Consider the following 110,960-nt stretch of genomic DNA (forward strand, 5'->3'; position numbering starts at 1 on the left):
ACCGCCCACGCCCAGCTTGCGGAATGCGTGCCACGCGTCCTCGCGCGACGCCTTCGTGGTGCCGGAACCGTTGAACCGGTGGACGTCGAAACAACCGGTCGACTTGGCCGCGTCGTTCAGGTTCGGCCGTCTCATTGCAGATCCTCCAGTGTGTCGTCGAGCAGCGCGAGGTTGTTGACCGCGTCGACCGCCTGGATGAGGCTGAAGCCGGCGCGGTTTGTGTGGGCTGCGAGATCGATCTGCCCGTTGGCGACCGCATGCCGTTCGATATGCGCGATCGTCCGGTGCGCGATGGCGAGCAGCGACCGGTATTCCCGGATGAGACACGCGTCCGGCCGGGGGATGTCGTCGTACGGATCCTCGTCGCCGCACGGCGAGGACGGCTTGTCGCCGATGGTGTCGGCCGGTTCGGCGGCGGGTCTGCGGACGATCTCGCAGTCCTCCGCCTCCAACGCCTCGCCGAGCAGCGCCGTCATGACGAGATGGTTCGGTTTGTTCGGCGAATCGCCCAACGACTGCTGTATGTAGCCGGCGACCCCTTCGAGGATGCTTGTGTCGGTCATGATTCGTTCCTTTCCCTGAGCTTGAGTCGTCTTGTCAATCGGATGTTGTCCGCGCCGACCAGCTCCAGCGTGGCGGCGACCTGGTCGAGGAACTCGTCGACCTCGTCCGCCCGGTACCAGTCGCCCGACCACAACAGGCCACGCGTCGTGAACTTCTTCTCCCGCACGTCCCGCGGGCTGACGGTCGTCGCCATCACGCCGCCTTGGTCTGATACTGGAGGCCGCCGCTCATGCACCAGGCGATCACGCACGACCTCGGGTAGCGCACGCGCCGCGTGTCCCGCATGTTCCCGCCCTGCTTTCCGGGCAGTTTGACGAACGCGGGCCCGGTGCCCCGATACCGGCGCACCGCCAGCGCGCCGGTCGAGATCCCCAGCATCGCCGCGACCTCCTCGCACGTCAGCAGCACGTCGTCCCGCTCCGGCGTGATCGTCTCGACCCGCGCCGTGATCCGACTGTCCATCGTGGTATCCTTCCTGTTGAAGCCTTTGTTTCAGCCCCGTGCCAGCGGGGCTTTTCTGTTTGCTGAGCAATGACGCTCGTGGACCGGAAGGGACTCGCACCCTTCTCCCGACGTTTGCCACGGTGACGAGTCCGTGATCTGCGTACCGGGGGCACTTGCACAGCCCTGAGACGCCGACGGGCTTGAGAATCGTCGGCGCCGTTGTTCACTTTTCGACCGGGTTTTCGTACGACTTTTCCTTGTCGCCGCCCGCCGCGAGGAAAGAGAGGGAATGCAATGACGGCGGGCAAGCCTCTTATTCCCTGTCGGCCTCCCACAGGGCGAGCAGGCGCAGGGGCACGAACCCGAACCCGACCAGCGAGGCGATCAGGTTGCCGACCGGATGCGCGCACCCCTCATGCGACAACAGCCACAGCAGGGCCAGCGCGAACACGGCCAGTGCGACCGTGTACGGGTGAGATCGCCGCCCGCCGGAATGGGTTGAACGTGCGGATGATCCGGCCCGGGGCTTTCCCGGGTTCGGTTCCGACGGGCGACGAAAACCGGACATGTGACGGCCATAGACAACGGTGATCATGGTCGTGCTCCTTTCTCGTATAAGCCCCTCCGCCGGTATGATCGAGGTTGCGGCACATAGACCATTCCCGACGGAGGGAGGAATCATGGATGCTGAGGATTTGAAGAACCTTAGCGAGGCGGTGGCTTCATTGACGATGGCCGTCAAGACGGGCAAGTCGATGATTGATGAAGCGGACGCCGGCAAGAGCGATCCGTGCGCCAAGGGTCATAAGAGCAAGACCGAGCGCATACGAGAGCTTGAGGCGTCGCAGCGTGAACTCGTTGCTGTGCTCGAGCATACGGTTGATCTCGTCGGTCGCATGCTCGAGGGGATGGTGGACACGGACCGGACCATTGAGCATATGGGGCGTGTGCTTGACTCCAACCGAGGGGAGATTGAACGGCTGAGCAGGCGAATCGCGGTCCTCGAGTCCCGTCGAGGTTTCATGCGGAACCGCGCCGCCGGACGATTCTCGTAACCGGTGCACGTCGGCGCTGAGTTCGCCGACCATGTTCTGCAGTTCGCGGATACGACGGTTGCATACGAGGTTCGCGACCGCGAGCAGGATGATCGCGAGGTCCTGAAACAGTTCCGCGACCAGTTGGATGCTCATCGGATCTCCTTTGTGTCTTTGAGGATGTTGTTGATGATGGTTTTGATGTTGCGCAGATCCGTCTTGGTCAGACGGGACAAGCCGAACGACTTGGGGCCGTCCTCGTATTCGTCCGTCAAGATCAGGCTCGCCTGAAACGGGAACCCGCCCGATTCCGCGGCGTGCTGGCGTGACACCGCCACCGAGGCTTGGTCGTCCAGCCGATACACGAACCCGCCTTTGATCGGCTCGATGCTCCCGCTCATCGTGTGCCTCCGTCGGCGAGCGCTGTAGTGTTATGCATGATTGCTTCTTTCGACGGGGAGGGTGGGATGAACGCGGCGGAGTATCTGTTGGAGTTCTTCAATGAGGAGACTCGGGCCGATGGCGTCGAGTTCGACCTGCGACGGGTCATGTGCGCGATTTCCGAGGTCGGCAGGCAACTCGACGGGATGGAGTCGATGGGGGTGAGCCGCTTCGGCAGGTACCGGGCGGCCATGCCGGAACTCTGGGAGCAGGCGTGGTACTCGTTCCGTTCCGCGAACGGCGCCTTTTCCTTTACTCCGGCGGATGAGAGAAGGGTCTCCCCGGGCGTGACGTTCATGCTGTTGGACATTCGCGATAACGGCCTGTCCATCGACGTGACGCTGGACGACGGACGAAGGCGTTCGGTCGACGACATGCTCGCCAAGGTGATCGAAACGGTCAACGAGGACGACACGCTCTCCATGAGCCTCAAGGCGTACGTCGTCAAGCTCGTGCACGAGGTACGCCTGGCGATGGACCTGAGCAGAGCCGGCTGCGACTTCGAACTGTCCGATGCGCTCGCCCGGCTGATGGACGGCATCGGCAAGGCCGAGTCGGTCAGCGGGAAGCGAAGCGTGTGGGAAAAACTGCGGGAGGATGCCATCGTTCCGTTCACCTCCGCGTTCTTTTCCGCTCTCGGAGCGGCCGTCGGAGCATATGCCATAGGCGCCGCCAGCGGCCAGTACCGGCTCCCGTGACGTCGGCCTTGCCGTTCTCCGCGATCGCCAGCGGATACAGGGCGTCGCACACGCGGTTGTAGACGTGCCATTCCGTATCGTCTTTTCGACCGTCTTTGTGGTACTTGACCAGCAGAAGGTGGTACCAGCGCAGCACACCGATCGCGACCGACAGCTCGTGGCCGTTCGCATCGGCCAGCGCGTCCGGAAGACCGAGCGGCGGAACGTCTCCGTAGTACAGAGCGGTCATCAGCGTCTTCTCGTCGTCGCTGCCCGCGCTCATTTCACGCCTCCGTCGGCGAGCGCCGGAGACACGGACTTGACCGAATGAGTGGGCTTTAGAACGAATTCATCGTCGATAAGCTCGACCGGCTTATAACCCGTAAGTTTTGCGAATTTCTCGACATCCGTAAGAGAGAACGTGACGTTGCCGTTTAGCCTCCGCGATGCCATGTCTACTGATTGGCCGGTCTTCTCTGCATAAGTAGCGACTGAGATTCCTTGAGCCGCCATGATCGCCCGTGCTCTTTCGGCCATCCGCTCGTTCAGCACCATCTCGTGGTCCTTTCCGTGGTTGTCTTGATGATTCATAGTATGCGCGTATTTACGCACACAGTCAAGTAATTACGCGACTTCGGCGTGTCGTAAATACGCGCAATGTGCGTATTTAGAAGATGTCTACCGCGTATCCGCGCGCGTCGTGCTGTAAATACGCGCTACTATGATGGATATGGGTAGAAACGGAATAGGAGTCAGCGGATTTGCGCTGACAGTGAGCAAGGCTATTAGATCACAGCTTGGCGTTCGCCGCATGTCTGGCCGCGACTTAGCTAAAGCTATAGGTCGCGGCGAAACCTATGTCCGAGATCGTATCAACGACGATAAGGAATGGGCTCTGGGCGATATCGAACGGATGTGCAAATTGTGGCATATCACACCCGGGCAGCTCATAGACTGTAATTCTGTTCCGTCCGTCCCGGATGAGGAAGACCTCGACGCGATCGCCGCGCGCGAACAGGAAAAACTCGAACAGACCCGCCGCTTCCTACGCGAAGGCTATGGCATCGCCGCCAACACGGACGAGCACAAGTACGAGCACGAAGACGACCAAACCGCATAGGAAAAATTTCTATTATACACCATTTTTGACCGGCTAAAAAGAGTCGAATTCGACCACTTTTAGCTCCCCAATAGCGAAAAACGTTGATTTTCAAAGGAGAACACGGTGGATAACTCATCGAGAATTCACGCGCAAGACGTCGACGTGACCATACGAGCGGTCGGAGGAGAGGGACTACATCAGCCTCACCGACATGGCCAGGCACGCCGGAGACCGCCCTGCGGAAGTCATCCGCCGATGGCTGCGCCTGTCGGACACCATCCAGTTCCTGACCGCATGGGAACGCCTGGCCAACCCCAGGTTCAACGAGACGGCCGCGGCCCAGCTCCAGGCGAGATCGGGTCGCAACATGTTCAGCCTGTCCGTGGCCGACTGGACGACGCAGACCAACGCCATCGGCATCCGCTCGGAACGCGGCCGATCCGGCGGCACTTACGCGCACAAGGACATCGCATTCGCGTTCGCGTCGTGGATCAGCCCCGAATTCCACCTGTTCGTCATCAAGGACTACCAGCGGCTCAAGGAGGCCGAACGGCAGCGGAGCGGTATCGAATGGCATGCCCGGCGCGAACTCGCCAAGACCAACTACCGCCTGCATACCGACGCCGTCAAGGAGACGCTCCAAGGGCGCGAGCTGCCCAGATGGAGGGAGCGCCTCGCGTACGCCAGCGAGGCCGACATCATCAACCTCGCGGTATTCGGGCAGAAGGCCGGCGAATGGAAGGCCGAACACGAGGGGTGGAAGGGCAACATGCGGGACTACGCCACGGTGCGTGACCTGGTCATCCTGCAGAACATCGAGGCATTGAGCGCCGTGTTCATCAATCAGGGGTATGACAAGGAGCAGCGGTACCGGATGCTCAAGGACGAGGCCGACAGGCAGCGCATGCTGCTCAAGGACGACGTGCCCTCCATCGAAAGACTGCGGGACATCATCGAGTCCACGGAAGACACGGAGCGGCAGATCGAGACGTCGGCGGAGGATCTCCCCGATGAGGATTGACGACATCAACGGCGGCGGGTGATATCATGAGCATCGACAGTACCCCGCACGCGAGCGCCCTTGGCGCGGCGAACCAGGCGGGGTCGTTCCAATCCTTCCCGGATGATATGTTGGGAGACAACAGAAGCCTCCCACGCCTACTCGCAGTGCGCAACCCGGGAGGTTCTTCAATATCGCTGCCGGTCGACCCGTTCCAGTCGTATGGGCGGATGCGCATGACGTTGTACGAGTCGGCGCCCGGCCTGACCGTCATGAGCGATCTCCTGCCCGGCAAGATGGATGGAGTGTACTGTCGGTCGACGGATACGATCCTGATCGACCGGCGCATCACGCTCACGAAGAAGCGGTGCGCGCTCGTGCATGAATTGGTGCACCGCTGGTACGGGGATGATGGCGACGGGCAGTATTCGGCGTGGCAGGAGTCGCGCTGCCGGCTTGAGACGGCGCGGCTCATGGTCAGGTTGGACGAGTACGCGGACGCGGAGCGCATGTACGAGGGCGACGTGTTCCTCATCGCCGCCGAACTCGACCGCACCGTTCAGGTCATCCAGGATTTCCAGCGGCTTTTGCGTGAGGGTGCGACGCGAACGTTACTAACGTTTGACGATACTAACGTATTAAGGTAGTATGTTGGCATGAGAACACGAGACCAGGAACTCACCGACTTCCTCTACGGAGGCCGATACCCCAGAACCTACCCGGCCGGATGCGAACGCATCCTCATGCGCAAGCTCCAGATGCTCAAGGCCGCACGCGAACTGCACGACCTGAAGATCCCGCCCGGCAACCGGCTCGAACCATTGAAAGGCGACCTGAAAGGCCATTGGAGCATCCGCGTCAACCAGCAATGGCGACTCATATTCCAATGGGACGAAACCAGCAAGGAGGCAACCGATGTCTACTTCGACGACTACCACAAATGAAACCTACTACAGCACGCCCGGCGAGATCCTCGACGAGGAATTCCTCAAGCCGCTCGGCATCAGCCGCTACCGGCTGTCCAAGGCGATCGGCGTGAGCGAGACCGCGATCGGCGAGATCGTCAACGGGAAACGGCGCATCACCACGCCCATGGCATGGAAGCTCGGCAAGGCGTTCGGCACCACGCCCGACTTCTGGGCCAACCTCCAGACCGACTACGACCTGCTGACCTTCGACCCGAGCGCGCTCGGCGACATCCGCCCCCTCGTCGACGCCTGAAAACAAGAAAACCCCTCCCGCATTGGCGTGCGGGAGGGGAGCTGTCGGCGGATGTTGGCGCATCCGTGATCCGGTAGTGAAAGCAACAACCCGAAGATGACGAATTCAAGGAAGGAGGCTGCTTCGCATCCACTATACCGCGAGCGCCGCGGCGGCGTGGGCGAAGCGTACCCGTTATGAGGTTATATGTCGAGGTCGAGCGTGGGTTGTGGGTCGACTGGGATGTGTTTGTGGACTTTCAGGATGCGGCGGTCTCCGTTTTTGAGTTGGCCGTTCTGTATGTACTGGTCGGTTTCGAGGTCGACGTGCAGGAGGTCGTCGTTGTAGAACGGTTCCTGGTGGTTGCGCCATCGGTTCAGGAACTGTTTGTCGAGGATTTCGCACCAGAACGTTTCGTCGCCCTTGCGGAACTTCCATTTGGCGGAGCGGGATTGGATCGTGTCGATCTGCAGCGTGACGGTTTCGTGTGCCGGGTCTATCGGCTGGTCGGACAGTTTGAGATCGCTCATGGCCGTGGATGTCTGTCCGTCGACGATTTCCTGGCTGTTGGAGTCGCGGTGGATGAACCGTACCGGGTCGTAGCCTTCCAGCGTGGCCGGTTGGGATGCCGCGCCGAGACTGTTGATGATCCTGCCGTCGCGGGATGCCTTGTACGCGTCGTGGGAGACGTCTATGCCGAGGGTGCCCCAGTTGACCTTCACCCTGGTGCCGGTCTGTTCTACGGTTTCGTTGGGTCCGGGTCTGAGATCGCCCGTCTGCTGGAATCGGGTGAGCAGGATCTTGAGCACCTCCATGACGCCGGAGGCGAGCTGGGCCACGTCGGACGGGGTCATCGACTGTCCGAGGTTCGCCATCGTACCGAGCAGCTGCAGCACCACGTCGAACGATCCCGCGCGGGTGGCGGTGATGCTCACGTCGAGGTCGAGGAACGGGTAGTTGAGTTCCTTGTAGCGGTCGATCGCGTCGGAGAATCCGAGCAGCGCGGGCGCGAGATCACGCACTCTCATGGTATGCGCCTCGACGGCCGGTCCGGAGAAATACACCTCCATCGACGTCGAATCCGATACATCCCGAGACGTCGGGGCGGCGGCTTTCCTCTTCATGGCGAACATGTTCATATTCTACGCTCCGGAACCGAGGTGGACTGATGGCGAACGTCACCAGATACCAGACCGTGAACGGCATCCGCTACCGGGTGCGCTACCGGAAGCCCGACGGCACGCAGACCGACAAGCGCGGGTTCAAACGCAAGATCGACGCCGAGACGTGGGCGGCCGAACACGTGACCATCGCCAAGGCCGCGGGCAGCTACGTCGACCCCGAGGCCGGCAAACGGTTCATAGGCGACCTGCACGAGCAGTGGACGGCGGAGAAGCGGCCGTTCTGGAAACCGGTGTCGACGGCGAACATGGACAACGCGTGGACGATCCACTGCGAGGCCAAATGGGCGGACAGGCGCGTCGGCGACATCACCCGCGCCGAAGTCCAGGCATGGATCGGCCGCATCGTCGAAACGGCCGGCGCACCCTCCGTGAGCCGACCCTATCAGATCCTCAACGGCATCTGCCAGATCGCCGTACGCGACAAGCTCATCGCCCGGAACCCATGCGAGGGCATCGAACTGCCCCGGCTCCCGTCCCGGAAGGAACGCCGCGTTTACCTGACCATACCCCGGCTGCTCGCGTTCGCCGACGAGGCCGCCGACTGCCGCGTATTGGGGGAGGAGCGGCGCGCGCTGATCCTGCTGCTCGGCTTCTGCGGATTGCGTTGGGGCGAGGCCGCCGCATTGGAGCCGCGCGACCTCGACTTCGACCGTGGCGTGCTGCATGTGCGTCGTAACCTCGTGTACGTCAACAAGGATCTCGGCTGGGTCGAGGGCACGCCGAAAAGCCACGAACGACGGGACGTGCCCATGCCCCGCATCGTCATGGACGCGCTCAAACCCATCTGCGAGCGCCGCGATGCGGGGGAGCGCGTGTTCCGTGACGCGCATGGCGGGCCGATCCGCAAGCAGAGCCTCGCCCGCACGAGCGGCTGGTGGACGCGCACGCTCGTCCGGTTGGGATGGGGCGAGGACGATTGGCCGGTGCCGCACGACCTGCGGCACACGGCCGCCTCATTGGCGGTGCACGCCGGCGCGAACGTCAAGGCGCTGCAGCGGATGCTCGGCCACAAGAACGCGAGCATGACGCTGGACGTGTACGCCGACCTGTTCGACAGCGATCTCATGGACGTGGCCCGCATGCTCGACGCGGCCGTGCAGGTCGAGACCGGCGGCGGCACCACCTCCGAGGAATGTGGGCAAAATGTGGGCAAACCCGCGTCCGAGACGGTGAAAACCGTTGAAACCCCAGTGTTTCCAACGGTTCCCGAAACCCGTGCCTCTTCTCGAAGCTCAAGGACGCACTGAGCTGAGCGAAGACTGCGGCGCGTCGCGGATCGCGATGAATGATATATGGAATCGGGGTTTGCCGCCGTACCGGTACGGCGGCAAACCCCGATTCCATATATCGTTAGCGCCACCTATTTCGTCCGTCAACGGCGCCGACGAGTCGTCTACAGCAGCGAGCGGCACATGGAGCGGTATTCGCTCACGTAGCCGCCGCCGAAGAACACGCAATGCCCGGCGATCGGATACAGCTGCCACAGCGTCATGCGCTCCTGCCAACCGGCCTTCAACGGATGCACCGACTGATAGCCGTCCATGATGTCGCTCAGGTAGCTCATGCCGAACAGGTGCAGCATCGCCAGATCCTCCTCGCGATGCCCGCCGTGCGCGGCCGGATCGATGAGCACGGCCTCGCACGCGCCCGAATCGGCCGTCCACATCACGTTGCCGCTCCACAGGTCACCGTGCACGCGGGCCGGCTTGTCCACGGCCGCACGGCCCAGCAGATCAGGCAGCGCGTCGATCACGCGCTGGGTAAGCTCCAGATCGGCCTTCGTCAGCTCGCCGCGCGCGATGCCCAGCTCGACCATCGGCAGCAGACGCCCTTCGGCGTAGTACGTCGCCGGATCGTCCCATACGCCGGTCGCCATCGGCACCGGATCCTGCAACGGGCCGAAATAGCAGGTGCCCGTGTAGCCGGCCGGTGCCGATCCGAAATGATCGGCGCCGAAATCGTGCATGCGGGCCAGCGCCGCGCCGAAGTCATGCGCCGCCTTCGGCGTCGGCGAGCAGGCGTTCACCCGTTCGATGTCCAGATAGTCCTTGCCCCACTCGTAGACGTCCACGACGCGCGGCCCACCTGCAGCGTGCGCCTCGCCCAGCCATTGCAGACCGCGACCCTCGCATTCAAAAAATCCCTCCGGCGCCCACATGCGCGATTTGCGGTACTTGCCCATACGTTGCTCCTTGCCGTTGCATGATTCCGTATACCGGTCACGATTGTGGGCATTCCGCGAGACAACGACGCCTCTTGGCGCATTCTTAGGGGGCGGTGAGTACTCTTGGACACGTCATAGCAAACGACCATGAACTAAGAGGGATCATGAATTTCTTCCAGGCCATCATTCTGGGATTGGTGCAGGCGCTCACCGAATACCTGCCGGTGTCGTCCAGCGCGCACATCCGCATCGTCGGCGACCTGATGCTGGGCGCCGATCCGGGCGCCGCGTTCACCGCCATCATCCAGATCGGCACCGAGCTGGCGGTCATCCTGTACTTCCGTCGCGACATCATCAACATCCTCACCCACTGGTTCTCCTGCCTGTTCGGTAGGAACGGCAAGGACTGGAAGTCGCGCATGGGACGCGGCGACAAGTGGGCGACCCTCGGCTGGAACGTCATCGTCGGCTCCATCCCGATCGTCATCCTCGGCTTCACGCTGCAGAACGTCATCGAGACCACGCTGCGCAACCTGTGGATCACCGTCACCGTGCTGTTCGTCTTCGGCGTACTGCTGTGGGTCGTCGACGACCGCGCCCGTCAGATCAAGACCATGGACGACATGAACAACCGCGACGCGTTCCTATTCGGTCTCGGCCAGTCGATGGCCCTCATCCCGGGCGTGTCCCGTTCCGGCGGCACCATCACCGTCGGCCGCGCGCTCGGCTACACCCGTGAGGCCGCCGTGCGGCTGAGCTTCCTCATGGCCATCCCCGCCGTCGTCGGTTCCGGCTTGCTCGAAGCGGTCAAGGCCGTCAAGAACTACAAGACCGACGCGATGTTCCCGGGTTGGGGCCCGACGATCGTCGCCACGATCATCAGCTTCTTCGTCGGCTATATCGTGATCATCGGCTTTCTGAAGTTCGTGTCGACGTTCTCGTACAAGGCGTTCGCGATCTACCGTATCGTGCTTGCCGTGATCGTCGCGATCCTGCTGCTCACCGGTGCACTGGTGCCGTTCGAGGCACTGTCGTCCGCCGCGTAGCCTGTCTGTCGATCGGCTGCCGTTGGACTGGCCGCCGAGTCGCATACGTACCGAGTGAAACGATGGCCGGTGTGCGGGATCGTCCCGCGCACCGGCCATCGTGTATCCGTATGCCTGCACTTCACCGTGTCCGTACGTCAAGGGTCTGTACGTCAGCCGAGATCCTTGAGGAACGCCTCGGCCTCCTTCACCAACTGTTCGCACGCCGGTCCGCCGAGGGACGCCTCCCTGCGCGCCCGTTCGTCGCGGTCGTGCTGCTGCTCGAGCCGCCGTACGTACTGTGCCAGCGCGTCGTTGCACTGCGTCAGCACGCCGGCCTTCGCCTTCCATTCGTCGGCCTTGCGTGGCAGATCTCCCAAGTCGAGCGGTATGGACAGCGTGCGGGACAGCTCGTCCAGCAGCTGCATCGTGGCCTGCGCGCAATCGCCGTCGCCGAGATACTGCGGAATCGACACCCACATCGACGTCGTGTCGAATCCGTCCTCGCCGGCGGTCGCGTCGAGAATGGTGGGGATGCCCACCGGACCGCTGTATCGACGGTCAGGATCCGCCGTCTCGTCGCCGTCCTCCATGTCCACCGGCAGATCGCGTGTGTGCGGACAGTCTGCGAACATCGAGCCGAGTGTGACGATGCGCGTCACGTCGAGTTCATCGGCGATGCGCAGCGTCTCCTGACAGTATTCGCGCCAATGATAGTTCGGTTCCGGCGCGATCTGCGCGTACAGGCGGCGGCCGGGGACGACCGTGAGCTCATAGAACGTAGTCTGCGGCCAGATGATGCGGCGACGTCCGGTCGCATGGCAGACGATGGGTCGCGTGGACTGGTAGTCGTAGTAGCCGTCGCCGTCGATGTGACGCACCTCGCGCGACTCGTATCGGTTGACCAGATGACGTACGGCATCCGTGGCCGCCTGGCAGGCATCGTTCCATCCCTCGAATGCGCAGATCAGCGTCGATCCCGTTTCCGCTGCTTGTCTCTTCATGATTCCTAATGTAACCGGTGCGTGAAACCCTTGGAAACCCTTATGCCAGCGGCGAATCACGGGGTCGGTCCAGTTGTGCGACACGCCGTATTTGGCAAACCGCATGTACGCCAGTATAGTAGTCACTCGTGCTCAGGCAGTGATGAACTGCCTACGGCTGATCGCGGACATAGCTTAGTTGGTAAAGCGCAACCTTGCCAAGGTTGAGACCGCGGGTTCGAGTCCCGTTGTCCGCTCTAAGGTCCGAAGAGTTGACGACCTTTGCGGTGGGTTAGCCAAGCGGTTAGGCAGCGGCCTGCAAAGCCGTATAGACGAGTTCGACTCTCGTACCCACCTCTCAGTCGGCCGGAGTAATCCGGCTGGTTGCGGACCGGGCGGTTGGCGCAGAGGTAGCGCACTTCCCTGACACGGAAGGGGTCACAAGTTCGAATCTTGTATCGCCCACGAATGCTTGGCATACAACTGAATATGGGTGATTGGCGCAGCGGCTAGCGCACTTCCTTCACACGGAAGGGGTCGTAGGTTCGATTCCTACATCACCCACGGACACGGCAACGTGTTTCGGGGCTATGGCGCAGCTGGTAGCGCATCTCCATGGCATGGAGAGGGTCAGGGGTTCGAATCCCCTTAGCTCCACTGGATTCCGCTTCTCACGGCGGAGTCCTTTGCGGACATAGCTTAGTTGGTAAAGCGCAACCTTGCCAAGGTTGAGACCGCGGGTTCGAGTCCCGTTGTCCGCTCCAATCAAAGGCTCCTTCGGGAGCCTTTGTCATTTCGTCTACGGCGTGCTTGCGATCGTCGGTCCGTACTCGTGCGTGGCGGGAAACGCTCGCTGAGCCGCAGCTCAGCGAGCGTTTCCCGCCACGCCATGGGAGCGTTCACATCCAATGTCGGCACTCGACTCTATCGTGTCCCATGTTGATTACCAGTCCAGGCCTGCCCATTGGTAACGCGGGCCCCGATAGCAAAGGACATATCATGGCGCAAAGCTCCATCTCCATAACGGTCAACGGCGAAGCGAAGGAGGTGGAAGCCACCACCACCGGCACCGAACTGTTCGCGGACGACAAGAACATCATCGCCGTGCGCCTCAACGGCGAACTGCGTGATCTGTACACGCCGCTGCACGACGGCGACACGGTCGAATCCGTCGCGCTCGACAGCGAGGACGGCCTCGGCATCATGCGTCACTCCGCCACCCACGTCATGGCGCAGGCCGTGCAGGAACTGTTCCCGAACGCCAAGCTCGGTGTCGGCCCGATCATCAAGGACGGTTTCTACTACGACTTCCAGGTCGACCAGCCGTTCACGCCGGACGACCTGAAGAACATCGAGAAGCACATGCAGCGGATCATCAAGTCCGCTCAGTCCTTCCGCCGCCGCGTCGTCACCGAGGAGGAGGCGCTCAAGGAGGAAGCCGACCAGCCGTTCAAGATCGAGCTGATCGAAGACAAGGAAGCGCATCTCGACCCGTCCACCGCGACCGAGATCTCCGGCAAGGAGCTCAGCTTCTACGACAACGTCGACCGCGACGGCAACGTCGTGTGGAAGGACCTGTGCCGCGGCCCGCACCTGCCGAACACGCACTTCATCAAGGCGTTCAAGATCGAGCGTTCCGCCGCCGCCTACTGGCGCGGCAGTGAGAAGAACCCGACCATGCAGCGCATCTACGGCACCGCATGGGCCACCAAGGAGGACCTCAAGGCCTATCAGACCCGTCTCGAGGAGGCCGCCAAGCGCGACCACCGCAAGCTCGGCGCCGAAATGGACCTGTTCTCCTTCCCGGAGGAGATCGGACCGGGCCTGGCGGTGTTCCACCCGAAGGGCGCCGCAGTCATCAACGCGATGGAGGACTACTCCCGCGAGATGCACCGCAAGTACCACTACAGCTTCGTGCAGACCCCGCACATCACCAAGGGCGGCCTGTACGAGACGTCCGGCCACCTGCACTGGTACAAGGACTCCATGTACCCGGCCATGCGTCTGGACGAGGAGCGCGACGCGGACGGCAACATCACCAAGCAGGGCTTCGACTACTACCTCAAGCCGATGAACTGCCCGATGCACAACCTCATCTTCAAGTCGCGCCAGCGCTCCTACCGCGAACTGCCGCTGCGCCTGTTCGAGTTCGGTACCGTGTACCGCTATGAGAAGTCCGGCGAGGTCCACGGCCTGACCCGCGTGCGCGGCCTCACCCAGGACGATTCCCACATCTACTGCACGCGCGAGCAGATGAAGGGCGAACTGACCAACCTGCTCACCTTCGTGCTCAAGGTGCTGCGCGACTTCGGTCTGGACGACTTCTACCTCGAGCTGTCCACCAAGGACCCGGACAAGTACGTCGGCTCCGACGAGATCTGGGAGGAGGCGACCAACACGCTCGCCGAGGTCGCCAAGGATTCCGGTCTGACCCTCGTGGCCGATCCGGGTGGCGCCGCGTTCTACGGCCCGAAGATCTCCGTGCAGGCGCGCGACGCGATCGGCCGCACCTGGCAGGTGTCGACCATCCAGCTCGACTTCAACCTGCCCGAGCGTTTCCAGCTCGAGTACATCGCCGCCGACGGCACGCACCAGCGCCCGGTCATGATCCACCGCGCGCTGTTCGGCTCCATCGAGCGCTTCTTCGCCGTGCTGCTCGAGCACTATGCGGGCGCGTTCCCGGTGTGGCTCGCCCCGGTGCAGGTGCTTGGCATCCCGGTCGCCGACGAGTTCGCCCCGCATCTGGCCGGCTTCGTCAAGAGCCTTGAGGATGAGATGGTCCGCTGCGAGATCGACTATTCCGACGATCGCTTCGGCAAGAAGATCCGCAACGCCTCCAAGTCCAAGACGCCGTTCATCCTCATCGTCGGCGAGGAGGACATGAAGAACAACGCGGTCAGCTTCCGCTTCCGCGACGGCAGCCAGCTCAACGGCGTGCCGGTCGATCAGGCGCGCGAGCAGATCCTCGACGTGATCGCCAAGCGTGTTCAGGTCAACTCCGCGGACGACTTCAAGGCCGCCGTGGCCGCGCCGGCCGAGGACTGATCCCGGACATCGCCGGGGTGTGCCGTGGGACGGATACCCGTCCGTTCCACGGCACACCTGTGTTCGGCGCTTTGCCGGTATCGCTGGCAGTTGTCTGCAAAGCGCTCTAAACTTATCCCGTTTGCCAGTTTTATCCGTAAGATCTGCTAGGAGCATTATGTCAGGTCATTCCAAGTGGGCGACCACCAAGCACAAGAAGGCCGCCATCGACGCCAAGCGCGGCAAGCTGTTCGCCAAGCTCATCAAGAACATCGAGATCGCGGCCCGTATGGGCGGCGGCGATCCGGACGGCAACCCGTCCCTGTACGACGCCATCTACAAGGCCAAGAAGGCCTCGATGCCGGCCGACAACATCAAGCGCGCCGTCAAGCGCGGCTCCGGTGAGGAAGCCGGCGGCGCCAACTACGAGGACATCGTCTACGAGGGCTACGCCCCCGCCGGTGTCGGCCTCATCATCGAATGCCTGACCGACAACCGCAACCGCGCGGCCGCCGAAGTGCGTTCGACCCTGACCAAGGGCAACGGTTCGCTGGCCACCTCCGGCTCCGTGTCCTTCAACTTCGAGCGCAAGGGCCAGATCGAGGTCCCGTCCGAGGGCGTGGACTTCGACGACCTGTTCGAGAAGGCCGGCGACGCGGGCGCCGAAGACGTGATCGACGACGGCGACGTGTTCACCGTGATCACCGATCCGTCCGACCTGCACACCGTGCGCAAGAGCCTGCAGGACGCCGGTTTCGACTACGACTCCGCCGATATGGTGATGCGTCCGAAGAACGAGGTCGAGCTAGGTCTCGAGGATGCCCGCAAGGTCTCCAAGCTCATCGACAACCTCGATGATCTGGACGACGTGCAGAACATCTACTCCAACTGGACCGCCTCCGACGAGGTCATGGCCCAGCTGGATGAGGAGTAATCCGCAACAGTGATCATTCTTGGCGTTGACCCCGGGCTTACGCGCTGCGGGGTCGGCGTGATCGAAGCCGGCGCACACCGCCGGCTTTCTTTTGTTCACGTCGACGTGGTGCGTTCGTCGCCCGACCTGTCCCAGGACCTGCGTCTGCTGGCCATCTATAACGGGCTGGCGGCCAAACTCGATCGGTTCGCGCCCGATACCGTGTCCATCGAACGTGTGTTCGCGCAGGAGAACCGTAATACGGTGCTCGGCACCGCGCAGGCGGCTGGTATGGCCATGCTCGCCGCGGCGCAGCGGGGCATTCCGGTGGCGTTGCATACGCCGACCGAATCGAAGCTTGCCATCACCGGCAACGGGCATGCGCTCAAGCCGCAGATGGAGCGTATGGTCGCCCATATTCTTGGCCTCAACGAGCCGCCGACCCCGGCCGATGCCGCCGACGCGCTGGCCATCGCGATCTGTCATGCCCTGCGCCCGGCTGGTGCGCTGCAGGGCGGCGAGCGCGAGCAGCATCTGACGCCGGCGCAGCGGCAGTGGGCGATGGCGGCGCAGCGTTCCGCCAAGCGCAGCCATCGCAACGCCGATCGCGGCATGTGACCGGCGTTGCGTTGCCTGCGATGCGGATATGGAACGGTGTTCGTGTGTCGTGGGTCCAGCGCTTCGGATATGCTATCGAACAGATGTTCGAAGTGCTGTCGGGTCGTCGAATGCGCCGTGGGATACACCTCGGGACGCGCTGCGGAAGGCACTGTGGAGTAGCAGGGAGTCGTCATGATCGGTATGCTCAATGGCCGTGTCGTCGAGGTCAGCGCGGACGGCGCGCTGATCGAGGTCGGGGGAGTGGGATTCGAAGTCCGCATGCCATCGGCCGATCTTGCGTCGCTGCATGCCGGGCAGGACGCCCGCATCCATACGTCGATGAACGTGTCGCAGGACGCGATCACGCTGTTCGGCTTCTCGACGGCGGCGTCGAAACGCATGTTCCTGCAACTGCAGAAGGTCAGCGGCATCGGGCCGAAGGTTGCGCTGTCGCTGCTGTCCACCCTGCCGCCGGACCGTCTTGCCAGGGCCGTGGCCGACGGCGACGCCACGGCCCTGGCCAAGGCGCCGGGACTGGGCAAGAAGGGCGCCCAGAAGATCATCCTCGAACTCAAGGGGTCCATCGATCTCGCCGCCATCGAAACCGGCTCGGGTCAGGGCGTGAGTCGGCCGCGGACGGACGAGAACCTGCTGCAGGTGGTCGAGGGGCTGATGTCGCTCGGCTGGCGGCAGGCGGACGCGCAATCCGCGGTGGACGCCGCATGCCGGGAGTACGGCATCGGCCTGCCGTTGGCCGCCGACGACATCCCCCGCGCCCTGAAACTCGCCCTGACCTCCCTCGACCGTGGAAGGTGAACCGATCATGGAATACGATGCACAAGCCAATACCGGCGCCAACGAGGAATCGTTGCGCATGGTGTCCGCCGCGCCGGTCGGCAACGAGCCGGTCAGCGACGAAGAGCTGCGCCCGCACGCCCTTGAGGGATTCATCGGCCAGCCGCTGCTTAAGGCCCAGTTGCAGCTCTTCCTCGACGCGGCGCGCAAACGCGATGTGCCGCCGGACCATATCCTGCTTGCCGGTCCTCCGGGACTGGGCAAGACCACCTTGGCGATGATCGTGGCGAACGAGCTCGGCGTGCCCATCCGTGTGACCTCGGGGCCGGCCATCCAGCATGCCGGCGATCTCGCCTCGATCCTCAGTTCGCTGGATTCCGGCGAAGTGCTGTTCATCGACGAGATCCACCGTCTACCGCGTGCCGCCGAAGAGCTCCTGTATATCGCCATGGAGGATTTCCGCGTCGACGTGATGGTCGGCAAAGGCCCGGGCGCCACGTCGATTCCGTTGACGCTGCCCCGATTCACCGTCATCGGCGCGACCACGCGCGAGGGCATGTTGCCGTCGCCGTTGCGCGCGCGGTTCGGTTTCACCGCCCATCTGGACTTCTACCCCCATGAGGAGCTCGAGAAGCTTATCGAGCGTTCGGCGAGCGTGCTGGGTGTGACGTTGGAGGATCAGGCCGCGCATGAGATGGCGGTGCGGTCGCGTGGCACGCCCCGTATCGCCAACCGGCTGCTGCGTCGCGTGCGCGACTGGGCCATCGTCCACGATCTGGACATTGTGACTCCGGACGACGTCAAGGCGGCGCTCGAACTGTACCAGATCGATGCCGAGGGACTGGATCGCCTCGACATCGCCGTGCTCAACGCGATCGTGGGGCAGTTCAACGGCGGACCCGTCGGACTGAACACCCTCTCCGCCATGGTAGGCGAGGAATCCGAAACGGTCGAGACGGTGTGCGAGCCGTATCTGGTGCGCGAAGGCTTCCTCGTACGCACTCCGAAGGGTCGCGTCGCCACGGAAAAAGCGTGGGCCCACTTGGGGCTTGTGCCCGGGAATGATGTCAGCAAGATATCCTAGACTTTTGGATTTGGGCGTTATATGGCCTGTGCCGTATGCGCGTGAATGCAACGCCATCCGTTAACCGTGAGGAGTACCACTGTGCCCGCAGATTCCATGAATCTTATTATGATCGTCTTCCTTGTCTTCATGATCGGCCTGATGTGGTGGCAGTCCAAGAAGGCCAAGAAGCAGCAGCAGGAGAAGCAGGACTTCCGCGCCAACCTCCAGCCCGGCACCGAAGTCATCACCATCGGCGGCGTGATCGGCAAGGTCGTGTCCGTCGACACCCAGTACGAGGAGATCGTCATCGATTCCGAGGGCTCGAAGCTACGCTTCGGCTTCAGCGCCATCAGCCGCGAATATGTGCGTCCGGCATACGTCAGCGACGACGAGGTCGACGAGAACGGCAACCCGCTGCCCAAGGACGATGTCGACAACGCACAGGTGCCGGTGGAAACTGCCGTCGTCGCTGCGGCGGCCGGTACCGCAACGGCCGAGGCCGGCGAGAACGCGGACTGACCGCGAGGCGCCGACGGTGACAGCGCGCATGCGTGTTCGCTCTCGCGCCGATATTCGTCGTACAACGTGACCAATACAGCAACAGCAAGATAAGGCAGGCAGGGTTATGACGCAAACCGACATCACCATCGACCGTTTGGCTGCGATCGGTCAGGATAATGCGGATTATCTGATCTCCCGTATCCGGTCGATCCCGGGATTCCCGAAGGAAGGGATCAACTTCCGTGATTTCATGCCGGTGCTCGCCGACGCCAAGGCATTCGGGCTGATGCTCGACGCGTTGGAGCAGGCCCTGCCCGTTCCGGCGGACGAGTTCGACGCCATCGCCGGTCTTGAGGCGCGCGGATTCCTCTTCGGCCCTGCGCTGGCCGCCCGCCTCGGCAAAGGCTTCATCGCCGTGCGCAAGGCCGGCAAGCTCCCGCCCGAGACCATCGGGGAGTCCTACGCGCTCGAATACGGCACCGCGACCATCGAAATCGAATCCGGCATGGTCGCGCCGGGCGAACGCGTGCTCATCGTCGACGACCTGATCGCCACTGGCGGCACCGCCAAGGCGGCCGCCGACCTCATCCGCCGCGCCGGCGGCGAAGTCGCCGGATTCAGCTTCGTCATGGAGCTCATCGGGCTCGACGGCCTCGCCGTGCTGGGCGACGTGCCGAGCAGCACGCTGGTCACCATGCCGGCCTGATGCACCGCATCCGCGGGACATCGTTTCCAGACATCGCGCATCGGGCCGAACCGAGATTCGACCGCCGCCACCTACAGGGGAACCATCATGGATCTTTATGAATACCAGGCCCGGGAACTGCTCGAGGAGCACGACATCCCCACGCCGAAGGCCATTTTCGCCCAGAACTCGCATGAGGTCGCCGAAGCGGCCGATCAGCTCGGCTATCCGTGCGTCATCAAGGCCCAGGTCAAGATCGGCCATCGCGGTCAGGCCGGCGGCGTCAAGCTCGCCCACAACCGCGACGAGGCCATCCTGCTCGCCGAAAGCATCCTGCCGATGACCATCCACGGCCACAAGGTGAACGGCGTGCTCGTCGCCGAGGCGAAGAACATCATCCACGAATACTACGTATCCATCTCCGTGGATCGTTCCTCCCGCGACTTCGACGTGTTGGCGACTGCCAACGGCGGCACCGAGGTCGAGGAGATCGCCAAGGAGCACCCGGAATCAGTCAAGCGCCTCCACATCGACGCGCTGGGCGACTTCGACCTCGAAGCCGCCACGAAGATGGCCGACAGCATCGGCTTCTACCACGCGGACGGCGCACAGGCCGCGCAGATTCTGCTCAAGATGTGGCAGTGCTTCAAGGACAGCGACGCCACCCTCGTCGAGATCAACCCGCTCGCCAAGATCGGCGACCCGGACGACGAATCATCCAAATCGCTGTGCGCGCTGGACGCCAAGATCTCGCTTGACGGCAACGCCGCGTTCCGTCACGACGGATGGCAGCGGTTCGCGGACAGCATCGAGGCCGATCCCTATGAGCTCAAGGCACAGGAGCATGGCCTCCACTACGTGCACCTGCACGGCGAGGTCGGCGTGATCGGCAACGGCGCCGGACTGGTCATGAGCTCGCTCGACGCCGTCTCCGGCGCCGGCAAGGAACAGAGGACCGGCATCAAGCCCGCCAACTTCCTCGACATCGGCGGTGGTGCCTCCGCGGCCGTGATGTCGGACAGCCTGGGCATCGTGCTCTCCGACCCGCAGGTGCGGTCCGTGTTCGTCAACGTGTACGGCGGCATCACCTCCTGTGAGCAGGTGGCCCGCGGCATCCTCGAGGCGCTGGACAAACTCGGTTCCGGCAAGCCCATCGTTGTGCGCTTCGACGGCAATGCGGCGGCCGAGGGTCTGAGCATCCTCGCCCAGGCCGACAACCCGAACCTGCACGTCGCCAAGACCATGGAAGAAGCCGCACAGCAGGCCGCCCGCCTTGCCGCTGACGCAAAGGAGAACCACTGATGGCATTGTTCATCGAAGACGGCGCGCCGGTCATCGTCCAGGGCATGACCGGCCATCAGGGCATGACCCACACCGCGCGCATGCTCAAGGCCGGCACCAACATCGTCGGCGGCACCAACCCGCGCAAGGCCGGCACGGTCATCGATTTTCCGGGAGCCAATCCCGATGGCTCGGACGCGCGCATCCCGGTGTTCGCGACCTGCGCCGAAGCCCGCGAACGGACCGGCGCGAAGGCCAGCGTCGTCTTCGTGCCGCCGCGCTTTGCCAAGGATGCGGTCGTCGAGGCCATCGAGGCGGGCATCGAACTCATCGTGGTCATCACCGAAGGCATCCCGGTGGCCGACAGCGCCTATTTCGTCGAACTCGCCCTGCGCAAGGGCGTGCGCGTCGTCGGCCCGAACTGCCCGGGCCTGATGACGCTCGGCGCGACCCCGCAGTCGCATGGCGTGAATCTCGGCATCATTCCCGACGGCATCGTCGGTCGGGGCCCGCTCGGATTGGTCTCCAAATCCGGCACGCTCACCTACCAGCTCATGGGCGAACTGTCCGACATCGGCTTCACCGCATGCCTCGGCGCGGGCGGCGACCCGATCGTCGGCACCACGCTGCAGGAGGCGCTGGCCGCATTCGAGGCCGACGAACATACCAAGGCCGTCATGATGATCGGCGAGATCGGCGGCAGTGCCGAACAGGACGCCGCACGATGGGCAGCGGAACACATGACCAAGCCTGTCGTGGCCTACATCGCCGGATTCACCGCTCCCGAAGGCAAGCAGATGGGCCATGCCGGCGCCATCGTCTCCGGCGGCAAAGGCACCGCGCAGGACAAGAAGGAAACCCTGGAGGCCGTCGGCATCCGTGTGGGCAAGACGCCGAAGCAGGCCGCCGACATTATGCGCGACGTGCTGGCCGAACACGGGATCCTATGACCTCACGTATCACACCATGGCTGAAAGGCGTGGGCGTCGCCCTCGCCTCGATGGCCGTCTTCGCCATAGCCATAGGCTGTTTTCTGGCGCTGATGCTGCTGGTCATCTCCATGGAGGAGGGCGGCGACAACCTGTCGGCATACACGATGTCGCTCACCGCGGCCGTGGTGCTGCTCAGTCAGGGCGTGGGATTCACCGTGGGGCCGGTCAATCTCACGTTGATGCCATTGCTGCTGACTCTGCTGCTCATTGCCGTGGTTCGTGCCTTCGCGCAGCGCTTGTCCTGCGGCGCCAAGGGCTATTGCTCGGGACTGGTCATCTGGCTGGTCCTCGACGCGCTGCTGCGTGACGGCACCAACGCCGGACTCGACGACGACCTGTGGCAGGTGCTCGCCAAGGGTGCTGTCGTCTTTTCGATCGGCTATCTGTTCGCCGCCGTACCCGTGTCACTGACCGCCGCGCGACTGGTCGACCGCATTCGCGCCTCGATCTCCGAACGGCTTCGGCATACGCTCGTCGTCGGACTCGCCATCGGCGGTCTGCTTACCGCGGCATACCTGCTTGCCGGTCTGATCACCGTCATCGTTTGGATCGTGCGTGATTATCCAGCCATGATCACGCTGTTCGACAAGCTCGGCATGGAAACCGGATCGCGCATACTCACCACGATCGCCTGTATGGCATGGCTTCCCAATCTGTGCATCTGGACGGTCTCGTGGCTGTTCGGCGCCGGCTTTTCGATCGGCGACCTCGCCACGTTCACCCTGTGGTCCGGCCAATCCTCATCGTTGCCGGCCATCCCGGTCTTCGGCCTGTTGCCCGAAGCGCTCACCGACACCGTCGCCCGCATGGCCTGCATGAGTATCCCTCTGATCTGCGGCCTGCTCGTCGGCCTGATTGCCATGTGGGCTCGACGGGGATTCGCCGTGCGCGCCGGCGCACCTGACACAACGATGGCGAACGCGAAGACCGTCATTCTGGACTTCGCCTATCCGGCCGGCGGATTCTGCCTGTCCTGCATCGCCGTATCCGTGATCTGGTCCCTGATCTTCATGCTGTCGAACGGGGGACTGGGCAAGGAACGCCTTGCACGGCTCGGCGTCGACGTCATGAAGGCCACCCAGAGCATCGGCAGACCGACCGCGTTCGGACTGCTGTCGTCATGGCTGCTCGCCTTGGTTGGCGTGGCGGCCGTTTTCGGGATACGCTGGGCTTCACGACGCATCCGTACGCGCGGCGGCGGGCCGAACACGGCGACGCCGGACGACGCGGACACCGATCCTGCGGCGCATGACGCCGCGACATCCGTGCGGGAATCGCACATCACTACACCCAAGGAGGAACAGGATGACGAACACGAACCGTCCGATACGACGGGCACTGGTATCCGTATTCCATAAGGAGGGGATCGAAGTCCTCGCCGACGCCTTCATCAAGGCCGGCGTCGAAGTGGTCTCCACCGGATCCACCGCCAAGAAGCTCGCCGAACTCGGCGTGAACGTGACCGAAGTGTCGCAGGTCACCGGCTTCCCCGAAAGCCTCGACGGTCGCGTCAAGACGCTCGACCCGCATATCCACGCCGGTATCCTCGCCGACATGACCAATCCCGATCACGTCGCCCAGCTCGAACAGCTCGGCATCAAGCCGTTCGACCTCGTCGTCGTCAACCTGTACCCGTTCGCCGACACCGTGCGTTCGGGCGCCGACGAAGCCGCGACGATCGAGAAGATCGACATCGGCGGCCCGTCGATGGTCCGCGGTGCGGCGAAGAACAGCGCCACCGTGGCGATCGTCACCGATCCGGCCGACTACAGGCTCGTCGCCGAGCGCGTCGCCAACGGCGAAGGCTTCGACCTCGCCGAGCGCCGCTGGCTGGCGGCCAAGGCGTTCGCCCACACCGCCGCGTACGACGCGACGATCAACGAGTGGACCGCCAAGCACTGGCCCAAGCCGGACAGCGTCGAGACCCCCGACACCGACGAAAACGGCAATGTCGTCAACGACGCCAAGTTCCCGGCCGCGTTCACCCGCACGTGGGATCGTGCGCATGTGCTGCGCTACGGCGAGAACCCGCACCAGCAGGCCGCCCTGTACATCGATCCGCTGCACCGCGACGGCTTCGCGCACGCCGAGCAGCTCGGCGGCAAGCCGATGAGCTACAACAACTACGTGGACGCCGACGCCGCATGGCGCGCGGTGTGGGACTTCGCACCGCGCATCGCCGTCGCCGTCGTCAAGCACAACAACCCATGCGGTCTGGCCATCGGCGAAACCGCCGCGGAAGCCCACAAGAAGGCCCACGCGTGCGATCCGATGAGCGCCTACGGCGGCGTCATCGCCTGCAACAGCACCGTCACCCTCGAGATGGCGGAAAGCGTGCGCCCGATCTTCACCGAGGTCATCGTCGCCCCCGCCTACGAGCCGGAGGCCCTCGAACTGCTGCAGACCAAGAAGAAGAACCTGCGCATCCTCAAGGTGGCCGAACCGCCGAAGAGCCACACCCAGTTCCGCCAGATCGACGGCGGCCTGCTCGTGCAGGACACCGATCTGATCGACGCGACCGGCGATGATCCGAACGCGTGGAAGCTCGTCGCGGGCGAGCCGGCCGATGCCGCCACGCTCAACGATCTGCTGTTCGCATGGCGCGCGATCCGCTGCGTCAAGTCGAACGCGATCCTGCTCGCGCACGACGAGGCGACCGTCGGCATCGGCATGGGCCAGGTCAACCGCGTCGACTCGTGCCATCTGGCCGTCGAACGTGCGAACACGCTGGCCGACGGTGCCGACCGCGCCACAGGTTCCGTGGCCGCCTCCGACGCGTTCTTCCCGTTCGCCGACGGCGCCGAGATCCTCATCAACGCCGGTGTCAAGGCCATCGTTCAGCCCGGTGGCTCCATCCGCGACGAAGAGGTCATCGAGGCCGCCAAGAAGGCCGGCGTGACCATGTACCTGACCGGCACCCGTCACTTCTTCCACTGACAGGCGACGGCGACCACCCACAACGGACCAACAATGATCCACAACGGACCACAACGACGACCGAGGAGGTAGACATGCACGATCATCCGTTCGTTTCCGAAGCGCACGAAGGCAAGCCGTGGTGCGAATGGCTCGTCGCCGTCGTCGTGGTCGTCGCGGTGGTCGTCGCCGTCCTCGGATACACGATGGCCGCAACCGTGATCATCGCGGTTGCGGCCATCATCACCGGGCTACTGCGCCTGATACTGCGCGAACGCAGCCCCTGGAAGGTACGCTCAGTGGCGTTCGACTCCTTCATCGGCATCGCGCTGGGCATCGGACTGCTGGTCGTCTACTTCAGCATCTTCGGCCTCCACTGAGCCGGTTGCATCGGAGGTCTCCGGCTCGACCGGAACCTGCTCGACGACATCATCGACGCCCTGTTCGGCATCCGCCGGCAGGGCGTTATTCGCGGCGCGCTTCTTCGCCACGGCATCCTTCGCCATCTGCGCCACGATCAGCACCAGCGACACCACCGCGGCCGCCAGCACCGGGCACACCCAGAACACCCACAGCTGGCCGAGCGGCTCGGTGTTGAGCCCCTGGCCCTGCGCGAACACCGCGATGCCCGTGGCGCGGGCCGGGTTCAACGCCGCGCCGGTCACCGGATATGTGATCGCCGCGCCGACGCCGTAAGCGGCGCCCATCAGCAGTGCGTAATCGGCGGCCGGGCGCCCCTGTTCGTCCGTGGCATGCATCGCCGTGCCGACGATGATGATGCCGGCGACCACCTCCACGACGATCGCCATGACGATGCCGAAGCTGATGCCCACGGAATTGATCGTCGCGTAGGCGACGGAACCGTTGTCGTAGCCGTTCACGGCTGGCGTGAGCCACACCTTCACGGCGATGGAATCGGACGTCGGCATCAGCGCGCGCACCACGCCGGCCGCCGCCAGGGCGCCGATCACCTGCGCGACGATGTACGCCACGCCGTCAATCACACGGGTCTTCGACGCCAGCATCGACGCGACCGTCACCGCCGGGTTGAACTGGCCGCCGGAGATGCCGCCCAACATCGCCGTCACCACCGCATACACCAGTGCCGTGCCCACCGCGACGAACGCCATGTTCGCCCCGTAGATCGAAGAGCCGAACGCGCACATTGCATAGATCGACACGCAGATCAGGAAGCTGCCGGCCAGTTCGGCCAGCACGCGGGCTACGAGCGACGGCGCAGCCATGGTCCCCTCATCCTGCACGTCACCGGACACGCGGCGCGCGTCCTGTACCACATCATTCATTATTTACCTCGTTCTGTCGTCGTCGCGGCCACAGCCGCCGAACGACTGCCATAGTACCAGCAGACCAGAGGTGCCGGTATAATAATCCCGTTTGCGAAGCCTCGGACGATCGATACGAACGACGGAACGAGGGCCGCAATCGGAACCATTGCACGATTCGCGTACCCGCATCGCGCGCGTACGCCAAGGCCACGTTGGGAGAACGATGCCAAACGCATATTCCCGCGCCCAGAAAGCGCATTTCCATGACGATCAGAACGCCATCCGCCTGCAGAAGCTGCTTGCCCAGGCCGGATTCGGCTCCCGCCGCAAGTGCGAGGACATGATCACCGAAGGACGCGTCGAAGTCGACGGCGAGCTCGTCACCGAACTCGGCACGCGCGTCGACCCGCAGCGCCAGCAGATCCGCGTCGACGGATCGCGCGTGCGCATCAACCCGAACCACGTCACGCTGGCGCTCAACAAGCCCAAGCGCGTCCTGAGCGCGATGGAGGACCCGAAGGGCCGTTACACGCTGCGTGACATCGTCGGCGACAAATACGAGCGTATCTTCCACATGGGCCGTCTGGACTACGATTCGGAAGGCCTCATCCTCATGACGAACGACGGCGAACTCAGCCAGCACGTCATGCACCCCAAGTACGAGGTCGAGAAGACCTACATCGCCACGCTCGAAGGCAAGATCAGCGGCACCGTGTGCCGTCGTCTCGTCACCACCGGCGTGCAGCTCGACGACGGCTGGATCAAGCTCGACCACTGCGCGATCATCGACTCGAACCGCGACACCACGATCGTCAAGGTCGTGCTGCATTCGGGCAAGAACCGCATCGTGCGTCGCATCTTCGGTTCGATCGGCTTCCCGGTCAGGAGGCTCGTGCGCACGCAGATCGGTCCGATCAAGCTCGGCGAGATCAAGCCCGGCTCCTACCGCGTGCTGTCGCAGACCGAGGTCCGTTCCCTGTCGAAGGCGGTGGGCCTGTGATCCGCGTAGCCATCGACGGCCCCGCCGGCGTGGGCAAGTCCTCCACGTCCAAGGCGCTGGCCAAGTATTACGGATTCGCCTACCTCGACACGGGCGCGATGTACCGCGCCTGCGCATGGTGGTGTCTCAAACAGGGCATCGACCTCGACGCCGAGACGGTCGACGAGCAGCTGATTACCGAGACGGTCGGCGAATTCTTCACCGGCGGCCACTTCGATATCACCGTCGACCCGGATGATTCGCGCGTCACCTGCGACGGCGAGGACATCAGCGAGGCCATCCGCTCGTCCGAGGTCTCCGCACACGTCTCTAAGGTGTCGGGCGTGATCCCGGTGCGCCACGTGCTCATCGCGGCCCAGCGTGCCACCATCGCGCGCGAGGCCGCCGCCGACTCGTTCTCCGAGGGCCGCGGCATCGTCGCGGAGGGCCGCGACATCACCACCGTCGTGGCCCCCGACGCGGAGGTGCGCGTGCTGCTCACCGCCCGCGAGGAAGTGCGTCAGGCGCGCCGCACCGGTCAGGCCGTCGCCGCGGCCTCGCACGACGGTGCCGGCAGCGGCATTGCGGTCGGCACCGAGGACGTGGCGGCCCGTGACAAGGCCGACGCCAAGGTCACGAGCTTCATGACCGCGGCGGACGGCGTGACCACGATCGACAATTCCGACATGGACTTCGAACAGACGCTCGACGCGCTGGTCGAACTCGTGGACGCCGCCATCGAGGAGCAGGAATATCAGCAGTACGCTGCCAACCTCGAAGGCTACGACCTCGACGAGGCCGATGAGGCGCTGGTCGCCGGTATCGGCGCGGACGCGGCCACCCGCGAGGCCGGCCCCAAGCAGGTCGGCGTGCTCGCCGTCATCGGCCGGCCGAACGTCGGCAAATCCACGCTTGTCAACCGCATCCTCGGCCGTCGCGCCGCCGTCGTCGAGGACACGCCCGGCGTGACCCGCGACCGCGTCAGCTACGACGCGGAATGGTCCGGCATCGACTTCAAGCTCGTCGACACCGGCGGCTGGGAGGCCGACGTCGAAGGCATCGACTCGGCGATCGCCTCGCAAGCGCAGGTCGCCGTGCAGCTGTCCGACGCGGTCGTCTTCGTCGTCGACGGACAGGTCGGCCTGACCGACACCGACGAGCGCATCGTTAAGCTGCTGCGCGCCGCCGGCAAGCCGGTCACGCTCGCCGTCAACAAGATCGACGACGCGCCGAGCGAATACCTGGCCGCCGAATTCTGGAAGCTCGGTCTCGGTGAACCGCATGCGATCTCCGCCATGCACGGTCGCGGCGTCGGCGATCTGCTGGATGCGGCGCTCGACGCGTTGCAGCAGGCCGACAAGACGTCCGGATTCCTCACCCCGGGCCATCTGCGCCGTGTCGCGCTCGTCGGCCGGCCGAACGTCGGCAAGTCGTCGCTGCTCAACCAGCTGGCGCACGAGGATCGCGCGGTCGTCAACGATCTGGCCGGCACCACGCGCGACCCGGTCGATGAAATCGTGCGGGTCGACGGCGAGGACTGGCTGTTCATCGACACGGCCGGCATCAAACGCCGCCTGCACAAGCTGTCCGGCGCGGAATACTATTCGTCGCTGCGCACGCAGGCCGCGATCGAACGTTCCGAGCTGGCGCTCGTGCTGTTCGACGCGTCCCAGCCGATCTCCGACCAGGATCTCAAGGTGATGAGCTCCGCCGTGGACGCGGGCCGCGCGATCGTGCTCGTGTTCAACAAGTGGGATCTCATGGACGAATTCGACCGCCAGCGCATGGAGCGCCTGTGGAAGACCGAATTCGAGCGTGTGACGTGGGCCTCGCGCGTGAATCTGTCCGCCAAGACCGGATGGCACACGAATCGTCTGGCCCGCGCGATGCGCGAGGCGCTCGAATCGTGGGACAAGCGCATCCCCACCGGCAAGCTCAACGCGTTCCTCGGCCAGATTCAGGCCGCGCATCCGCATCCGCTGCGTGGCGGCAAGCAGCCGCGCATCCTGTTCGCCACGCAGGCGTCGACACGCCCGCCGCGGTTCGTGATCTTCGCCACAGGCTTCCTCGAGCACGGCTACCGCCGCTTCATCGAGCGGTCGCTGCGCGAGGAATTCGGCTTCGAGGGCTCGCCGATCCAGATCTCGGTGAACATCCGCGAGAAGAAGAAGCGCAAGTAGGAGCGTCTCCCGTTGCATCCGTCGACCAGCCAGCGGGCATGCAGCCGATACGATCGCGTAATCGGCTGTATGTCCGCTGGCTGTTGTTGCATCTCCGCTTGTTTCGCAGCGAGTGTAGTCGTGCGCATTTGCGATATGCGGTGTATGACTCTGTCTGTTCGTCTACTTTTTTCCAACGGACATACAGCCGATTGGGTGGGACTTATCGGCTGTATGTCCGTTAAGGAGAATGGGTATACAGGTTCAGTTCCGATACTGATGAATCCTACGAAAAAAGGCGGAATTCCAACGAAATTCCGCCTTATCCGTCGGCTCAGCGGGATTTGAACCCGCGACCCCTTGACCCCCAGTCAAGTGCGCTACCAAACTGCGCTATGAGCCGAACGGCGCAAAAGCACCGAGTAGATAAATTACCACAGGGTTGCGAAAACGCAAAACCGACGTGTCGCGACGTGACAGTTCCGGCACGTCGTTACCGAGAATTCACCCTTTCAACCCGCCGGACGGGGGTAGAATCGGATAAATATCGGCTAGACTGACATACGTTTGACAACGACACGAAAAAGATATGGAAGATAGGAAAGGACCGCACCGTGACTGATGTGTTCGATCTCTCCGCACGCAAGATGCACGACAACGGCATGAGCGACGTCGCCATCGCCCAGTTCAAGCGTCTGTACGACGTGTGGCGCAACGAGGAGGCCAGCAGCTGGATTCGCGAGGCCGATGTCGAACCGCTGACCGGCGTGCCGAGCTTCCACGACGTCTATGAGACGATCGACCACGACGAGGCGGTGCACGCCTTCGCGAAGACGGCGTTCCTCAAGCTCAACGGCGGCCTGGGCACCTCGATGGGCCTCGCCTGTGCCAAGTCGCTGCTGCCGGTGCGCCGCCACAAGGCGAAGCAGGTGCGCTTCATCGACATCATCCTCGGCCAGGTGCTCACCACCCGCGCCCGGCTCGGCGTGCCGCTGCCGTTGACGCTCATGAACTCGTTCCGCACCTCCGCCGACACGATGAAGGTGCTGCACCGCAACCGCAAGTTCCATCAGACCGACATCCCGATGGAGATCATCCAGCATCAGGAACCGAAGATCGTCGCCGCCACCGGCGAACCGGTCTCGTTCCCGGCCAACCCCGAACTCGAATGGTGCCCGCCGGGCCACGGCGACCTGTTCTCCACGATCTGGGAGTCCGGCCTGCTCGACACGCTTGAGGAGCACGGGTTCAAGTACCTGTTCATCTCCAACTCCGACAATCTCGGCGCACGTCCGTCGCGCACGCTCGCCCAGCACTTCGAGAACACGGGCGCCCCGTTCATGATCGAGGTCGCCACGCGTACGTACGCCGACCGCAAGGGCGGCCACATCGTGCGCGACAAGGCCACCGGCCGTCTCATGCTGCGCGAGATGAGTCAGGTACACCCCGACGACAAGGCGTGCGCGCAGGACATCGCCAAGCACCCGTACTTCAATACGAACAGCATCTGGGTGCGCATCGACGCGCTCAAGGCCAAGCTCGCCGAATACGACGGCGTGTTGCCACTGCCGGTCATCCGCAACCAGAAGACCGTGGATCCGACCGATCCCGAGTCGACGCCGGTGATCCAGCTGGAGACGGCGATGGGCGCGGCCGTGTCGCTGTTCGAGGGCGCGATCTGCGTGCAGGTCGACCGCATGCGCTTCCTGCCGGTCAAGACCACCGACGACCTGTTCATCATGCGTTCCGATCGTTTCCATCTCACCGACTCGTACGAGATGGAGGACGGCAACTACATCTTCCCGAACGTGACGCTCGATCCGCGCTATTACAAGACGATCGCCGACTTCGACGAGCGGTTCCCGTACGGCGTGCCGTCGCTGGCCGCCGCGAACTCGGTGACGATCGACGGAGACTGGACGTTCGGCCGCGATGTGATCATGTTCTCGGATGCGAAGCTGGTCGATCAGGGCGAACCGAGCTACGTGCCGAACGGCGAATACGTTGGACCGCAAGGCATCGAGCCGGACGATTGGGTCTGATCCGACGGGCGGATTGTTCCGCCTCACGGAAAAAGAGCGGGCTTTTTTCGAGAAAATGACGTCGATGCCGCAAATTGCCTCTAATATAGAGTGAGGTGCCGGTCATTCGGCGCACACTTATAACGAAACGTTAACGATACGTGAGGACTAATGGCAGAGGGAAGCAACGGAAGGCGTCGTTTTTCCGACAAGTGGGGCAAACACGAGCTTGATGTATTGGCCGTGTTGTCATCCGCCTTCCCCCAATGGCTTACCTCTCGTCAGATCGCGCAGCGCGTCAAGGCGTATGCCGATTCGTATGGGGAGTTGGCCGATCAGGCGGCGAAGGCGGCGTTCGCCAAGCAGTTCCAGCGCGACCGCGCCAAGCTGGCGGCCATGGGCATCGCCATCGAATCGCGTCAGCCGGAGTATTCGTCCAAGTCGGAGGGTCAGGACTTCGCGTCCTATCGGCTTCAGCTCGGCGACGAGCCGCGCGTCCGCCTGCATTTCGAACAGGAGGATCTGCCGGTGCTGGCCGCCGCCAACTACCTGGCGCGGTCCATCTCCGTATCGTCCACGTCGGCGAAGCAGGAGCAGGCGGCCCAGCAGCATGCCTCGCGCACCACGCCCCGCGTGCCGCAGACGCCGATCCCGGGTCTTGGCCTTGATTCGATCGCACCCGGCCTCGGCACGCAGACCATCCCCGAGACGCTGGTCAAGGTCATCGATTCGCGTCGTTTCGCCGCGACCGTGGACGTCGACGGCGAGCACATCAACGTCGCCTACACCGATTCGGACGATCTCGCCATGTTCGTGCTCGAGCATCCGGGCGCCTATGTGGTCAGTCCGAAGGAGGCCGCCGACGCATACAACCGCCGTCTGCACGCGGCCACGCAGTTCCAGCTCGCCGACGAATCGTCCGGCGACAACAGCGCCACGGTCGTCACGTCCGCCATCAGCAGCCATCACGACCGCGACCATGACGAGGACGACGATCCCGAACTGTCCAAGGCGCACCAGAAGAAGAGCGCGTCCTTCCAGACCGGCAGCGAGGTCGACCGTCGACTGCGCCTCATGCTGTTCCTGTCCGCGCACCTCGGCGAGGAGTATTCGCTGGCCGAGCTGGCCGAACGTTTCATTGGCAAGGCGAAAAGCGACGACGAGCTCAAGAAGTTCGTCAACGTCATCCACAAGGACATCAACACGCTCACCACGGTGTCCGACGACGGCGAGATGGCCGGCAGCCAGTTCTTCGACATCGACTGGTCGCTGCTCGACGCCGAAGGCATCGTCTCCGCCACGAACTCACTCGGCCTCGAACGGCTCGCCGGCATCTCGCCGCAGTATCTGAGCCTGCTCACCGCCTCGGTGAGCTATCTGGCGCATTCGCCGCTGCTACCCGAGGAACAGCGTGATCAGGCGCGGTCGCTGTACGAGCGGCTGCACGCGCATGTCGTGCCGGGGGAGACCCCGTGGCTGAGCCTGACCGGCTACGAGCTCGAGCCGCGCAGCTTCTCCGTGGTCAAGCGCGCCATCTCCACCGACTCCCTGCTCGACATGGAGTACACGGACGGCGCTGGCCGCACCCGCCGCAAGCTCGTCGCCCCCGCGAAGATCTTCGTGGACGAGGGCGTGTACTATGCAGCCGTGTGGACCGACGTCGCCCCCGCCGCGCCGAAGGACAAGCAGCATCTCGTGCAGAAGGACACGCGCATCAACAAGGCCAACGGCAAGCCGCGCATCTGGCAGGTACTGCGTCTGGCGCGCATCGAACACGCCGAGATCGTCAAGCCGGTCGCCACTCTGGACATCCCCGACGTGCCGGTCAACGAACTGCGCAAATGGAGCTTCGACAACGGCACCGACGCGGTGTTCATCACCGACGAGCCGGATCTGTCGTTCCCGAAAACCCTGTCCGGCGCCACCGTCGAACCGTACGGTGACGGGCAGAAGGTGCATCTGACCGTCTCGTCCGACTCGTGGTTCGTGGCGTTCTGCATCGCGCACGCCCGTCACATCACCGCGGTCGCGCCCGAGACGCTGCGTACGATGATCGTCGCACGCGCACAGCGCGAACTGAGCGTCGGCCAGCACGAGAACGACGAGGACGAAGCCTGACGTCGGTCCCGTACGGCACCGTGTGTGCGGATGCCGTACGGCAATCGCACACACGAACGAACAGGAGGACCGTCATGCCATGGTGGATCTGGTTGGTGCTGGCGCTGTTCATGCTGGCCATGATCGGCGCGGGAATCGCCTACGCGATCGTGCACGGTCTGCGTGGTCTGAAGACCGCCGGACAGGTTGGCGCGCGCATCGGCGAGATCATGGATTCGATGCAGCAGCCGACCGAACCGCATGACGAACCGGCCCCGTCGTTCACCGAACCGCTGCGCGACGTCGCCGACCGGTACGCGCAGGCCCACGTCGCCATCATCGAACGCGAACACGCCACGCGCGCACGGCACATCCGCCAGTGGGCGCGATGGAACAACCAAGACTAGGATCATGCCCCGCCATCATCAATCATCAGGCCGCAAAGCCGACGCACGCAACGCATCCGTCGAACCGTCGCCCGCACAGCGCTACGCGTCGTTCCAGAAGGCGAAGGCCCACGCCAAATCAGCGGCGGCACGATTCGCCGCCACCCTGCCGTTCGACATCGACGACTTCCAACGCGAGGCTAACGACGCCCTCGAGGCCGGCCGCAACGTGCTCGTCGCCGCGCCCACTGGCGCCGGCAAGACCGTCGTCGCCGACTTCGCCATGTACCTCGCGCAGGAACGCAACGTCAAGGCCTTCTACACTACGCCGATCAAGGCGTTGAGCAACCAGAAATACCATGATCTCGTCGCCGTCTACGGCCCGGACAAGGTCGGTCTGCTCACGGGCGACACCTCCATCAACTCCGAGGCCGACATCGTCGTCATGACCACCGAAGTGCTGCGCAACATGCTGTACGAGCACTCGACCACGCTCACTGCACTCGGCTACGTCATTCTCGACGAGGTGCACTATCTCGCCGACCGGTTCCGTGGCCCCGTGTGGGAGGAAGTCATCATCCACCTGCCGGAATCCGTGCGCATCATCGGACTGTCCGCCACCGTGTCGAACGTCGAGGATTTCTCGCAGTGGATCACCTCCGTGCGTGGCGAAACCACGCTGGTCGTCTCCGAACGGCGTCCCGTACCGCTCGAACAGCATGTGCTCGTGCAGGCCGACGAGCACACCGAACCCGAACTCATCGACCTGTACCGGCACGACGAACACGGCGAGCAGACCACGAAACTCAACGCGGCACTCATCGACCGTCTCGATCAGCTCGACCGTCGCGCCGCACGCCGACGCGGCGAGGAGCGGCCGTCCAAACGCGGCGGCAAGCACGGGCACGGCAGGGGAGCGGCGGGAACCGGACGCGAACGCACGCCGGAGCGGTATACGCCCAAACGCTGGGCCGTCGTCGACGAACTCAACTACCTCGACATGCTGCCCGGCATCTACTTCATCTTCTCGCGCAACGGCTGCGACCAGGCCGTCGAACAGTGCCTCAACGCCGGGCTCGAACTGACCACCGAGGACGAGATGCGGCGCATTCGGCGCATCATCGACGAGATGGTCGACGGACAGATGAGCCAGGACGATCTCAAGGCGCTCGGCTTCGCCAAGTTCCGCTTCGCGCTCGAGGAAGGCTTCGCGTCGCACCATGCGGGCATGATCGCCCTGTTCCGCCAGATCGTCGAACGGCTGTTCGAAGAGGGTCTGGTGAAGATGGTATTCGCCACCGAAACGCTGGCGCTCGGCATCAACATGCCGGCCCGTTGCGTGGTGGTCGAAAAGCTCGAGAAATTCGACGGCACCGGCCATGTGCAGCTCACGCCGGGGGAGTTCACCCAGCTCACCGGCCGCGCCGGCCGTCGCGGCATCGACACCATCGGCCACGCGATCGTCGTCGACCATCGCGGATTCCTGCCGGCCACCGCGGCCGCCCTGTCCAGCAAGCGCGTCTACCCGTTGCATTCGAGCTTCCGGCCCACGTTCAACATGGCCGTCAACCTGCTCAACTCCAGCGACTACGAGACCTCGCGCATCACGCTCGACCATTCGTTCGCCCAGTGGGAGGCCAACGAGTCGGCATGGCAGCTCGAATCACAGATCGACACGCTGGAGAAGGCCATCGCCGGCTACGAGGAGGCGTTCGCCTGCGACCACGGTGACTTCCGCGGGCTCATGCGCATCCGTATGCAGCTGTCCGATCTGGAAAAGGCCGGACGACGCAAGCTCAAGCAGACCGTCTTCCGCTCCGACAAGGACCGCAGCCGTGCGTTCAAGGAACTGGACGCGCGTATCGCCGATCTCAAGAAGGCCGATCGCGACCATCCCTGCCGTGACTGCCCCGACCTGCAGCAGCACCTCAAATGGGGACACCGGTGGATGCGCGAGATGCGCGAGCTCGAACGGGTGCGCGAACGCTACGACTCCCGCACCGGTTCGGTGTCGCGCCAGTTCGACCGCATCTGCGACATTCTCGAACGACTCGGCTATCTCGAACGGCACGATGATGCGGATGGCCGGCGCGACTACCGGCTGACCGAACACGGCCAGCTGCTGCGGAGGCTGTACAGCGAACAGGATCTGGTGCTCGCACAGGCGATCTGCGCAGGCACGCTCGACATGCTGCCGGCACAGTGCCTTGCGTCCGTGCTGTCGTCGCTGGTGTACGAGGCGCGTCGCGGCGGCGGGGGAGAACCCCGCTACTATCCGGGCGGATCGCAGGGGCCGGTGGCCTGGGCCGCGCAGGAGTTGCGTGGCATCCACGGCGCCATCCGCATCCAGTGTGAGGACGACGGGCTTGAGGCGCCGCCGCAGTTGGATTTCGGCATCGCCGACATCATGTATGAATGGGCCGATGGCCGTGATCTGGCCGACGTGCTGCGCGGCACCGAACTGACCGGCGGCGATTTCGTGCGCAACGCGAAGCGGTTGGCCGACGTACTGCAACAGATCGCCACGGCCGCGCCGATGCTCGGTGCCAAGGGCGAGGCACTGGCCCGCACCGCGCATGAGGCGGCTGATCTGGTCAACCGCGGCGTCGTCTCGTACTCCGGCGTCGACTGACGGGCGGATCGGGAATAGTGCGCTCGTCCGAGTTGTTCGTTACTGTAGTAAGGTTAGGTAATCCCAAGGAGGAAGTATGGCGGAACGTAGCCTCAGAGGCATGAGCATCGGCGCGAAATCGCTGGAATCCGACGAGAACGTGGATTTCGCCGCGCGAACCGACGTGGCGTACGTGTGCCCGAAGGGCCATCGCACGATCCTGCCGTTCGCCGACGGCGCCGAAATCCCGGACGAGTGGGAATGCCGTTGCGGCGCCACCGCGCACCGTGAAGGCGACGAGGACCGTGAAGGCGACGAGATCGCCAAGCCGACGCGCACCCACTGGGACATGCTGCTCGAACGCCGCAGCGAGGACGAGCTCAAGGCGCTGCTGGAAAAGCGTCTGCAGATGCATCGCGAGGGCTGGATTCCCGACTACGAGTGATGCCGTTCGGCCGCTGCTGCGATGCGATGTCGTCCGTACGTGATCAATCTGAACAACACGTGAACTGATGCCCGGTCATGATGGCCGGGCATAATTATTGTCTGCATGGGCCGGCGTCGCCATCCGACGTCCGTCACCATGGCCATGCCGCGCGGAACGCGCGAATCGACAGGGGAGAAGCGAATATGACCCAAGACCATCCGATGAACGTTGTCCTGCTCGATCTTGACGGCACGCTCACCCAATCGCATTTCGGCATCATCGCCTGCGTCGTCAAGGCGTTCGAGGCGCTCGGACTGCCGGTGCCCGACGACGACGAACTGCATCGGTTCATCGGTCCAGCCATTATCGAATCGTTCAAACGCAACCACATCCCGGACGACAAGCTGGACGAAGCCGTGCGTGTCTACCGCGAATACTATGCGGACAAGGCCGTGTTCGACGATCCGAACCATCCCGGCCAGCTGGTGCCGGGCCGCCTGTACAACCGCGTGTACGACGGCATCCCCGAACAGCTCGCCGCACTGCGCAAAGCCGGCTATTACCTCGCCGTCGCCACCTGCAAGCCCGAATATCAGGCCGTGCCGATCTGCGACCATTTCGGCCTGACCGGCATGGTCGACGGCGTGTACGGCGCCAGCCGCGACAACTCGCGACTCGATAAGGACCAGGTGATCCGGTACGCGTTCGAGCATATCGGTTTCGACGCGGCGGCCGGCGATCGCGCGCTCATGGTCGGCGACCGCTGGACCGACGCCGACGGCGCCACGGCATGCGGACTGGATTGTCTGGGCTGCGGCTGGGGTTATTCCGAGCCCGGCGAGCTCGCGCAGCACGGATGCTACCGGATCATCGACACCGTGGCTGAACTGTCCGACGCCGTCAAGGAATACTTCGCGTAAGGCCGCCGCGTCCCGTACGTTTTCTCCAATACGTGTTTTCTTCAACGGACATACGACCGATTCAGGATATGGGATCGGCCGTATGTCCGTCGTTTTGTGTTGCGTTATCCGGGTGTGATCCGTTGCGTAACCTTGCAATCTTGTTTTTTTTGTTTCGCTCTAACTCTTTAACGGACATACAGCCGATTGTGCACCGTTTATCGGCTGTATGTCCGTTCAGAGAAATGCCGTAGAAATTGACTGCGAATAAGTATTGATCACGAATAAGTGCGGATATCTATATGCATATGATTAGCCGATAATGTACGTTATGTCAGAAAGCTCGGTGCCGATCACTGCCCCGCGCCAGCACACGATCCATCTGTGTACGCTCCGCCCGTTTCGCCTGCACGAACAGCAATATCCATTCTGCCACGATCAACGTCAGGATGATCGCCGCGCCCGGCAATGTCATCGTACGGTACAGTTCCGCAGCGCGATCACCGAACTCGTCCTCGAAGAACAGAAACACGCAGAACGGCACCGACCCCAACACCACGGACGCCACCTGCGCATAGATCACGTTCCAGGTCACCGGTTCCACCGCAGGCCGATGCACGCCGAACGACAACAGCCGGCCACGTATCACGGCGATAACACACACCGTGATCGACCAGACCACGGCAAACAGCCATAGCACCGCCGGCAACAGATCCGTCATCGTCATCATGATGCGGCAACCTCCCGTTCGGCGTGTCGTTCGGCAAGTTTCCTGCGCATGCGCATCGCCGTGAGTTCGTCGATCGGCCGGACCGGACGCACCGTACCGGCATCGCCGACCGACGACGACGGCATGGCGGTCAGATCAACGTACTCCTCGTGCTCGAGCGTCTCCCTGATCTGATGCCACAGTGAGCCGACCGACACGGCGAACACGGCCTTGCCGCTGCGCAGCAGGTCGAGCATCTGCTCGCTGGTCGTGCATTCATGCACATGCTGGCCGTCGCACATGATGGTCACATGTTCCAACTGGCCAGTCGTGCGTTGCGTGAGGAAACTGATGGCCGCGGTCACGTTCTGCAGGTTGACGCCGGCATCGAGCAGCCGCTTCGAGACGGCGAGGATCACCACGTCCTTGAACGAGTACAGCCGGCGCGAACCGGAACCGTGCGACGGCGTGATGGATGGTTCGACGATCTGCTTGCGGGCCCAATAGTCGAGCTGCCGGTAGGTGATGCCGGCGACCTTCGACGCGACGGTCCCCCGGTATCCGCGTTGCGGGCGATCGGTGTCCTCGACCGTGAACAGTTCGCCCTGCACGGCATCCCGTATGGGTTGCAACTGCATGACGCCCTCCCCCATCACAATCAAGGTCAAGTCCCATCGTCGACGCAACGCGGCCGCCGCCCGTCATAACGGCCCGGCGGCGAAGCCTCTCCGCGAATCCTGACGCGTTACGCGATGACCGCCGACTTGGTGAAGAACACCAGCCGGAACTTGCCGATCATGATCTCGTCGCCGTTGCGCAACGTCGCACGGTCAACGCGTTGGCGGTTCACGTAGGTGCCGTTCAGGCTGCCGGCGTCCACCACCTCGAACGTGCCGTTGACGCGGCGGAACACCGCGTGGGCGCGCGACACGGTCGAATCGTCGAGCAGGATGTCGGCGTGCGGGTCGCGGCCCACGCTGATCTCGTCCTCGTCGAGCAGGTAGCGCGAGCCGGACACCGCGCCGCGCGTGGAAATCAGCAACGCCGTGCCGTCGGACAGACGGGCGATGGTGTCGAGGTCCTCCTGCGTGAGTGGACGATCGGCGGTGGTGGTAATCGGAATGGTAATGGCGGGCAGGCCGATGATGGTCGTTTCGCCGGCGCTTGGAATCGGATCAGTCATAACTCCCCATTCTACTGGTGTATCGCGGTTATGGGTTACTTTGCGTAATTATATTGCTGCGCGTCGCGTACTTCGTCGATGCGCACCTCGTCCTTGGTGGTCACCGTCACGGTCGCGCCGAACTTCACCTTGAGCCTTGAGCCGACGCCGCCGGCGATGTTGACGGCGTTCGCCAGAGCCTGCGGATCGCCGATCGCCTTGACGATGTACGGCGTGTCCAGCGTCGTGCCGTCGCACACCAGACCGTCGTCGGTGTCGCTGATGTAGGTGGACGTGATCACGCGCACCGAGTTGATCGCGATGACCTCGGCGCCCGCGTTGCGCAGCTCCTCGAGCAGCGTGAACATGGTCGACGCGTCGATGTCGGCCTTGTTGCCCTGCCCGATGCGGATGACCACGCCTTCGCCTTTGGCGGCGAGACGGCCGGACAGGATGCCGTTGGCCTCCTCGTTCTGCTTGGCGATCTTCTGCGCGGCGGCCTGCTTGTCGGCCGTGGCCTTGAGCGAGTTGAGCTGGCTGGTGAGCTCGCTTTTGCGCTGCTCAAGGTTCTGCACCTGCGTGTTGGTCTCGACGATGAGGCGGACGAGTTCATCCTCGCTCATCGTCTCGTACGTCGACTTGGTGTTGTTGATCTGGATCATGTACGTGAACGCGAGCAGCGCGCACATGACGGCGATGAGCACGCTGGTGACCAGCCGCATGCGCGTTGCGTTCGCGTTGAGCGAACCGCGTTTCGCGCGGCGTTTGCGCACGACGGGGAACGATCCGGTCTCGGTGTGGTCGTTCGCCCGATCCTGCGCATGCTGGACGTGCAGTTTGGTGAGGACGTCGGGGGTCTGATGGCGTTTGGGCATGGACGATCAGCCCTTGAAGATGAAGCGGCGTATGGCCGACACGTTCGAGAAGATGCGGATGCCGAGCACGACGATCACGGCGGTCTGCAGCTGGGAGCCGACGCCCAGCTGGTTGCCGAGGAAGACGAGCAGCGTGGCGGTGACGACGTTCGAGATGAAGGAGATCACGAACACCTTGTCGGAGAAGCTACGCTCGAAGTAGGCGCGGGCCGCGCCGAGCAGCGCGTCGAGCGCGGCGACGACCATGATCGGCAGATACGGCTGCAGGACCACGGGAATGTCCGGTTTGACGAACAAGCCCACGACCACGCCGATGATAAGACCCAGTACCGCTGCCATTATTCATCCTCCCCTGTCGTCGCGTACGACAGATTGCCGGAAGCCGCCGCTTCCAGTGTAATCGACTTGGATTTGGAAACCTGCGGGTAGATGCCGGATTCGGCGAACGACGCGTACAACGCGGGCTGCCGCTTGGATCCTACGGCGTCGGCGAGCTCGTTGCGGTTGCCGATCGCCTCGATCCGGTACGGGCTCTGCACCGGGTTCACGCCGACCATGATGGTCTGTCCGGCCGTTCTGATGGACGTCTGCACGCCGAGACGATAGCCGTTGATCGAGATGGCCTCCGCGCCGGACTGCCACAGCAGCGAGACGAACATCTGCAGGTCGGCGTCGCTGACGAGTCGGATCTGGTCGCTGGTGTTGTCGCGGTGGTAGGTGCCGTTGGCCGAGTCGTCCGCGGCGATCGGGTTGGCAAGCGTCAGGGTGATGCCCTCCCCCGTCACCCGCGTGACGCCGTTGACCATTTCGTCCTGCATGAGCGTGTCGTTCTGCGCCGTGCTGCCGATCTTCTTCGACTGTGCGGTGACCTGGCCCTGCAGCGCGCTGACCTCGGTGTTGAGCTTGTCGACCTGCGTGTTGAGCTCCTCGAGTTCGCTGGCCCAGTTCTGGCGTACGGCCTTGCGCGGGTCGGTGTGCAGGCGCTGGATGAACAGGCAGCCGAAAAAGCCGACCGCCACGCAGATGACGAACACGACCACGCGCGTGAACCACAGTTCGATCGCGGAAGTCGGCCGTTGCGTCAGCCGCGAATCGGAGAACAACGGATCCATCGGGCGGTTGGTCAGATCGTCGATGAGCTGCAGCGAGTCGTCGTGCGCCTTGCGACGTCGACGGCGGGAGCTTTGCGCGGCGCTGGCCGGCACGACGTGATGCGACGTGAGTCCGCCGAAGGACTGGGAGAATGCCGCGCGCCGCCGTACCGACGCGTTTTCGTCGGGTACGGGGAATGTCGCTGGACGCTGGTCGAACTCTTCCGGCATGGGCGTCGTCGCCTACCGCTCGTTGCGACGGACGTCACGGTCGTCGCAGATCAAACGCAACCCCTGCCGCAGGTAGATGTAGCCGGCCAGCCAGTACAGGCCGATGCCCCAGATGCCGGCGGCGAGGGCCGCCAGATGCAGCAGGTCGACCATGGGATTGGTCCAGATGTCGCAGAAGATCAGCGCAGTGATCGAGATCATGAGCATGGCGGTACCGGCCTTGCCGACGAAGTTGACCGGCAGCGGACCATAGTCGTGCTGGGCGAGCCACAGCACTTCGATGCCCATGAGCAGGTCGCGCAGGCCGACAATGATGATCATCCACCACGGGATGATGCCGGCGATGCCGAGCGCGAGCACGCTGCACAGGATGAGCAGCCGGTCGGCGATCGGGTCGAGGATCTGGCCGACCTTGCTCACCTGGTCAAGCAGACGGGCAAGAATGCCGTCCACGCCGTCGGACACTGCCGACAATGCGAGCACCGCAAGCGCCTCGATCATGTGGTGATGCGAGACCAGCGCCGCGATGATCGGAATCGAGATGATGCGTAACAGGCTGATGAGGTTGGGCACCGTCACGTAGATGTCGCGCGGTTCCGGACTGTACTTCCTGCTGAACTTCCGTTTGAGATCGATCATGCGTCCGGTGGGCTACATCCTCGACGCCTGCAGCGCGGTCACGATGATGCCGCGCGCACCGACCTCGTACAGCTGGTCCATGAGCTGGTTGACCTTCGCCTTGGGCACCATGACGCGCACGGCGACCCACTGCTTGTCGTGCAGCGGCGAGATCGTCGGGCTTTCGAAGCCGGGGGTCACGTCGACCGCGGCGGCGACCTTGGCGACCGGGATGTCGTAGTCCATGAGCACGTAGCGCTGCGCGGTGAGCACACCCTGCAGACGGCGCGAGAACCTGACGAGGCGCTCGTCGTGTTCGTCGAGACGCGGCGAGCGGATGAGCACGGCCTGCGAATGCAGGATCGGGTCGGCGAAGATACGCAGGCCCGCATTGCGCAGCGTCGTGCCGGTGGACACGACGTCGGCGATCAGGTCGGCGACGCCGAGCTGCACGGACGATTCGACCGCACCGTCCAGATGGATGGTCTCCGCGTCGATGCCATGCTCGACGAGATAGTCGTGCACGAGTTTGTCGAAGGAGGTGGCCACGCGCTTGCCCTGGATGTCTTCGAGCGTGCTGATCGGCGAATCGTTCGGCGCGGCGAAGCGGAACGTGGACGCGCCGAAGCCGAGCTCCATATGCTCCTTGGCCTCCGTACCGGAGTTGAGCAGTAGGTCATGGCCGGTGATGCCCACGTCGATGGTGCCGCGGCCGACATACACGGCGATGTCGAGCGGACGCAGATAGAACAGTTCGATCCCGTTGTCCGGATCCTCGACGACGAGCTGGCGCGGGTTCGACCGCAGACGGTACCCCGCCTCGGCCAGCATGTTCCATGCGGGTTCGGACAGCATGCCCTTGTTGGGCACGGCGATGCGTAGCATGTTTCCTCCTTGCGACCGGTCCGTGCCGCGGGGAATCCGCACACGGACCGGAATCATTGACGCGTTACAGGTTCTTGTAGATGTCCTCGAGCGTGATGCCGCGGTCGATCATCATGACCTGCAGGTGATAGATGAGCTGGCTCATCTCCTCGGCGGTGCGCTCGGCGCCTTCGTATTCGGCGGCGATCCAGGTCTCCCCCGCCTCTTCGACGATCTTCTTGCCGATGAAGTGGGTGCCCTTGGCCAGCTCGTCCACGGTCAGGGAGCCGGCCTGCTTGGCGGCGGCCTTCTCGCTCAGTTCGGCGAACAGCGATTCGAAAGTCTTCATGTCTGTGGTGTCCTTGCGTGGGTTGCGGATTGCGATACGTTCCGGCTGTCAGGCGCGGAACGCGGCCTCGGCCTTGGCGCGAATGTCGTCGATGGCCTGCGCCGGGTCTTCGGCGCCGTACACGGCGGAGCCGGCGACGAGCACGTCGGCGCCCGCCTCTGCCACGATGTGGGCGGTCTTCGGGCTCACGCCGCCATCCACCTGGATCTTGGTCGCAAGGCCGCGGCGGGTGATCTCGTCGCGCAGGCGGCGGACCTTGGCCATCTGGTTGTCGAGGAACTTCTGGCCGCCGAAGCCGGGCTCGACGGTCATGACGAGGATCATGTCGAACTCGTCGAGGATGTCGAAAATCGGTTCGACCGGTTCGGCCGGGCGCACGGCAAAGCAGGCCTTGCAGCCCATGTCGCGCAGCTGGCGTGCCAGACGCACCGGCGCGTGGGTGGCGCCCATGTGGAAGGAGACGGAGGCGGCGCCGAGCTTGGCGTATTCGGGGGCCCAGCGGTCCGGATCCTCGATCATGAGGTGCACGTCGACCGGCAGGTCGGTGACCTGGCAGATGCGGCCGACGATCGGCTCGCCGAGGGTGAGGTTCGGCACGAAATGGTGATCCATCACATCGACGTGAACGAGATCGGCGTTGGCAATGGCCTTGAGGTCGCGCTCAAGGTTGCAGAAATCGGCGGACAGGATGCTGGGTGCGATTTGAATAGTCATGGTTGTCATTCTATGGAGTCTGAGCGACGAGCGGCACGCTGGGGCGCCGTCCGCCGCGGTTGTTCACTGATTGTTTGCCTGATGCCGTTGGACCGGGGTCGGGCGGGGTGCGGTTCAGCCGCGCTTGGCGCCGGCCCGTTCGTCGGCGATCGACTGGCGTTCGAGTTCGTCTGCGGTGACGGCGGTGAGCTGCGCGGACAGTCTGTCGCTGTCGCCGCCGAACTGCCAGAGCACGACGAACAGGACGCAGCCGAGGATGAAGCACAGGATCGCGGTCCACACGTTGATGCGCAGGCCGAGGATGATCGTCGAGTAGTTGATGCGGATCATTTCGATCCACGTGCGTCCGAGACCATACCACATGAGGTACATGGCGAACTGCTGGCCGGCCTTGAGCACGCCCCACAGCTTGTGGCCAAGCCATACGATGATCGCGGCGCCGATGAGGTTCCAGATCATCTCGTACAGGAAGGTGGGATGGAACAGCGTGCCGGTCGGGCATGCCTGGCCGTTATAGCAGATCTCGGTCTTGCCGATCGCGTCCGCGTCGTTGAGCTTGAGGCCCCACGGCAGGGTCGTCGGCTTGCCGTACAACTCCTGGTTGAACCAGTTGCCGAGGCGGCCGATGACCTGCGCGACCATAAGGCCCGGGGCGAGCGCGTCGGCGAGCAGCGCGAACGGGTACCGCTTGTGGCGGCACCACAGGAACGCGGCCAGCGCGCCGATGGAGATGCCGCCGAAGATCGCCATGCCGCCCTCCCACACCTTGAGGATGTTGACGAGGTTGCCGGTGGGCGGGAAGTACTGGTCCGGCGTGGTGATGCAGTGGTAGAGGCGCGCGCCGACGAGTCCGCTCGGCACGGCGACGAGCGTGGTATCGAGTACCTGGTCGAAGGTGCCGCCGACGCGCTTCCAGCGTGTCGTCAGGATCGCGACGGCCGCGCAGATGCCGATCAGAATGCAGATCGCGTACATGCGGATGGTCACCGGGCCGATCTGGAAGTATGAGAACGTCGGTGACGGGATATAAGCCAGGTTCATCGTGTGATGCTCGCCTCTCTACTTGTGGGTTGCCGCTGTCATCCTACCGCAGTCCGGCGGGAACCGACGCAGATTCGGTCGGTTCCCGCCGGACTGCGGTGCCGCGACATGCTAGCGCGCGTTGTGGATGCCGTCGGCGAGCGACTCGGCCTTGGCTGCGAGGTCCTTGAGACCAGCGGCCGGATCCTTCGCGGTGCGATCGTCGTCGTTCAGCAGCGTGTGCACGAGCGCGGAGCCGACGATCACGCCGTCGGCGTACGCGCCGACCTTCGCGCCCTGTTCCGGCGTGGACACGCCGATGCCGACGCACACGTTCGTCGCGCCGGCCTTGCGGGTGCGTGCGACCAACGTTTCGGGGGACGCGTCGATGGACGCGCGTTCGCCGGTCACGCCCATGCGGGCGGCCGCGTACACGAAGCCGCGGGCGTTCCTCGCGACGATTTCGAGACGTTCGTCGGCGGAGTCGGGCGACACGAGGAAGATGCGGTCGAGGCCGTGACGGTCGGACGCCTCGATCCACTCCCCCGCCTCGTCCGGGATGAGATCCGGGGTGATCAATCCCGCGCCGCCCGCGTTCTCGAAGTCGCGGGCGAAGCGTTCGACGCCGTAGTGGTAGATGAGGTTCCAGTAGCTCATGATGAGCGGCACGCCGCCCGCGTTGGCCACGGTTTCGACGGCCTTGAACACGCTGTGGATGCTTTCGCCGTTGTTCAGGGCGATCTGGCTGGCGGCCTGGATGACCGGGCCGTCCATCACCGGGTCGGAATACGGCAGGCCGATCTCGACCGCGTCGACGCCGTGCTCGACCATCGTGCGCAGCGCGTCGAGCGAGACGTCCGGGTTCGGGAAGCCGTACGGCAGATAGCCGATGAACGCGGGCTTGTTCTCGGCCTTGAACGCATCGAACATCGCCTCGGTGCGGCTGGGCTTGTGGCTGATGCCGAGAGGCTGGCCTGACGGCGTGGTTGCAGTGTTCGTCATAGTAATGTTTCTCCCCTCGTTCCTCACGCCACGGTGTTGCCGTGCGCACCGGTCACGTCGAGCGCGGCCGCCTGCTCGTCGGTCAGATAGCCGAACCACTTGCCGGCCGTCGCCATGTCCTTGTCGCCGCGGCCGGAGATGTTGATGATCATCACGGCCTTGTCATAGCCCTTCGCCTTGAGATCGGCGGCGGCCTTGTACGCGCCGGCGACCGCATGCGAGCTTTCGATGGCCGGGATGATGCCCTCGGTCTGGCTCAGGTCGCGGAACGCGTTCATCGCCTCGTCGTCGGTCGCCCAGCTGTAGTTCACACGACCGATGTCCTTGAGCCACGCGTGCTCCGGACCGACGGACGCATAGTCGAGGCCGGCCGAGATCGAATACGTGTCGAGCGTCTGGCCCTCGTCTGTCTCCAGCAGGTAGCTCTTCGCGCCCTGGAACATGCCGAGCTGGCCGGTGCCCGGCGCGAAACGGATCGCGTGGCGGCCGGACTCGGGGCCGTTGCCGCCCGCCTCGTAGCCGTACAGGTTCACGCGCTCATCGTCGAGGAACGCGTTCATGATGCCGATGGCGTTCGAACCGCCACCGACGCACGCACAGATCGCGTCAGGATGGTCGATGCCATACCAATCGCGCAGCTGCTCCTTGGCCTCCTCGCCGATGATCTTCTGGAAGTCGCGCACCATCGCCGGGAACGGGTGAGGTCCGGCGACCGTGCCGAGCAGGTAGTGCGTGTCCTTGACGTTGGTGACCCAGTCGCGCAGCGCCTCGTTGATCGCGTCCTTCAAAATGCGGTCGCCGAGCGTGACCTCCACGACCTCGGCGCCGAGCATGCGCATGCGGGCGACGTTGAGCGCCTGGCGGCGGGCGTCGATCTGACCCATGTAGATGCGGCACTTAAGGCCGAGCATCGCGCACACGGTCGCGGTGGCCACGCCGTGCTGGCCGGCGCCGGTCTCGGCGATCACGCGGGTCTTGCCCATGCGCTTGACGAGCAGCGCCTGGCCGAGCGCGTTGTTGATCTTGTGCGCGCCGGTGTGGTTGAGGTCCTCGCGCTTCAGGAAGATGCGCGCGTCGAGGCCGGTCCTGGCCTTGACGAGTTCGGCGAAGCGTGGCGCTTCAGTGAGCGGCGACGGGCGGCCGACGTAGCGCTGCTGCAGCGTCATGAATTCCTTGTGGAATTCCGGATCGGCCTTGGCCTCATCGTAGACGCGTTCCAGCTCGTCCAGCGCGGTGATGAGCGCCTCGGGCACGTACCGGCCGCCGAACTGACCCCAGTACGGTCCCTGATGCTCGCTCAACGGAGTGGTTTCGGATGCTTTCACTCTTGCTCCTGCCTTTACTAGTCGTTCCACTGCAAGTTCATGATCGGCGGCCGTGGCCACGCCCTCGCCCACCAGCACGGCGTCCGCGCCGGCCCGGCCGTAGTCCTCGACCTCCACCGCGCCGAACACGCCGGATTCGGCGACGCGGATCACGTCGTCGGGCAGGTTCGCCGCCAGTTCGTTGTATTTGTTCACGTCGACCTTGAGATCCTTGAGGTTGCGTGCGTTGATGCCGATCACCCGCGCGCCGGCCGCGATCGCGCGTTCGATCTCCTCGCGCGTGTGCGTCTCGACGAGCACGGTCATGTTGAGCTCGTGCGCGAGATCCAGCAGATGCTTGAGCGTCGCGTCATCGAGCGCGGCGACGATGAGCAGCACGAGATCGGCGCCGTGGGCGCGCGCCTCGAAGATCTGGTAGTCGGTGACGATGAAGTCCTTGCGCAGCACCGGGATATGCACGGCGGCGCGCACCTTGTCGAGATCGTCGAGCGAGCCGAGGAACCGGCGGCCTTCGGTGAGCACGGAGATCGCGCTCGCGCCGCCCGCCTCGTATTCGCGGGCCAATGCGGCCGGATCGGGGATGTCGCTCAGATGGCCCTTGGACGGGGAGGCGCGCTTGATCTCGGCGATCACGGGGATGCCGTCGGCGCGCTTGAGCCATCGCTTCGCGTCGATCGGGGCCGGGGCCGCCAACGCGGCCTTCCTCACCTCATCCAGCGACACGACGCGCTCGCGGGACCGCTGATCCTCCAGCGCGCCCGCCACCAATTCGTCCAGTACCGACATGATCCTCCCTTGTTGTGCGGTCGATCATGCGTCACTGTAAGCCACGGCGCCCGACAAGCACCCCGTCCGTCCTACATTCTGGGCGGAGGCGCGCGTCATCGTACCGTCCGAGTAACGTGCACGATGCACAGCCGTCGCCACGGTTCAGTCGCATTCAGTTGCGTCGCAGTCCGCGCAGCAGTGCGATCTCGTCGCGGTGCGTGGTCTCGGTCTGCTCCTTGGTTTCGAGGATCATCGGCAACCTGTCGGTGCGCGGGTCGTTGACCAGTTGCGTGAAGAACGCGATGCCGAGCTCGCCGTCGCCGATGTTGGCGTGGCGGTCCTTGTGCGAGCTGAGCCCGAACTGCGAGTCGTTCGCGTGGATGGCCTTGACTCGGTCCCATCCAATCGTGTCGTCGAGTTGGCGCAGCACGCCGTCGAAATCATGCAGCAGGTCATATCCCGCGTCGAACACATGACAGGTGTCGAGCGTGACGCCCAGATCTGCCGCGCGGTCGACGCCGTCGATGATCGTTGCCAGTTCCTCGAAGCTGCGCCCGCATTCGGTGCCCTTGCCGGCCATCGTCTCCAACAGGATCGGCACAACGGCGTCATCGGCGACGTCTTCCCCGACCAGCAGGTCGAACGTCCGGTTCAATCCGTCCGCGATGAGCCGGCAGCCTTCCTGCGCGCCCTGGCCGACATGCGAGCCGGGATGGATGTTGAGATAGATCTCCTGGCCGGCCGCACGAATCGACGCGAGTAGCTCGAGATCCTCGACAAGCGCATGGATGGCGAACTCGCGTTTGGCCGAGTCCTTGGCGGCGAGGTTGTAGACGTACGGCGCGTGGGCGACGAGCGGTCCGTAGTGTTCGGCGACCAGTCGGCGTGCGAAGTCGGCGGCGCCGGCCGGATCAAGTGATTTCGATCGTTTGCCGTACGGGGAACGCGGGAAGAACGCGAACGTGGTGCCGCCTTCGTCATGCGAACGTTCGATGAGCTTGGTCCAGCCGCCGCTGGTCGACAGGTGCGATCCGATGAGAAGTTCCGTCATGGTTGTCGTGCTTTCCGTTTCCTATTCCTGTTCGTGTCTGTGGTGCGTTGCGTCGGGCCAGCCGCTCCAGTCGGTGACGGCTTCGATGTTGTTGCCGTCCGGGTCAAGGACGAATGCCGCGTAATATCCGGGATGGTAGGCGCGCGGCCCGGGGGCGCCGTTGTCGCGCCCGCCGGCGGCGAGTGCGGCCGTGTGGAACGCGCGGACGGCGGCCGGACCGTCGGCGAGGAACGCGATGTGGGTGACCGGGCAGACCGGCGTCGCGGCCGTTGCGTCGTGGCCGGTGGCTGCGGCCGGTTCGTCCATCGGCGATACGTAGAAGTCGGAGTGCGGCGTGCCGTCGTCGACCCCGAATCCGATCGTCGGTTCGTGGTGGGCTTTGGCGATGTAGCCGAGCGGCGCGAGCGCCTTCGTGTAGAACGCAATGCTGCGGTCGATGTTGCGCACCTTGAGCGTCAGATGATCAAGCATACTGTCACTGTAGCGCGGGCGGGCCGCCGTTGCGCGCGTCGGACAAAAGTCGCGTCTGCACGGTGAATCCGGGTGCCGTGTTTTCGTTGCGTTGCGGTGGTATCGTTGTGGGTGAATGAGACGTGGATCGACGTTCGTGGATGAGCGTCGGTTCGACGGATCGATCATCGGCAACACCACGGGATAAGGAAGCCTCATGTATCAGGTTCTGGTGTCTTTCGCCTACGACTAGTGCGGACTCGCGTCGTCTCGCCTGTCCTGCTGTTTCGTCGCGGCCGTTCGACGGCCGTGACGTGTCGTTGTGCGTCATTCACCGAACCGTTTCCCTGCGACCGGCTTTCGCGATTGCCGAATCGTATCGGCGTATCCGATGTCGGCCGTCAAGGGACTCATGAGAAACGAGTCTCATCATGCATGCCATTGATCCGGAGCCGACGTCGGCTCCTGCGACCATCGAATCCTCATCACCCGCTCCATCATCCAAGCCATCATCAGCACCATCGACGCGGCGACATCGCCGTTCGCTGTGGAGACTACCCGCCTACCGCAACTGGTTCATGGCCGACACGGCCGACGTGCTTGCGGTCAGCCTGCGCACGTTCGCGATACCGTTGGTCGGGCTTGCCGTCTCCGGTTCGCCGTTTGTGGCCGGTCTGCTCGTCACCGTCGAATCGGCCATCGGCCTAGTGTTGATGTCGGTGGGCGGGGCGCTCGCCGACCGGCACGACCGTCGTCGGCTCATGATCCTGCTCGGCCTGACTGGCATGGGATTGTCGGCCGTCGCGACCGTACTGCTGGCCGCGGGACTGATGGGCGTGCCCGTGTTCGCCGGGCTGGTCGCGCTGTTCGCCGTGATGAACGGTCTGCTCGGCCCGTCCAACGACGCGATGCTCAAATCGATCGTGCCGATGGACCGGTTCGCCAACGCGCAGGCCATCCGCGAGGCGCGCGAATCGTGCGTCGAACTGTCGGGCGGCGCGATCGGCGGCTTCCTGTACCGGATCACCGGATGGATGCCGTTCCTCGCCTCGGCGATGCTGTATCTGATCGCCACGGTCACGGCGTTCTCGCTGCCGCGACGCAATGCCGTTGCGGATACCGATACCAGTGTCACGGCCGCGACCGACCACGACGACAAGCCGGCCCGGCCGGCCCCGTCGTTCCTTGCACAGTTCGTCGAAGGCTGGCAGTGGACGTTGGCTAAGCGCACGATCCTTGCGGCCATCGCACAGGGAGCGGTCGTGAACGTCGCCTGTTATGGCAGTATCGTCGGCGTGCAGATCATGCTCGCCGCACGCGGCACTGACCCGGCGTTGATCGGACTGGTCAACACCGCCACCGGCGTCAGCGCGCTCGTCGGATCGCTGGCCGCCGGCTGGCTGGTCGATCATATCCCCACCGGTCGGATCATCATGCTCACGTTCGCGGTGCTCACGGCCGCGATGATCCCGCTGACCGTCACCGATTCGTATCCCGTGGTCGTCGCGTGCATGAGCGCCACGTCGCTGCTGTTCCCCGCGCTCAACGCGGGCGAACTCGGGTTCATCTTCGGCCGCACGCCCGACGCGATGCAAGGGCGCGTGTCCACGGTGTTCGAAACGACGATCGGCATCCCCGGCGCGCTCACCCCGGCCCTGGTCGGCTGGCTGCTGCAGACGCACGGCCTCGGCTTCCGCGCCGTCATGCTGCTCGTCGTATGTTGCGCCGCGTTCGGCCTGCTGCTCGCCTGCCTCACCCCGACCCGAAGCATCCCGAAACCGGCGCAATGGGACGAGGCCGAGCTGTAGACGACGCCGGGCGATTCCGCCGCCGAACCAGTAGAGTGGATGCCGGCATATCGGCATCCACTTGAGGGAGGCAATCATGGCAGGGAAGGCGTTGATCATCGTGGACGTGCAGCCGACGTTCTGCGAAGGCGGGGAGCTCGGCGTGGACGGCGGCAACGCGGTCGCCGAACGGATCGCCGCATACGTGACCGCTCACCGCGGCGAATACGCGGTTATCGCAACCACGCAGGACTGGCACATCGAACCGGGCGCGCACTGGTCAGAGCATCCCGACTACGTGGATACGTGGCCGGTGCACGGCAAGGCCGGCACGCCGAACGCCGAACTGCATCCGGCGATCCGCGCGCTGGACGTCGCGCATCACTTCAAGAAGGGCCAGTATTCGGCCGCATACTCCGGGTTCGAGGGCATCGAGGACAACACCGACCGCATCCAGTCACGCGAGGAAGTCACGGCCGCGCAGTCGGCCGGGCGGACTTTGGCCAATGCGCTCAAGACGGCCGGCGTCACGCAGGTGGACGTGGTCGGCATCGCCGAATCGCATTGCGTCAAGGAAACCGCGCTCGATGCACGCAAGCTCGGCTATTCGGTCACCGTGTTCGAGGACCTCACCGTGCCCGTCAGCGAAGAGCTCGGTGTCGCCGCCCGCAAGGACATGGCCGCCGCCGGCATCACCCTCCGCCACTCCTGATCGATTGCGGGATCTGCTCCACAACCTGGAACGAAAGTCACCTGGTCTCTTGACTTGATACGGTCTCCATCGAATAAAATGCAATATATTAGTAATTATCAATTATAAAGAACAATATACTGTATATAAGAAAGCTCCTGATGAAATATACCCCCACTGCGGTAAGACGCGATCTACGTACTCTGGGAGAACGATTTTCCCAGCAACGCCGGCTGCTATCGCTGACTGTTGCCGATGTGGCGCAGCGCGCCGGAGTCAGCCCGACCACGGTATCGAATCTCGAACAAGGCAAAGCCGTACGTACCGACTCGCTGCTCAGTATTGCCCGCGTATTGCAGATGGCGGACGCGCTGGTCGCCTCATGCGACCCATATTCAACGGATCTTGGCCGTCTCAGAGCAAACGAACAACTGCCCAAACGGGTAAGGAGATGATGCGTCATGCCGGTGAAGACCGTTGAAGCCACGGTTGTGATCACGCTTGAAAACGGAACGGAAGTCACGGCTGGCGCATTGTATGCCACCGGCGACGATCTATCGTTCCGATATGACGCGGATTATGCCGTTGCCCCACACTCCTTCGACATATTCCCGTCGTTGCCTCGCTCGCTGGCACCGTTCTTTTTCGCCGGTCTGGGACCGTTCTCGGATTGCGCTCCCGACCGCTGGGGGCGCAAGATCTTCGCCCGCAGTCTGAAACGCACTCGGGTCAGCGAATCGGAATACCTATTCGGCGTCAATGACCTTACCCGTCAGGGAGCGGTCCGTTTCCTTGTCGATGGCAAGCCTGTGGCAGGAGACGAAGGCGTCCCCGTACTGGTCAATCTGCCAGACCTGTTGAACACCGCCGACGCGGTGGAACAAAACCGCGAGGTAAGCGACATCTCGCTACGAAGACTGTATCGCGCGACCGGTTCGTTGGGCGGCGCCAGGCCCAAGGCATCGGTGGCCGATCGACAGGCGTTATGGCTGGCCAAATTTCCCAAACCCAACGGCGACGAATGGGACGTCATCGGCTGGGAGGCGGTCACCTTGGAGCTCGCGCACATGGCCGGCATACAGGTGCCGGAACACCGTACTCTCGCGGTGAACGATATCGGAGGAAGATCCAGAACGGTGCTGCTCACTAAACGATTCGACCGCGAACCTGCACCGTCGGTGGACAGTATGACGAGAATACCGTATATGTCCGCCATGACCGCATTGGAGGCAACGGACGGGGACGGCGGCGACTGGCTCGATCTGGCGGAATTCACGCGGCGATCGGGAGGCGATACCGTGGAACTATGGCACCGAGCCATGTTCGGCGCGGCGATCGGCAATCTGGACGACCATCTGCGCAATCACGGTTATTTGCGCCGCAGCAATGCGTGGGAACTGGCTCCGGCTTTCGACATGAATCCCGAACCATATGACGCGAAGGCGCCCGACATCCATCAAATCGCATTGTTCGGTGACACAGAGGTCACTGTGGACAAGCTACGATCCGACGATTGCCTCAGTCTGTTCGGAGTAAGCCGCAAACATGCCGAACAATGGTCCATGACGCTGCGCTCGGTGTTAACGCAGGCAATTCCGCGTGCCGCCATGCGACATATCGATGCGTATTCCATCAATCTGATGAGCGGGCGGTTCACTTCGGCGGTTGCGTCATTGCAATGATGGCGCAACCGATTGCCGGTGCAACGGCAGATGGGCAGACAGTGTCCATGTGGCGTCTTGCACGGTGTGGTCGAGTGCGCCGCCGAGACGGTGGAGCTGCTCGGCTTTGGTACGTAGGCCGGTTCCGGGACGTATGGCGGTGCCGGAGTTGCCGGAGCCAGCGTCGTCGGTGCGGATATGGTTGCTGGAGACTAGTGTCGCCTGGCAGCCGTCGAGCGTGATGCGGATGGCGCAGTCGGTACGCGGCTGCGCGTGCTTGGCGATGTTGTTGCCGGTTTCGTCGATGAGATCGTGCAGTACGTTGACCGCATCGATATCATAGCGTTGCGGCAGCGTGCCGAAACAATCGGCGTCCACGGCGAATCCGAGCGCTTCGAGACGGTCGGCGGTCTCGTGAAGATGATCGCGTAGCATGGCGGCTTCCCCGGCCGGATCGTCATCGGCATCTGCGTCGGTGGTCGGAGGTCTGCTGCCGTCGAGGATGCCGATGACGGTGCGGGTTTCGTCAAGCACGTCTTGCGCGATACTGGACAGGTCGGTCAGTTCCGCACGTAGTCGTGCCGTGTCCGGCGCATCGGCAGTCCATTCGGCCCGATCGTTGCCGAGACGCAGGATGAGATAGGCGAGCCGGTTGGTGACCTGATCGTGAATTCGTGTGGCCACCGCCGCGCGTCGCTCCTGTTCGCGCATGGCGTGACGGCGCCGCTCCAGCTCCCGTTCAGCTTCCTTGGCGTCATCGAGCCGCTGCTTCCACGCCATGAGCAGTCCCGCAACCGGCGCGGCGGGAATCGTCACAAGCACGGCCATCATGGCGGAATCGTCGGCCGGCCGCACGACGCCCAGCATCGTTCCCGCTGCAAGCGTCAGCAGTTGCGCGCCGGTCATCATGAAACCATGCCGCGTGTTGTGACGAGCGGCCAACATGACGCAGCATGCGACCGGCAATATCATCAACGTCACTCCCCCGGTCAACGGCGGCATCAGGCACGCACACGCCCACGACAGTGTGACGGCATGGCCTGAGAACAACGGATGCCAATACGCGACGACGGTCAGTGCACAGGCGACAACGATCGCCAGCACAGCCGGTATCGCAACGGCCCCGGCCGCGAGTGCCGTTACCGCGAACGTCAGCGTCAGGCCGATACTGGCTGCAACGATCACCGCCGTGAGATAATCCGTGACTGTGTTGCGCATATCGTCGTTTGTTGTGCAGGTCGTGCGGGCGCACTGCGAATCGTTGTGGTCGTTAGCGGAATGCGGATGCGTGGTGCGGTCGCAACGCAGATCGTCGGCATCGGTGCCGATATTGTGCTGCGTGGTGCGGTCGTTCATAGCAGTCCCCTGCGCTCGCAGATGGCGATGAGGTTGGTGCGGTTGCATGCACCGAGCTTGTCGCATGCACGTTTGAGATACGTGGCGATGGTGTATCGGCTCAGGGAGAGCGATTGCGAGATGGCGTCGGTTTCCATGCCGTCGGCGAGCATGCGGATGATCTGCAGTTCGCGTGTTGACGGCATGGTCGTCACAGAATCGGTAACGGTCGCGGCCGGTGACGTTGCGCCGATCCGACCTGTCGTTGTGCCGTTGCTCGTCGCGTCGATGGCCGCTCCGCTGTCGGTCGTATCGACGTCATGGAAGGCGACGCCGGCGATCGGCGAGGGGCTGGCCTTGCCGTGCGCGGCGTGCAGGATGGCGTTGCGTATGCCGGGCAGATCGGTTTTCGATACGATGGCCTGCGCGCCGGCACGGGCGGCTTGTGCCGCGTAGGTGTGCAACGTGAACGACGTGATGCATACCAATCCGATAGCCAGTCCGGCGGCGCGGATGCGTCGGCAGACTTCGGTGCCGGGCAGCGGCTCCATCGACATGTCGACCAGCAGCACGTCCGGCCGGGTGTGCGGGTCGCGGCATAGGTCGATGGCGTGGTTGCCGTCATCGCTTGCCCATGTCACGTCGACGCCGTTCATGCGGGCCAGCAGCGCGCGCAATGCGCCGAGGGTGAGCGTGTCATTGTCGATCATACCCACCGTGACCGGTGTATCGGTTTCCCTTGTCTGCATGCCTCCATTATCGGCCTCCGTATTGCCTCCGCACGTTATGTCCCTCACCGGGGGACATTGCTGGAACCCGATGTTCGTCGCACGTACGGTGAAGCCGATTCCCAACGGCGCATCAGTCGGTGGGAAGTCGCGGGAATCGTCCTGATGAAGGGGAGGTCGTCATGCATCGCAGGCTGTTGGTGGTGTCGTCCGCGCTGATGTGCGCGCTGGCCGTGTTCGTGGCGTGGGTGCTGTGCGATCTGCATGATCGTTCCCTGCCGCAGGAACTGCATCCGTTCGCCGTGGTCACCGTGACGTTGCCCGACGGCATGGACGACGCCGACGCATTGCGTCAGTTGGCCGAGCAGAACAAGAAACTTGGTTTGGGATTGGTGAGAATCGTGCCGGATATGGAGCACGGCACCGACGCGCAGGTGTTTGTACCGCTGCCCGGCACCACGCTGCAGAGCGTGAAACCGGGGATGTTGATTCGCCGGTTCGGCAGTCTGCCCGACGGCAAGGTCGCCGGATCGGATCGCTTGAACAGCGCGTCGGCCGGCGGCCAGTATCTGGTATGCGGGCGATGGGGCGACCCTGCCCGCACGGGTTTGGGCACATGGGCGGCCGGTGCAGGCGTGCGGTTGGAATATGGCGACGATGATCTGGCGGGCGATCTGCGCATGCTGTTGGGACAGTCGAGTTTCCGTGCCGCTCTTGGCGCGACGGTCGCTCTGATAGCCGTGCTGGTGTTGTTCTGGCTATCATTCAAGGCACGGTCGCGTGCCCTGCGCGTGCTGGCCGGGGTGCCGGCATGGAAGATCCAATATGATGATGCGGTCGGTCTGATGCTGCCGATGCTGATGGTCGCCGTGATCGTGGACGCGGCGACCGCACTGGGCGTACTCGTGTCACGTGGCGGGGTGTTCGTGCCATATCTGCTGCGTGTGATGCTGCTGTTGGAGGCGACGGCATTCGCCTGTCTGTTGGCGTTTACGCTGGTGCTGTCGGCCGTCTGCTGGCCGTCCGTGCGCATGATAGCCGACCGACAGCCCATGCCGCGGGGATTGCTCCGGGCAAGCGTGCTGGTCAAGGCCGTGGTGTTCGTCGCCGTACTGGCCGTGCTTGCCCCGTCGATGCTTTCGTTTCGCGAGGCGTCCGACGCGACGCGCGAACAGTCCGTATGGCAACGGCTGCGCGATCAGGTGTCCGTATCCGTCACGTTCGGTCCCGATCGCACCGACATGGATGCAAAGGCCGCCGTTCTGATTCATGCGATGGAACGGCAGGGCAAGGCCGCATTGTCGTACACGTTCACGGATGGGCAGGAGAACCAGACCACGACGGATACGCCGGTGGCCGGTCTCGTGACCCGGTCCTGGCTTGATCTGATCGGCATCGACCTCGACCTCGACGCCACGGACGGCATCACGCCGGTGAACGTCGATCGGTTGGACGATCCGGCGCGGCAGATCATCGACCAGTTCGTCACATGGGCCAAGGATGACGCTCAGGCCAGACGATTGCGTAACGAGTCAAAGTATTACGTGGCGGATGGTGTGACCGTGCCGCTGCTCAAGGGCGGCTCCGACGAGATGCTGTTCTCCCGTCATGCGGCGATCATCGTCGTGCCGGATTTGAACGGGTTCTCCGATTCCGGATTCCTCACGCCGGCGCTCTCCTCACGTAACATCGTCCTGACCGGACTCGACGACACCCGACGGCAGGCCGCGCAAGCCGGACTGGGCGCGGCGATATCGGTGCGGTACATCGCCGAGACACAGATCCTGCGCGCGCAGTTCTCCGCGTACTTCGCATGGATGCAAGCCGCCGCGATCATCCTGCTGCTGGCCGCGCTCGCGATGGTCGCCCTCGTCGGCGCCGACGTGCGCGCCACCCTGCGCGCCGGTCACGACTATCCCCTGCTGCTGGCCGGATATGCGCCCGGCCGTCTCGCCACGCCGACGATCCTCGCGGAAACCCTGTTCGCGCTGGCCACGGCCGGCGTCGTCTCCATCATTCTCGTCACGCAACAATCGGACGGAGTATCGATCACCCTGCTCGTCGCCGCGCTCGCCGCACTGTTCTCCGCCGTCTGCCATCGCACGGCCACAGCCAGCCGATTCCACGCGATCAACGACCGCACACTGTAAGCCTTCCCCCAATTCTCCCCATCAGGGGCCGTGTCAGCAGACGGGCCGCCGATACGGCCGTCGGCCTGATCGGCAACCATACATATCCACATCCCACAAGGAGCATGACCATGACCACCATAGTCTGCCGAAATCTCGCGACCGGCATCAACGGGCACGTCATCACCGGCGGCATCAACCTCGACATCGAACCCGGCACGATGACCTCGCTGACCGGGCCGAGCGGCTGCGGCAAGACGACGCTCCTGCACACCATCGGCCTGTTGCAGATCCCGTCGGCCGGCACGCTGGCCATCGACGGCATCGACGCGACCGGTTGGAGCCAGCGACAGCGCCGACGGTTCTGGCGGGACAAGGCCGCGTTCATCCTGCAGGACTACGGCATCATGGACGAGGAAACCGTCGGCTTCAACGTCAGCATGCGACTCAACGGCCTCGGACTGGCGGTCGGCGGCGACCGGCGACGCCTCCGCAACGCCCTGCGCCTGACTGGACTCGCCTCGCGCGCCGACGAAACCGCATCGCACCTCAGCGGCGGCGAGAAACAGCGTCTCGGCATCGCGCGTGCCATCTACAAGAACGCGTCCGTGATCCTCGCCGACGAACCCACCGCTTCGCTCGACGCCGGCAACCGCGCCAACATCATCCGACTCCTGCGTGAACGCGCCGTACAAGGCGCGACCATCATCCTCGCCACCCACGACCCCGTGCTCGTCGATGCCTGCGACCGCATCTACCAAGTCGCCCCATCTTCATAAACACTCATTCTCCGGCTCCCCTCTCCGAGGGGAGCTGTCAGCGCAGCTGACTGAGGGGAGCAAATCCAAATCAAGTCACATCTCCGACCGACACCCCCATCATCACCACCATCCACCACACACAGGAGCATCCATCATGACCATTGCATCCCGTCCCCGCACCATCGTCATCGCCGTGGCGACCGCGTTCCTTACGGGCATACTCATCGCCGCGACGTTGGTCGTCACCGGCACTGTCACGTTCCGTCGCGCCGACAGCGTCCCCTGCAACAGTCTCACCTCCTACGAGTCGGTGCAGGCTGCAGTCCGCGACAAGGCCGACATCATCGCACGCATCAGACACGTCGGCACCGACGTGAACATAACCCCCGTCACCGCCGACTGCCCGGATTCTGCCGAACAACTCGGCTATCTGCGCATCACCTACGCCACCGACGACGAACGCGACGCCATCCGCAACATCCTCGGCGGCGACAGTCTCGGCGTATACGTCACTCTCGGCAAGCGGTGATCACAGGATCGCGCCATATCCCACAGTCAAAACAGGCTGGGCGTGTGAGGTTGCGGCAGCGGTCGGATCAGCGTGCGGCCGTCGCCCGTCGGGCCGAACGAGGCGACTTCATGGAAGGCGAGCTTGCGGGACAGTGCGATGCCACCCTGCTGCATGTTCGTCATCAATGCCGTGCCATCGACCGCGCGGTCGAGCCATATGTCGGTCATATCGTGCGGCACGAGCAGCGGCATGCGATCATGGATCGCTGCCGGGCCGTCCACGGCCTGACAGGTGAGGATCGTCGCGGTCAACAGCCACGGCGCCGGGCCTTGCGACTGCGGAGCACGCCACCACGAAAACAGTCCGGCCAGCAACAGTGGCACATCGTTCGGCGCGTGAAAATAGTACGGTCGATGGCCGTGATATTCGTAGTAGCCGGTGGCGGGGATGATCGCGCGCATGGACTTGGCCGACTCGGCGAATGTGGGTTTGACGCATGCCGATTCGACGCGCGCGTTGTATGTGGGATACGGCAGTTCTTTATCGGCGCTCCACGCCGGGATCAGCGACCAGTAGGCGCCGGCCAGATGACGCCGGCCGTCCCTCCCCTGCGCCACGATGCCGATGGTCCGCTTGGGGCGGAGATTATAGGAAGGCGCCGGGAGCGCGGCGGGGTCCGTCGCATCCTTGTCCACGTCGAACCGAGCCGCGATCGCATCCCAGTCCAAGTCGGCCGCAAAGCATCTGCACATGGCGTCAGCGTATCACCCGGCGATCCACAGACCGGTTCCGTGCAGTCGGCTCAGCCGTTCTCGTCGACCGGAACGGCCGCACATCGCCGACCGGCACGGATCAGTCGAGCCGGTTCGCGTCGATGATACGGTCGTCGAGAAACCAGTAGTCATGCGGGTCGCCGCGCAACGCGCTGAACGGCACCGGCTCCACGCCCGCCACCGCGGCCTTGTCAAGCAGGTAGCGTCGCACGATCCACGGGTATTCGAGCACGCCGGATCGCAGTCCGATGATGCGTTCGATGGTCGAGCCGGGCACACCGAAATCGGCGCCGATCCGCTCCGCGGTCAATCCCAGCAACGCCATGTTCTCGCGGAACTCGCGAATGGTCGCCGCACGCTGTTCGCTCGTCAAAGACATGCCGCACTCCCCCTTGTCGCAAACCTATCGAAAACGAAATTCTCTAGGACCCACGATAGCCGCCCGCGACATTCGCCGCGCGCTCAGCCGGCAGCGGAATGCGCTCACGCTTGGACCGTCCGACGCGTGACAATGATGGGGACGTGGAACGCGGATGCGACGAGGACGGCGGATGCCGGACGATCGTCCGCGACGCGTCGCAACGATTCCGCACGACGGATATGTACGGGTATGTCAGATACGCAGGAAAGGACGGCATCATGACCGATCAGCGTGTGAAGGTTGGCAACAGCGATCTGGAAGTGTTCCCGCTGGTTCTGGGCGGCAACACGTTCGGATGGACGAGCGACGAGGCGACCAGCCGCAAGGTGCTCGACGAATACGTCGAGGCCGGCGGCAACTTCATCGACACCGCCGACGTGTATTCGGCGTGGGCGCCGGGCAACGCGGGCGGCGAGTCCGAGATCATCCTCGGCCGCTGGCTGGCCGTGCGCGGCAACCGCGACCAGGTGGTCGTCGCCACGAAGGTGAGCGAGCACCCGCAGTACAAGGGCCTCACGCACGACAACGTGATCGCCGCGGCGAACGAGTCGCTGCTGCGCCTCGGCGTCGACGCGATCGATCTGTACTACGCGCACTTCGACGACAAGAGCACGCCGCTCGAGGAGACCGCCGCCGCGTTCGACGAGCTGGTCAAGGCCGGCAAGATCCGCGCGATCGGACTGTCGAACTATACGGCCGACCGCATCGAGGAATGGTTCCGCATCGCCCGCGAGCACGGCTACGCGCTGCCGGTCGCGCTGGAACCGCACTACAATCTCGTGGCCCGCGGCAACTACGAGCGCACGCTCGCGCCGGTCGCCGCACGGGAGAACCTCGCCGTGTTCCCGTACTTCTCGCTGGCCGCCGGATTCCTGACCGGCAAGTACCGTTCCGCCGCCGACGCGGAAGGCAAGGCGCGTCAGGGCATGGTCGCCGATTACCTCAACGCCGACGGGTTCGCGCTCATCGACGCGCTTGATGCGGTGGCCAAGGCGCACGGCACGGCGATCGCCACGGTCGCGCTGGCATGGCTGCGTCACCGTCCGCAGGTCGCCGGTCCGATCGCGTCCGCCCGCACGCCCGAACAGCTGCCGGCGCTGCTCGACTCGGTCTCGCTCGACCTGGCCGCCGATGAGATCGCCATGCTCGACAAGGCGTCCGAGCCGTTCGCCAAGTGACTTTGGATACTTTCTGGCTTCCCTGAGCCGTCAGCGCAGCTGACTGAGGGGTACGTACCCGTTACTCCTCAGTCTTGGCGCTATCGCCCGCCTGTCTGCCATGCACACGTCCCGGCTTGGCATGTGCCTTCGCCGTAAGCCGCGTCGATTCGATCCTCCAGACCGCGACGCTGTTCACCTGTGCATCGGTGAACTCGGCGTGCGGCATATGCGCCTGATGCGCCATAAGCAGCTGCAGTCCGTGTCGGCGTTCGTCGAGATTGTCCACGATCGAGGCGACGCCGTTGCCGACGACCGACGTGAACGCCTCGCCCCAGTTGCAGGCCGTGCGCCCTTCGATCACCTCGCAGTCGGTGCGCATGGCGAACGATACCGGCAGACGGTTGCCGCCCGCGCGGATCGCGTCAAGCTTGCGCCCGCGCGGAGCCGAGTGCATCCACAGCGTGAGGGCGCCGGTTTCGCAATCGTATTCGTACCCGAAATTCAACGGCACGATCGTCAGTCCCTCGGCGTCCGTATACGCCATATCGACAATGTCGCACCGGCCGATGATTTCGCCGATCTGTTCACGGTCTATGATCTCCCGATCCGCCCGCCGCATCCGACGATGTTCGCCGGCAACCGTATGCTTGTCGTCGCGTCGTTTCGGCCGATGCGTGCTGCCAGTCAGCCCGTCGCCAGTATTTTCCACACTCATAGTTGGCATCCTCCAATCTCATTCATCTGCGTTGGCCAGAGAGCATACTAGATATCCGACGAAGATACGCCGACGCGTTGCTCTATCGGCAGCCGTACGGTGACGGTCAGTCCTCCGTGCGGGTTGGCGTGCAGGTTCATGGTGCCGTGGTGGAGTCGGATGATCTCGTCGCAGATGGACAGGCCGAGTCCGTGGTTGGGTGTGCCGCGGCGGTTGCTGATTCTGCTGTCCGGGCCGCGGTTGAACGTGGCGAGCAGTTCCGTCGGATCGATCCGGGTGAGGTCCTTGCCGGTGTTGGCGATCGTGAGCGTCGCATAGTCGTCGCCGTCTCCACCAGTTCGACGGGCAGACGGCGCAGCAACGCCGTCAGATCATCCACGCCCGCTTCGGACAGCACGACGGTCTCCGGGCTCGGGCCATCGTCACGCGGTTCGGGCGCGTCATCCAACGCGGTCACGTCCGGGCGCCCGCGCCGCACACGCATGGTGATCTGCCGTTTCGCGATGCCCAGCAGCCATGACAGCACCTTCGCGTCACCGCGGAACGCCCTCGCCGACCGCCAGCAACCCAACCACACGTCGGCGCACACCTCCTCGGCCGTGCCCGCATCCGACACGCGCGCACGCACGAACGCCAGCACCGCCACCGCATACCGTCCATACAGGGACTCGAAGGCGCGCTCATCCCCGGAAGCGACCCGCGCGAGCAAATCCTCGTCGCGCGTCACCTCCCCACCGGGCGAAGTCATGTCATCCTGCGTATGCGGCTCCTTCCACGGCACATCCCGCAAACTCACTGAATACGTAGCAGGGAACACGCCAATGGTTCACGGTTCCACCACACCGTCCGCGCAAAATCAACGCCCGGCACAGCAAACAATCACCGCCGTATGGCCCTGATGCCATACCCAACCTGCGCAAGAAACAGCACCAGGAGAACACCCAGCGAAGCCGGCCGGTACATGACGTAGAAGTCCGTCATATCAGGCTGCGACGCCGGCGCTGCCATGACGTATACCAACGCGGCAAACAAAGCGCAGATCCAGGAGTCGACCAACGTCGCAGCCGTGACGAATCGCAGCCGGCGCCGGTCCAAAGACGTTTTGCGCAGACCATGAAGTAGCACCAAGACGCACACCGAAACCAATACGTAGAACAACAGCCCATACGTGGGCAGCATGTCGATAATCAGCAGATAACCCATAACGCCTCCCCGGATTAAGCAACGAACCGATACCGCCATTAGAGACGCTTTACCCCATCACCGGCAACGTCATGTCAAGCAACCGCATGACATCAAATCTCGGTTGGCAAGCTTACGGCCTCTTCGCCACCCACGTTCCCGTAGCACCCGGGAAAGGCACCCCATAGGATTCCTCATTCCGGAAGAGTCGATTATCGGCGGTAAGCGATGGCCGCGTTCGCGTCACGTTTGATGACGCCGGTTTGCGCCCACTGGTCGGATGCGGTGTCAAGAAACCTGTCGTAATTGCGGGTCGTCGTCCATGACAACAAGGTGAATCGAGCCGTATCGAGATCGTCGATGGTTCTCAGTTGCGCGGTCGAATCGTGCAGCGGCGCGTATCCACCTCGTACGGGAACGTCGTCGGCGTCGAGGAAGTAGTAGTACGGGCAGTCGCGGTAGTACCAGTATGCGTCAATGTACGTGTACTCGTCCTGCGCGACGACCGGCCGCTCGGCCGAGCAGACAACATGTTGACTCAACGCGGCCGATCCGGGCGTATCGTTGCGGTCGAAACTATGGTTGCCGCGCACACCGTACACAATCGTCCCGGCGGCCAGCATCGCAAGGACCACAACGTAGACGAGCGCCGTGCGACGGCCGCGCAATCGATACGCGATGACGCACGCCAGCGTGAGCGTGGCGTAGAAAAACGGTGCGATCACACTCAGATAGCGTACGGAGAACATGCCGTATCCGCCGCTGGACAGCTCCTTGACGGCGGACCAGATCATCAGGAGCGTCGTCGGCACGGCGAACAGCATGACGATCAGCCATGCAGCTTCGGCGGATTGTCGCGAGGCCAGTGTGCCGACTGACTGTTGCTGTGCAGGCAGCCATACTGCGACGAATATGCCGACGATCAGCGTCATCGTGGCCGCGACCAGCAGCGAGACGATCGACGGCAGTTCCTTTTCCGTCATGCCGAGCAGCATGATGTCAAATGCGTTCGCCACGCCGGACATGTTCGTGCGCCGACGAACCGGAGGCAGAACGGAGCTCCCGCCGAGCTGGCCCAGCAACGCCGGCATCCACGGCAGGAACAGAGTGACCGACGCGATATAGGCGAATAACCATCGCCACGCGGACAGACTCCGCATACGCCACGATCGGGCGGCGAGCCAGATCGCATGCGTCAACCATACGAACGCGGTCAGATACAACGTCAGCATGCCGAGCGTGACGGTCACGGCGTACGCGGCCCACCATGCGGTGCGGCAATATCCGTCTTTGGGGTGAAGGCCGTCCTGCTGATTATCGCGCCCATCGGTCATGTCTCGCTTGAGGCAGCCACGCGGTTCGATCACACCGGCCGCGCGCAGCAGCATCGCCGTACCGCCCACGGCCAATAGCATCGCCGGCGAATACATACGCAACTCGTAGCCGTAGCGCAACATGAAACCACCGCACATGAGCATCGGCATGCACGCCGCTGCGGCGCGGTCGCCAAACAAATCGCGCATCAGCATGACCAGCACGAACACGGCAAGGCCGAGACACACGCAGTTCGGTATCCGCATCAGCGCAACGTCGCCGCCGGCGATGGGCATCCATGCCTTGAGCAGCAGATAGTACAGCGGCGGATGCGCGTCGACAGCGGTGAGCGCGATCAGCTCCCGTACGGGTCGGCTCGCCAGGATCAACGAATACTGTTCGTCGAACCACAACGACTGGCCGCAGCCCATCAGCCAGCTCAACACGGTCGTCGCCAGAGCGCAGCAGACGGCCAACACGGGAACGGGAACCAAGTGACGGATAGCAACGGCGGGACCGACACCAGCATCACCATCGCGTCCGCCGGCGTGTTCGACGTATGGACCGGCGGTCTTGCGGTTCGTCGTGATCATGACAGCATCTCCCTGTCATGTGCCGGATGGTCGAAACGGGTATTGCCGGCATCACGAACGTTGATGTTGCCGTCGCGCACGATGTAGTTCGGCCGGCGCTTGGACTCCAGATACGTGTTCGCCAGGTACCGTCCGATGATGCCCAGGCACATCAGCTGCAGTCCGCCGATGAACGTGATGATGCACGCGAGCGATGGCCAACCGGCCACCGGGTCGCCGAACATGGCCGCGCGCACCGCGATGAAACAGGTCGCGCCGAACGCGACCACGCACAGCAACAACCCGATATACGAGGCGACGGCCAACGGCACCGTGGAGCATGAGATCAGCCCCTCGATTGCGTAGCGGACCAACGCGAAGAAATTCCAGCTGGACCTGCCCGCGGCTCGGCGCGTGTTCGGATAGTCGATCCATGCCGTATGGAATCCCACCCATGCGTACAGTCCCTTGGAGAACCGGTTGCGTTCGGTCAGCGACGTCAGCGCGTCGACGACCCGGCGTCGCATCATACGGAAATCACGCGCACCGTCGGGCACGACGACCGGTGACATGGCGTTCATCAGCCGATAGAACATGTGCGCGCACATGGAACGGATCGGCGGTTCGCCCGCGCGCGTGATGCGCCGCGTCGCCACGCAGTCCAATGCCGAATCATCCGTCAGCATCGCGAACATGCGCGGCAGCAGCGACGGCGGATCCTGCAGATCCGCGTCCATCACCGCCACGACATCGCCTTGCGCGGCATCGAGTCCGGCGAGCAGCGCGCCTTCCTTGCCGAAGTTGCGGGATAGCGAAAGCCAGCGGATTGCGAAGGGCAGAGTTTCTTGGCTGGGCGCGTGGATATCGCTGGTACGGGCTGACGCCGCCGGGTCGCGGCAGGACAGTTGCCCATCCGCGGCCTGCCGCAGCAACGCTGCCGTTCCATCTGTGGAACCATCGTCGACGAGTACCACTTCGGCCGTCGTGCCGGGATACGCCGCCATGATCTCACGGACGGCTTGCGCGGCGGATGACAGAAACATCGGCAGGCAAGCCTCCTCGTTATGGCAGGGCACGACGAGGGACAACGTGACTTGCCTGTCAGGACGCGCGCCGCCCGCGGAATCCACTATATTGCGGGATTCGCGTTCCGCAGAAGCATGCACGGTACGACACTGCTGCGGATGCTGCTGATTGACCATGATACTGCCTTCTTCCCCCGCGGCTGGCACCGCCTTGCGCCTGCCATGCGACCCGCGTCCGATATGATTCCAGTGTGCGTTCACCGAATCGCGGAACATGCCTGTATCGCCCCTGATTCAGCCCTTAATCATCGTTCAGGGTAGAGGGGGGGACGACGCAGGGATACTCCGACGTTGGCTTTCGCGCCTTCTCCGTGAGCTGCCGTGGTTCGACCGGAGCGATGTGCATCGTCATGCCGGCAAAACGGTTCACATTGGTGAGCATGATCGGATCCATTGCCGGTATTATGCCGATTACGGGATGTTTGCACGATCGCGGCGCCGAACACGGACTGCACGCAGAACAGTCCTGTGAGGAACACGAACGCGGCGGGACGATATGTGCGGTAGAAATCAACCATGTCCGGTTGTGCGTATGGCATCGCGATGGTGTACACGCAGCCGGCGAGCAGAGCGACGGATAGCGAGCCGATCAGCAGTGCGATGACGGCGAAACGCAGTCGCCGTCGATTCCCGCACGCATGTGCAAGCCCTCGGAACGCCAGCGTGACGCAAACGCTGACCAGCAGGTAGCACACCAGTCCGTACGTGGGGAGCATGTCGATGATGAGCAGATCCTTCATGGAAGATCCTTTCAGATCAGGCATTCGAAGAAATGCCATTCCGAGGAATCAGCATCACGGATGATGATCAGTGTACCGTTCTCGTTGCTTATCTCCCTATGAGGCTGATCGTACAGACCATCAAGTTGTGTTCCCAAATCCAACTGCAGAGTCGTATTCGTTTCCTTGACCATACGTGTGCTCTCCCGGGACAATCGACCACTGGAGTACTCCCTGCCGTCCAGAATGGTGCCATTAGCTTTTCCCGGGTCGGCAGTGATCTTCACGTACCTGTACCCGTCTCCGTGGAAACTCTCCTCTTCCTTACTGACGATTGCCCTCGCATCCTTGGGGAATGATATCGAGAACCTCTGAGACAGATTCGAAACCGGCCTATAGCTTTGGTATCGCGCCCATCCGAACCATAATCCCGCCACCACCAGTGCCGTGATGACCGCAATAGCGATGGTCGTTCCGACACGGCCATCATCTTTCCATACGCGGTTTCCCATCTGCGGCCTCCTAGCCTTCGTCGCGCACCAACAGATCTCATTGAATCCACGCACGCTCCGCAAGCGCAACGTCATGTCAAGCGATCGCATGACAGCAATGCCGTTTCATGCCGGGAAACCAATGGCTGTCGGCGGTACAGTGGGCTTTATGGGACTTGGGAACGAGCCGGACGCGGCGGGCGTGATCCGTATCGGTGTGTTGGATAACGATCCGTTCGCGTTGGATGCGATGTGCGCGATGATCACGGCCATGTCCCGGGGTTTCCGTGTCGTGTGGAGCACGGGGTCGCCGGCGGTGGCGATCGAGCACTGCCACAACGCGCATACGCGGCCGGACGTGCTCGTGCTGGACATGGCATTGGGCGGCATCACGGGCGCGGACGTGTGCCGGCGCATCCGCCGCAGGACGAGCGAGGTGGGCGTCATCTGCGTCACCTCGTATTCGACGGACGTCTACCGGGATGAGGCGATCAAAGCAGGCGCGCAGGGACTGCTCGCCAAGGAGCAGCTCAAAGCCGACATCGCCGACGCGGTGCGGCGGGCGGCTGCCGGCATGCCGACCGTTGCGCAGACCGAGGCGGGATTCCGTGACGCGGCTTCGGCGCATGCGTTGCTGTCCGGTACGTTGCCGGCGAGGATGTCTGAGGATATGAAGGACTCGTTGTCCTCGCGAGAGAAGGACATCCTGCGCCTGTACGCGCAACGCTTGACCACCGATGAGATCGCGGTCCGGTTGGGCATTACCAAGGGCAGTGTGTTCACGTACGTGCACCGGGCGGCCGGCAAGCTTGGCGTGACCAGCCGCAGGGAGGTGCTGGAGGCATGCGCCAGATACGATCTGCTGTAAACCGATTTATCGGCCGAGCCGGTCCGGGCAACGATCATCCGGTCATCGCCGTAACCTGCGTGCTGCTGGCTGCGGCCCTCATCGCGGAATACATGGCCCGGGCCACGGCGGATGCCTCCTCAACGGTGAGCGTGCAGCAGCATCTTGTCTTGGTCTTGGCGATACTCGTCGGTCTGATCGGCGGCATGTTCCGCCCGCGATGGTTCCTCTGGGCGGCGCTCGTGGCCGGCGAAATATTGCTGGTGGAGACACTCATGATTACTCCACTAGTCATCAGTATTGTCTGTACAGGATTCCTCGCCTATCTCAATACATGGTCTGGCGCAATCGCCACCGGACTGCTGCTCATGTTATTGTTCGCTCCCGCCGCGCCATCTAGCAGCGGCCGTCTGATGGTGGCTACGCTGCAGCGCATCACGCTCTATTGCTTCCCGTTGCTGACGGGACTATTGCTGCACATGATGCGACAACGCGACCATGACTCGTATCTGCTGCGCCGCCAGCAGGAACGTGAGGACATGGCCCGCAACCTGCACGACACCATCAGCAACGACCTCGCCTACCTCATCCTGCGCATCGACCACGCCGAGACCAACGGCATGCCCAACAGCGAGCATGAATACCGGCAGCAGCTCCGGGAGCTACGCGACGCGGCCGATCGCGCCATGACCCACACGCACGCGGTCATCGACTCACTGGAGACACGGCCGGCACGGCAGCCGCAGCCGGAACCGTCGGAAGCACAAGACAGAACACCCACACCGATTCCGGACAACCACTCCGTTACCGTGCAGCAAGGGGAACTGCAATCCCTGATCGACGACAAGGAGGCGAGACTCGAATCGCTTGGTTTCGCCGGAGACAGCCTGCTCGGCGAACTCCGCCGTCCGCTCCCGCCCGACAGGATGCGACTGATCACGGGCCTGCTGGCCGAACTGTACGCGAACATCGCCAAGCACGCCGATCCGGCCGAATGGTACGCCGTCTCCATCAGCGTCGATATGAACGACGATGTTCACATCTCCGTCAGCGACACCATCGCCGAGCATGACGGGAAGCTTGGATTGGGCAGCGGCCTCGACCGTTACCGCACCATCATCGAAACTGCCGGCGGCAGCTTCGCCATCCGCACGGAACAGCGACACTGGCAACTGGACGTCTGCATCCCAAGCAGGCCATGACAACCATCGGCAGATTCTGCAGCTCGGGTTACAGAAGCACAATCACCAGGGCGATGGCCGTCAAACCCGCCGCTACGCCAACTCCTACAGCAAGGAAGGAGCTTGATTTCGCATCGCCTTTCAAAGCCGCAAGCAGGGCCGCGAGCAGCAGCAACACTCCGACGGCTCGACAAAGCAGACTCAGGACGTTTCCCGGGATCGCGAACGCGAGAGCCTGCAATGCTACGGATACGCACACCAGAATCACGACCAGCCGTCTGGTGCCACCGTTTTGTACCGACGTGTTATGAGTGGTCTTTTCCATTGCGATCACTTCCCTTCCTCGGGACTCGGTTTCATCGCTATATCCATTCAATCCGGGAACGGCCGACGGGACAACATCATGTCAAGCAATCGCATGACAGGTCTCGAACGTTACCGCATCATCATCGAAACCGCCGGCGGCACGTCATAGTTGGATGGTGTCGTCGCAGGCGTTGGAGACCTGGTCGGAGTGGGTGGCGATGATGACGACGCCGCCGTTTTCGGCCATGTCGCGCAGGGTGCGGATGACCATGTCGGCGTTGTCGTGGTCGAGGGCGCCGGTGGGTTCGTCGGCGAGGATGACGCCGGGCCGTTTGACGATGAGTCGCGCCAACGCGACGCGTTGCTGTTCGCCGCCGGAGAGCTGATAGACGGGGTCGTGTTCACGGCCCTTGAGCCCGACGCGGTCCAATGCCCGGCTGATTCGGTCTCGCCTGTCCTGCCTGTTGGCTGTGCCGTGCATTGCCACGTCGAGGTTCTGTTCGATGTCGGCGTTGTCGATCAGCGCGTAGTCCTGGAACAGGTAGCCCAGGGTGCGTTTGCGGAACAGTCTGGCATGGCGCGGGTTCATGGCCGTCAGGTCGTCCGGCCCGCATTCCAGGGTTCCGGCGGTGGCGTGGTCGAGCAGACCGATGATGTTCAGCAACGTCGATTTGCCCGAGCCGGACGGTCCGGTCAATGCGATCATCTGTCCCGGTTCGATGCGGAACGTGAGGTCGTGCCACAGGGTTCGTTTCCCGAAGGTCTTCCCGAGTCCGGTCGCGATGACGGGCGCGCCGGGCAGGCAGTGGTGGTCGTGCATGGTTCATTCCTCTCTGGAGTGGTTGGCGGCGAGGATACGCTCGTAGCGTGCGGTCGCCAGCAGGTAGACGAGCATGTTCACGATGGTGACGGCGGCGATGAACGCGGGCTGCCATCCGCCCAGCAGGTAGATGTCGGCGACGTTCCGGGAGCCCGTAGGGGTTCCGGCGCGCAGTCCGCTTTGGATGATCTGGTAGGTCGAGAAAAGGATCGGGGCGAGGGCCAGTATGGTTTCCGCGGTGATCGCGAGCCGGTGGGTGGCAGGGAAGCTCCAGCCGTGCACGTAGCGGGCGAAGATGCGTTGGGCGCCGCCGCGTACATGCGTCTGGGCGGCGGCGATGGCCGAGGCGATGAGGATGGCGATGGCGACGAGCACGTTCATCAGGTGGATGCGCAGGTTCGCCTGAAGCTTCGCGAAGTCCGCGGCCGCCTTCGCGCTGACGCTGCTCACGGCGTAGACGAACGGCTGCAGTCCGGCCTCGCGCAGCGAGACGAGCGCCTGGTCCGGGTCAGTGAGCATGGCGTTGCCCGCGGAGGCGTAGGCCGTGTAGTCGTCGGGAGAGAATATTCCGGTGTCGGAATCCACGCCGACGAGCACCGCGTCATGGAACAGGGTCTTCTGGTTCGGCATGTTCTGCTGCCCGTAGCCGAACAGGGACTGGCCGGACTTCCCTGTTAGCACGGTGATCCGGGGCGTCGCGACGCCATGCATCCGGCCCTGCGAGCCGATGAACGCCCGTACGACGTTCTCGATCCGCTCGCGTTGGTCCTGTTTCGAGGCGGGTATCACCACCAGCACCCCCTGGTTGGGCACTCGTGTGATCCGCCGGCCCGAGGCGTCTTGCACCGTCTGCGCGTGCAGATAGTTCGAGTTCACCACCAGCACGTTCCCGGACAGGGAAGCCGCGCCGTCCGCGGGCGAGCCCGTCTGGTTCGCAACGGCGGAAAACTGCTCCAGCGTATATCCCTCCTCGGCAAGGATCATCCTGCCTTGTCGTTCCTGCGAGATCAGCCATCGGCCCGTCGCGGCCGCATACCGGTCCTGCTCATCGGAGGAGAGCCGGGGGTTGAGCCTGATGGCGCTGGCTTGGCCCGCCGTGGCCCATGCCCGTTGGGCTTCGGCCTGGTCCAGGGCCTGGCCCACGGCCATCCCCGCGTAGATGACCGCCCAGACGGCCAGGATCACGGCGGGCACGCGCACGCAGTAGATCAGCCCTGACGCCAGACGCGCCGACAAGCGTCCCTTGAGCGATGCCAGCAGCGGCGAACGGGACGCCACCATAAACCCGATGAGATACGCCACGACGATCACCATGAGGAACACGGCGAACACGCCGGCCGCCAGCGCCAATGCCGCGCCCATATGCGACGCATGGTTGTACAGGGCCAGGAATCCCGTGAACCCCAGCAGCACGACCAGGATCGCGGCCAGGGCCTGGCGGATGTTGGCGCGGACGTCACGCGCGATGACGCTCCAGCCGGAGTTGCCCTGCAGACGCTGCACGGCATACCCCTTGACGTTCATCAACGCGAACATGCCCGCCAGCATCGCGCACAGCAGGACCGTCACCGCAAAGCCCACCCCCAGCGGCTGATTGCCCAGCCACTGCGCGTACGAAGCCGTGTAGTCAGTCTTGACATCCACCTCATACCCGTCGGCATGAAACCGCTCGGCGAACGCCCGGGTCGCGGCCGTGTCACCGTACACGTAGTAGCTACCGCGCGGGTCCTGCCCCGAAAGCCGGGAGAACGACGATACCGTCGTCGTCATCGAACGGGTGAACCCCGGATACCCGTCGGCCAGCCAACGGGCCGGCTCCCCCGACCTGTCCCCGACAGCCACATACACGGACCTCGCGCCGCCCGGATCCTTGATATCCTCCACCAGCTTGACGATGCCGGCGCCCGTGTCACCGGCCGTCCGTTCGATCCCCACGATGGTCGACGAACTGGGCACGGACGGCGTCGCCCCCGACACCTGCACCGTGCCCCGCACGCCCAACGGCGCCACGGCATCCAACCCGCTGAGCATCACGAACGAACCGACAACGGCGACCAGCACCGCCACCAACACCGCAAGCCGAATGGTCCTGCCTCGCATCACACCCTCCCTGTCATGCCGCGCGGCCCAGTTCCAGCACCCGATCGCATTGCCGCGCGATGCCGGTGTCATGGGTCACGACGATCAGCGTCTTGCCGTATTCGTGCTGCAGGGCGAGCATCTCGTCGAAGACGTGCTGGGCGAGCGTGTGGTCGAGCGCGCCGGTCGGCTCGTCGGCGAGGAGCACGTCGCCGGGTTTGAGGATGCACCGGGCGAGGGCGACGCGCTGCTGTTCGCCACCGGACAGGGTCGCGACCTTGTCGTCGATGACGTTGCCGAGGCCGAGCCGCGTGAGCATGGCCTTGGCCTTGCGCTGCTTGACCTGTTTGTTGCCGGGCATGAACTTCATGCCGAGCATGACGTTGCCGAGCGCGCTCAGATCGTTGATGAGCGCATACGACTGGAACAGGTAGTTGATCGTGGTGCGGCGCAACATGGTCGCCTTGCCGCTGTTGATGTCCGGCAGGCGTTGCCCGTCGAGCGTGATCGTGCCGCCGGTGGGCGAGTCCAATAGTCCGATGATGTTGAGCAGGGTCGATTTGCCCGACCCGGACGGTCCGATGATGGCCAGGCTGCCGCCGGTCGGCACGGTGAAGGACAAATGCTGCAGGATGGTGCGGCTGCCGTAGGTCTTGCACAGATCGTTGACGATGATGCTCGTGGACATGGGATGCTCCTTGTATGAACGCTGGTTGGAAAACAATGACTGAGTAACGATTGGCCGGAACGGTGCCGGGATGTCGGTATGCGAGGCGGTGGCTCATTCCGTTTTGATCATGGTCTGCAGTTGGCTCGTGGCGAGCGTCCGCGACTGGACCGTCATGAGGATCAGCTGGAACAGCATGGTCGCCCCGGCCGCGATGATGCCCGCCTTCGAGCCCAGCAGCAGCGCGGCGAGCAGCGCGACAGCCGATACGGTGACGATGAGCGTGAAGGCCGGCGCGAAGATGCGCCGCAGCGGGTAGCCGAGGAGTCGTTTGACGGCGATGGTCTCCCGGTAGGTCATGGCGTAGATGCGGCATAGTGTGGCGACGCCGATGAGTTGGAAGATCATAGCGGTGATGGCGAGGCCGCCGAACAGTTGCAGGAATTCGGTGAGGTTTTTACGCATGCCGGCGATGAAGTCGGCGGTCGTGCGGAAGACCGGGTTGTTGTCTTCGAGCTGGTATTTGGCGAGGTAGTCCGGTGTCGTGTACCGTTGGGCGGCGGACTCGTCGAGTTTGATGTAGCTGTTCGTCAGGCCGACCGCGCCGAGGCTTTCCGTCTCGAACGGCGTCATGTTCGCGCTGGTGGCCAGCAGGATCACCGGATCGGTGACGTTGGAGGGCAGGTCGGGGTCGTCGCTCCAGGTGAACAGTGGCGTGGACGGATGGTAGGCGGCGAAGCCGACCGTGCCCGTGTCCATGAACGTGGTGTGGACGCTGCTTTCCCAAGTCTTGTATGTCATGCTGGTTTCGGTCAGGTAGCCGCGCATGCGCTCCTGTTCGTCCCGTGGCATGGTGTCGGGGATCAGGTAGACGCGTTCGCCCGCCTCGGCCCGCGCCGTCGCGTCCGGGTCGACGGCGAACCCCTGCGCGGCGAGGTAGCTCGGGGACATGGCGAAGTACCAGAACGCCTGTTCGGGAACCTGCTGGTAGAGGTGCCGCCAGGACGCGACGAGATCGCGGCTGAAGTATCGGGTGTTGGCGAGGTACACGCCGTCGTCGTGTTCGATCGACGCGTACCAGTCGTAGATCTCCTTCGCATGGTCGCCGGACAGGCCCGACGTCGACGTGTGGTTCGTGCCGCGCGAGTCCTTGTACAGGATGCGCATCGACCGGTACCGGCTCCATTGCGCGCTCACCTGCGTCAGGTTACGAATGCCGTCCATCGGCGCGTCCAACGCGTGCGCTCCGGCGACCAGTCCGGCCGACGCGAGCACGTATACGATCGCGATCACTGCCAGCATCGCCCGTTTCGACACGCGGTTGCGTATCGCCGCCACCGGCCGCACGGACAGCAACGCCAGCAGGCCGCAGCCCAACGCCAGCAGCACGATCACGGCCGTGGCCAGGCTCGGCGCCAGCACGGCCAATACCAGTTGCGGGGTGACCGGGAATCCGGTCAACCCCCAGCCCATGACAAGGACGGGAATCGGGATCACCGCCGGCAGGAACAGCAGGAACGGACGGTACAATGCGGCCGCGTACCCCGTCCGCGACCATCCGAGCAGCATGTACACGCCCAGTCGCGAGAACTCCTGGAACGTGCCCAACACCACGATCAGTGTCAGCGCCAGCGACGCCACGGCGATCAACGCCAGCGTGACCAACGTCATGAAACTGTCCGTGACCGACGAACCGGACGAGGCCGATGTCAACTGGTCGCCGGGAATGCCGCTCGCCTCGCTCACCCGGGACACGAGATCCCGGAACCGGCCGTCATCCAACCCGACGATGCGGTAATCGCCGTTGACGGTGCCGGACCGGCGCACCAGCGTGTCCAACCGCTCCACCACCAGCCGTACGCCAGAATGCGTGCCGGGCAGGTCGGCGATCATATCCGGACGCACCTGATCCAAACCCAAGGTCGCGTTCTCGTTCGCCGCCTCCATCAACCGGGAAAGATTATGCTCGTCCAACACCGACGCGCCGAGATACCGCAACCGCATCGCCGAAGCATGCGCCGTCACGTCACCATACACGCCCAACCGGTACCCGCCCGCGGAACCATCCACCGGCGACGTCAGCAAATCAGAACGCACGACCACGCCACCATCAGCGCCGACCGTGTCCAGCAAAGCGTCCAAGGTCCGATCGGACCGGTCCTGCGGCACATCGGACAACGACAACAGGCGGCCCTGCTTCGGATACTCGCGCATCGCCGTGAAATACCCGTCACCCAGCACGAACACCGCCATCAAACCGGACAACGAAACCAACACCACCGTCAACACACAGACGGCAACCTCCAACAGCCTGTTCATGCCGTTCCCCTTCCCGCCGCAACCTCGCGGCGAACGCTATGACTCCATACTCCCCCGGCCCGCCAGGGCTCTCCATCGGGCAAAGGAATGAACGCGCGTATCATCCGCAAGAACGATGCATCCGACTCTCACGACTCCCCACATGCGGAAAACGGAGTCATTCCACGTTCGACGACCACCCTGCGATAGCGTTGGCGATAAGCATCCGCACACACTGATCAACCGGGAGGCCCAATGAGCGAGATCATTAAGACCGAACGCCTGCTGCTGCGCCCGTGGAAGACCGACGATCACGCCGAGGCTGATTCCCTGTTCCAGTACGCTTCGGACCCGCAGGTCGGACTGTTGTGTGGCTGGCCGCCGCACAGGAACGTTGAGGAGAGCACGCGTGTCATTCGCGACGTGTTCTCGGTCCAACATAACTGGGCCGTCACCGTTCGGGATACCGCGGCGGCGGGCGTCGGTGTTGACGAACCCGTCGGATGCATCGAGTTGAAGCCTCTCCGTCACATCGGCAACATCGGCGACAGCGACGATTCAGACTCCACACTCGACGAACGCTACCTCCGATATGTCGGCGGCAACGCACTGGAACTCGGCTATTGGATCGGCCGCCCGTTCTGGGGCAAAGGATACATGCCCGAAGCGCTGCATGTCGTGCTCGACTACGCGTTCGGCACGCTGCATGTGGACGCCGTGTGGGGCGCCCACTACACGGACAACATGCAGTCCGGCCGCGTGATGGAGAAATGCGGCATGCAGGTCGCCGGCGAATCGAAGCACAACCATTTCCCGCTGATCAACGAATACCACGATGAGACCCTTCGCATCATCACCGCCGACGATTGGTCGGCGAGGCGCGAACCCATCCGTTAGGTCCGTTACGCTCATGGCAGGCCCCCACCAAGGCCCCGGTCATCCCGTGGATAAGTGTCGACACGACCCCTATCCACTGATAGATGCCACAATATAACCTATCTATAGGTCGATATTGTCAAAAACAACCTATAGAGACATGGTTGCGGACTGCGTAACGGTCACCCAACCGGAAAGCGGCATATACGAAATGGACTACAGGAGCGTCAGGCAGACCGCGCATATGAGCCGGTCCACGAAGAAGCTAGAGGAAATCGCCGATGAAGAATACTCACATCGCCTTGATGGATGGAGCACATTCCGTTCCGGCATCGTTCTGCGGGGGTACGAGGTTTTCGTCGTCAACTTCCGCGAACTCACCACATGCGCCGATGCGATTCGCGAACAGGACAACAACGTCACCGCCTTGTGGAATTCATTGCCGACGCTCGCACGCCGCGCATATCTGTATGACCTTATCGGCGAAGAGATGAAAAGCACCAATGACATCGAGGGTGTGCGATCCACGCGCAAGGAGATTGGCTTGGCATTGGAAGCCGCGACCAAGCATGGCAGTCACGCCCGGTTCAGTGAGTTCGCCCGCCTGTTTCTCGCGCTCAGCGACGACGATCCCGCACGCCACTCGTTGCCGGAAACGCTCGAGGACATCCGCGGCATCTACGACAAGGTCGTCGCCGGGGAACTCGACGCCGGAGACGAGCCGGACGGCGACCTGTTCCGCAACGGTCCCGTGTACATCGACGAACCCGCGACCGGGCGACGTATCCACACCGGCATCACCCCGGAATCCGAGATCAAAGTAGCGCTCACGCAGTGGCTGGCACTCACCCGCAACCGGGACGTGCCGCCGCTGATCCGCGCCTCCATGTGCCACTTCGCATTCGAGTACATCCACCCGTTCTACGACGGCAACGGTCGCACCGGCCGTTTCCTGTTCGCCCTCCAGCTTCGCCAGCATTTGAGCGCACCCACCGTCATGAGTCTCAGTCCTGTCATTTCCGAAGACAAAGACCGATACTATAAGGCGTTTGAAGATGCGCAGCATCCGTTGAACCGTCGAGACGCCAGCCTGTTTACCTATCGGATGATGCAATTCATCGCAAAAGCGCAGAATCGTCTCATCGACGAGCTGTCGACCAGACGATCCATGCTTATGCGGTCTCTCGCAGAACTTGACCGACTGCGTTCGGCAAGGGACTGGGACGACGATGCGGCGAACATCGTGGCCATGCTCATCCAAGAGGAATTGTTCGGGGTCGCTTCCCACAGCATCACCAGACCGTGGCTGCGCGAATCGACGGGATTGGGACGAGACAGAACCAATCATGCACTGGATGCCCTCACCGAAGACGGGACCCTCATCGCCACGGGGCAACGGCCTGTGCGCTATGAGCTGTCGGATGCCATACGCACTGCGATTATAGGGGCAGACCGGAAGTGACGTTCCGCGCGGATGATGCGATAGAACAGCCGTTACGGTCGCGATGCGTTGCTCACCGGCGTTTCTTGGCATGAACTTCGGCAACGATCCGGCGCGCGGTCTGATTTGCCCCGCGGCCGGCGCTTGCGGACGCCGCTGACGATATGATGTCCGGTGACCGGATTGTTTCGAGGTGGTGGCATATGTATGACAGGAAACGGTTCCGCCTTGCGGTGGTGGACAACGACCCGTTGACGGTGACGATGCTGACGTTGCTGATACGCCGCAATCTCCCCGAGGTCGACGTGACGTGGGCGTGCCGGCGTGGCCGGGATGCGGTCGCCCGTTGCCTGTCGGCCGATTCCCGTCCGGATGTGCTGCTGGTGGACATGTCGTTGGAAGGCATGAGCGGCGTCGAGGTGTGCCGACGAATTCGCGCGGCGACGGCCGATGTCGTGTTGATCGGTGTCACGTCGTTCTCGTTGGAGCATTACGCAGCCGATGCGCTGGCCGCCGGCGCACAGTGCGTGATGGACAAGGCGCGGGTGGCGGATATCTGCGATGCAGCGGTCGCGCTGGTCAACGGGCGCGCGCTGCGCACCCAGTACGTGTCGGAGCTGACCGCCGTCCAATCGCATGCGTTGCTCGCGAAGCACGACGAGACCGACGCCGATGACGATGCCGCAGCGCGCCTGGCGGCCGCCGCGGCTGTCGCGTCGTTGACAGATCGTGAGCGCGAGGTCATGCGATTGTGCGCGCAGGGGCGCAGTTCGCGTGAGATCGGCGAGTTGCTTGGCGTCGGCGAGTCGTCGGTGAAGACGTATGTGATGCGTGCGGCGAGGAAACTGGGCGCGAGGAATCGGACGCAGGCGGTGGCCGAATGGCTGATGTTGCAGGACTGATCAAACGGGTGGGTGAGCGTGTCCGTGCGGCCGGTGTGGGGCCGGTTATGTGGTGTGTCGTGTTGTTGTCCGCCGGGCTGACGGTGCTGGAGATGTTCGAGTATCCAGCGCAGCTCGTCGCGACCACGGTGCTGACGGTCGTGCACGTCCTGTGTCTGCTGGTGTTGCCGTTCTATCCGTTGCCGTTGAGCGTGGCGGTCGCCGTCACGTATGTGGCGTGCGCGTTCCTGCCGGATATGAGCGGGGCGAGCCTGTTCTATGGGATGTGGGTCGCGTTGGCGGCGGTCGGCCGGTACGGACGGTCGCGATGGTGGTGGCTGTTGCCGCCGTTGATCGCCGCGGTGCGATGGATGGTCGCAGCGCGCGCCGGCGTCCCGTTCGGCGATTACGCGACGCTGCTGCTGTCGTTCTTCGTCGTGTACATGTTCGGCCGTGCGATGTCGTGGAGAGCCACGGCCATACAGGCGGAACGGGACCGGTTGCGCTACGAGCGGGAACGTGACCGTCTGGAGGCCATGCGCCGCGACGCGCGGGCGGCGAGCCGGATTCACGACGCGGTGACGAGCGATCTCGCGTACATGGCCATGCGCCTGGACTACGAACGCTCACGCGAAACAAACGACGAACAACATGCTGCGTTGTTCGACGACCTGTACCAACGCACGATTGACACGCTCGTCGAAGTGCGCACGGTCATCAACATGCTCGACCGAAACGATGACGGCACTGATACCGGAAAGCAACATGATTCCATCGGGAAAGGTGGCAACGGCGCCTCTCCACGAAGCACCATTGACGACGGTGACACTGAACGCACCGACGACGATACCGAAATCGGAAGCTCGGCCGCGATGCCTTCGTCTTACGCCATGTTCCCCGATCGCGTCCGTGACGTATTGGGACACGGCGACCGGTATCTCGCGCAGCTCGGCTTCACCGGAGACTCCACGATGATTGACAACCTGTCCAAACGCAAGCTGACGGATGCAGACGACGTCACTCGCGAACGTGAGTCCGCAGTGATCGACCTGCTGCGCGAGCTGTACACCAACATCGCCGTGCACGGCGACCCATCCGGTGAATACCGTGTGGTCGTGCGCCGCAGCCGCGACGGCCTGTCCGTCGATCAGGTCAACGACATCGCCGAGCACTCGCTCCTGCCCGACAAACCCCACTCCGGCAAAGGACTGCCCCTGCATCGAACGCGGTTCACAGCCCTCGGTGGTTCGATTAACACGTCCGCCGAAGACGGCACCTGGATATTGCACGCATCCCTGCCGACATCATCGGATAAGTGAAACGGTCAGAAAATAACGGTCATCCGTCATATGAAGGCCTCCAATGAGAGCGTCAATCCGGTTCCCTCCCCTGCCCGGGCGCAAGGATTTCGGGAAAACATCCCTATGCTCCCGAATTTCTTGCACTGAGCGATCCGCAGTGCAAGAAATTCGGGAAATCAGCCCAGTCGTCCCGAATTCCTTGCACTGACCGATGCTCACCGCAAGGATTTCGGGACGATCGGCATCTTTCCCCGAATTTCTTGCGTCCGAAGGTGATGCGCGAGACAACTGCGGATTATTCATTTGACGTGACGTTGGCGTTAATCATATGGCCGTTCGTTTTTCCTTATCGAGGATTACGCGGTAGCGGCATTCAGATACGCATGACGGCACTCACGTCAACGGGTTGACGCAGGGTAGCTTTCAAAGCCAGTCCTGCGGGGATGTGGAAGTGAGACCGGGTCCCGCGATTCACGGGACCCGGTCTTCACGTACCCATACGGTTCAAGCTGCTCATTGACCAATCTGTCACAACACGGTGCATGCATTCGGCCGTCACCTGCGCCAAAAGCATCTGGCCATGATCCGTATCCGATGCGCGTGCCCTCGCTCGCGCCGGAAGATGATCGCCGACGTCGTATGTCGTCTTTGGATGACAAAGGCTCCTCCGACTGGCGCGATTTTTCGCGGTCGATCATCATGGAGGAATGAAACGCAGCAATACGCGAGGCAACTGCGGTGAACCATCCACTTACCGGGACACTAGTGTTGATCCTACGGCTGCTTGTCTTCCTGATCATGGGTTATGCGGCGACATCCAGACGTGCATGTCGTCGGTAGTTGGCATGACGTATTCACGTCAGAGGGCTAATATAAGATGACTGTTAGAGCCAGCCCTGCGGGGATATGGAAGTTGAGACCGGTGCTCCCGTGATTCACGGGACCCAGTCTTCGCGATCTATACGGTTCCTGTTCATTGATAAATCTGTCACAACACGGTGCATGTATTCGGTCACCACTTGCACCAAGGCATCTAGTGGTGATCCGAATCCAATGTGCGGGGTTAAGTAAAGGAACGTGGGTCTTATCCGCGCGTGTCATCGCGTGGCGTGGATTATTTTGAGCGTCCTGCCCATCCTTTTCTGATGCCGAATCCGTTCTCGTAGGCGTCGATGCCGGCGGCCGGCAGTTGCACCGCGGCCAGGGTGCCGGGCGTCGGTCCGTCGTCCTCGACCGGTTCCTTTCCGACCGTCTTCCAGTGCGCGGGGGTGACGAACGATTCCGGGTCGGGACGCTCCGCGAGCATGTATATCGTCCATTCGCAGCAGCGTTTCAGTGTTTTTCGGATAGACCGCGATGATGGCCGAGCGTGCGTTTGACGACGGCGTTGACGCCGCCCTCCAACTGGTTCGTGGTCGACGGCAGCGAATCGCCGTCCCTGACGATGTCGGGGTCGCGGAACGCGAACAGCATCCCATCCCGGTTGAGTTTGACCAGCCGGAAGTAGGCGCGGCGCAGGCGTTCGTGCGTCCACCACCACTTGCGGCCCCTCGCGTGCTCGGGGTCCTGCCTGGCGTCGGTCTTCTCCTTGAGGTGGTCGCCGTGCTCCGTATGCCATTCATTGAGTTCGGCGAGCCAGATGGCCGCCCCGTCCGAGGTCTTCACCTTGACGAGCTTGCGGGCGAGCTTGAGCAGCGTCTTTCCCGCTTCGCTCTTGGGTTTGTTCGTCAGGTCGGCTCGCGTGTTGCGCAGCACGTGCACGAGGCAGCGCTGCACGGCGACGCCCTTCCACCGGGTCTCGGCGGCCGCCAGACACCCCTGTCCGCCGTCGCACACCAGCAGTCCCGGACGCTTCACCCGTTTGAACAGCTGCGGGTATGCCGGCTTCGTCTCCGCGGAGCACCACTGCCACTTCACGGGCCGCCCGTCATCACCGGTCAGGACCAGCAGGCACCAGCCGTACGGCACGTACGTGCCGTCGGCCATCACGTACCGGTGGGAACGGGAGACGCCCGGCATCCCCGGCTCCACGTTCCAGCACCACGCGGTCCTGGCCGCGAACGTCTGCCGCGTGATCCCAAACATCGCCGCGGCCTCGCTCATGGACCGCTTGCCCGTGACCCACGCGATGAACGCGCGGAACTCCGCCATGCGCGTCCGATCCTCCCGCCTCATGGTCGAGCTCAGGCGGCATGCATCGCACTTCCATCGTTGGGTACCGGCCTTCGTGAGCCCCTTCTTGCGCATCGGCATACCGCACAACGGGCACTTCCTCGCCTTTGAAGACTTGTTCCTGCTCATGGAACAAGCCAACACGAAAAGTCAAGCACCCTGCCGGATTAACGCCCGGACCGTTAATCACACCCCGACACGCAAGACAGGAGAACACCTCACCCCGGATTTAAGACCCACGTTTCTTTACTTAACCCAATGTGCGCGCCTTCACTTACGCCGGAGGGTGATCGCAGACGTCTCATGTCGTCTTTGGATGACAAATGCTCCTTCGATTGGCGCGATTTTTCGCGGTCGATCATTATGGAGGAATGAAACGCAGCAATACGCAACAGCAAGATTCTCGAAACGATACGGCGGTTTCGGCGGTGGAACGCCGTCAGCAAACCATCATCGGAATACTGACCGTCGCGATCATCGCCGTCCTGCTGGTCGTGGGCGGCGTTGCCTTGTATCGCAGCATGGCGGCCAATCGCTCCGCGACGATGGACGCCCCGCAATCGGAACAGGCCGCGCGTGACGCCCTGCGTAAGATCAAAGTCAAGCCGTCGTTCGCGGATGATCAGGGCGGCATTCTGCTCTCCAAGAACGGGTACGGCAACAAGGTCGATGGCGTGCCGACCGTCGGCATGTATCTGGAACCGTTGTGTCCGGGGTGTGCGCTGGTGAGCCGCACGCTTGATCCGACGATCATGAGCATGCTGGATGCGGGGCAGATCAATCTCGACCTGCATTTCATGACGTTCCAAGACTACAAAAGCAGCGACGAGTATTCGACCCGCGCGTTCAACGCGGCCGTCACGATCGTACAACGGGACCCGAATCCGGACCATCTGCTCGGGTATCTGATGAACATTTACCGCGAGGACTTCCAGCCCGGCGAACTCGGCGAATACCGCAGCGTGACCGACGACCAGCTCAAACAGCAGGCGCTTAACGCCGGCGTGGACAGCGCGACGGCGGATGCGGCGTTCGACGGTCAATACCGGTACCGGACATGGCTGAAGGCGGCGGACGACTACACGATCCTCCGGCCGGAACTCTACGCGCCGGGCAAGAACGGCTTCTCCACGCCCACCGTCACCATCAACGATCGTCGCTGGCAAATGGACGGCAACGATCTGAAAGGCAGTTTCCTCACCGCCATCGGCCTGGACGAGAACCAGGTCGGCGATCCTGCCGTCACACCGAAAAACTGATGGCTTTGTTAAACCAGCTTTGACATAGGGAAAAACAAGCCAAAACCACAACAGTTCACAACCCCAAGAGAACACCGACTCCACGTCACCATCAATGACGGGATACGCGACGATGAGCAACATGCCGGTCCGCGACACGGGAGACCACGCCGACCATCAGCATGACGGTCGAGGCCATCAGCATGACGGCCGCGGCCATCGCGAACAATCCCGCGACGGCGAACAGCACCTCCGATAACGGCCCCGGCCCCACACCGCACGGGTGCATCCATCCGTCGCAGCCATTCGGATATTCGGCGGAGATCGACGGGTAATCGGCGGTCACATCACTGAGCATCAGCAGCAGCATGGCCGACCATCCCAACACCGGAGCCGAACCCAGCGCGCCGGCTCCGATCCATCCGCAGCGCAGCAGCCAGCGGAGCAGCACGGTCAACGCCACGGAGACGAGCGCACAGCCGACGAACCACGGCAACAGGTCCAGAACGACATCCATATGGTCATTGTCCCTCCACACCACATCCGATGCCATCATGACGCGGCAACGTGCACGGTCCCATCACCCGGCCATGGACGGCGGAACCGCCCCGTCGCCGGCCGCGTCCGCCGCGCACATCCCAGACATCGTGACGATCGGACCCGGAATGGTGACATCGGCCATTTTTCCCTATGTCAAAACTGGTTTAACAGAGCCAAACTGATTGCGCACACGGTAACGTTTGAGTCGCGACATTTGGAATCGATTCATACTACCGTGTGAGGTTTCTCCTGATTGCGCGTAACGCGTCGGCGCATTGCATGACCAACGGCGGCACCAGTGGCAGGAAGTATCGGCTGTTGATGCCGACGACGCCGGCTTGTCCGGTCAGCGTGAACTGCGTCCATATCGCCGCGTACACCAGCGTCACGCATCCCATGATCGCCGTCCACGACATCAGCCAGAACAGCAGTCGCTGCCGATCGTGTCTCCAGACGATGACGGTCATCATCAAAGCCGCAACGGTAAGCGTCCAGAACAGGAACAATAGTGGCGGCTCCCACCATGACCATCCCTGCAAACGGACGATACTGGAGAACATCCGCGGCAGGAACCCGTGCGGAGCGGCCAGCAGTTCCCGTTGTCGTCGCAGCACCTCGTCGTACGGGACGCGTGACGGGTTCGTGGCGAACCCGGTTCCGAACTTCAACCATGCTAGCAACAACATAACCGACAACACGCATCCGGTGACGAGGATGAGCCGTGAACGCATGGGCATGCGATGATGGGCGATCATCGGCAGCAACGCCATGAGCAGGCACAGCGCATACGCGAACTTCGACAACGCCAACACTCCGGTCACACCGATCAGCAGCACGCAATCACCGGTGCCGAGCCGATCGGTTTGCAGGCATCGGACCAGCATGCAGGCCAATAGCAGGGACAACGCGACCACCGTCGAGTCAGGAGAAAACATGAACGAGTCAGGCAACGCCAGACACACGGACAGCAGCTCGGCCAACAGTCGAAACCAGCGCGACGAAGGACTCCCCGGCCAGCACACGCAGGCCGATCCACACCGCCGTGAGATAGACGGCCAACTGGAACGCTTCGGCGAGATAGAACCGCCATGCCACGTCCAATCGCAGCAGCCGGCCGACCGCGAAGGCGGCCAATTGCGGCAGGTACGCGATCGGCGGATACACGGCGGTATTGTCGAACGGCACCTCGCTGCGCCGCCCGTCATGAACGGTGATGGATGCGGCGTCCACCAAGCCGGACACGTAATGACGGTCGTTGGCCAGCGAGAACGCGACCACGTCGTCATCGACCCAGCCGCCCGTGTTGTGCGCCGCGTCGGGATGATAGTCGGACGTCGCCCGTACCGGCCGGGCGATCACGTCGCCGTTGAGCATCGCATCCACCCGGTACACGTGCGCCCACACGTCCGGCGTCGACCCCGGAGGCACCATCGCGATGCCCAGCATCCCGCACAACAACACCAACACCAGCACGACGACCGACGTTCGACCTTGACGCGACCGGCCATCGTGGCCATTCGGATACGGACTCATGACAAACCACCACAGGATTCCGCGACCGGCACCATGCCGGACAGACAGCATCCATGATGACCACACGCCGACGATTCACGCCAATCAACGCGGAATCCGTCAACCAAAGACGACAGCGGACAACGAGAACGCGGTAATCCGGCCGGCCGAGTGTAAGGTGATCCACATCGCAATAAGGGAGTAAGGAGGCGACTATATGCAGTTGATCGAGACCTGGCTGGCGGACCCGGAGCGCACGTTCGACCTGTTCGCGAAGTTTCCGGCGGAGGAGACGGGATTCGAGAACCTTGCGGTCGGCATGAGCCGCGAGCGGTTCGCCGCCTATGTGCAGGGTCTGCGCGACGAGGCGTTGGGTATCGGCTTGCCGGACGGTTGGGTGCCGGCCACCAAATACATCCTCGTCAACGACGAGGGCAAATACGTGGGCATCTTCAACCTGCGCCACCGGCTCACCGACTTTCTACGTGAAGGCCCGGGACACATCGGCTACGGCATCGCCCGCGAATACCGCGGCCATGGCTATGCGACCGCCGGGCTAAAACTCACGCTTGCCAAGGCGCGCGAACTCGGCATCAGGGAGGCATACCTGTGCGTGCACAAGGACAATCCCGCGAGCCTCGCGGTGCAGCGACACTGCGGCGCGCGCATCGACCATGAGGACGAACGGGAATACTACACGCGCATCGACACAGGCATAGGATCGATGCGTGATGAGTGACGACGTAACAAAGCCGAGTTTGCCTTTGCCGTCGGGATACGTGGATCTGCCGAAGGTCGAATTCATGGAACCCGGACCGGAACGCGACCGGCTGATAGAAATGATCCTCGAGGGCACGAAGACCGCAACCGCCGCACTGCTGATCGACTATACGGAATGTGACGAACCGCTGCCTCACATTGGGAATCGTTCCATACTGGTTGATTCCGACGAGCACGGTGTGGCGGTGTTGATTACTACCGACGTCTCCGTCGTCCGACTGGCTGACATCACCGACAGCCACGCGTTGGCCGAAGGCGAAGGCGACACGAGCGCGGTACAATGGCGGCACACGCATGAGGCATACTGGAATTCGGCCGAATACCGTTCCTGCTTCGCCGACCCGACGTTCCCGATCAACGACGATACGCTCGTCGTGCTCGAACGGTTCAAAGTCACGGAACGGCTCCGGAAGAACGCCGGGAAGGAAGCATGACATGACGATTCGCATCGCCCCGATCGAACCCCGATGGTTCGAGGAGAAGGCTCGAGTGCAGTCGCGCACGTGGCGGGAGCTCAATCAGGGGCATATCCCGCAGGAGATCGTGGACGCCATCACCCCGCAGTTCGCATTGAAGATCACTGAGGCCCACGCCAAGGACCCTAATCAGGTCGTGCTGGTGGCGATTGACGACGATCATGTGATCGGATTCGCGGAACTGCTGCGTACGCCGCGCCCGCCGGTCAACCGTCCCGAGGCGGCGGAACTGGCCTCGCTATACGTGTTGGCCGACCGACACCGGCAAGGAGCCGGACGCATGCTCGTCGAGGCCGGCAAACAGGCCATCGGCAACGACCGGCTCGCGTTGTGGGTCGCCGGATTCAACGACAACGCGCAAGACTTCTACCGGCATATCGGCTTCCACGAGACCGGCCGCACCCAGACCGAGGACATGGGGCCGGAACTCGAAATGATCAACTACTGAGCATCACTGGAACCTACGCGCGACCTTCGTAAAGATAGAACGTTTCCGTGGCGTCGCCGCGCAAGGTCAAACGTCGTTCGCGCAGCCGGGCCAGTCCGCGATGCTCGTAGAAGCCGACGTTGCAGCTCGTGTCGGTGAACAGGAAGTACCAATCCACACCGGCGTCGTGGAACCGGCGCATCGCATGGTCGAACAGCGCACGGCCCACACCGCATCCGCGCACGGTCTCATCGACCAGCAGCAACGTCACCTCCGCATCGAAACGCGGGCGCAACCCCTGCAGCAGTCGTGCGTCGACGCGCACCAACGACAGCATCTCACGCAGTCCATGTCGTCCCTCCGCGGTCAACAGCAGTGGCATCGCCAGTTCGATGACATGCCGACGATGCCACCGGGACCTGTGCACGTGACGTACATGACGTATATGCGGACACGGCTTGCGCACGTCACGCAGTGCGTACGACTCCCCCGCTGGAGATTCAGGTCTACTTCCACGCCCGTCGATGCCACGCCGGTCGATGCGCGTCGCGATGATGCCGACCACCGCGCCGCCCTGTTGTGCGACGACGGCATCATTCGAGCAGTCCAGACTGTGATGCAGGTCGATCATGGCGAGTCTGCGAGCGCATGCCAGGCTCATGTGGGGATCGTTGTACCACATGCGGCGCAGCATGCCGGCGATCGCGGGGTAATCGTCGCGTCGCAGTGGGCGTAGCGTGAGAGCGTCATCGTTCATGGTTCACCGTCCGCGGGTAGGAGGCAACAGGCTGGTACGATGCAGTGTACATGCCACACAACGCATCTGTGACACTTGCATCCGTAGGAAAGGAACGACCATGCAGCAGCCGATCATGACCGACGAACGATTCCTGAGCCGGCCATCCGAACCGGCGACCGAAGCCGATCTGGGCGTGGCCGTCGATTTGGCGGATACGTTGGCCGCGCATGCCGACTCGTGCGTGGGTATGGCGGCGAACATGATCGGCGTGTCCAAGCGGATCATCGTGTTCGCGGACGAAGCGACCGGACGGAACATGATCATGGTCAATCCGCGGATCGTCGAGCGGTCGGGCGAATACGAGACCGAGGAGGGCTGTCTGTCGTTGACCGGCGTGCGTAAGACAATCCGGTACGAGCGGATCACCGTCACGTATTGCACGCGCCGGTTCCGTGAGGTCACCGCCGTGTTTGAGGGGTTCACCGCGCAGATCATCCAGCATGAGATCGACCATTGCAACGGCATCCTGATCTGAGCCGATCCTGCGTCGGCACCGTATCGGTCTAATCAGTTCAGCATCAGCCCCTGCGCCCCCTAGTACTGGACTTTCGCCGATATTCAGTCATTACCGTGTAGAACGTCGGCGCTGACCGGTCTTCCGGTGCCGTCGACTGGCCCCGCGGGTTTGCCGAGCGTACGAAAATCGGGAAAAGAACGGCATCGTCCCGAATTTCTTGCACTGACGGTTCCCCAGTGCGGGAAATTCGGGAAATCGGCGGCGTGTTCCCGAATTTCCTGCGCTGCCGTCGTCTCAGTGCAAGTATTTCGGGATGATGCGGCTGATTTCCCGAATTTCACGCGCTGAGTCACTGTCATCGCAAGGTTTTCGGGAACCAAGCGTCTGCAACTTCCACATCAACGTTGTGCCCAGTTCGTCAGCCGAGTTCGCCACATATTGCCAACGATACGGGACTGTGCCCCGGCATCCGACACGGTCACATCGCCTGCGCTCGCTGCGTGAATTCGCCGCCGTCGAACCAACCGACAACGTCGTTCTGCTCGACGATGAGCTGCGGGTCGATGGCGAGCGTGTGATGCGCGTCCTCGGTGCCGCAGTAAATCATGTCGTACGGGAGCAGTCGACGATCCATGTACGCGGGGATGCCGAGGAACAGCGGTCCGACCGTGCCGACGTCGTAGCCGGTGCGATCCTTCACCACATCGGGCGACGCGAGATGCAACTGCCGCAATCCCAACGCACGGCCGAGCGCGCGCCAGCGCAGATGCCCGGACGCCAACGCGATCACCGCGAACACGCCCTCCTTCGTCTCCACGACGTATGTCGCCGCGGCGCGGGTCACATCGAACACGGTCGCCGCAGACGCGAGATCCACGATCGCGGTCTTATGTTCGATGATCCGCGCGCGATTCGCATGTTCGGCCGCAAACCGCACGATCCGTTCGTATCTGTCGTCCATGGTCACAGTGTATGCCCTCCGTATGCCATGGTCGCCGTCGCCGCCGTGGTATGGAACGTCGTCACTTGGCCGATGATCACACTCCGGTGACATTTGGGCTGGAATAATCGAGTGGTATGAGTCATTTCATTTCCCGTTGGCTGGTATTGACGATCGCGGCGGGCGTCATGGTCGCCCTGCTGCCCGGCATGGAGGCGGTGGGCGAGCCGCCGATCCTCGGCATCGCCGCGTTCTCGCTGTTTCTGGCGCTCATCAACGCGTCGATCAAACCGGTCGTGCATCTGCTCGCCCTGCCGATCTCGATCCTGAGTTTCGGCTTGTTCGCGCTGATTCTCAACTGGCTGTTCATGGAGCTCGCCTCGTGGCTGGCGCTCACCCTGTTCGACGTGGGCGTGGTCATCCATGGTTTCTGGTGGTCGGTGCTTGGCTCGATCATCATGGCGATCGTCTCCGGTCTCGTCGGCGACGTCATCGGCGAATAAGCCTGCCCGTGATGCGTGACGGCGCAGCGAGGGGCGGTTCCCACCACGACGGGGACCGCCCCTCGCCTGATATATATGGCCGTCTACCGATTGGCGTCCGGCGTCTTGACCGTGCCGTCGCCGGCGCCCGGCTCGTCGAGGGCGTCGGCGTAGCCGCTCCACGTGGCCTCGTGCAGGGACGTGAGGCCGGTGTCGGGATCCTTGCGGGTGACGTACGCCTTGGTGGACACCTCGAGGATCTCGCCGGTCTTGCTTTCGGGCGCGGAGACGATCACCTGGAATCCGAGGCGCGGCAGCACGCCGAGCGCGCGCTGCGTGTAGCGGCCGTCGGCCTTGATGAGCGCCTCGTCGAGGAACAGCGTGGTGTAGCTCGGCTTGAGCCGGTTCTCCATGCCGCCGCCGAGCAGGTAGATGAGCGCCGCGCCGTACACGAACGACGTGAGCTCCTGCAACGCGCCGCCCGACCTGCCGCCGGTCGACGTGATGCGTTCGTCCTGCCCGTCGTCGTGGTGCACGATCGCGTAGAACGACGAACGGCAGCGCGGGTCGAGATCGCGCGCGCCGTAGCTGCGGATGCCGTTGACGTCTTTGACCTGTGCGAGTTCGTGCCGCAGCAGTTCGATCATCGTCGCGCACGCGGCGAACGCGCGCTTCGATCCGTTCATGCCGGCGCCGTCGGACTGTGCTTCGGACTTGCCGGACGCATCGGACGCCGCGACGGACGTGCCCGTGCCGTTCTGCGCGGACTTCCAGTCGTTGAGCGTGCGGATGGTTCGCTGCAGCTGCGCCGAGAACGCACGGTCGGGGTTGCGCACGTCGGCGTGCAATGACAGGCTGCCATGGCGCGGGCCGAACCGCTGCCCGTCGAGCATCGCGTTGATGCGGTCGAGCTGATCGCGGATGTCGCCCGCATCCGTGTCGATGGCGCGTTTGACGGTCAGCAGGCTCATGAGCAGGTGGTCGAGGCACCGCCGGTATTCGGCGTCCGTGGCAGCCACGGCGGCCAGATGCGTGAGGCTGTCGAGTTCCTCGAGATAGTACCGGTAGTCGTTCACGCTGGCGGTGAGCGCATCGCCGTCGGCCGCGTATTGGTCGATGTATGCGCTCATCTTGAGTTCGACGCCGGTGCGCGCGGTGTCGGCGCGTTCGTTGAGCGTGGTGATGTGCGCGGCCATGGCGGTGCACATGCCGGCGACGACGCGGTCGGCGAACGTGCCGTCCGGCTGCGCCGACGCTGCGGTTCCGGAGGATGCCGACGCTGGTGCCGTCAGCCCCGCGCCGATGATCATGTGCGCGCGCAGTGCCGTATCGCCGAATCCGGCGAACCGCTGTTCGTAGGCCTGCGTGAGTTCGTCGATGATGTCGTCGCCGAGTATGGCCGTGGACGATGCGGCACCGGTACGCACGTCACCGGCATGCGCAACGTCCGTGTCGTCATCCGCGTCGCCGTGCGCGTCCAGCCATGCGCGCCCGGCCTGCGCGGCCGCGGCGGCGGACCGTGCGGCCTGTTCGGCCTCGATCCGCTGGCGCTGCACCCGGTCGAGTTCCTCATTCAATGTGTCGCGCATGTCGGCGAGCTTGGCGAGTTTGGGATCGTTGGTGATCGACGCGATCGTGGCTTCGATCTCGTCGATATGCCGTTCGGCGCCGGCCACATCGATCTTCTCCCATGCCGTATAGGCGAGCTGGTCGGCGAGTTCGCGTTCGCGGTGGAGCCGGTCGGTCGCCGTCTTCGCGTCCGCATACGCCTGTTCCGCCTGTTCGACCTGCGTGCGGGCGTCATCGATCTGCCGGCGTAGCAGATCAAGATACTGTTTGTTGACGAAGCCGATGATCTGCTGCCGGTCCTTGACGCCATACTGGCCGCGTTTGCCGGATTTGATCTGCCCGTCGAGCTGCACCTGACGGGTGTCGCGGTCCGTGTCGTCGATGGCCGTGACGCAGCGCGCGTCGAACCGGTCGGAGCGGGTCTGCTCACGCAGCCATCCGGAGAACGGGGAATCCTCGCGGTACCGCAGCTTGCCGGACATCCACTCGCCGATACCGGTATCGGCGCCGGCGACGTTGACACCAGCACCAGCGGCAGCCTCACCGTCGCCGTAGTCGCGCGTCGTGTCGACGAACTGCCAGGTGCGCCGGGCCATCGCATGCGGATCGATGGTGCTCACCTTCGCGGCGAACCCGCGTTCGTGCCGTTTGTCCACGAGGATGGTCTGTGCGATCGGCGCGTACACGACGTTCATGGCCAGCCGCCACCGCTCGTCCTCGTCACGCACGTCCATGAGTTCGGCCACGTACGGCAGTTCGTCGGGCGTGAGCCCCGTCGCCCGGCACAGCATGGCGCGCGTCTCGTCCATCTGCTGCGTGATACGCGTGCGATGCGCACTCTGCCGCTGATAGTCGCGTTCCAGAGTCCGTAGGGTTTCGTTGGCCGCGGACCGGCGGCCGAACGCCTCGTTGCGCGCGTCCTCGAGTTCGTCGTTGCGCCGGTCGTAGGCGACTTTGAACGTGACCGCGTCGATGCGCGCCTGCTCCCATGCCTTCTCGCTGTCGGGCATAGGTTTGCCGGCCGCGCCATGATTGGCGGCGATGCGGTCGTGGGTCTCCCGTACATCCTCCAGCGTGCGCTTCGCGGTTTCGCGCTCGTATTCGAGACGGGCGAGGTTGCCGCCGTCCAATCCCTGCATCTGGCCGCGGATCGCGTCGATGCGCGAGCGCAGGTCGTCGGCGCGTCGGCCGGCCGCGACCGCGTCGGCCTGCCGTGCGGCGTGTTCGTCGTCGTCGATCGGCAGTTGCGCGGCGACCTCGCCGGTCATGCGTGCGAGCGCCCACCGGCGTATCGTCTCCTTGCCGGACGGTGTGGATGGGTCGACCGGCGCGAATCGGCGTGCCTGCCGTTGCATCTCGCCGTAGCGCGCGTAGTCGTCGCGGATAGCGCGCAGTTTGGCCATGCGGTTGGCCTTGTCCTCCATGGCGCGGAAGTTCTCGGCGTAGCGGTCGTAGTCGTCGACCGTAGTGCGCGCCAGGTCGAGCGCTTCCGGCACGCCGAGCACGCCCTGTTTGAAGATGTCGTCAAGCCGGGATGGCGCGTCGGCCGACTGGATCTTGGCGAGCAGACGGCACGCTTCGGCACTCAGGCCCATCACCGACCAGATGTGCTCGTGGAACGCCTCCGCGCTGGGGAACGTGAGGCATTGCGGGTACGCGGCCTTCAACTGCGTGGGCGTGAACGGCGTGTCGCGGTAGGCGTCCATCGCCCGCGGGTCGATCATACGGTCCCAGACCACGTACTGGCGGCGTACGGCGCTGCGCTCGTCGCCGGGCATGAGATACAGAAACTTGCCGCACGAAAGCGTCTGACCGTCGGTCAGGTTGCGGTAGGTGTCGACGATCGCGCCCCACACGGCCTGCGGTACGCCGTTCGCGTCGCGTCCGCGCAGGGTGATCGGACGGTCGCCGTCGCCGGTGTCGCCCACGCCGACCATGCCGAGCAGATACGTGTAGTCGCTGCGTTCGGAACGGCCTGAGTTCGATGCCTTGTTGAACGGCGTACCGGTCGGGTACAGCAGGGAGATCTGCGCGTCCACGAGCGTCGATTTGCCGGATTCGCTGGCGCCGGCGAGCAGCGTCACGGGCAGATCCTTGTCCATCGACGGGCGGAATTCGTGATAGCCCTCGTACGAGCCCCAGTTGACGAGCTGGCGGCTTTCCATCATCCACCGGTCGGCGATCATCTGCAGGTCTTTCGCCATCGTCACTCCCTTTCCTTGCCGTCGGTCGCGTCGGCCCTATCGTCGTCGGTGTCGCCGTTCACGTCGCCGCGACCGTCGTGCGCGTCGTCCGTAAACAGCGGCGCGGCGAACCGCGTCTCGTCGATCGTGTCGGCCGAGGCCTCGTCCGGCGTCTCATCCGCCGCGTTCGTATTCGTCGTGGCCACGGTATCGTCGTCCCCGGCATCGTCGCCGTCGCGGCCGTCCGTGCCGGACGCGACGTCCAGCCACGAGTCGGCCAGCTCACGGTCGAGCACCACCGGCACAAGCGGCGTGATCCGGTACATGGTGTCGTCGTCCGCCGTGCGTTCGAGATACCCGTACGTGCACATCGCGGACACGATCGAGCCGACCTGTTTGAGCACGGTCTCCTCGTCGTTGCGGGCCGCGAGATATCCGGTGCCCGTGGCGAGCGCCGCACGGATCTCCTCGAAGCTCACCAGCCAGTGGGAGTCCTCCTCGCGCGCGTTCTCGTATTCGAGCACGCGGATGCGCAGGAACGCGAGCAACGCGGCCTCCTCGCGTTTGAGGCTGGTGCGGGTCTTCAATGCGCGCAGCGTGACGTCGGGACCGGCAACGGGCATGGCGATCATGATGCGGTAGCGTTCGTTGACGACCAGTTCGAGCAGGTCGTTGTTGAGCGAGCGGACGACGGCGTCGCGGTTGTCGAGCACCGTGTCGTACAGGTCGCCGGTGATGTAGCGTTCGCGTTTGAGCGCGATCGCGGCCATGCGCGCGTCGGCGGTCATGTTGCCGCTGTCGCCCTCGAACAGGGCGTACGGGTTGACCGCCCCTTCCGTGTGGTCGTCCGCGCGATCAGCCGTGTGCTCGTCCGTGCGGGTTCCGACCGTTACGGCGGCGTCGTAGGCACCGTCGACCGGCGCGTCATGCATCGTCGTATCCGTGTCGTTCGTGCTGATGCTCGTCATCCTTCCCTATCCTTCCCTCGCGATCTCGTCCAGTGCGTCCGCCGTCGTCAGTATCGGTCGTGTCACCCAGTCGCGCGGCGTGCCGTCGAGCGATACGCAATGCCATGTCGCCGTGTCGGTGTCGTGCGTCCCGTCGGCGTACCGGATGGCGCTGAGGAAGCCGACCAGTTCGCTTTCGCGGCGTTCCGCATCCGGCAGCCGGTTGAAACTGGCGGCAACGTCGATGCGGCCGTCCGCCCGCGTGACCGGATCGTGCCGGATCAGCGTGATCATGCGGTGCAATCGTGGGCCGCCGCCGACGATCATGGCCTTGAGATCGACCGGCGTCGTATCGTCGTCGCGTGACGATTGCGCATCGGTCAGACCGGGCGTCGTCGCACGCACCATCGATCGTGCCGGTCGTGTCGGCAGCGCCGCGAACTGGGCGCCCGCGCTGCCGGTCGGATACGGTCGCGACGCGTCGTTCGGATGCGCTCTCGCGTCGGCGTTGAGACGCACGAACAGGCGGTTGAGCGTACCGAGCATGGTGCGGTAGCGCGTGTCGGTCTGTTGGCGGACGAGTCGGCTGACGGCCTCGTCGGAGACGCGCATCTGGCCGCGCACCGCCTCGATACCGTCGTAGATGCGGGCGAGTTCGTCGCGGATCTGGTCGAGCAGCGCACTTGATGCGCCGGCCAGATACGGGGTTCTGGCGATGTCGCGCAACGCGTCGTCGATCTGCTGGCGGCCTTCGTCGGTGATGATCACCTGAAACGCGTCCTCGAATCGCCGGCCACTGTCGGATTCCTGGAACGAACGCCGGTATTCATCATGGTAGGCGGTGAGAATCTCGTCGACGCTCATGTCGCCGCCCTGCATGCGCCGGCGCAGCGCGTCGCCGTTGTCGCGTTCGGCGAGTACGAGTTCACGCAGGTCGATGGGCACGCCGCGCAGCGTGTTGTGGATGACGGCGATTACGTCCCTGACCTGGTCCGCGCTGAGCGCGGCGTGCTGCTGACCCTGCTGGATGCGTTTGATCTCGCGCCTGCGTTCCTTGATCTCCTGGTTGAGCAGGCGCACGCGTTCGCTCGGATCGGCGGTCAGCTGCATGCGCGCGTGTTCGATCTCCATGATGATGCTGTTGGCCTGCGCGCCGGACAAGGTGCGGGTGTCGTCCTCGAGCCGGCCGAGCGCGTCGATGGCGCGGTGGGCGCGGGCGGTGAGCCGGTAGAGGAATCGGTGGGATGCGGCGTCGTGCGCGTTGGCGAGCCATGCGTAGTCGCCGTCGCCTTCGCGGCTCAGGTCGACGAGGATCTGGTGCGCCGCCTCCGCATACGTCTGGTCGGGCTTGGGCGTGTAGTCGCCGGTGTCGGCGAGCGCGGACAGGCCTTGCGCGAAGCGTTCCTCCAGGGTTTCGCGCGGCAGTTCGCCGGTCAGCGGGTCGAACGCGGCGCGCAGGAGCGCCACGTAGAGCTTGGCGTTGGCGCGCAGCAGCAGACGAAGCACGCCGGTCTCGTAGACCGGTCGCAGCCGTTCCATCTCCTGTCTGACGTCACCCATACCCGCCTCGCTTTCCTTGCCGCAACTTATAAGGCTATCATGCCGGTTCCCGGGATTCGGCCCGCGCATCCCAGGAACCGAAAACCTCACATCGGCGCACATAACCGATCAACGGCAAGCGCGCGATGACGCCGTTCCCGGCCAAAAAGCACACAACGGCCGGTTCCCGGGATTCTCACCGGAAAATCCCGGGAACCAGCTACTCGCTCCTCAATGCTTCGGTCGGGGTGAGCCGGGCGGCCCGGCCAGCCGGGTACAGCCCGGCCATGATGCCGACCGTCACGGCCGCGCCCCATGCGAGCGGCAGACCACCCCAGTCCAAGGCCAATGGCTGCCCCGCCGTGAGCGCCACGCCGCCGGCCGTGCCCGCGCCGATGAGGATGCCGGCCAGTCCGCCCAACGCGGAGAGCATGGCCGCCTCGGCGACGAACTGCATGCGGATGTTGCCGGGCGTGGCGCCCAAGGCGCGTCGCAACCCGATCTCGCCGCGGCGTTCCATGACGGTGACGATCATCATGTTGGCGATGCTCATGCCGCCCACGGCGAGCGCGATCACGCCGATCATGAGGCCAAGCGTGGTCAGCGAGTCGCTGGTGGCGTTGCGCGCCTTGGACAGATCGGCGGATGCGGTCACGCTCACATTGCCGCCGGCGAGGTTGGCCGCGTGGGCGATCATGCGGCGCAGGGTCTCGGCATCGCCGGCTACGGTGCGTACGTAGATCGCGTTGATCTTGGCGATGTCCGCCGCTTGGTCGGGATAGTGCGCGAGCGCCCACGCCTTGCCGATGATGGCGGAGGTGTTGAGTGTTTCAGCCTGCGGCAGCGGATCGAGGATGCCGATGACCCCGTACCATTCGTTGTCGATGAGCACGCGGTCGCCGACGTCGGTGACGCCGAGCCGCCATGCGGCCTCCGAGCCGAGGACCGCGACGGGCAGATGCTCATTGTTCCGGTCGATGCCGTGGCCGTGCGCATAGGTCGCGCCGATCGCGTCCAGCGCGCCGGGGGCCATGATGTTCAGGGCGAGCGCGTTGCCGTTGGATGTCGGTACAAGCTGGTTCTTGAAGATCTGGATCTTCTCGGGCGGCGTGGTGAAGACTCCGACCTGTTCGACGTTCGGCTGGCGTGCGATCGTTTCGGGCGCGTAGTCGGGCAGTGGAATGGTCTGGCGTGCGGCGTCCTGACCGGGGGTGACGACCTGCAGGTTTGCACCGAGCGCGTCGAGCCGGGCGAGCAGCGTCGCTTGGTTGGAGGCCGCGATGCCGGACAGGGCCACGTAGGCGGCGACGCCCAACGCGATGCCGAGCGAGGCGAGTATGGTGCGCGAGACGCGTCCGGTCGCGCCGATCCACGCGGAGTGCATGAGATCTGCGACGCGTGTGCGCAATGGTTTATGCAGTGGTTTGCGTAATGGCTTACGCATGGCCGTCTCCTTCCCGTGTCGTCTCCCCCGCTATTTCGCGCACCACGCCGTCGCGGATGTGCAGTCGCCGCGGGAACCGTGCGGCCACGTTCGGATCGTGCGTGACGACGACGAGGCTCGCGCCGCTGTCGGCCGCGGCGAACAGCAGGTCGAGGATCGTGTGTCCAGTGTCGGTGTCGAGCGCGCCGGTCGGCTCGTCGGCGAAGATGATGTCCGGCCGTTTGACCAACGCCCGTGCGATGGCGACGCGCTGCTGTTCGCCGCCGGACAGTTGCGACGGCCGATGTCGCAACCGATGTCCCAATCCGACCTGTTCGAGCGCTGCGGTCGCACGGTCACGACGTTCCGCGCGGGGCAGAGTCGTGTACTGCAGGCCGACCATCACGTTCTCCAACGCGGACACGCTGGCGATGAGATGGAACTGCTGGAATACGAAGCCGATGCGTGCGGCGCGCAGATCGCTGCGTTGCCGTTCGCCCATCGCCGTCACGTCGTCGCCGTTGTATCGCAGCGTGCCGGACGTGGGCATGTCGAGTGTGCCGAGCAGAGAGAGCAACGTCGACTTGCCGGAGCCGGAAGGCCCCACGATCGCGATGCGTTCGCCGTGCGCGATCGTCAGGTTCGTCGGATGCAGGATCTGCGTCATTGTTCCGTCCTTGCCGGAAAACGCCTTGGTAACGTTCTCGAGCGTCAGCAGTCTCCCATGCCCTGGCTCCCCCTGCCAGGAGGCGCTGTCAGCCGTAGGCTGACTGAGAGGGTCCATACCCGCAACCGCCATCACGACACCACCACCTTGTCACCGGCCTGCAACCCGTCGGCCTTGGTGAGCTGCACCTGCGCGTTGGCGACCAGTCCGATCTCGACCGGCACGCGCACGAGCGTGTCGCCGCGCACCACGTCGACCGCGTACGTGGTGCCGGCGGACGCGACGATCGCGGTCACCGGCACGATCAGCGTTTCCGCGCTCGCCGACTTGGACGTGTTCGGGATGACGAGATTCACCGAGACCGGTCCGAACTTCGCGACCTTCGACTGGTCGGGGAAGTCGATGCGCGCCGACGGCGAGGTCACCTGTCCATCCGTGCCGGTGGACTGGCCGCCCTGGTCGACGGCGGCGAGCGTCGTGTCGATGGTCGTGTTGTCGGGCAATACGACCTGCGCCTTGTCGCCGGCCTTGAACGTGGCGGCCTGCGTGGCGGTGAGCGCGGCCTCGACATGCAGCGTGACGTTCGTATAGCTGGCGGGGCTTACGTTCGACTCCCCCAGTTTCGCCTTGACCTGCGTGATGCGGATCGGCGCGGACGGCGCGACGGCCACGGACGACGGCTGGAACACGCCGTCCACCGCGCTGCCGGTCAATCCCAGCGACCGCTGCCATTGCCGGACCGCCTCGCGGGTCAGCCAGTCGAAATGCGCGTCCGGCTCACCGCCGAAGAAGCCGAGTTCGGCGAGGTTCCGCTCGAGCTGGGTCACGTCCGGGCCATCCGACACGTCCGTCTGCAACGTGCGCCAGAACGGGCGCTCGCCATGGAACAGCGGCACGGGCACGCCGTCCATCTCGTACACCTGTTCGCCGGTGTTGATCTGTTTGCCGGCGACCGGCAGTTGCGTGATCGTGCCGGTCGCGGACGCGAAATCGCTTGCCTTGTCGTATTGCAGGGTCGCGCCGAGCCGGGTTTCGGCGTCGAGCACGCCCTTGGTGACCGGCTGCGTGCGCAGCGTGGTCACGTCGATGTTCCGTGACGCCGATGATTGTCCACCCGCGGTCAGATGGCCGATCAGGTTCCACGGTTGCGTCGCCACGCATGTCGCGATCAGCCCGGCGATGACGATGATCGTCATGATCGCCGCGATGATCTTGCGCCGCGTATTGAACCGTCGCTGTTCCGTTCGTGTCATATTCGTTGCTCCTTGTCATATTGCCGGCGCCCCGCACACCCCGGCTCCCTCCCCTGAGAGGATCCGTCCGTTGCTGCCCCGTTCGCGAATCGCATCGCCGCCTGGCTCCTCTCCCCGAGGGGAGCTGTCAGCGCAGCTGACTGAGGGGAGCCGCATCCGCACGCCCAACGCGCTCACTGCGCGTCGCGCATCACCTGCGTGTAGTCGTAGCCGAACTCCTGAGGCGTACCGTCAAAGCCGAACGAGACGCCCGAATCGCCGACCGGGCAGTCCTTGAGGAAGCGGCGGAACTCCTCCTCGCTCACGGTTTTCGGGATCATGATCGTCGTCGGATTGTCGCCGTCCGGGTCCGCGACCCAGCTGTAGCCCTTCTCGCGCGCCTTCTTGGCGAAGTCGAGCGCCGCCTGCTTCTGCGCGTCGGAGACGGCCGGCTGCACGTTCTCGTCCTGCACGGGCTGGGTGAAGTCCGGTACCTGCGCCTGGCATGCCGCGTAGTCCTGTTGTTTGGAGGCGTACGGGCTGCCGGCGAGCGCGGTGGCGTCCTTGAACATGACCCACACCTTGTCGTCCTCCACGGTGGTGAACGTCGCGCCCGCATACAGTTGCTGCGCGTCCGAGTCGACGGTCATGCCGTTCGAGTCGCCGCCGACCTTAACGGGGTTGCCGGCCGCGTCGATCATGCGCAGTTCGACCGCGTTCTTCACCGTCGGCGCCTTGGATGTGTCCGTGGAGCCGGACATGTCGGGTGCGGCCGCGGCCTGTGCTTCGATGCCCTTGTCGGTGAGACATGCGATGAACTTCCTGACGTTCGTATCGGTCGACGTGGCGGTGTCGCCGCCAGAAGCGACGGCGTTCGACTGGTTGCCGCCGTTCGTGGTGAACGGCGTGGAGCAGCCGGCAAGTGCCGACAGGGTGAGCGTGGATGCGATGGCGATGGTCAGGGTGCGCGGGTTGCGGTTCATGGTTCCTCCTAGTGAGCGTTGTGGTCGTCATCCATCCAACCGTGTCGTCCGTGGCGTGTCGGTGAGGTTCCGTCTTACCTTCGCATTACCGACAGGGCGGGAGGATGGGGATGATAATGGGTGGAGCACCCGAACCGTACGCATCGCACGAAAGAGGCACGACATGCGAATCCTGATCGTCGAGGACGACCGCGAACTGGCCGCCGCGTTGGACGACGCGCTGCGCTACGAAGGCTATGCGACGAGCCTCGCCGCGACCGGCACCGAGGCATTGCAGGCGCTCGCCGAACAGAACATCGACATCGTGCTGCTCGACCGTGATCTGCCGGTGCTCTCGGGCGACGCGGTGATGGCGACGATCGCCGCGAACCGCATCCCCGTCGCCGTCATCATGCTCACCGCCGCGGCCGACGTGAGCGACCGGGTCAGCGGACTCGACCTCGGCGCCGACGACTATCTGACCAAACCGTTCGCCTATCCCGAACTGCTCGCCCGCATCCGCGCGCTGCAACGTCGCGCCGGCACATCCAATACGACCGCGGCGGTGCTTTCGCGCGGCGACATCACGATCGACACGACGCGTCGGCTCGTGTTCCAAGACCACGGGCGCACGCTCGTCAAGCTCACGCCGAAGGAGTACGGCGTACTGCTCGAACTCATGCGCGCCGACGGCGGCTACGTGAACGTGCCGGAACTCTACGCGGCCGTATGGGACGATCCGACCGCCGCGGAGCCGGCCGACGTGATCAAGACCACCGTGTACTCGCTGCGCCGCAAGATCGCCGACCGCAACGCGATCGTCTCGACCCGCGGGGAAGGATACCGGTTGCAATGAACTGCATGCGCACGATCATCGCGCGGCTACGGCCACGCACGTTCAGGGCCGTCATGGTGCTGTCCATCACGGTCATATCCGTACTGATGATGGCGGCCGTCATCATCGCGCAGAACATCATCGTCGCCCGTGTCGCCGCCGAACAGAACATGGCCGTCATGTGCGTCTCCTCGTTCGACCCGTCCGACTCGTCTGACTCGTCGGGCGGTATCGATTCCGGCTCCCCGGATGCGACATCGGCAGGGATGTGCGATAAAGAGGCGGTCTCGCTCGGCGACGGGGCGAGCATCGACGTGTTCGGCCAATCCGATACGAACCAATACTCGTTCGGCATCGCCAGAACGGTGGACTCGGTCACCAGCTCATTCGTCACCACCATGCGGGTGTCATCCATCGTCATGATGATCGTGTTCGGACTGCTCGCGCTCGGCGTCGCATGGATCGTCGGCACGACACTGTCGAACCGAGTCGCCGACGTCGGCCGGCAGGTCGAGTCACTCAACCCGGACGACCTGCATGCCCGGATCGACGACACGCATGATCATGATGAGATCGGCCGACTGGTCACGTCGATTAATGGTCTGCTCGACCGCGTCCAGGCGGCGTCCGAAGCGGAGCAGCGGTTCGTGTCGAACGCGTCGCACGAGCTGCGCACGCCGATCGCCGCCGTGGAGACGAACCTCGACGCGCCGCTCGCCCAAGGCCGCTTCCCCGCCGACGTGGAACCATCCGTACGCCGTGCGCTCGCCGCGAACCGGCGTGGCGCGCAGCTCGTACAGGCGCTGCTCACGTTGTCGCGCATCCAGAACGGCGCGATCGGAGAGCAGCAGACGGCGACGGGCACGTCGAACAATGGCACGGACGCCGTCATGATTGGCAAGACAGTACCGCCGACCGCAACGGACGTCGCCGCCGGCATGGCCGGTACCGTTTGCTCGGCCGATCTGACCGGATGTGTGAACGACATGATCGACAACGTCGCGGACGACGCGGCGACGCACGGCATCACCGTGCACGCCGACGGTCTGCCGTCCGTACGCGTGGCCGCCGACCATGCGCTGCTGGAACTGGCCGTGGGCAATCTCATCCGCAATGCCGTCGTGCATAACGTGGACGGTGGCTCGGTCGACGTAACGATCACGACGGACGATGACGGCAGCGGCGACGGCGCCGGCAGGGTGATGCTGACGGTAACGAACACCACCGATGAGCGGCTTCCCGATGATCTCGATGAGCTCGTCCAGCCGTTCCACCGCGGCGAGCATTCGCGTATCAGCGCCGCGCCCGGTGTGGGGTTGGGCCTGTCGATCGTGGATGCCGCATGCGATGCGATGGGCGCGACCCTGACGCTCTCGCAGCCCGATCCCGCCACGTTCCGCGCGATAATCCGTTTTCCTCGTTAGTTAATCCTTGGACTCCCCTGAGAAGGGGAAACCTAGGTGTACTCACCGCACGTACTCCTCAAGCGTGATGCCGCGCTCGTGCATGGTCTTGGCCGCATCCGCGCCAACGTACCGGTAGTGCCACGCCTCGAACGCGTTGCCGGTCACGTCGGTCTTCCCGTCCGGATACCGCAGCACGAACCCGTACTCCCATGCATGCGCGGCAAGCCAGTCGTACACACGCTGGTTGGCGTCGGCGTCCGCTGCGCCGGCCGCGTTCAAATCCACCGCCAGGCCGATCTCGTGTTCGCTGGTGCCGGGGATCGCGACCAGTTTCTCGGCGTTCGCCCGCGCGTCCTGATCGCTCATGCCTTCGTTCTCGTACAGGAAGACCTTGTCGTGCATGATCTGCTGTTGCTGCGCGTGCGTGCGGTAGCCGGCCGTCACCTCGGGATCGAGTCCATCGGCGCGCATCGTGTCGAACATGCGCTGCAGGTCGGGGTAGATGCGTGCGTCGACCTGCTGGCCGTTGGCGAGCTGCGTAAGTTCGGGCGCGGGATAGTCGTCGGGGATGCGGTGCCACCGGTTGACGACGATCAGGTTCCATGACTGCGCGGCATATTCGGCTTCGGGGATGCCCGGCGCGAACGGTCCCCAGTGGGCGACGCGTCCCAGTCCGACCAGCGTGCCGACGATGACCGTCATGGCCGCGACCGTCGCGATGATCATCCGTGCCACGGCCTTGGCCATGCGCTCGTGACGGTACTGCGCGAAGCTGCGTACCGTTCCCCTGCCGTCGGTTGTCCGTCCGTGGTGACGTTCCTTGGTCGCGCGTCCTTGCGCGATGGGTTCCGTTGCGGTCCGTGTCATGGTTCATCCCTCCCGTGTCGGCGCAGGTCGGCGATCCGCTTGGCCGGTCTCCCGCACCGCGGTCGCATACCATATAAAAACCGTTGCGATACCTCTCAATCGTAGGAATCGCAACGGTTGCGCGCTATCGGCCGGCGGGATGAACCGGCCCTGATCCTTGGGGATGATCTCCCGGAGCCGCACCCCTAAGGGTCACCCCGGGCCGACCGTTTCGGCCGTGCGCCGGTCAGTGGGTTTCGCCCATGATCTCGGTCGCGTCGGTTTCGGCGGTCACGGCCGCTTCGATCGCGTATTCGAGGGCCTTGGCCATCGTGGCGATCTCCATGACCGGCGTGCCGTTCGCCTTGCCGACGCCCTGTTCGACCGCGTACGGCACGTGGATGAACCCGCCCTTGATGCCGGGGAACTTGCGGTCGAGCAGGTAGAGCACGTTGTACATGATCGCATTGCACACGTAGGTGCCGGCCGTGTACGACATGAACGCGGGGATGCCGTGGTCGTTGATGTTCTTGACCATCACCTTGACCGGTAGGGTCGCGAAGTACGCGGTGTCGCCGTCGGCGCGCAGGGGCGTGTCAAACGGCTGTTCGCCGTCGTTGTCGGGGATGCGCGCCTCGGCGAGGTTGATCGCGACCTTTTCGACGGTGATCGCGGAGCGGCCGCCGGCCTGACCGACGCACAGCACGAAGTCCGGCCGTTCGCGTTCGATGGCCGCTTCGACGACCTGCGCGCTGCGCGTGAACACGGTCGGGATCTCGAGTGTGACGACCGTCGCGCCGGCGATCTCGTCCGGCAGCAGTTTGACGGCCTCGAACGCGGGGTTGACGGGTTCGCCGCCGAACGGGTCGAATCCAGTGACGAGGATCTTCTTGGACATGGTGAACTCCTTTGTCGTTTGTCGTTGGTTGGTTGTGATGACTACCGCGCGATGAGCATGTAGACGATCTGCACGACGATCATGACGAGCGCCGGCAGCACCTGGTTCTTGATCACGCCCATGCGGTCCTTCATGTCGAGCATGGCGACGGGCACGATGTTGAAGTTCGCGGCCATCGGCGTCATCAGCGTGCCGCAGTAGCCGCAGGTGAGCGCGAGGATGCCGATCACGGCCGGGTCGGCGCCGTAGGCGAGCACGAACGGCGCGCCGATGCCGACGGTCATCACGGTGATCGCGGCGAACGCGTTGCCCATGATCATGGTGAACAGCATCATGCCGATCGCGAACACGATGATGCCGACCGTCACGTTGCCCTTCGGAATCACGCCGCCGACCAGTTTGGCGATCACGTCGCCCACGCCGGCCGCGGTGAAGATCGCGCCGAGGCTGGCAAGCAGCATCGGCAGCATGCACAGCGCGCCCATCGCCGACAGCAGCCGTTCGGAGTCGTTGAGGAACACCTGCGGCTTGTTGTCGCGCGAGTACGCGTACAGGATGACCGCGGCGATCATCACGCCGATGCAGCAGCCGGTCAACGCGCTGATGGACGGGATGAGCGCGCCGATGATCGCGAACACGCCGAGGCAGAGCGCGGGCACGAAGATCTTCATGCCGATGCGCTTGAAGTTCGCGGCGACCTCGGATTCGGTGGGTGCGCTCTGGTCGGACGCGGTGCCCTTGCGCACCTGCTTGAAGATCGCGGGGATGATCATGACGATGATGAGCACGCCGTCCGCGATGGCCGGGATCCACCGGCCGAACGCGATGACGATGCCGAGCGCGGTCCAGAAGACGAACGTGCCGTAGCGCGCCTTGTTGGTCGTGTCGCGCAGGTTGCGCACGCCCGCGTACACGGACATGAATCCCATGAAGATGTAGAAGACCTCGAGGATCTTCGTGCCGACGGTCACGGTCGGGTCCATGAAGAACTGCATGTCACGCCTCCTTGCCTGCGGTCGCGGCGGCGACCGTCTTGCCGCCGTCCGTCGCGTCGCCGTAGTACTTCCTGCGCAGTCGCGCGTCCTTGACGATGTAGTAGACGGCGGCCACGCCGACTGCGATCACCGCGACCGGGATCTCGATGACGGCCATGCGCAGCAGGTCGACGTCGTAGCCGAGCGGCTTCATCGTGGACTGCACGAGCAGCGCGCCGGCCGTGCCGACGAACAGCACCTGGCCGAAGAACCATGCGATGTTCTCCATGCCGGACGCCATGCCCTTGAGCTCCTCCACGTATTCGTCCTTGGGCTCGTGGCCGGCCGCTTCGATCGCGCCGACGGCCATCGGCATGATGACGGGCCGCACGAAGCCGGCCACGCCGCCGAAGCTCACGTTGAACGCGGCGAACACGAGACGCATCACGCCGTAGATCGCGATGACCATGCCGGGCGTCGCGTTCCTCACCTTGCCGATGAGCTGCGCGGCGGCGGTCTTCAGACCGTTGCGTTCCAGCGTGCCGGTGACGAGCAGCACGATGATGAAGATCGCCATGCTGCGGTTGGATACGAACGACGTGCCAAGCGTGGTGAGGAATCCGTCGACGCCGATGCCGCCGACGAGGGCCGTCACCACGGCGGCCACGATGATGATGAGAATCGCGTCGAGCTTCAGTGCGAAGCCGACGATCACGATCGCGATTCCCAGAAGCACCAGATAATCCATGCCGGTGTACCTCCTGAAATGGTTGACTGTCCGTGCGCCGGTAATGCTCGTGGCACCGTTGCACGCTGCCCATCCAGTGTAATGCGTGAACCTTCGCCATGTCGTCACGCCACGGCGGATGGCCGCGAATCCGCGTGATCACCGTCCGCTGTTCGGCACCCCTTCGCTATAGTGGACGGTTGGACTTTGCCTGCCGCGCGACATGCGGGCGGGCGCATGACGAGACGCGGATGCAACGCGACGGATACGACGACGCGACGAACGAGAAGGACGGACTGACAGGCATGGCCATCGAAGCGCAGGGACTTGAGATTCAGATCGGGGCGCGCACGCTCCTGCACCCGACCGACTTCCATGTGGCCAAGGGCGACAAGATCGGTCTGGTCGGCCGCAACGGCGCCGGCAAGACCACGCTGACGCGCGTTATCACCGGCGACATGCTGCCGTCCGCCGGCAAGGTGCGCGTCTCCGGCAAGCTTGGCTATCTGCCGCAGGATACGCATGCCGCCGACCAGACGCAAACCGCGCTTGACCGCATGATGAGCGCGCGCGACATCGCGACGATCATCGCACGCATGCGCAAATGCGAGAAGGAGATGACCGACCCGGATCCGGACGTGATGACGCGCGCGATGAACCGGTACGACAAGATCATGCAGGATTTCGACAAGGCCGGCGGCTACGCGGCGCAGTCCGAGGCGATCGCGATGGCCGACAGCCTCGGCCTGCCGCAGGACGTGATGAACCGCGAGCTGGGCACCCTGTCCGGCGGCCAGCGACGCCGCATCGAACTGGCCCGTATCCTCTTCTCCGACGCGGACACGTTGATCCTCGACGAGCCGACCAACCATTTGGACGCCGATTCGATCGAATGGCTGCGCGGGTTTTTGAAGAAGTTCGAAGGCGGATTCCTCGTGATCTCCCACTCGACCGAATTGCTGGACGAGGTCGTGAACAAGGTGTGGCATCTCGACGCGCAGCTCGGCCAGATCGACATGTACTCGCTCGGTTGGAAGGCGTACCTGCACCAGCGCGCCGTGGACGAGGAGCGTCGCCGTCGCGAACGCGAAGTCGCCGAGAAGAAGGCCGAACGGCTTATGAAGCAGGGCATCCGCCTGCACGCGAAGGCCACCAAGGCCGTCGCCGCGCAGAACATGATGCGCCGCGCAGAACGGCTCCTCGAAAACACGTCCGAGGCGCAGAAGAAGGAGAAGGTCGCCGACATCCGCTTCCCCGAACCCGCGCCCTGCGGCCGCACGCCGATCATGGCAAAGGACATCTCCAAGGCGTACGGTTCCAACATCGTGTTCGCCGGCGTGAACCTCGCCGTCGACAAGGGTTCGCGCGTGGTCATCCTCGGCTACAACGGCGCCGGCAAGACCACCACGCTGCGCTTGCTCGCGCACATCGAACAGCCCGACACGGGCACGGTCGAATACGGCCACGGCTGCAAGATCGGCTACTTCGCGCAGGAGCACGACACGCTCGACCTCAACGCCACCGTGCTTGAGAACCTCACCCACGTCGCCCCGGAATTGAATGACACGCAGGCGCGATCCATCCTCGGCTCGTTCCTGTTCTCCGGCGACGACGCGCTCAAGCCCGCCCGCGTGCTCTCCGGCGGCGAGAAGACGCGACTCGCGCTCGCCACGCTGGTTACTTCGCGCGCGAACGTGCTGCTGCTCGACGAGCCGACCAACAACCTCGACCCGGCGTCGCGCGACGAGATCCTCAAGGCCATTGCCAAGTACGAGGGCGCGATCGTGCTCGTCACCCACGACGAGGGCGCGGTGCAGGCGCTCAATCCGGAGCGTGTGCTGCTCATGCCCGACGGCGACGAGGATTTGTGGAACGACAGCTATCTGGAGCTTGTCGCCGAGGAGTGATTCCCGGTCCCCGATGCTCCTACAATGTGTGGTGTTTCAACACATCATGGGCAAGAGGGGAATCATGAGCGAAACACAGGGCCGGATCGCGTCCGGCGAGGGCGAAACCATCCAACAGCAGGCCAAACATGCGGGAGCCGCCGTCAAGGCGGCGCTCGCCGCGAACATCGGCGTCGCCGTCGCCAAACTGTGCGCGGCCGTATTCACCGGATCATCGGCCATGCTGTCCGAATCCGTGCATTCGATCGCCGACTGCTCGAACGAGATCGTTCTCATGATCGGCGGCCGCTTCTCGAAGCATCGCACCGACGGCGACCATCCGTTCGGCCTGTACCGCGCGAAATACCTCGCGTCGTTCGTCGTCGCCACGCTGCTGTTCTTCGTCGGCGGTTTCTTCTCCACTTCCGAGGCGGTCAAGAAGATCGTCGCCGTCATCGCCGATCCCACGTTGCGCGACGCCAACCGGATGGAACTGACGGCCGCGCTCGTCGTGGTCGCGGTCAGCGCCTGCCTCGAAGGCTACGGCCTGCATTCGAGCGTCAAGGAGGCGAACGAGCGCATGACGCGCACGCGCACGCCGCACATGGGCGTCTTCCGGTTCTGGCGGCGCACCAAGTCGGCCGAACTCGCCTCCGTCATCATGGAGGACACGCTCGCACTGATCGGCCTCTCGTTCGCCGGCGCCGGCATCGGATTGGCGATCGTGCTCGACGACGAGCTGTGGGATGCGATCGGCGGTCTGATGGTCGGCCTCGTGCTGATCGCCGGTTCGCTGCTGCTCGCGTTCAAGTCCGGCTCGCTGCTGCTCGGCGAGACCGTCGACCAGGTGACCCGTGACGAGATCGTCGCCGCGGTCACGTCGACGCCCGGCGTGAACCGGCTGCTCAACATGCAGACGATTCACATGTCCGAGGACGACATCCTGCTGTGTCTCAAGGTCGAGACGTCGAAGCTCGACCGCGACTACGACGTGGAGACGGTCGACAAGATCGAACGCTCGGTGCGCGGCGCGCTGCCGTGGTACCGGTTCGAAATCTACGTAGAACCTGACGTCTTCCGCCCGGAGGCACACCGCGGCGCGTCGGCGCGCGCCTAAGCATGGTCGACGCAACGACATGATTCCATCCGCAGGGAAATGGACTCCCGCGGGTGCCGTCGTTCGGGTTGCGGTAAGGTTACGCAACGTATCAACCGAATCGCAATGCGCAACCGATGCGCAAGATCGTGAGGAACCATGGCATATTCGCACAACGCGCCGTTCCGCGCCGACGTCGTCGGCAGCTACCTGCGTCCTGCCGAACTCAAGGCCGCCCGTGCCGACTATGAGGCCGGCAGGATCGACGCCGCCGCGCTCAAGGCCGTCGAGAACCGGTGCATCACCGAGCTCGTCGCCAAGCAGAAGGCCGCCGGGCTGCACGTCATCACCGACGGCGAGTTCCGCCGCGGCTGGTGGCATCTCGACTGCATGTGGGGCTTCGCCGGCGTGGAGAAGGTCGCCATCGACCAAGGCTACGTGTTCCACGACGAGGTGACCCGCGCCGAATCCGCCCGCCTGTCCGGCAAGATCGCGTTCGACGGCACGCACCCGTTCGTCGACCATTTCAAGTTCCTCAAGACTTTCGAGGATGACACGGTCGTGGCCCGCCAGACCATCCCCTCCCCCTCGCAGCTGTACGCCGAGCTGTTCCGCCCGGAGAACATCGCATCCGTGCACGAGTTCTACGGCGATGACCAGGCCGCCTACGACCATCTGGCCGACGACACGGCCGCCGCGTTCCACGGCCTGATCATGGCCCTGTACGAGGCCGGCTGCCGCAACGTGCAGCTCGACGACTGCACGTGGGGTATGTTCTGCGATCCGAACTTCAACAGCCACTACACCCCCGAGGAGTTCGCCGCCATGCAGGAGCAGTACGCGGCGATGAACAACGCGGCGATCGCCGACCTGCCGGCCGACCTCGTCATCACCACGCACGACTGCCGCGGCAACTACCATTCGACGTGGGCGTCCGCCGGCGGCTACTCGGTCGTAGCCGACGTGCTGTTCGGCAAGGAAAACGTGGCCGCGTACTATCTCGAGTTCGACGACGACCGTTCCGGCGATTTCGCCCCGCTCGCCAAGGTCACGGGAGACAAGAAGGTCGTGCTCGGCCTGATCACGTCGAAGAAGCCAGAACTGGAGGATCCCGAGGTCATCAAGGCGCGCATCGCCGAGGCCGCGCAGTACGTGCCGCTCGATCGCCTGTGCCTGTCCACCCAGTGCGGCTTCGCCTCCACCGAGGAGGGCAACAAGCTCACCGAGGAACAGCAGTGGGCCAAGATCGCGCTCGTCCAGTCCATCGCCAAGGAGGTCTGGGGCTGAGCACGCTCCTCGTGGCGGAAAACGCTCGCTGAGACGTGTCTCAGCGAGCGTTTTCCGCCACGCACGACCACCCGTATATCCGCGTGGCGGTTTTCGCTCGCTGACGGGCGCCTCAGCGAGCGAAAACCGCCACGAGAGACGTTGTCGATCCTCTTGCGGAGCGGAGCTGACCGAGGGGATCGGTCCAGCCTCCCCGCCTACTCACCGGCCTTCGCCGCCGCCTCATTGATGCAGCGGAGCGCG

Annotated in this window: 115 protein-coding genes, 7 tRNA genes and 2 pseudogenes (2 of these 124 cut by a window edge); 59 read left to right on the forward strand and 65 right to left on the reverse strand. The window is 63.9% G+C overall.

The annotated features are described in order from the left end of the window. From DSM100688_RS02100 to DSM100688_RS02130, 7 genes are all read right to left on the reverse strand, one after another. Positions 1–135, reverse strand: the 5' portion of a protein-coding gene (locus tag DSM100688_RS02100; protein ID WP_152357496.1) for a YqaJ viral recombinase family nuclease. The gene continues 858 nt to the left of window position 1, outside the view; 135 of the gene's 993 nt are visible here — the first part of the coding sequence; its start codon is at positions 133–135; the stop codon falls past the left edge of the window. Further along, entirely contained in the window at positions 132–563 is a 432-nt protein-coding gene (locus tag DSM100688_RS02105; RefSeq protein WP_152357497.1) for a hypothetical protein, read from the reverse strand. Before DSM100688_RS02105 ends, DSM100688_RS02100 begins: the two co-directional genes overlap by 4 nt. Beyond that, positions 560–757 carry a DivIVA domain-containing protein gene (locus DSM100688_RS02110; protein WP_152357498.1) on the reverse strand — a complete coding sequence of 66 codons (198 nt, stop codon included), beginning with the start codon at positions 755–757 and terminating at the stop codon, positions 560–562. The genes DSM100688_RS02105 and DSM100688_RS02110 overlap by 4 nt, the downstream gene beginning before the upstream one ends. After that, positions 757–1,026: a helix-turn-helix transcriptional regulator gene (locus DSM100688_RS02115; RefSeq protein ID WP_239519277.1), complete on the reverse strand. Its 270-nt coding sequence runs from the start codon at positions 1,024–1,026 to the stop codon at positions 757–759. The genes DSM100688_RS02110 and DSM100688_RS02115 overlap by 1 nt, the downstream gene beginning before the upstream one ends. Positions 1,027–1,321: 295 nt before the next feature. Further along, positions 1,322–1,603 carry a hypothetical protein gene (locus tag DSM100688_RS02120; protein ID WP_152357499.1) on the reverse strand — a complete coding sequence of 94 codons (282 nt, stop codon included), beginning with the start codon at positions 1,601–1,603 and terminating at the stop codon, positions 1,322–1,324. A 127-nt stretch (positions 1,604–1,730) separates the two neighbouring features. After that, positions 1,731–2,198, reverse strand: coding sequence for a hypothetical protein (locus tag DSM100688_RS02125; RefSeq protein ID WP_152357500.1), 468 nt, complete (start codon positions 2,196–2,198; stop codon positions 1,731–1,733). After that, positions 2,195–2,443 (reverse strand): hypothetical protein, encoded by a 249-nt coding sequence (locus DSM100688_RS02130; RefSeq protein WP_152357501.1) that lies wholly within the window; start codon positions 2,441–2,443, stop codon positions 2,195–2,197. The genes DSM100688_RS02125 and DSM100688_RS02130 overlap by 4 nt, the downstream gene beginning before the upstream one ends. 36 nt (positions 2,444–2,479) lie before the next feature. Between DSM100688_RS02130 and DSM100688_RS02135 the strand changes: the two genes are divergently transcribed. Beyond that, complete coding sequence (locus DSM100688_RS02135) at positions 2,480–3,181, forward strand: hypothetical protein (RefSeq protein WP_152357502.1); 702 nt, start codon at positions 2,480–2,482, stop codon at positions 3,179–3,181. Here DSM100688_RS02135 and DSM100688_RS02140 read toward each other — a convergent pair. Beyond that, positions 3,096–3,443, reverse strand: a complete 348-nt coding sequence (locus DSM100688_RS02140) for a hypothetical protein (protein ID WP_152357503.1) — start codon at positions 3,441–3,443, stop codon at positions 3,096–3,098. The genes DSM100688_RS02135 and DSM100688_RS02140 overlap by 86 nt on opposite strands. After that, positions 3,440–3,715, reverse strand: a complete 276-nt coding sequence (locus DSM100688_RS02145) for a helix-turn-helix domain-containing protein (RefSeq protein WP_152357504.1) — start codon at positions 3,713–3,715, stop codon at positions 3,440–3,442. Before DSM100688_RS02145 ends, DSM100688_RS02140 begins: the two co-directional genes overlap by 4 nt. 175 nt (positions 3,716–3,890) lie before the next feature. Between DSM100688_RS02145 and DSM100688_RS02150 the strand changes: the two genes are divergently transcribed. The 5 genes and pseudogenes from DSM100688_RS02150 (at position 3,891) to DSM100688_RS02170 (ending at position 6,483) form a co-directional block, all read left to right on the forward strand. Beyond that, the gene (locus DSM100688_RS02150; protein WP_152357505.1) at positions 3,891–4,280 is read left to right on the forward strand and encodes a helix-turn-helix domain-containing protein; all 390 of its coding nucleotides are present in this window, start codon (positions 3,891–3,893) and stop codon (positions 4,278–4,280) included. Positions 4,281–4,449: 169 nt separating this feature from the next. Then, a pseudogene (locus DSM100688_RS02155) lies at positions 4,450–5,283 on the forward strand (KilA-N domain-containing protein); the annotation flags it as partial. Between the two features lie 215 nt (positions 5,284–5,498). Continuing rightward, on the forward strand, positions 5,499–5,909 hold the full coding sequence (locus tag DSM100688_RS02160) for a hypothetical protein (protein ID WP_204316618.1): 411 nt from the start codon (positions 5,499–5,501) through the stop codon (positions 5,907–5,909). 9 nt (positions 5,910–5,918) lie between these two features. Next, positions 5,919–6,206: a type II toxin-antitoxin system RelE/ParE family toxin gene (locus DSM100688_RS02165; protein ID WP_152357507.1), complete on the forward strand. Its 288-nt coding sequence runs from the start codon at positions 5,919–5,921 to the stop codon at positions 6,204–6,206. Continuing rightward, a complete protein-coding gene (locus DSM100688_RS02170) occupies positions 6,178–6,483 on the forward strand; it encodes a HigA family addiction module antitoxin (RefSeq protein WP_152357508.1) in 306 nt (101 codons plus the stop codon). Before DSM100688_RS02165 ends, DSM100688_RS02170 begins: the two co-directional genes overlap by 29 nt. A 182-nt stretch (positions 6,484–6,665) precedes the next feature. Here the strand turns inward: DSM100688_RS02170 and DSM100688_RS02175 are convergent, their stop codons facing one another. Next, entirely contained in the window at positions 6,666–7,595 is a 930-nt protein-coding gene (locus DSM100688_RS02175) for an LAPAL motif-containing putative phage structural protein (protein ID WP_239519278.1), read from the reverse strand. A gap of 35 nt (positions 7,596–7,630) precedes the next feature. Here DSM100688_RS02175 and DSM100688_RS02180 point away from each other — a divergent pair, with 35 nt between their 5' ends. Then, positions 7,631–8,893, forward strand: coding sequence for a tyrosine-type recombinase/integrase (locus DSM100688_RS02180; RefSeq protein ID WP_152357509.1), 1,263 nt, complete (start codon positions 7,631–7,633; stop codon positions 8,891–8,893). A 146-nt stretch (positions 8,894–9,039) separates the two neighbouring features. On the opposite strand, the gene DSM100688_RS02185 is transcribed toward DSM100688_RS02180, so the two are convergent. Then, positions 9,040–9,828 carry a fructosamine kinase family protein gene (locus tag DSM100688_RS02185; RefSeq protein WP_152357510.1) on the reverse strand — a complete coding sequence of 263 codons (789 nt, stop codon included), beginning with the start codon at positions 9,826–9,828 and terminating at the stop codon, positions 9,040–9,042. Between the two features lie 146 nt (positions 9,829–9,974). Between DSM100688_RS02185 and uppP the strand changes: the two genes are divergently transcribed. Next, the gene (gene uppP / locus DSM100688_RS02190; protein WP_152357511.1) at positions 9,975–10,856 is read left to right on the forward strand and encodes an undecaprenyl-diphosphatase UppP; all 882 of its coding nucleotides are present in this window, start codon (positions 9,975–9,977) and stop codon (positions 10,854–10,856) included. Between the two features lie 152 nt (positions 10,857–11,008). On the opposite strand, the gene DSM100688_RS02195 is transcribed toward uppP, so the two are convergent. Beyond that, positions 11,009–11,839: a PAC2 family protein gene (locus tag DSM100688_RS02195; RefSeq protein ID WP_152357512.1), complete on the reverse strand. Its 831-nt coding sequence runs from the start codon at positions 11,837–11,839 to the stop codon at positions 11,009–11,011. A gap of 163 nt (positions 11,840–12,002) precedes the next feature. Between DSM100688_RS02195 and DSM100688_RS02200 the strand changes: the two genes are divergently transcribed. The 18 genes from DSM100688_RS02200 (at position 12,003) to DSM100688_RS02285 (ending at position 24,971) form a co-directional block, all read left to right on the forward strand. Further along, positions 12,003–12,075, forward strand: a tRNA-Gly gene (locus tag DSM100688_RS02200). A gap of 29 nt (positions 12,076–12,104) precedes the next feature. Then, a tRNA-Cys gene (locus DSM100688_RS02205) sits at positions 12,105–12,175 on the forward strand. A gap of 36 nt (positions 12,176–12,211) precedes the next feature. After that, positions 12,212–12,283, forward strand: a tRNA-Val gene (locus tag DSM100688_RS02210). Between the two features lie 26 nt (positions 12,284–12,309). Further along, positions 12,310–12,382: transfer RNA gene (locus DSM100688_RS02215), tRNA-Val, on the forward strand. Positions 12,383–12,402: 20 nt separating this feature from the next. After that, positions 12,403–12,475: transfer RNA gene (locus tag DSM100688_RS02220), tRNA-Ala, on the forward strand. Between the two features lie 31 nt (positions 12,476–12,506). Continuing rightward, positions 12,507–12,582: transfer RNA gene (locus DSM100688_RS02225), tRNA-Gly, on the forward strand. Positions 12,583–12,817: 235 nt separating this feature from the next. Then, entirely contained in the window at positions 12,818–14,863 is a 2,046-nt protein-coding gene (thrS, locus tag DSM100688_RS02230; protein WP_152357513.1) for a threonine--tRNA ligase, read from the forward strand. A gap of 157 nt (positions 14,864–15,020) precedes the next feature. After that, positions 15,021–15,776, forward strand: coding sequence for a YebC/PmpR family DNA-binding transcriptional regulator (locus DSM100688_RS02235; protein WP_152357514.1), 756 nt, complete (start codon positions 15,021–15,023; stop codon positions 15,774–15,776). 9 nt (positions 15,777–15,785) lie between these two features. Next, positions 15,786–16,373, forward strand: a complete 588-nt coding sequence (ruvC, locus tag DSM100688_RS02240; RefSeq protein ID WP_152357515.1) for a crossover junction endodeoxyribonuclease RuvC — start codon at positions 15,786–15,788, stop codon at positions 16,371–16,373. Positions 16,374–16,547: 174 nt separating this feature from the next. Continuing rightward, positions 16,548–17,171: a Holliday junction branch migration protein RuvA gene (gene ruvA, locus DSM100688_RS02245; protein WP_152357516.1), complete on the forward strand. Its 624-nt coding sequence runs from the start codon at positions 16,548–16,550 to the stop codon at positions 17,169–17,171. A gap of 7 nt (positions 17,172–17,178) precedes the next feature. After that, complete coding sequence (gene ruvB, locus DSM100688_RS02250; protein WP_152357517.1) at positions 17,179–18,234, forward strand: Holliday junction branch migration DNA helicase RuvB; 1,056 nt, start codon at positions 17,179–17,181, stop codon at positions 18,232–18,234. Between the two features lie 96 nt (positions 18,235–18,330). Further along, a complete protein-coding gene (gene yajC / locus DSM100688_RS02255; protein ID WP_163146787.1) occupies positions 18,331–18,735 on the forward strand; it encodes a preprotein translocase subunit YajC in 405 nt (134 codons plus the stop codon). A gap of 106 nt (positions 18,736–18,841) precedes the next feature. Then, positions 18,842–19,423: an adenine phosphoribosyltransferase gene (locus tag DSM100688_RS02260; protein ID WP_152357518.1), complete on the forward strand. Its 582-nt coding sequence runs from the start codon at positions 18,842–18,844 to the stop codon at positions 19,421–19,423. Positions 19,424–19,510: 87 nt separating this feature from the next. Next, a complete protein-coding gene (gene sucC, locus DSM100688_RS02265) occupies positions 19,511–20,704 on the forward strand; it encodes an ADP-forming succinate--CoA ligase subunit beta (protein ID WP_152357519.1) in 1,194 nt (397 codons plus the stop codon). Beyond that, positions 20,704–21,633, forward strand: coding sequence for a succinate--CoA ligase subunit alpha (gene sucD, locus DSM100688_RS02270; RefSeq protein ID WP_152357520.1), 930 nt, complete (start codon positions 20,704–20,706; stop codon positions 21,631–21,633). The genes sucC and sucD overlap by 1 nt, the downstream gene beginning before the upstream one ends. Next, positions 21,630–23,033 carry a cell division protein PerM gene (locus DSM100688_RS02275; protein WP_152357521.1) on the forward strand — a complete coding sequence of 468 codons (1,404 nt, stop codon included), beginning with the start codon at positions 21,630–21,632 and terminating at the stop codon, positions 23,031–23,033. Before sucD ends, DSM100688_RS02275 begins: the two co-directional genes overlap by 4 nt. Continuing rightward, positions 22,981–24,612 (forward strand): bifunctional phosphoribosylaminoimidazolecarboxamide formyltransferase/IMP cyclohydrolase, encoded by a 1,632-nt coding sequence (gene purH / locus DSM100688_RS02280; protein ID WP_152357522.1) that lies wholly within the window; start codon positions 22,981–22,983, stop codon positions 24,610–24,612. Before DSM100688_RS02275 ends, purH begins: the two co-directional genes overlap by 53 nt. Before the next feature lie 74 nt (positions 24,613–24,686). After that, positions 24,687–24,971, forward strand: coding sequence for a DUF3017 domain-containing protein (locus DSM100688_RS02285; RefSeq protein WP_152357523.1), 285 nt, complete (start codon positions 24,687–24,689; stop codon positions 24,969–24,971). On the opposite strand, the gene DSM100688_RS02290 is transcribed toward DSM100688_RS02285, so the two are convergent. Continuing rightward, positions 24,888–25,835: an MIP/aquaporin family protein gene (locus tag DSM100688_RS02290; protein WP_170286268.1), complete on the reverse strand. Its 948-nt coding sequence runs from the start codon at positions 25,833–25,835 to the stop codon at positions 24,888–24,890. The two genes, DSM100688_RS02285 and DSM100688_RS02290, sit on opposite strands and share 84 nt — an antisense overlap. A 265-nt stretch (positions 25,836–26,100) precedes the next feature. Between DSM100688_RS02290 and DSM100688_RS02295 the strand changes: the two genes are divergently transcribed. Together DSM100688_RS02295 and der are read left to right on the forward strand one after the other, a co-directional pair. Next, entirely contained in the window at positions 26,101–26,877 is a 777-nt protein-coding gene (locus DSM100688_RS02295; RefSeq protein WP_152357525.1) for a pseudouridine synthase, read from the forward strand. Then, complete coding sequence (der, locus tag DSM100688_RS02300; RefSeq protein ID WP_152357526.1) at positions 26,874–29,036, forward strand: bifunctional cytidylate kinase/GTPase Der; 2,163 nt, start codon at positions 26,874–26,876, stop codon at positions 29,034–29,036. The genes DSM100688_RS02295 and der overlap by 4 nt, the downstream gene beginning before the upstream one ends. A gap of 308 nt (positions 29,037–29,344) precedes the next feature. On the opposite strand, the gene DSM100688_RS02305 is transcribed toward der, so the two are convergent. Further along, positions 29,345–29,418 (reverse strand) — tRNA-Pro (locus DSM100688_RS02305). Positions 29,419–29,662: 244 nt separating this feature from the next. On the opposite strand from DSM100688_RS02305, the gene DSM100688_RS02310 reads away from it, so the two are divergent. The 6 genes from DSM100688_RS02310 (at position 29,663) to DSM100688_RS02335 (ending at position 37,477) form a co-directional block, all read left to right on the forward strand. After that, positions 29,663–31,057, forward strand: coding sequence for a UTP--glucose-1-phosphate uridylyltransferase (locus DSM100688_RS02310; protein WP_152357651.1), 1,395 nt, complete (start codon positions 29,663–29,665; stop codon positions 31,055–31,057). Positions 31,058–31,207: 150 nt separating this feature from the next. Next, positions 31,208–33,154 carry a helix-turn-helix transcriptional regulator gene (locus DSM100688_RS02315; protein ID WP_152357527.1) on the forward strand — a complete coding sequence of 649 codons (1,947 nt, stop codon included), beginning with the start codon at positions 31,208–31,210 and terminating at the stop codon, positions 33,152–33,154. A 74-nt stretch (positions 33,155–33,228) separates the two neighbouring features. Continuing rightward, positions 33,229–33,540: a hypothetical protein gene (locus DSM100688_RS02320; protein ID WP_152357528.1), complete on the forward strand. Its 312-nt coding sequence runs from the start codon at positions 33,229–33,231 to the stop codon at positions 33,538–33,540. 4 nt (positions 33,541–33,544) lie between these two features. Continuing rightward, positions 33,545–36,151 carry a DEAD/DEAH box helicase gene (locus tag DSM100688_RS02325; RefSeq protein WP_152357529.1) on the forward strand — a complete coding sequence of 869 codons (2,607 nt, stop codon included), beginning with the start codon at positions 33,545–33,547 and terminating at the stop codon, positions 36,149–36,151. 76 nt (positions 36,152–36,227) lie between these two features. Next, positions 36,228–36,575: an RNA polymerase-binding protein RbpA gene (locus tag DSM100688_RS02330; RefSeq protein WP_152357530.1), complete on the forward strand. Its 348-nt coding sequence runs from the start codon at positions 36,228–36,230 to the stop codon at positions 36,573–36,575. Between the two features lie 185 nt (positions 36,576–36,760). Then, a complete protein-coding gene (locus tag DSM100688_RS02335; protein WP_152357531.1) occupies positions 36,761–37,477 on the forward strand; it encodes an HAD hydrolase-like protein in 717 nt (238 codons plus the stop codon). A gap of 313 nt (positions 37,478–37,790) precedes the next feature. Here DSM100688_RS02335 and DSM100688_RS02340 read toward each other — a convergent pair whose 3' ends face one another. The 15 genes from DSM100688_RS02340 to DSM100688_RS02410 all read right to left on the reverse strand — a co-directional run bounded on the left by DSM100688_RS02340 (position 37,791) and on the right by DSM100688_RS02410 (position 49,706). Then, positions 37,791–38,186 (reverse strand): C4-dicarboxylate ABC transporter, encoded by a 396-nt coding sequence (locus DSM100688_RS02340; RefSeq protein ID WP_152357532.1) that lies wholly within the window; start codon positions 38,184–38,186, stop codon positions 37,791–37,793. Continuing rightward, a complete protein-coding gene (locus DSM100688_RS02345) occupies positions 38,183–38,803 on the reverse strand; it encodes a MerR family transcriptional regulator (protein WP_239519279.1) in 621 nt (206 codons plus the stop codon). The genes DSM100688_RS02340 and DSM100688_RS02345 overlap by 4 nt, the downstream gene beginning before the upstream one ends. A gap of 107 nt (positions 38,804–38,910) precedes the next feature. Continuing rightward, positions 38,911–39,348 carry an FHA domain-containing protein gene (locus DSM100688_RS02350; protein ID WP_152357533.1) on the reverse strand — a complete coding sequence of 146 codons (438 nt, stop codon included), beginning with the start codon at positions 39,346–39,348 and terminating at the stop codon, positions 38,911–38,913. A 35-nt stretch (positions 39,349–39,383) separates the two neighbouring features. Beyond that, positions 39,384–40,202, reverse strand: a complete 819-nt coding sequence (locus tag DSM100688_RS02355) for a DUF881 domain-containing protein (RefSeq protein WP_152357534.1) — start codon at positions 40,200–40,202, stop codon at positions 39,384–39,386. 6 nt (positions 40,203–40,208) lie between these two features. Beyond that, entirely contained in the window at positions 40,209–40,541 is a 333-nt protein-coding gene (locus DSM100688_RS02360) for a small basic family protein (protein WP_152357535.1), read from the reverse strand. Next, positions 40,541–41,524: a DUF881 domain-containing protein gene (locus tag DSM100688_RS02365; protein ID WP_152357536.1), complete on the reverse strand. Its 984-nt coding sequence runs from the start codon at positions 41,522–41,524 to the stop codon at positions 40,541–40,543. Before DSM100688_RS02365 ends, DSM100688_RS02360 begins: the two co-directional genes overlap by 1 nt. 12 nt (positions 41,525–41,536) lie before the next feature. After that, positions 41,537–42,163, reverse strand: coding sequence for a CDP-alcohol phosphatidyltransferase family protein (locus DSM100688_RS02370; RefSeq protein ID WP_152357537.1), 627 nt, complete (start codon positions 42,161–42,163; stop codon positions 41,537–41,539). A gap of 12 nt (positions 42,164–42,175) precedes the next feature. After that, entirely contained in the window at positions 42,176–43,027 is an 852-nt protein-coding gene (hisG, locus tag DSM100688_RS02375) for an ATP phosphoribosyltransferase (protein WP_152357538.1), read from the reverse strand. A gap of 64 nt (positions 43,028–43,091) precedes the next feature. Continuing rightward, positions 43,092–43,355 (reverse strand): phosphoribosyl-ATP diphosphatase, encoded by a 264-nt coding sequence (locus DSM100688_RS02380; protein ID WP_152357539.1) that lies wholly within the window; start codon positions 43,353–43,355, stop codon positions 43,092–43,094. 48 nt (positions 43,356–43,403) lie between these two features. Beyond that, the gene (rpe, locus tag DSM100688_RS02385; protein WP_152357540.1) at positions 43,404–44,069 is read right to left on the reverse strand and encodes a ribulose-phosphate 3-epimerase; all 666 of its coding nucleotides are present in this window, start codon (positions 44,067–44,069) and stop codon (positions 43,404–43,406) included. Between the two features lie 114 nt (positions 44,070–44,183). Next, a complete protein-coding gene (gene lgt, locus DSM100688_RS02390; RefSeq protein WP_152357541.1) occupies positions 44,184–45,110 on the reverse strand; it encodes a prolipoprotein diacylglyceryl transferase in 927 nt (308 codons plus the stop codon). A gap of 111 nt (positions 45,111–45,221) precedes the next feature. Then, the gene (gene trpA, locus DSM100688_RS02395) at positions 45,222–46,091 is read right to left on the reverse strand and encodes a tryptophan synthase subunit alpha (protein WP_163146772.1); all 870 of its coding nucleotides are present in this window, start codon (positions 46,089–46,091) and stop codon (positions 45,222–45,224) included. Between the two features lie 23 nt (positions 46,092–46,114). Further along, a complete protein-coding gene (locus DSM100688_RS02400; protein WP_152357542.1) occupies positions 46,115–48,202 on the reverse strand; it encodes a bifunctional indole-3-glycerol phosphate synthase/tryptophan synthase subunit beta in 2,088 nt (695 codons plus the stop codon). A gap of 154 nt (positions 48,203–48,356) precedes the next feature. Continuing rightward, positions 48,357–49,235 carry a deoxyribonuclease IV gene (locus DSM100688_RS02405; protein WP_152357543.1) on the reverse strand — a complete coding sequence of 293 codons (879 nt, stop codon included), beginning with the start codon at positions 49,233–49,235 and terminating at the stop codon, positions 48,357–48,359. Between the two features lie 21 nt (positions 49,236–49,256). After that, positions 49,257–49,706, reverse strand: coding sequence for a VOC family protein (locus tag DSM100688_RS02410; RefSeq protein ID WP_152357544.1), 450 nt, complete (start codon positions 49,704–49,706; stop codon positions 49,257–49,259). A gap of 410 nt (positions 49,707–50,116) precedes the next feature. Here DSM100688_RS02410 and DSM100688_RS02415 point away from each other — a divergent pair, with 410 nt between their 5' ends. The 4 genes from DSM100688_RS02415 (at position 50,117) to DSM100688_RS02430 (ending at position 53,845) form a co-directional block, all read left to right on the forward strand. After that, complete coding sequence (locus tag DSM100688_RS02415) at positions 50,117–51,493, forward strand: MFS transporter (RefSeq protein ID WP_152357545.1); 1,377 nt, start codon at positions 50,117–50,119, stop codon at positions 51,491–51,493. A 76-nt stretch (positions 51,494–51,569) separates the two neighbouring features. Next, complete coding sequence (locus DSM100688_RS02420) at positions 51,570–52,184, forward strand: isochorismatase family protein (protein ID WP_152357546.1); 615 nt, start codon at positions 51,570–51,572, stop codon at positions 52,182–52,184. A gap of 140 nt (positions 52,185–52,324) precedes the next feature. Further along, entirely contained in the window at positions 52,325–52,618 is a 294-nt protein-coding gene (locus DSM100688_RS02425) for a helix-turn-helix domain-containing protein (RefSeq protein ID WP_152357547.1), read from the forward strand. A gap of 6 nt (positions 52,619–52,624) precedes the next feature. Next, on the forward strand, positions 52,625–53,845 hold the full coding sequence (locus DSM100688_RS02430) for a type II toxin-antitoxin system HipA family toxin (RefSeq protein ID WP_152357548.1): 1,221 nt from the start codon (positions 52,625–52,627) through the stop codon (positions 53,843–53,845). On the opposite strand, the gene DSM100688_RS02435 is transcribed toward DSM100688_RS02430, so the two are convergent. Next, on the reverse strand, positions 53,834–55,180 hold the full coding sequence (locus DSM100688_RS02435; RefSeq protein WP_152357549.1) for a sensor histidine kinase: 1,347 nt from the start codon (positions 55,178–55,180) through the stop codon (positions 53,834–53,836). The two genes, DSM100688_RS02430 and DSM100688_RS02435, sit on opposite strands and share 12 nt — an antisense overlap. Further along, positions 55,177–55,908, reverse strand: a complete 732-nt coding sequence (locus DSM100688_RS02440; RefSeq protein WP_152357550.1) for a response regulator transcription factor — start codon at positions 55,906–55,908, stop codon at positions 55,177–55,179. Before DSM100688_RS02440 ends, DSM100688_RS02435 begins: the two co-directional genes overlap by 4 nt. Before the next feature lie 161 nt (positions 55,909–56,069). Between DSM100688_RS02440 and DSM100688_RS02445 the strand changes: the two genes are divergently transcribed. The 3 genes from DSM100688_RS02445 to DSM100688_RS02455 all read left to right on the forward strand — a co-directional run bounded on the left by DSM100688_RS02445 (position 56,070) and on the right by DSM100688_RS02455 (position 59,306). After that, positions 56,070–58,037, forward strand: a complete 1,968-nt coding sequence (locus DSM100688_RS02445; protein WP_152357551.1) for a hypothetical protein — start codon at positions 56,070–56,072, stop codon at positions 58,035–58,037. Between the two features lie 110 nt (positions 58,038–58,147). Continuing rightward, entirely contained in the window at positions 58,148–58,795 is a 648-nt protein-coding gene (locus DSM100688_RS02450) for an ABC transporter ATP-binding protein (protein ID WP_152357552.1), read from the forward strand. Positions 58,796–58,931: 136 nt separating this feature from the next. Then, on the forward strand, positions 58,932–59,306 hold the full coding sequence (locus DSM100688_RS02455) for a hypothetical protein (protein ID WP_152357553.1): 375 nt from the start codon (positions 58,932–58,934) through the stop codon (positions 59,304–59,306). A gap of 26 nt (positions 59,307–59,332) precedes the next feature. Here the strand turns inward: DSM100688_RS02455 and DSM100688_RS02460 are convergent, their stop codons facing one another. After that, on the reverse strand, positions 59,333–60,040 hold the full coding sequence (locus DSM100688_RS02460; protein ID WP_152357554.1) for an SOS response-associated peptidase: 708 nt from the start codon (positions 60,038–60,040) through the stop codon (positions 59,333–59,335). 100 nt (positions 60,041–60,140) lie between these two features. Next, on the reverse strand, positions 60,141–60,440 hold the full coding sequence (locus DSM100688_RS02465; protein ID WP_152357555.1) for a DUF2316 family protein: 300 nt from the start codon (positions 60,438–60,440) through the stop codon (positions 60,141–60,143). Positions 60,441–60,700: 260 nt separating this feature from the next. On the opposite strand from DSM100688_RS02465, the gene DSM100688_RS02470 reads away from it, so the two are divergent. Further along, on the forward strand, positions 60,701–61,660 hold the full coding sequence (locus tag DSM100688_RS02470) for an aldo/keto reductase (RefSeq protein ID WP_152357556.1): 960 nt from the start codon (positions 60,701–60,703) through the stop codon (positions 61,658–61,660). Between the two features lie 61 nt (positions 61,661–61,721). Here the strand turns inward: DSM100688_RS02470 and DSM100688_RS02475 are convergent, their stop codons facing one another. From DSM100688_RS02475 to DSM100688_RS11990, 8 genes and pseudogenes are all read right to left on the reverse strand, one after another. After that, the gene (locus DSM100688_RS02475; RefSeq protein WP_152357557.1) at positions 61,722–62,357 is read right to left on the reverse strand and encodes a pyridoxamine 5'-phosphate oxidase family protein; all 636 of its coding nucleotides are present in this window, start codon (positions 62,355–62,357) and stop codon (positions 61,722–61,724) included. A 47-nt stretch (positions 62,358–62,404) separates the two neighbouring features. Next, positions 62,405–62,659, reverse strand: a complete 255-nt coding sequence (locus DSM100688_RS12300; RefSeq protein WP_152357654.1) for an ATP-binding protein — start codon at positions 62,657–62,659, stop codon at positions 62,405–62,407. 176 nt (positions 62,660–62,835) lie between these two features. After that, positions 62,836–63,105, reverse strand: a pseudogene (locus DSM100688_RS12305) (sigma factor); the annotation flags it as partial. 131 nt (positions 63,106–63,236) lie between these two features. Next, a complete protein-coding gene (locus tag DSM100688_RS02490) occupies positions 63,237–63,560 on the reverse strand; it encodes a hypothetical protein (RefSeq protein ID WP_152357558.1) in 324 nt (107 codons plus the stop codon). 191 nt (positions 63,561–63,751) lie between these two features. Continuing rightward, positions 63,752–65,446 (reverse strand): glycosyltransferase family 39 protein, encoded by a 1,695-nt coding sequence (locus tag DSM100688_RS02495; protein WP_152357559.1) that lies wholly within the window; start codon positions 65,444–65,446, stop codon positions 63,752–63,754. Next, a complete protein-coding gene (locus tag DSM100688_RS02500) occupies positions 65,443–66,627 on the reverse strand; it encodes a glycosyltransferase family 2 protein (RefSeq protein ID WP_152357560.1) in 1,185 nt (394 codons plus the stop codon). Before DSM100688_RS02500 ends, DSM100688_RS02495 begins: the two co-directional genes overlap by 4 nt. A gap of 128 nt (positions 66,628–66,755) precedes the next feature. Continuing rightward, the gene (locus DSM100688_RS02505; RefSeq protein WP_239519281.1) at positions 66,756–67,250 is read right to left on the reverse strand and encodes a hypothetical protein; all 495 of its coding nucleotides are present in this window, start codon (positions 67,248–67,250) and stop codon (positions 66,756–66,758) included. A gap of 11 nt (positions 67,251–67,261) precedes the next feature. Further along, positions 67,262–67,741 (reverse strand): hypothetical protein, encoded by a 480-nt coding sequence (locus tag DSM100688_RS11990; protein WP_239519282.1) that lies wholly within the window; start codon positions 67,739–67,741, stop codon positions 67,262–67,264. Positions 67,742–67,889: 148 nt separating this feature from the next. On the opposite strand from DSM100688_RS11990, the gene DSM100688_RS02515 reads away from it, so the two are divergent. Both DSM100688_RS02515 and DSM100688_RS02520 read left to right on the forward strand, forming a co-directional pair. Then, complete coding sequence (locus DSM100688_RS02515) at positions 67,890–68,588, forward strand: response regulator (protein ID WP_152357561.1); 699 nt, start codon at positions 67,890–67,892, stop codon at positions 68,586–68,588. 59 nt (positions 68,589–68,647) lie between these two features. Further along, on the forward strand, positions 68,648–69,769 hold the full coding sequence (locus tag DSM100688_RS02520; protein ID WP_240811829.1) for a histidine kinase: 1,122 nt from the start codon (positions 68,648–68,650) through the stop codon (positions 69,767–69,769). A 28-nt stretch (positions 69,770–69,797) separates the two neighbouring features. On the opposite strand, the gene DSM100688_RS11735 is transcribed toward DSM100688_RS02520, so the two are convergent. The 5 genes from DSM100688_RS11735 to DSM100688_RS02540 form a co-directional block, all read right to left on the reverse strand. Beyond that, entirely contained in the window at positions 69,798–70,073 is a 276-nt protein-coding gene (locus tag DSM100688_RS11735; RefSeq protein ID WP_163146746.1) for a hypothetical protein, read from the reverse strand. Positions 70,074–70,217: 144 nt separating this feature from the next. Beyond that, entirely contained in the window at positions 70,218–70,874 is a 657-nt protein-coding gene (locus DSM100688_RS02525; protein WP_152357562.1) for an ATP-binding cassette domain-containing protein, read from the reverse strand. Positions 70,875–70,877: 3 nt separating this feature from the next. Continuing rightward, positions 70,878–72,974 (reverse strand): hypothetical protein, encoded by a 2,097-nt coding sequence (locus DSM100688_RS02530; RefSeq protein ID WP_152357563.1) that lies wholly within the window; start codon positions 72,972–72,974, stop codon positions 70,878–70,880. A 13-nt stretch (positions 72,975–72,987) separates the two neighbouring features. Beyond that, positions 72,988–73,641 (reverse strand): ABC transporter ATP-binding protein, encoded by a 654-nt coding sequence (locus tag DSM100688_RS02535; protein WP_152357564.1) that lies wholly within the window; start codon positions 73,639–73,641, stop codon positions 72,988–72,990. A 93-nt stretch (positions 73,642–73,734) separates the two neighbouring features. Next, entirely contained in the window at positions 73,735–75,939 is a 2,205-nt protein-coding gene (locus DSM100688_RS02540; RefSeq protein WP_152357565.1) for a hypothetical protein, read from the reverse strand. A gap of 234 nt (positions 75,940–76,173) precedes the next feature. Here DSM100688_RS02540 and DSM100688_RS02545 point away from each other — a divergent pair, with 234 nt between their 5' ends. From DSM100688_RS02545 to DSM100688_RS02560, 4 genes are all read left to right on the forward strand, one after another. Then, on the forward strand, positions 76,174–76,815 hold the full coding sequence (locus DSM100688_RS02545; RefSeq protein ID WP_152357566.1) for a GNAT family N-acetyltransferase: 642 nt from the start codon (positions 76,174–76,176) through the stop codon (positions 76,813–76,815). Between the two features lie 139 nt (positions 76,816–76,954). Beyond that, positions 76,955–78,256 (forward strand): Fic family protein, encoded by a 1,302-nt coding sequence (locus DSM100688_RS02550; protein ID WP_239519284.1) that lies wholly within the window; start codon positions 76,955–76,957, stop codon positions 78,254–78,256. Between the two features lie 215 nt (positions 78,257–78,471). After that, the gene (locus DSM100688_RS02555; RefSeq protein ID WP_240811830.1) at positions 78,472–79,137 is read left to right on the forward strand and encodes a response regulator transcription factor; all 666 of its coding nucleotides are present in this window, start codon (positions 78,472–78,474) and stop codon (positions 79,135–79,137) included. A 92-nt stretch (positions 79,138–79,229) separates the two neighbouring features. After that, positions 79,230–80,435: a sensor histidine kinase gene (locus DSM100688_RS02560; RefSeq protein ID WP_152357568.1), complete on the forward strand. Its 1,206-nt coding sequence runs from the start codon at positions 79,230–79,232 to the stop codon at positions 80,433–80,435. A gap of 1,096 nt (positions 80,436–81,531) precedes the next feature. Here the strand turns inward: DSM100688_RS02560 and DSM100688_RS02565 are convergent. After that, positions 81,532–81,723, reverse strand: coding sequence for a hypothetical protein (locus DSM100688_RS02565; RefSeq protein ID WP_152357569.1), 192 nt, complete (start codon positions 81,721–81,723; stop codon positions 81,532–81,534). A gap of 26 nt (positions 81,724–81,749) precedes the next feature. After that, positions 81,750–82,718 (reverse strand): IS1249 family transposase, encoded by a 969-nt coding sequence (locus DSM100688_RS02570; protein ID WP_152357570.1) that lies wholly within the window; start codon positions 82,716–82,718, stop codon positions 81,750–81,752. 242 nt (positions 82,719–82,960) lie between these two features. On the opposite strand from DSM100688_RS02570, the gene DSM100688_RS02580 reads away from it, so the two are divergent. Then, the gene (locus tag DSM100688_RS02580) at positions 82,961–83,848 is read left to right on the forward strand and encodes a DsbA family protein (protein WP_163146774.1); all 888 of its coding nucleotides are present in this window, start codon (positions 82,961–82,963) and stop codon (positions 83,846–83,848) included. Between the two features lie 91 nt (positions 83,849–83,939). On the opposite strand, the gene DSM100688_RS02585 is transcribed toward DSM100688_RS02580, so the two are convergent. The 3 genes from DSM100688_RS02585 to DSM100688_RS12195 all read right to left on the reverse strand — a co-directional run bounded on the left by DSM100688_RS02585 (position 83,940) and on the right by DSM100688_RS12195 (position 85,900). Next, positions 83,940–84,344: a hypothetical protein gene (locus DSM100688_RS02585; RefSeq protein ID WP_152357572.1), complete on the reverse strand. Its 405-nt coding sequence runs from the start codon at positions 84,342–84,344 to the stop codon at positions 83,940–83,942. Positions 84,345–84,597: 253 nt separating this feature from the next. Then, a complete protein-coding gene (locus DSM100688_RS12190) occupies positions 84,598–85,302 on the reverse strand; it encodes a DUF2142 domain-containing protein (RefSeq protein ID WP_152357573.1) in 705 nt (234 codons plus the stop codon). Between the two features lie 7 nt (positions 85,303–85,309). Continuing rightward, entirely contained in the window at positions 85,310–85,900 is a 591-nt protein-coding gene (locus tag DSM100688_RS12195; protein ID WP_163146775.1) for a DUF2142 domain-containing protein, read from the reverse strand. Between the two features lie 196 nt (positions 85,901–86,096). On the opposite strand from DSM100688_RS12195, the gene DSM100688_RS02600 reads away from it, so the two are divergent. The 3 genes from DSM100688_RS02600 (at position 86,097) to DSM100688_RS02610 (ending at position 87,583) form a co-directional block, all read left to right on the forward strand. Next, positions 86,097–86,618: a GNAT family N-acetyltransferase gene (locus tag DSM100688_RS02600; protein ID WP_152357575.1), complete on the forward strand. Its 522-nt coding sequence runs from the start codon at positions 86,097–86,099 to the stop codon at positions 86,616–86,618. A gap of 64 nt (positions 86,619–86,682) precedes the next feature. Next, the gene (locus DSM100688_RS02605; RefSeq protein ID WP_239519286.1) at positions 86,683–87,093 is read left to right on the forward strand and encodes an ASCH domain-containing protein; all 411 of its coding nucleotides are present in this window, start codon (positions 86,683–86,685) and stop codon (positions 87,091–87,093) included. Position 87,094: 1 nt separating this feature from the next. Continuing rightward, on the forward strand, positions 87,095–87,583 hold the full coding sequence (locus DSM100688_RS02610) for a GNAT family N-acetyltransferase (RefSeq protein WP_152357577.1): 489 nt from the start codon (positions 87,095–87,097) through the stop codon (positions 87,581–87,583). Positions 87,584–87,596: 13 nt separating this feature from the next. On the opposite strand, the gene DSM100688_RS02615 is transcribed toward DSM100688_RS02610, so the two are convergent. Beyond that, positions 87,597–88,319, reverse strand: a complete 723-nt coding sequence (locus tag DSM100688_RS02615; protein WP_152357578.1) for a GNAT family N-acetyltransferase — start codon at positions 88,317–88,319, stop codon at positions 87,597–87,599. 100 nt (positions 88,320–88,419) lie between these two features. Between DSM100688_RS02615 and DSM100688_RS02620 the strand changes: the two genes are divergently transcribed. Then, positions 88,420–88,836 carry a peptide deformylase gene (locus tag DSM100688_RS02620; RefSeq protein ID WP_152357579.1) on the forward strand — a complete coding sequence of 139 codons (417 nt, stop codon included), beginning with the start codon at positions 88,420–88,422 and terminating at the stop codon, positions 88,834–88,836. Between the two features lie 460 nt (positions 88,837–89,296). Here DSM100688_RS02620 and DSM100688_RS02625 read toward each other — a convergent pair whose 3' ends face one another. Further along, entirely contained in the window at positions 89,297–89,779 is a 483-nt protein-coding gene (locus tag DSM100688_RS02625) for an aminoacyl-tRNA deacylase (protein ID WP_163146776.1), read from the reverse strand. Between the two features lie 116 nt (positions 89,780–89,895). Between DSM100688_RS02625 and DSM100688_RS02630 the strand changes: the two genes are divergently transcribed. Next, positions 89,896–90,261: a phage holin family protein gene (locus DSM100688_RS02630; protein ID WP_152357581.1), complete on the forward strand. Its 366-nt coding sequence runs from the start codon at positions 89,896–89,898 to the stop codon at positions 90,259–90,261. Between the two features lie 83 nt (positions 90,262–90,344). Here DSM100688_RS02630 and DSM100688_RS02635 read toward each other — a convergent pair whose 3' ends face one another. The 7 genes from DSM100688_RS02635 to DSM100688_RS02665 all read right to left on the reverse strand — a co-directional run bounded on the left by DSM100688_RS02635 (position 90,345) and on the right by DSM100688_RS02665 (position 100,783). Further along, positions 90,345–94,019 carry an ATP-binding protein gene (locus DSM100688_RS02635; protein WP_163146777.1) on the reverse strand — a complete coding sequence of 1,225 codons (3,675 nt, stop codon included), beginning with the start codon at positions 94,017–94,019 and terminating at the stop codon, positions 90,345–90,347. After that, entirely contained in the window at positions 94,016–94,804 is a 789-nt protein-coding gene (locus tag DSM100688_RS02640) for a DUF4194 domain-containing protein (RefSeq protein WP_420837470.1), read from the reverse strand. The genes DSM100688_RS02635 and DSM100688_RS02640 overlap by 4 nt, the downstream gene beginning before the upstream one ends. 162 nt (positions 94,805–94,966) lie before the next feature. Further along, positions 94,967–96,499: a DUF3375 domain-containing protein gene (locus DSM100688_RS02645; RefSeq protein ID WP_152357583.1), complete on the reverse strand. Its 1,533-nt coding sequence runs from the start codon at positions 96,497–96,499 to the stop codon at positions 94,967–94,969. Between the two features lie 199 nt (positions 96,500–96,698). Further along, a complete protein-coding gene (locus tag DSM100688_RS02650) occupies positions 96,699–97,922 on the reverse strand; it encodes an ABC transporter permease (protein WP_152357584.1) in 1,224 nt (407 codons plus the stop codon). Beyond that, entirely contained in the window at positions 97,915–98,568 is a 654-nt protein-coding gene (locus DSM100688_RS02655) for an ABC transporter ATP-binding protein (protein ID WP_239519288.1), read from the reverse strand. Before DSM100688_RS02655 ends, DSM100688_RS02650 begins: the two co-directional genes overlap by 8 nt. A 131-nt stretch (positions 98,569–98,699) precedes the next feature. Then, positions 98,700–99,821 (reverse strand): peptidoglycan-binding domain-containing protein, encoded by a 1,122-nt coding sequence (locus tag DSM100688_RS02660; RefSeq protein WP_152357585.1) that lies wholly within the window; start codon positions 99,819–99,821, stop codon positions 98,700–98,702. Positions 99,822–99,994: 173 nt separating this feature from the next. Continuing rightward, positions 99,995–100,783, reverse strand: coding sequence for a hypothetical protein (locus DSM100688_RS02665; RefSeq protein ID WP_152357586.1), 789 nt, complete (start codon positions 100,781–100,783; stop codon positions 99,995–99,997). 163 nt (positions 100,784–100,946) lie between these two features. Here DSM100688_RS02665 and DSM100688_RS02670 point away from each other — a divergent pair, with 163 nt between their 5' ends. Together DSM100688_RS02670 and DSM100688_RS02675 are read left to right on the forward strand one after the other, a co-directional pair. After that, positions 100,947–101,618 (forward strand): response regulator transcription factor, encoded by a 672-nt coding sequence (locus DSM100688_RS02670; protein ID WP_152357587.1) that lies wholly within the window; start codon positions 100,947–100,949, stop codon positions 101,616–101,618. Positions 101,619–101,623: 5 nt separating this feature from the next. Next, a complete protein-coding gene (locus tag DSM100688_RS02675; protein ID WP_163146778.1) occupies positions 101,624–103,021 on the forward strand; it encodes a sensor histidine kinase in 1,398 nt (465 codons plus the stop codon). 42 nt (positions 103,022–103,063) lie between these two features. Here DSM100688_RS02675 and DSM100688_RS02680 read toward each other — a convergent pair whose 3' ends face one another. The 4 genes from DSM100688_RS02680 to DSM100688_RS02695 form a co-directional block, all read right to left on the reverse strand. Next, positions 103,064–103,870, reverse strand: coding sequence for a M15 family metallopeptidase (locus DSM100688_RS02680; RefSeq protein ID WP_152357589.1), 807 nt, complete (start codon positions 103,868–103,870; stop codon positions 103,064–103,066). A 226-nt stretch (positions 103,871–104,096) separates the two neighbouring features. Then, a complete protein-coding gene (gene pcp / locus DSM100688_RS02685) occupies positions 104,097–104,747 on the reverse strand; it encodes a pyroglutamyl-peptidase I (protein WP_152357590.1) in 651 nt (216 codons plus the stop codon). A gap of 41 nt (positions 104,748–104,788) precedes the next feature. Beyond that, positions 104,789–105,742, reverse strand: coding sequence for a DUF979 domain-containing protein (locus DSM100688_RS02690; protein ID WP_152357591.1), 954 nt, complete (start codon positions 105,740–105,742; stop codon positions 104,789–104,791). A gap of 1 nt (position 105,743) precedes the next feature. Beyond that, positions 105,744–106,469: a DUF969 domain-containing protein gene (locus tag DSM100688_RS02695; protein WP_152357592.1), complete on the reverse strand. Its 726-nt coding sequence runs from the start codon at positions 106,467–106,469 to the stop codon at positions 105,744–105,746. A gap of 284 nt (positions 106,470–106,753) precedes the next feature. On the opposite strand from DSM100688_RS02695, the gene DSM100688_RS02700 reads away from it, so the two are divergent. From DSM100688_RS02700 to DSM100688_RS02710, 3 genes are all read left to right on the forward strand, one after another. Beyond that, positions 106,754–108,355, forward strand: a complete 1,602-nt coding sequence (locus DSM100688_RS02700) for an ABC-F family ATP-binding cassette domain-containing protein (RefSeq protein ID WP_152357658.1) — start codon at positions 106,754–106,756, stop codon at positions 108,353–108,355. A gap of 64 nt (positions 108,356–108,419) precedes the next feature. Continuing rightward, positions 108,420–109,451, forward strand: coding sequence for a cation diffusion facilitator family transporter (locus DSM100688_RS02705; RefSeq protein ID WP_152357593.1), 1,032 nt, complete (start codon positions 108,420–108,422; stop codon positions 109,449–109,451). Between the two features lie 138 nt (positions 109,452–109,589). Beyond that, on the forward strand, positions 109,590–110,717 hold the full coding sequence (locus DSM100688_RS02710; RefSeq protein WP_152357594.1) for a 5-methyltetrahydropteroyltriglutamate--homocysteine S-methyltransferase: 1,128 nt from the start codon (positions 109,590–109,592) through the stop codon (positions 110,715–110,717). A gap of 197 nt (positions 110,718–110,914) precedes the next feature. On the opposite strand, the gene DSM100688_RS02715 is transcribed toward DSM100688_RS02710, so the two are convergent. Further along, positions 110,915–110,960 carry the end of a carboxymuconolactone decarboxylase family protein gene (locus DSM100688_RS02715; protein WP_152357595.1) on the reverse strand. It continues 722 nt past the right edge of the window, so the window shows 46 of its 768 coding nt (coding positions 723–768); the start codon falls outside the window, past its right edge; the stop codon is at positions 110,915–110,917.

Source organism: Bifidobacterium ramosum, assembly GCF_009299505.1.
Classification (GTDB): Bacteria; Actinomycetota; Actinomycetes; order Actinomycetales; family Bifidobacteriaceae; genus Bifidobacterium; species Bifidobacterium ramosum.

Excerpts from the sequence above, each read along its gene's own strand:
- DSM100688_RS02105 (WP_152357497.1), bottom strand. The coding sequence starts at position 563 with ATGACCGACACAAGCATCCTCGAAGGGGTCGCCGGCTACATACAGCAG.
- DSM100688_RS02110 (WP_152357498.1), bottom strand. The coding sequence starts at position 757 with ATGGCGACGACCGTCAGCCCGCGGGACGTGCGGGAGAAGAAGTTCACG.
- DSM100688_RS02115 (WP_239519277.1), bottom strand. The coding sequence starts at position 1,026 with ATGGACAGTCGGATCACGGCGCGGGTCGAGACGATCACGCCGGAGCGG.
- DSM100688_RS02120 (WP_152357499.1), bottom strand. The coding sequence starts at position 1,603 with ATGATCACCGTTGTCTATGGCCGTCACATGTCCGGTTTTCGTCGCCCG.
- DSM100688_RS02125 (WP_152357500.1), bottom strand. The coding sequence starts at position 2,198 with ATGAGCATCCAACTGGTCGCGGAACTGTTTCAGGACCTCGCGATCATC.
- DSM100688_RS02130 (WP_152357501.1), bottom strand. The coding sequence starts at position 2,443 with ATGAGCGGGAGCATCGAGCCGATCAAAGGCGGGTTCGTGTATCGGCTG.
- DSM100688_RS02135 (WP_152357502.1), top strand. The coding sequence starts at position 2,480 with ATGATTGCTTCTTTCGACGGGGAGGGTGGGATGAACGCGGCGGAGTAT.
- DSM100688_RS02140 (WP_152357503.1), bottom strand. The coding sequence starts at position 3,443 with ATGAGCGCGGGCAGCGACGACGAGAAGACGCTGATGACCGCTCTGTAC.
- DSM100688_RS02145 (WP_152357504.1), bottom strand. The coding sequence starts at position 3,715 with ATGGTGCTGAACGAGCGGATGGCCGAAAGAGCACGGGCGATCATGGCG.
- DSM100688_RS02150 (WP_152357505.1), top strand. The coding sequence starts at position 3,891 with ATGGGTAGAAACGGAATAGGAGTCAGCGGATTTGCGCTGACAGTGAGC.
- DSM100688_RS02160 (WP_204316618.1), top strand. The coding sequence starts at position 5,499 with ATGACGTTGTACGAGTCGGCGCCCGGCCTGACCGTCATGAGCGATCTC.
- DSM100688_RS02165 (WP_152357507.1), top strand. The coding sequence starts at position 5,919 with ATGAGAACACGAGACCAGGAACTCACCGACTTCCTCTACGGAGGCCGA.
- DSM100688_RS02170 (WP_152357508.1), top strand. The coding sequence starts at position 6,178 with ATGTCTACTTCGACGACTACCACAAATGAAACCTACTACAGCACGCCC.
- DSM100688_RS02175 (WP_239519278.1), bottom strand. The coding sequence starts at position 7,595 with ATGTTCGCCATGAAGAGGAAAGCCGCCGCCCCGACGTCTCGGGATGTA.
- DSM100688_RS02180 (WP_152357509.1), top strand. The coding sequence starts at position 7,631 with ATGGCGAACGTCACCAGATACCAGACCGTGAACGGCATCCGCTACCGG.
- DSM100688_RS02185 (WP_152357510.1), bottom strand. The coding sequence starts at position 9,828 with ATGGGCAAGTACCGCAAATCGCGCATGTGGGCGCCGGAGGGATTTTTT.
- uppP (WP_152357511.1), top strand. The coding sequence starts at position 9,975 with ATGAATTTCTTCCAGGCCATCATTCTGGGATTGGTGCAGGCGCTCACC.
- DSM100688_RS02195 (WP_152357512.1), bottom strand. The coding sequence starts at position 11,839 with ATGAAGAGACAAGCAGCGGAAACGGGATCGACGCTGATCTGCGCATTC.
- thrS (WP_152357513.1), top strand. The coding sequence starts at position 12,818 with ATGGCGCAAAGCTCCATCTCCATAACGGTCAACGGCGAAGCGAAGGAG.
- DSM100688_RS02235 (WP_152357514.1), top strand. The coding sequence starts at position 15,021 with ATGTCAGGTCATTCCAAGTGGGCGACCACCAAGCACAAGAAGGCCGCC.
- ruvA (WP_152357516.1), top strand. The coding sequence starts at position 16,548 with ATGATCGGTATGCTCAATGGCCGTGTCGTCGAGGTCAGCGCGGACGGC.
- ruvB (WP_152357517.1), top strand. The coding sequence starts at position 17,179 with ATGGAATACGATGCACAAGCCAATACCGGCGCCAACGAGGAATCGTTG.
- yajC (WP_163146787.1), top strand. The coding sequence starts at position 18,331 with ATGAATCTTATTATGATCGTCTTCCTTGTCTTCATGATCGGCCTGATG.
- DSM100688_RS02260 (WP_152357518.1), top strand. The coding sequence starts at position 18,842 with ATGACGCAAACCGACATCACCATCGACCGTTTGGCTGCGATCGGTCAG.
- sucC (WP_152357519.1), top strand. The coding sequence starts at position 19,511 with ATGGATCTTTATGAATACCAGGCCCGGGAACTGCTCGAGGAGCACGAC.
- sucD (WP_152357520.1), top strand. The coding sequence starts at position 20,704 with ATGGCATTGTTCATCGAAGACGGCGCGCCGGTCATCGTCCAGGGCATG.
- DSM100688_RS02275 (WP_152357521.1), top strand. The coding sequence starts at position 21,630 with ATGACCTCACGTATCACACCATGGCTGAAAGGCGTGGGCGTCGCCCTC.
- purH (WP_152357522.1), top strand. The coding sequence starts at position 22,981 with ATGACGAACACGAACCGTCCGATACGACGGGCACTGGTATCCGTATTC.
- DSM100688_RS02285 (WP_152357523.1), top strand. The coding sequence starts at position 24,687 with ATGCACGATCATCCGTTCGTTTCCGAAGCGCACGAAGGCAAGCCGTGG.
- DSM100688_RS02290 (WP_170286268.1), bottom strand. The coding sequence starts at position 25,835 with ATGGCTGCGCCGTCGCTCGTAGCCCGCGTGCTGGCCGAACTGGCCGGC.
- DSM100688_RS02295 (WP_152357525.1), top strand. The coding sequence starts at position 26,101 with ATGCCAAACGCATATTCCCGCGCCCAGAAAGCGCATTTCCATGACGAT.
- DSM100688_RS02310 (WP_152357651.1), top strand. The coding sequence starts at position 29,663 with ATGCACGACAACGGCATGAGCGACGTCGCCATCGCCCAGTTCAAGCGT.
- DSM100688_RS02315 (WP_152357527.1), top strand. The coding sequence starts at position 31,208 with ATGGCAGAGGGAAGCAACGGAAGGCGTCGTTTTTCCGACAAGTGGGGC.
- DSM100688_RS02320 (WP_152357528.1), top strand. The coding sequence starts at position 33,229 with ATGCCATGGTGGATCTGGTTGGTGCTGGCGCTGTTCATGCTGGCCATG.
- DSM100688_RS02325 (WP_152357529.1), top strand. The coding sequence starts at position 33,545 with ATGCCCCGCCATCATCAATCATCAGGCCGCAAAGCCGACGCACGCAAC.
- DSM100688_RS02330 (WP_152357530.1), top strand. The coding sequence starts at position 36,228 with ATGGCGGAACGTAGCCTCAGAGGCATGAGCATCGGCGCGAAATCGCTG.
- DSM100688_RS02335 (WP_152357531.1), top strand. The coding sequence starts at position 36,761 with ATGACCCAAGACCATCCGATGAACGTTGTCCTGCTCGATCTTGACGGC.
- DSM100688_RS02340 (WP_152357532.1), bottom strand. The coding sequence starts at position 38,186 with ATGATGACGATGACGGATCTGTTGCCGGCGGTGCTATGGCTGTTTGCC.
- DSM100688_RS02345 (WP_239519279.1), bottom strand. The coding sequence starts at position 38,803 with ATGCAGTTGCAACCCATACGGGATGCCGTGCAGGGCGAACTGTTCACG.
- DSM100688_RS02350 (WP_152357533.1), bottom strand. The coding sequence starts at position 39,348 with ATGACTGATCCGATTCCAAGCGCCGGCGAAACGACCATCATCGGCCTG.
- DSM100688_RS02355 (WP_152357534.1), bottom strand. The coding sequence starts at position 40,202 with ATGCCCAAACGCCATCAGACCCCCGACGTCCTCACCAAACTGCACGTC.
- DSM100688_RS02360 (WP_152357535.1), bottom strand. The coding sequence starts at position 40,541 with ATGGCAGCGGTACTGGGTCTTATCATCGGCGTGGTCGTGGGCTTGTTC.
- DSM100688_RS02365 (WP_152357536.1), bottom strand. The coding sequence starts at position 41,524 with ATGCCGGAAGAGTTCGACCAGCGTCCAGCGACATTCCCCGTACCCGAC.
- DSM100688_RS02370 (WP_152357537.1), bottom strand. The coding sequence starts at position 42,163 with ATGATCGATCTCAAACGGAAGTTCAGCAGGAAGTACAGTCCGGAACCG.
- hisG (WP_152357538.1), bottom strand. The coding sequence starts at position 43,027 with ATGCTACGCATCGCCGTGCCCAACAAGGGCATGCTGTCCGAACCCGCA.
- DSM100688_RS02380 (WP_152357539.1), bottom strand. The coding sequence starts at position 43,355 with ATGAAGACTTTCGAATCGCTGTTCGCCGAACTGAGCGAGAAGGCCGCC.
- rpe (WP_152357540.1), bottom strand. The coding sequence starts at position 44,069 with ATGACTATTCAAATCGCACCCAGCATCCTGTCCGCCGATTTCTGCAAC.
- lgt (WP_152357541.1), bottom strand. The coding sequence starts at position 45,110 with ATGAACCTGGCTTATATCCCGTCACCGACGTTCTCATACTTCCAGATC.
- trpA (WP_163146772.1), bottom strand. The coding sequence starts at position 46,091 with ATGACGAACACTGCAACCACGCCGTCAGGCCAGCCTCTCGGCATCAGC.
- DSM100688_RS02400 (WP_152357542.1), bottom strand. The coding sequence starts at position 48,202 with ATGTCGGTACTGGACGAATTGGTGGCGGGCGCGCTGGAGGATCAGCGG.
- DSM100688_RS02405 (WP_152357543.1), bottom strand. The coding sequence starts at position 49,235 with ATGACGGAACTTCTCATCGGATCGCACCTGTCGACCAGCGGCGGCTGG.
- DSM100688_RS02410 (WP_152357544.1), bottom strand. The coding sequence starts at position 49,706 with ATGCTTGATCATCTGACGCTCAAGGTGCGCAACATCGACCGCAGCATT.
- DSM100688_RS02415 (WP_152357545.1), top strand. The coding sequence starts at position 50,117 with ATGCATGCCATTGATCCGGAGCCGACGTCGGCTCCTGCGACCATCGAA.
- DSM100688_RS02420 (WP_152357546.1), top strand. The coding sequence starts at position 51,570 with ATGGCAGGGAAGGCGTTGATCATCGTGGACGTGCAGCCGACGTTCTGC.
- DSM100688_RS02425 (WP_152357547.1), top strand. The coding sequence starts at position 52,325 with ATGAAATATACCCCCACTGCGGTAAGACGCGATCTACGTACTCTGGGA.
- DSM100688_RS02430 (WP_152357548.1), top strand. The coding sequence starts at position 52,625 with ATGCCGGTGAAGACCGTTGAAGCCACGGTTGTGATCACGCTTGAAAAC.
- DSM100688_RS02435 (WP_152357549.1), bottom strand. The coding sequence starts at position 55,180 with ATGAACGACCGCACCACGCAGCACAATATCGGCACCGATGCCGACGAT.
- DSM100688_RS02440 (WP_152357550.1), bottom strand. The coding sequence starts at position 55,908 with ATGCAGACAAGGGAAACCGATACACCGGTCACGGTGGGTATGATCGAC.
- DSM100688_RS02445 (WP_152357551.1), top strand. The coding sequence starts at position 56,070 with ATGCATCGCAGGCTGTTGGTGGTGTCGTCCGCGCTGATGTGCGCGCTG.
- DSM100688_RS02450 (WP_152357552.1), top strand. The coding sequence starts at position 58,148 with ATGACCACCATAGTCTGCCGAAATCTCGCGACCGGCATCAACGGGCAC.
- DSM100688_RS02455 (WP_152357553.1), top strand. The coding sequence starts at position 58,932 with ATGACCATTGCATCCCGTCCCCGCACCATCGTCATCGCCGTGGCGACC.
- DSM100688_RS02460 (WP_152357554.1), bottom strand. The coding sequence starts at position 60,040 with ATGTGCAGATGCTTTGCGGCCGACTTGGACTGGGATGCGATCGCGGCT.
- DSM100688_RS02465 (WP_152357555.1), bottom strand. The coding sequence starts at position 60,440 with ATGTCTTTGACGAGCGAACAGCGTGCGGCGACCATTCGCGAGTTCCGC.
- DSM100688_RS02470 (WP_152357556.1), top strand. The coding sequence starts at position 60,701 with ATGACCGATCAGCGTGTGAAGGTTGGCAACAGCGATCTGGAAGTGTTC.
- DSM100688_RS02475 (WP_152357557.1), bottom strand. The coding sequence starts at position 62,357 with ATGAGTGTGGAAAATACTGGCGACGGGCTGACTGGCAGCACGCATCGG.
- DSM100688_RS02490 (WP_152357558.1), bottom strand. The coding sequence starts at position 63,560 with ATGGGTTATCTGCTGATTATCGACATGCTGCCCACGTATGGGCTGTTG.
- DSM100688_RS02495 (WP_152357559.1), bottom strand. The coding sequence starts at position 65,446 with ATGATCACGACGAACCGCAAGACCGCCGGTCCATACGTCGAACACGCC.
- DSM100688_RS02500 (WP_152357560.1), bottom strand. The coding sequence starts at position 66,627 with ATGGTCAATCAGCAGCATCCGCAGCAGTGTCGTACCGTGCATGCTTCT.
- DSM100688_RS02505 (WP_239519281.1), bottom strand. The coding sequence starts at position 67,250 with ATGAAGGATCTGCTCATCATCGACATGCTCCCCACGTACGGACTGGTG.
- DSM100688_RS11990 (WP_239519282.1), bottom strand. The coding sequence starts at position 67,741 with ATGGGAAACCGCGTATGGAAAGATGATGGCCGTGTCGGAACGACCATC.
- DSM100688_RS02515 (WP_152357561.1), top strand. The coding sequence starts at position 67,890 with ATGGGACTTGGGAACGAGCCGGACGCGGCGGGCGTGATCCGTATCGGT.
- DSM100688_RS11735 (WP_163146746.1), bottom strand. The coding sequence starts at position 70,073 with ATGGAAAAGACCACTCATAACACGTCGGTACAAAACGGTGGCACCAGA.
- DSM100688_RS02525 (WP_152357562.1), bottom strand. The coding sequence starts at position 70,874 with ATGCACGACCACCACTGCCTGCCCGGCGCGCCCGTCATCGCGACCGGA.
- DSM100688_RS02530 (WP_152357563.1), bottom strand. The coding sequence starts at position 72,974 with ATGCGAGGCAGGACCATTCGGCTTGCGGTGTTGGTGGCGGTGCTGGTC.
- DSM100688_RS02535 (WP_152357564.1), bottom strand. The coding sequence starts at position 73,641 with ATGTCCACGAGCATCATCGTCAACGATCTGTGCAAGACCTACGGCAGC.
- DSM100688_RS02540 (WP_152357565.1), bottom strand. The coding sequence starts at position 75,939 with ATGAACAGGCTGTTGGAGGTTGCCGTCTGTGTGTTGACGGTGGTGTTG.
- DSM100688_RS02545 (WP_152357566.1), top strand. The coding sequence starts at position 76,174 with ATGAGCGAGATCATTAAGACCGAACGCCTGCTGCTGCGCCCGTGGAAG.
- DSM100688_RS02550 (WP_239519284.1), top strand. The coding sequence starts at position 76,955 with ATGGTTGCGGACTGCGTAACGGTCACCCAACCGGAAAGCGGCATATAC.
- DSM100688_RS02560 (WP_152357568.1), top strand. The coding sequence starts at position 79,230 with ATGTTCGAGTATCCAGCGCAGCTCGTCGCGACCACGGTGCTGACGGTC.
- DSM100688_RS02565 (WP_152357569.1), bottom strand. The coding sequence starts at position 81,723 with ATGCTCGCGGAGCGTCCCGACCCGGAATCGTTCGTCACCCCCGCGCAC.
- DSM100688_RS02570 (WP_152357570.1), bottom strand. The coding sequence starts at position 82,718 with ATGAGCAGGAACAAGTCTTCAAAGGCGAGGAAGTGCCCGTTGTGCGGT.
- DSM100688_RS02580 (WP_163146774.1), top strand. The coding sequence starts at position 82,961 with ATGAAACGCAGCAATACGCAACAGCAAGATTCTCGAAACGATACGGCG.
- DSM100688_RS02585 (WP_152357572.1), bottom strand. The coding sequence starts at position 84,344 with ATGGATGTCGTTCTGGACCTGTTGCCGTGGTTCGTCGGCTGTGCGCTC.
- DSM100688_RS12190 (WP_152357573.1), bottom strand. The coding sequence starts at position 85,302 with ATGTTTTCTCCTGACTCGACGGTGGTCGCGTTGTCCCTGCTATTGGCC.
- DSM100688_RS12195 (WP_163146775.1), bottom strand. The coding sequence starts at position 85,900 with ATGAGTCCGTATCCGAATGGCCACGATGGCCGGTCGCGTCAAGGTCGA.
- DSM100688_RS02600 (WP_152357575.1), top strand. The coding sequence starts at position 86,097 with ATGCAGTTGATCGAGACCTGGCTGGCGGACCCGGAGCGCACGTTCGAC.
- DSM100688_RS02605 (WP_239519286.1), top strand. The coding sequence starts at position 86,683 with ATGGAACCCGGACCGGAACGCGACCGGCTGATAGAAATGATCCTCGAG.
- DSM100688_RS02610 (WP_152357577.1), top strand. The coding sequence starts at position 87,095 with ATGACGATTCGCATCGCCCCGATCGAACCCCGATGGTTCGAGGAGAAG.
- DSM100688_RS02615 (WP_152357578.1), bottom strand. The coding sequence starts at position 88,319 with ATGAACGATGACGCTCTCACGCTACGCCCACTGCGACGCGACGATTAC.
- DSM100688_RS02620 (WP_152357579.1), top strand. The coding sequence starts at position 88,420 with ATGCAGCAGCCGATCATGACCGACGAACGATTCCTGAGCCGGCCATCC.
- DSM100688_RS02625 (WP_163146776.1), bottom strand. The coding sequence starts at position 89,779 with ATGGACGACAGATACGAACGGATCGTGCGGTTTGCGGCCGAACATGCG.
- DSM100688_RS02630 (WP_152357581.1), top strand. The coding sequence starts at position 89,896 with ATGAGTCATTTCATTTCCCGTTGGCTGGTATTGACGATCGCGGCGGGC.
- DSM100688_RS02645 (WP_152357583.1), bottom strand. The coding sequence starts at position 96,499 with ATGGGTGACGTCAGACAGGAGATGGAACGGCTGCGACCGGTCTACGAG.
- DSM100688_RS02650 (WP_152357584.1), bottom strand. The coding sequence starts at position 97,922 with ATGCGTAAGCCATTACGCAAACCACTGCATAAACCATTGCGCACACGC.
- DSM100688_RS02655 (WP_239519288.1), bottom strand. The coding sequence starts at position 98,568 with ATGACGCAGATCCTGCATCCGACGAACCTGACGATCGCGCACGGCGAA.
- DSM100688_RS02660 (WP_152357585.1), bottom strand. The coding sequence starts at position 99,821 with ATGACACGAACGGAACAGCGACGGTTCAATACGCGGCGCAAGATCATC.
- DSM100688_RS02665 (WP_152357586.1), bottom strand. The coding sequence starts at position 100,783 with ATGAACCGCAACCCGCGCACCCTGACCATCGCCATCGCATCCACGCTC.
- DSM100688_RS02670 (WP_152357587.1), top strand. The coding sequence starts at position 100,947 with ATGCGAATCCTGATCGTCGAGGACGACCGCGAACTGGCCGCCGCGTTG.
- DSM100688_RS02675 (WP_163146778.1), top strand. The coding sequence starts at position 101,624 with ATGCGCACGATCATCGCGCGGCTACGGCCACGCACGTTCAGGGCCGTC.
- DSM100688_RS02680 (WP_152357589.1), bottom strand. The coding sequence starts at position 103,870 with ATGACACGGACCGCAACGGAACCCATCGCGCAAGGACGCGCGACCAAG.
- pcp (WP_152357590.1), bottom strand. The coding sequence starts at position 104,747 with ATGTCCAAGAAGATCCTCGTCACTGGATTCGACCCGTTCGGCGGCGAA.
- DSM100688_RS02690 (WP_152357591.1), bottom strand. The coding sequence starts at position 105,742 with ATGCAGTTCTTCATGGACCCGACCGTGACCGTCGGCACGAAGATCCTC.
- DSM100688_RS02695 (WP_152357592.1), bottom strand. The coding sequence starts at position 106,469 with ATGGATTATCTGGTGCTTCTGGGAATCGCGATCGTGATCGTCGGCTTC.
- DSM100688_RS02700 (WP_152357658.1), top strand. The coding sequence starts at position 106,754 with ATGGCCATCGAAGCGCAGGGACTTGAGATTCAGATCGGGGCGCGCACG.
- DSM100688_RS02705 (WP_152357593.1), top strand. The coding sequence starts at position 108,420 with ATGAGCGAAACACAGGGCCGGATCGCGTCCGGCGAGGGCGAAACCATC.
- DSM100688_RS02710 (WP_152357594.1), top strand. The coding sequence starts at position 109,590 with ATGGCATATTCGCACAACGCGCCGTTCCGCGCCGACGTCGTCGGCAGC.